This is a genomic window from Solimonas terrae (assembly GCF_011067135.1).
GTDB lineage: Bacteria > Pseudomonadota > Gammaproteobacteria > Nevskiales > Nevskiaceae > Solimonas > Solimonas terrae.
Genome location: NZ_JAAMOW010000004.1, coordinates 56,344 through 170,040, shown reverse-complemented (window position 1 = coordinate 170,040; position 113,697 = coordinate 56,344). Strand labels below are relative to the sequence as shown.

Sequence of the window (113,697 nt, the reverse complement as noted above, 5' to 3'; positions counted from 1 at the left end):
ATCGCCCTGTCGCGCGACATCCCGCAGTTCGTGGAGCATCAAGATGGCCAAGCCCAACTATTCGTTCGAGAAGCGCCAGAAAGAACTGGCCAAGAAAAAGAAGAAAGAAGAGAAGGAGCAGCGCAAGGCCGCCGCCAAGGCTGCCGGCGCCGAAGCGCCTGCCGACGAGGCGCCACAGCAGGACTGAGTGGCCTTCGCCGGAACGGCGACCTGCCGTTCCCCGCTCCCATCAGGAGAAACATCATGGCCAAGGCCAACTATTTCATTCGCGTGATCCACAAGGGTCGCGAGAAGGACTACTTCGACTTCTGGCGCCGCAACTCGACGACCAATGCCGCCGGCGAGCAGCTGAATGCCGATCTGGTCGGCTTCGAAGTCACGCAGTCCGGCAATGATGCCGACGACGCGATCGCCTCGGTGCGCCGCAAGCACGCCGGGCTGCAGATCGACACGCAGAGCGTGCGCGTCGACGAAGCGGCCTGAAGCGCGGACTCAGAACGCGGCGCTCAGGCGGAACAGCAGCTTCGCGTCGCTTTCGTGGCGCAATGCCGAAGGCACGTTCCGATGTCCCGTCGGCGCGGCGATCGCCAGGCTCGCTTCGAAAAAGCGCCAGTTCGCGAGCAGTTCCGTGCCGATGTCCGTGAGCATCGCCGTGCCGCGCGTCGCCGCGTCGGACTGCTGCTCGTAGCAGCTGAGTCCGTATTCGGCAAAAACGCGCGGCGTGAGCCGCACGCCGACGAGATACCAGCCGTGATATTGCAGGTCGAGTTCGCCATAGGCGCCGGTATCGCCGACTTCGATGCCGGGAAGATAGGCGGCGATGTTGTCGATGCCGCCGAGTACCCACTGGCTTTCCAGCGGCAGCGTGTCATTGCTCAGCTGACCGGCCAACAGCAGGCCGGTGTTCCAGTCGTCGCCGAGTTCAAGATTGAGACTGATCGTCGGCCGCCACAGGAAATAGGCGAGATCGGCGCCGGTCACGGCCGTCTCGCTGCGCAGCCCCTTGCGAAACATCGTGCCGATGTCGATGTCGAGCGGGCCCGCTGAAGGGCTGGCGCTGTAGCTGTAGTGCATGCCGAGCTGCAAGCTCGGATATTCCTCGCCCAGGCTGGCATTGCTGCTGTCGAGTTCGCGGTTGACGTAATCGACTCGCGCATCGATCAACATCCGGCTGTGCAGGGTGGCGTCGATCGGCATCAGCCAGTTCAGCTCGCCGGATCGCAGACGACCATCGCGGCCCGACTGGCCGGCGTAGTCGAAGACATGGCCCTGGAGACCCCAGATGCCAGCGGCCGTGACCCGATTCCAGCTCAGGGTTTCCTCGTTGTAGTCGTCGGCGCGACCGTCGCTGATGCCGGTCAACGCGGTATGCCACAGCAGTTTGAACTGGTCGCCGTGGCGATCGCTGTGGCGCAGATCGAGATCGAGAAAGTGCCGGCCCACGAAACGGTTGCCGGGATTGCCGAACTCGGCGCGCACACTGTTGGTCGGCAGCTTGCGGCCGTCCGGCACGATCTGCAGATCGGCGCCGCCATCGACCGGTTCGAGCCAGGACTGTGCGGCAATGCCGGCGCGATCGGCGTCCACATTGGCGAGCGCGCGGCGCGGTTCCAGCTCGCGCTCGTCGAGCGGCTGCCCGACCAGCGGCGCGAAGTAGGCCCGCAGCTGCTGCGGCGCTTCGACGCTGCGTATCCGGCGCGGATAGAGCGCAAGGTAGATGTCGTCGCCGTCGACTGCGTACAGCAATTGTGTCGACAACGCGCCGTCGGCGTAGTACGCCTGCGCAAGTGCCGAAACGAGTTCGTCGAGATGATCGGCACCGGCAATCGCGCGACGGATCGCGGCAGCGTCGAGCCGACCGGCCGGTGGCAGATGCAGCCGCCAGTCGCGGAACGCAATGCTGCCACCCGAGACCGGCCGCAGGTCGCGCGCCGCCACTTCCTGCGGCGGCAGCGGCGGCGGCAGTTCAATGGCCATCGCCGAACTCCCGAGGCTGCGACGATGTGCCCGCCGCGGTCGGGCTTGCTGGAATCGCCATCACACGCTCCCTGTGTTTGCCGATTGGCGCGACGCAGATCGCCGCGACATCATCCAGATGTTGCGGCGATCGCCATGCCCGATGTGGACCGGGTGAAGTGCCGATCAATCGTTCGGGTTGTTCGCGTCCTGCCTGCGCTGCCGGTTTTCCTCGCGGACGTCCTTGGCTTCGGCACGATTGTCCTTGCGCACGTCCTGGCGCGCCTCGGCATGATCCTTCAGTTTGTCGCCGGCCTGCTGGGCGTTGTCCTTCGCCAGCTGACCACGATCCTTGGCGAAGTTGCGCGTCGCGTCTACGCGATCCGAGTTGTTGTCGGCGCCCTTGAGATTGTCGCGATAGTCCTGGCGCAGTTCCTGACGGGCATCACGATTGCCCTTCATGGTGTCGGCGGTGTCCCGGGCATTGTCCTTGGTCACTCCCTGCCGCGCATCGCGCTTGTCCTGACGGAGTTCCTGCCGCGCCCTGGCATTGTCCTGGCGTGCTTCCTGACGGTCGCTGCGCGTGCTGCTGTCGGTGCCGAGAACCCCGCTGCTGTCGGCCTGTGCAACGGAGACGCCGGTCATCAGCAGCCCCGCGGCGAGTGTGGTGAAAAACTGTTTTTTCATCATTCATCTCCTTGGTCCTGAATTCAATCGACAAGGCTTGTTGCCCTTGCGTCGATCAAAGTCTGACGTTTGCAGATGAATCCCTGCGGACCGCCTCGGGCGCGCACGCACGAAGCCTGAACGAAGCTGGAACGGCTGCGGACAAACGCGAAAGGGGCGCACAGGCAGGCGGAGCCCCCCGCATTCGGGATCATGTCACCCTGGCCTGGCGGTGATGGCGCGCGATGCGACTGATCGCGCGCGCGATTCAGGGGCCGTCGTAGTAGCGCGTGTCGATGCTCGTATACGTGACACCTGCCGGACCGGACGAATAGTCCGCCCATATCGCGCCCCAGGCCACGGCGAAGTCGCCGCCCGGCGCCATTGCCACATCGGGCGAGACGAAGCTGCCGTATTCGTTCGGCGGGGCGCCGCCAACGTCGAAATTGATGCCGAGCGCGCCGCCGCCGTTGGCATAGCGTTGTGCGTGAATGCGGCCACCGACGGGCCAGGCGACGACGGTATCGCCGGCGGCATCCATCGCGACACTGGTTTTGAGACCGTAGGCCTGCGCGTTGGTGTCCGAATCAACGCGCACCTCTGCGCTGCCGAGACCGTTGCCGGCGGGAAAACGACGCAGGTAGATGCCTTCGCTGTAGTCATTCCGGGCGCGGGAAGCACGGTTGTAGGTGACGACATAGGCCCCGCCGGCGCTCATGGCGACATCGGGCACGCCCTGATCGCGTTGCGAAGAGACGACGCGTTTGAGCCCGGCCTTGCCGTCTGCGTCATAAGCCCTCGCGTAGACACCCGACAGCAGGCTCACGCCCTCGCTCTCATGATCCCAGGCGACGACGAAACGGCCATCTGGCGCCATCGCGACCCCGACACGACCCTCGTCACTGCCGATCACGAGCGGCACGGCGAGCACCTCGACATCGACACCGCCAGTGCTGTCGACGGTCTGCGCGACCTGCGCCTGCGTCCCGCCACCGGTGTAGCGCCGCATCTGCACGGCGTAAGCACCGACCTGCGTGCAGATGCCGATCCCGTAGCTACAGCTGTACCAGCTGCCGTGCTTCAGCTCGCGGCCCTGCGCCCAGGCGACCACGAAGTCACCCGCGTCATCCATTGCCACCGACGGACTGAGAATGTAGCTGTCGCCAACGGTCGCGTCGGGCGGCGCAGCAACCTTCAACTGCGCGCCGTTCGGGCTGCCGTCGGCATGGTAGCGCTGCGCATAAACGCCGGTGGTATCGGCAACGTGCAGCTGCGCCCAGGTGACGACGAAATCGCCGTCGTCGTCCATCGCCACGTCGGGCGGACCGGCATATGGCGTGGGGTCGACAACGAAGGCATTGCCTTTCGGCGTGCCGTCGGCGCCCACGCGCTGCGCCAGAATGCCGGAACCTTTCCAGACGACAACGCCATCGCCGGCGGCATCGCGCGCAATTGCGGGGTAGAGGTTGTAGTCGCCAGTGCCTGGGGGGACCAGCGTCTGTGACGGTCCGAGCGGATCGCCGGGCGCTGCAAAAGCACTGCCGCCGAACCCGACCGCAAGCGCCGCCGCGATCGCGGTGCGGCGCGGCCATTCCCTGTTTTGCATGCGCATCTCCCTTGCGTGACCGGCGGGAACCGTATCGCTGACGGCCACCGGGCTTCGATGATGCACCGGATCGCAATGCACAAAACTAGAGCAAAAGGCTTACAAGCCTTCTTGCGCGCGTCGTCCGGCGCCGGATGCTTTCGCTGTCGGCCGGCATGCGGCACAGTGCCCGGCCGGTTCGCAGACCGCGCGATTCAACGAGGAGCAACCGCAGCTTGAACGACGATTCGACTCTGCAATGCCGCACCGACCCCGGCTTCAGCGCCTGGCTCGCCGCCGCGGGCGGCAGCCTCGCGGTGACGACCTACCAGGCACACAAGCTCTTGCTGATCGGCTGGAACGGTCGGCAGCTGTCCTTCCTGCCGCGTCACTTCGAACGGCCGATGGGGCTGGATCTGCGCGATGGCCGCCTGCTCCTGGCCTGCCAGGATCGCGTGACGCTGTTCGCCGACGATCCGGTGCTCGGCCATCACTATGACGACGCGCAACCCGGACGCTATGACGCACTCTACCTGCCGCGCCTGAGCTGGCACGCTGCCGGCCTCGATGTGCACGACGTCGCCCTGACCGACGACGCGAGCTGGATTGTCGCGACACGCTTTTCCTGTCTGGCGACGCTCTCGGACCGCTACAGTTTCGTCCCGCGCTGGCGGCCGCGCTTCGTCGGCGACGATGCGCCGGAGGACCGTTGCCATCTCAACGGCATGGCGATGCGCGACGGCCGGCCGGCGTTCGTCACCTGTCTCGCCGAGACTGATACACGACAAGGCTGGCGCGCGCAGCGTCGCAACGGCGGCGCACTGCTCGAGGTGGACAGCGGCGACGCCGTGCTGCGCGGCCTGTCGATGCCGCATTCGCCGCGCTGGCATGAGGGCGCGCTGTGGCTGCTCGAATCGGGTGCGGGCCGCCTGCTGCGCGTGGACACGCAGCGCGGCACGGCCGACGAAGTCTGTGCGCTGCCCGGCTATCTGCGCGGACTCGATCTCGTCGGCCCGTACGCACTGGTCGGACTGTGCAAGGCGCGCGAGTCCGAATACTTCGGCGATCTGGCCGTACAGGCGCGACATCGCGAACTGCGCTGCGGTGTCGCGGTCATCGACACGCGCAGCGGCGCGCAAGTCGGCTTCTTCGAACTGAGTGCGGGTGCCAGCGAAATCTACGATCTGCGTTTCATCGCCGGCCGCCAGCGCGTCAACGTGCTGAACACGCAGTCGCAGGAACGTCGCGTCGCCTTCAGCGCGCCGCCGGACCTGCATTGGTGGACGGTCGCCGAAACGGATCACGTTTGAACGCCGGCGGGGCCGGAGCCCTCGCCCGCCCATCGTCGAGCTGCCGGCGCCGGAATCTTCTCGTTGCGAACCGCTTTTCGGGGAACGCGTCTTGCGCCTTGCCTGGCGGCTTGCCAGAGACACCGCCACGGCCACGCCGTCAGCGTCGACAGGCCCCTGGGAAGGTCTGAACAACGACCAGTTTCGTCATTGCGAGCAGCCGGAGGCGACGAAGCAATCCAGCGGCTTCCTGCGCAAACGGTGCATCTGCATCGCCACGGCCGCTTCGCGATCTCGCGATGCCGGGCTCATGCCGAGGTTTCCTGACGCCGCAGCACCGCATAGTCGGCACCGGTCAGCGTTCGCGACACCGCCCACAGGCGGGTTGCGGTTTCCGGATCGCGCGCTGCCGCACTCGGCTGCACCCGCGTCGGCCGACCGCGGAACTGTTGAAAGCCATCAGGCCCGTAGAACTCGCCGCCGCGCACATCGGCCGCCGTCGCCGCGTGAATGATCGGCAATGCACCCTGCTGCGGTGTCTGGCCGAAGCCGCGCATCGCGATCCGGAACGCGATCACGTCCAGCCAGTCGAGCAGCGACGTGCGCCGTTCGCTGCGCCGCCCGTCGCCGATGCCGGTGCGCGAAATGCCGGGATGCGCGGCGACACTACGCAAGGGCAGGCCGACGGCATCGGCGCGGCGCTGCAACTCGATGGCGAAGATCAGCGACGCGAGCTTGGTCTGGCTGTACGCGCGCGACGACAGATAGCTGCGCTCGGACTGCAGATCATCGAAGTCGATGCGGCCGGTCGCCTGCACGATGCTCGACACGCTGACCACGCGCGGCGCGCTGCTGCGCAGCAGCGTCGGCAGCAGACCATCGGTCAGCGCGAAATGGCCAAGGTGGCTGACCCCGAACTTGAGCTCGAATCCGTCGCGGGTCGTGGCGCGGCGCAGCGGCGGCAACAGGCCGGCGTTGTTGATCAGCACATCGAGCGGCTGACCGTCGCGGCATTGCGCGGCGGTGAACGCACGAATCGCCGCGAGATCGCCGAGATCGAGCGGCGCGAATTCGACGCGCGTCGTCGCGCCGGCGGCGACGATGTTCCGCACCGCCGCTTCGGCCGCCGCGACATTGCGATCGGCGATCAGCACGTCGTGACCCAGCAAAGCCAACGCCTTCGCCGTTTCGAAGCCGAGGCCGCTGGCGCCGCCGGTCACCAGTGCTCGCCGTGTCTGCTTTCCGTCCATGCCGAACTCCCTGTCACAAGCAAAAAGGCCTCCGCACGACGCGCGCGCGGAGGCCATTCACCACCCGTGGCTATTGCTTGGCTTCCTTCTCGAGCATGCTCGCCATGCCTGGTTTCGGCGCCTGCGGCGCGGCACTCGCGGCCGGCCGCGGTGGCATGCGCGGCATGCCGGCGAAGCCGATCGCGAACTGTTCTTCCATGGTCTTGACCTGCTCCTCGCTGTAGCCCATGCCGGCAAGGATTTCCTGGGTGTGCTCGCCGACGATCAGCGGACGCCCCTGGATCACGCCCGGCGTATCGGAAAGCGAGAACAGCAGGCCGATCTGGTCGAGCTTGCCGACATGCGGATGCGGGTAGCTCACGACCCACTTCGCCTTCTGGAAGTCGGCGTTGTCGTGCAGCTTGCGCGAGAACTCCGGATCGACGATCTCGACCGGCACGCCGGCCTTGTCGAGCGCAGCGAATGCATCCTGCGCGCTTTGCGTCTTGAGCTTGTCGGTGATGGCCTTGGCCAGCGCGGCGTCATCGGCTGCGGCGTCGGCCGGAATCCCGAAGGTTTCCAGCAGCGCGGCGCGCTGCGGTCGCCGGGTCGCGGCCACGCAAATCCAGCCGTCGCCGGTTTCGTAGATGCGATGCGCCGCCGAATAGCCGAGTTGCAGGCCGCCGATGCGCGGACGCTCGAACCCTTCACCGTTCGGCCTGGCGACCGCGTAGCTGGTGTTGAGCAGCGCGGCGTTGATGATCGACGTGTCGACGAACTGACCTTCGCCCGTGCGATCGCGGTGATAGATCGCATTGCAGATCGCGATCGCCGACAGGAAGCCGTTGCCGGTATCGCCGAAGCTGGTGAAGCTCCACAGCGGACGACCCGTGACGCCCTGCTCGTCGCGGCCCATGCCGCCGTCCTCGAACTGGATGCCGGACAGGCAGGCGCCGGTCTGGTCATTGCCGGGCAGACCGGCGCGCACACCGCGCTCGAAGCCGCGCGTGTGGCAATAGATCAGGTCCGGCTTGATCTGCTTCAGCGACTCGTAGTCGATCTTCAGGCGCTCGGCGGCGTCGTAGCGCATGTTGTGCTGGACGACGTCGGCCTGTCTGACCAGATCGAGCAGGATCTTCATCGCGCGCGGGTCTTTCAGATTCAGCGTGATCGACTTCTTGCCGCGGTTCGCCATGTAGGCGATGTGCACGCGATGCCAGAACATGTCGTACAGACCGTTGATCTTGATGACGGTCGCGCCGAGATCGGACAACAGCTGCGTGCCGAACGGCCCGGCGATCGCCAGGCCGAGGTCGAGCACGGTGATGCCTGCCAGCGGCGCCTTGATCTTTTTGCCGTTCGCGGCAGCGGTCCCAGCCTTCGCGTCGGCAATGATCTTCGCCGCTTCGGCCTTCACTTCATCGGTGTTGGCGCCGGGCTTGACCGCCGGCGCGCCCGGCTTGCCCTGCGTCTTGCTCATGTTGAAGGCGTTGCCGACGGTGCGGATCGTGCCGAGTTCGGCATCGCTGGTCTCGGTCGCGCAGCCGTCTTCGATGAACGCCGGATCGGCGAGCGATTCCTCGATGCTGCGTACCGGCTGCATCGTCATCTCGGCGGTCGCGGCGGCTTCGATCCAGTCCTCGACCGGAAACTTGGCGACGGCCTCGGCAAGCAGCGGCTGGTAATGCGACATCACCAGGATTTCTTCGGGGCCGGTGCCGAAGCGGTCCGGATCGTTCTGCACCGTCAGGTCGGGCGAGGCATTCAGCGTGTCGCCCTGCGAGGCCTGCAGGATGAAGCGCGGATTCGGCACCCAGTTGTGCAGCCACCTGCCGTCCCCGGCCTTGAAGTGGCCCTTGGACGACTTGCTGTTGAGAATCCAGGTGTCGAAGCCCGGCACGTCGATCTTTTCGGCACGCTGCCAGACGCCGGCGGCGCCCGCGAGCGCGCCCTGCAGCAGCGAGGTCTCGACCCACTGTCCCTTGCCGGTCAGCTCGCGTGCCCGCAGCGCCGCGGCGATACCAAGCGAGGCATTGAAGAACGCGCCGAGGCTGGGCCATTGCGAGGCCACGAACAGCGGACCCGGGCGCGGTGCGCCCTGCACATCCTCCTGCGGAATCTCCAGATCCGGGAACGGATCGGGCTCGCCGTTCATGTGATTGAGCGCGCCTTCCGGCCAGCCGCGCTGCTCGAACATCAGGCCGCTGCGCGCCTGCACCAGCGCGTCGATCGCCGGACGATGGCTGTGTTCGTTGTCGCGGCCATAGCCGGTGATCGAGCAGTAGATCAGGCGCGGATTGAGCGCGCTCAAAGTCTGGTAGTCGATGCCGAGCTTTTCGGTTTCGCCGGGTGCATACGATTCGACGAGGATGTCGGCGGTTTTCGCAAGTGCCAGCAGCACCGCCTTGTCGTCGACCTTGGTGAGGTCGAGGAACGCACTGCGCTTGCCGCGCTGCCAGACCTTGTAGCCGAGCTGCTGCGGACCGGCCTCGGTGCGCGCCGGGTCGCCACCCGGCGGCTCGATCTTGGTGACGTCGGCGCCGTTGTCGCCGAGCAGCATCGTCGTCATCGGCCCGGCAACGCCGGACGTGAGATCGAGCACTTTCAGTTTTTCGAGTACAGCCGCCATCGTGATTTCCTTCAACAATTCCGGAGCATCGACGAGGTTACCCGCCGCCTTTGCAAAAGCGTCGTTCACTCGGACGAGGCAGGGGCACTACCGTCATTTCCGTGCACGGAAGCCGACCCGCCTCCCTCACGTCCCGGTCAGTGAGGGAGACGACGGGGCGGTGGCGCGAGACGCCGACACCCCGGCCGCCGGCCTGCATGCCGGCGTGCGTTCGCAGGCTCGCAGCGGTGCTGCTCGAAAGCCCTGCTGGCCCCGGCCCGCCGGCCTGCATGCCGGCGTGCGTTCGCAGGCTCGCAGCGGTGCTGCTCGAAAGCCCTGCTCACCCCAGGCCGAAGGTCTTGCGGGCGTTTCCGGACGTGATCTTGATGCGATCGGCTTCCGGAATCTTCGCTTCGGCGAACTGGCTGACGACCTGCTTGCGCGAGTGCGGCCAGCAGGTTGCCGGATGCGGAAAGTCGGTCGACCAGTACAGGCAGTCCGGACCGAAGTACTTGTAGCACTCCTCCAGACCGCGCGGCTCGTACATGAAGGTGGCGCCGCACTGCTGCCGGAAGGTGTCCGACGGCGGCTTCTTCACGCCGGGGAAGGTGTAGTGCTGGTGCATGCGCGGATCGAGCAGCGACTCGAAGAACCACGGCAGCCAGCCCAGACCCGGCTCGACGAACAGCACCCGCATCTTCGGATACTTCTCCAGCGTTCCGGTCAGGATCCACATGCAGATCGTCTCGGCCAGCGGCGCCCAGGCCAGACCGGTGAAGATGCCCTTCTGCGGCGTCGGATCGCGACGGAACACGTCCCAGAGCTTGGCGCTGAGGTCGAGATGGTTGAGAACGGTCAGACCGGTCTCTTCGATCAACGACCACAGCGGCTCGTAGCGCTTGTCGTAGAAGTCCGGCAGGCCGAGTTCGGACGGAAACGGCGTCAGCTGCACGCAGCGCGCCTTCTTGTCGCGGGCCAGGCGCTCGACTTCCTTGAGCGCGAAGTCGATGTCGTACAGCGGCAGCTGGTAGGCCGTCATCAGCCGCACGGGATCGTAGGCGGCGAAGTCGGCCATCGCATTGTTGTAGCCCTGGAAGACTTCCTTCCAGTTGTCGCCCATCAGGTGCGGATTGGCGATCTTGGCGCCGGCCAGTTCCGGAAAGATCACCTCGGCATAGACGCCGTCGAGATCCATCGCCTTGAGCTTGCCTTCCGGGTTGAAGTGGCCCGGGTCCTTGGCGGCTTCCGGATCGACGAAATCCTCGAGTTCGAGCTGAGGCTGGCCGCCGCGCAGGACCTTGGCCGCATATTCCTCCGCCTTCTTGTTGGCATCGTCCCAGACCGCATGCATTTCCTTGCGCAGGCGTTCCTTCACCCACTCGTCGGTGAAATGCACATGCGAATCCACCGATACCAGTTTTTCCTGTGCCAATTCGGTCATTGCCGTCTCCTCGTTCATGAATGCCAGAGCTGTCCGCAGCGGCCACGCGTGGCGCCGGATGATGGGCGCAGTCTAGGCGCCGGCGGCGGCGCGGCCCATATCCGAAAGTGACAGCTGGACGAGCGGCTCAGCTCAGGCGCGCGAGCACGCCGGTATCGCGCAGCGCCGGTTCGGCGCCACGCCGGACATCGAGCGGACTCAGACCCGCCCAGCTCTTCAATGCGCGCGTGAGCCCGTTCGGCTCGGCGAAGCCGGCGCGCAGGGAGACTTCGCCGATCGGCAGCTCGGCATCGCCGAGGAACTTCAGCGCGAGCTCGCGCCGCACTTCTTCCTTGACTAGGCGGTAGCTGCTGCATTCGGCCTGCAGGCGCCGGCGCAGGGTCTGGCTGCTGACATGGCATTCACCGGCGGCGTCCTCGATCGACGGCAGGGTCTGGGTCTGCGCCAGCTGCTCGCGCAGGCGCGCCTTGAGCTGCGACTTGAACGACAGATGGCCGTCGTACAGGGCGTGGGTATCGAGCGATTTCGGCACCAGGAAGCCGTTGAGGTCGGCGCGGCTGCGCACCGTCGGCCGCTCCAGATAGCGCGCCGGAATCAGCAGACGCGCCTGCGGCTGCGAAAAGCGGCACAGGCCGGACAGCATTTCCGAATACTCCTCGGGGCGACCGGCGCGCGCATGAGCGAAGTCGGCGGCCACCACCGGCACTTCCTCGCCGATCAGCCAGCCGGACATGTGCGCCCAGAGCATGAACCACCACTCGTTGAGGAAACCCTGCGGATCGCATTCCGGATGGGCAACCTGCAATTCGATCGCCGCCAGCTCGCCGTGGCGGCGCAGCTCGAAGCGCAGCTCCGGTGCCTGTGTGGCGTAGAACGCGAACGCGCGCTGCAGGGCCGGCCCGAGCGGGCCGCCGCTGACCGTGCCCTCGCACATCATCTCGAAGGTGCCGATCGGGCACGGCGCGCGCGTGAAGCCGCAGAACTCGTCCGCCATCAACAGCTTGAGATTGCGCGAGACGCGGAAGAAGGTGCCGGGATCGATCGGCGCCGCCTGATCACGCAACAGCGCCCGCGCGATCGGAATCGCGTCGCAGATGACCGTCTCGCCGTACCCCTTGGCTTCCGCGCTGTGGATGAGGGTGCGGGCGTAACGGCTGATCAGGCCTGCAGCTGCCATGGCGTGTGCGAAAGACTCCGCGCCGGTTGCGATCGTGGTTGCGAGCGTAGGAGGCGCGACGCGCCCGGCGCCTGCCACAAATGGACGAGAGTGCGGCGGACGCCGGCGCATGAGCGGCGGCGTCCCGAATATGGCTGCGGGGGCGGCGTCGGCCTAGGATGTCGGCCATGCAACTGCTCCCGCCCATCGGCACCGGCCCGCGCCAGGACACCTCGGCGATCGACAGCGTCCTGGAATCGGTGCTCAGCTCCTACCAGCTGCGCGTCGAGATCACCGCCAACGTGCGCTATTGCGGCAGCTGGTACGAAGAAGACCCGGCAACCCGGCATGGCCAGTTCCATCTGGTCACCGAGGGCGACTGCTGGGTCAGCGGCAGCGCGCTGGACCGCCCGGAACATTTGGAGCGGGGCGACCTGATCGTGTTCCCGTCCGGGATCCGCCACTCGCTGTCGGCGATGCCCGATCCGCACACGCCGGCGCCGAACGAGGACAACAACACCTCGATGCTGTGCGGCGAACTCGAATTCGTGATGGGTACGCACAATCCCATCTTCCACGCCTTGCCGACCTGGTTCATCGTGCGCTCGGCGAGCAGCAGCGATGCCTTCCGCCAGCTCGCGCAGATGCTGATCGATACCGGCAACGACCGGCGCTGGGGCCGGCAGATGGTGCAGAACAAGCTCGCCGATTCGCTGTTCACGATGGCGGTCTGCGAATACGTGCGCAGCGCCGACACGCCCCGCGGCCTGCTCGCGGCGCTCACCGACACGCGGCTGTCGAAAGCGTTGTCGGCGGTCCACGAGCGGCCGGGCGAGGAGTGGACGATCCAGTCGATGGCGCATGAAGCCGGCATGTCGCGCACCGCGTTCGCCGAGCTGTTCACGCAGACCGTCGGCCTGCCGCCGATCCAGTATCTCGCGCAATGGCGCGCCACCGAGGCGCGACGCCTGCTGAAGAACCGTCGCTTCTCGGTCGCGGCGATTGCGGAGATGATGGGTTATCGCAGCGAAGCGGCGTTCCGTCGTTTCTTCAAGCGCGTCGAAGGCGTCGGGCCGGGCAAGGTGCGCGCAGGCGGCGACGGCGCGGACGACTGAACGCGCTCAGGCTTCGCCGCCGAGCATCGCCAGCAGCGCCGCCTTGATCCGCTGCAGGTGACGGTCGACGTGGCGCACGCGGCGCTCGAACACGTGTTCGATCGACAGGCCGGTCAGAAAGCAGTGCACGAAGGTCATCGCCTCGCGCAGCTGAGCATCGCTGAGGCCGGAATCCGGGAAGATCGCGCGCATGGTTTTCTGGTGTGCGCGAATGTGCCGCTCCTCGGCGAGGCTCGGCTTGGCCTGCTGGAAGCCGCGCATCGCCAGCAGGATTTCCAGCGTCACCAGGTACAGGTCATCCTGGTAATGCTTCCACATGCGATCGACGAACAGTTCGACGCGCGCCCGCCGTGTGCCCTTGCGCAGCACCGGATCGGCGACGCGCTCGCTGAAGCGCTCGTGCGAGATTTCGAGAATCGCATCGAGAATGTCTTCCTTGGCGCCGAAGTGATGCTGCGCGGCGCCCCAGGTCATGCCGGCGCGCCTGGCGATGCGGCTCGAGGTCGCATTGGCATATCCGCCTTCCTTGATCAGCGAGATGACGGCGCCGATGATCTTCTCGCGCGCCACGCGCGTCTTCTGCGCCTGTCGGCCGAGCGTCGGTTCGGCAGCGGTTTTCCTGGTTGCAGGCTTGCGCGTGCTGGTTGCGGCCTTGGCCATGACTCAGTTTCGTTGGGGGATGCGGTCGGTTTCCGCCCCGCCATTTTCCAACAGATCGCGGCACGCGTGCTCGGCGGCGAGAAAGCCGAAGGTCATCGCCGGCCCCAGCGTCGCGCCCGCGCCCGGGTAGTAGCGGCCGGTCACCGAGGCGGCGACATTGCCGACTGCGTAGAGCCCGGCGATCGGCCGACCGTTCACATGCAGGACCTGCGCATGCTCGTTGGTTGCCAGACCGCCCTTGGTGCCGATGTCGCCCGGATGGATTTCCAGCGCGTGGAACGGCGCTTCTGCCAGTGGCGCGAGGCAGGGGTTCGGCTGCACGCGCGCGTCGCCATACAGCAGATCGTAGGGATTCTCGCCGCGCTGGAAGTCTTCGTCTTTTCCGCTCACCGCGAAGCCGTTGAAGCGCGCGACACCGGCCGCCAGACCGTCGGCGTCGATGCCGAGCCGCGTGGCCAGCGCGGCCAGGCTCGGCGCGGTCGTCAGCAATTCGCGACGGATGTGGCGCAGTTGCAGCCAGTTCAAATGCATGCCACCGGGCAGCAGCGGACCGAACGGATATTCACGCGCGTAGCGGGCGTCGAAGATCAGATAGGCCGGCAGATTGCCGGCCGCGTACATCGCCTGCACCGCGGTGGTGTAGGCGACCGACTCGTTGAAGAAGCGCGCCCCCTTCTTGTTGACGACGATCGCACCCGGCATCGAGCGCTCGGTGAACAACATGCGCGCGCGATCCTCGCCGCGGACGTGCATCGTCGGCCCCCACCATGCCTCATCGAGCAGGCGTGTGGCGGCGCCGAGGCGCTGGCCTTCGATCAGCAGGTCGCCGGTATTGCCCGGGCTGGCCGCCGACCAGTGCGTCTGCGTCGGCTGCGGCAGATAGCGCGTGCGCAGCGCCTGGTTGTGCTCGAAGCCACCGCTGCCGAGGATCACGCCGCGTGTCGCGCGGATCGTCCGGCGGGCGCCGTCGCGCTCGATCTCGACACCGACAACGGCGCCGGCGGCATCGGTGATCAGGCGCTTCACCGGCGCACGCAGCCAGATCGACACCCGGCGATCGAGCAGCGAGCGACGCAGGCGGCCGATCAGGGCATTGCCCATCGTCAGTCGCCGTGAGCGCCGCGAACGCAGACGCCAGGGAAGATCGAGGAAATAGCCGATCGTCAGCTTGCAGAGCAGCTTGAACCAGCCGGGCGATTTGCTGAGCAGGATCGCGCCCTCGCTGTTGCTGTAACCGATCATGCCGAGCACGCGCGTCTGGATGTGCGGCGCCTGCATGTCGTGGAAGTCGCGGCCGAGAACGCCGGCGTGATACGGCAGCGGATCGATCGAGCGGGCGCCGGTCTTCGCACCGGGCAGATGCTGGTAGTAATCGGCGTAATACGACATCGCCTGATACGCGACATGGCTGTGCTCGGTCAGCCAGCGCAACATGCGCTTGCCCTGCGTGACGAAGGCTCGAACATTGGCGGCGGGGGCATCTTCACCGACCAGCTGCGCCATGTACTGCATCGCGTCGGCGTCGCTGTCCTCGATTCCGCAGTCGGCCATCAGGTGATTGCCGGGAATCCACAGGCCGCCGCCGGAGGTCGCCGAGGTGCCGCCGTAGACGGCGGCTTTCTCGACGATCAGCACGCTGGCACCGGCATGCGCGGCCCGCAGCGCCGCGGTCATCGCGCCGGCACCGGAACCGACGACCAGTACATCGACCTCGTGATCCGGCCCGGGCTCGCCCATCTTCACTTTCCGTCCAGCGTGAACGCGACCACGGCATCGCCGACTGCATCGCCGAGCGCGCCATGACCACCGGCGGCGATCACGAGATACTGCGGACCGTCGGCCTTGAGTCGATACGTGATCGGCACGCCATGCCCACCGAACGGCAGTTCGGTGCGCCACAGCTCGTCGCCGTTGTCGGCATCGAAGGCGCGCAGGTAGGCATCCATGGTCGCGGCAATGAACACCAGACCGCTCGCGGTCTGCATGGAGCCGCCGGAATTCGGCGTGCCGGTATGGAAGTGATCACCGAATGGCGCCATGCCGTGCAGATTGCCGAGCGGGCGCTCCCAGAGCTTGTTGCCGGTATCGAGATCGATCGCCACCAGCTTGCCCCAGGGCGGCGCCACGCACGGCGTCTTCAGCGGCGACAGGAACGGCCCGCGGACGACGACATAGGGCGTGCCCTCCTGCGGGCCGACGGCGACCAGATCGCCGCCTTTCATCGCGCCGTCGAACTGCGCGCGCGGCACCAGCTTGATCGTGAATGGCGCGGTCTGCAGATTGACGATCATGCGGCGATGCACCGGATCGACCGACACCGAGCCCCAGTTGATGCCGCCACCCAGGCCCGGATATTCCAGGGTGCCCTGCAACGACGGCGGCGTGAACACGCCCCGATAGTCGAGCGCATCGAGCGCGTCCCGACACTTGCCCTTGTCCCAGAACGTCAGGCCCCAGAGATCGTCGCGTTTCAGTGTCAGCGGATGCAGCGGCGCCGGCCGGGTCGGGAACGGTTGCGTTGGCGAGGCCTGCTCGCCCGGCACCGTCGAGGCCGGCACCTTGCGTTCCTCGACCGGGAACAGCGGCTTGCCGGTCAAGCGGTCGAGCAGGAACACGAAGCCGAGCTTGGTCGCGGCGATCAGCGCCGGCGTCTTGCCATCGTGCAGATAGGTCACCGGCTGCGCGGCCAGATCGTAGTCCCAGAGATCGTGATGCACGGTCTGGAAATGCCATTGCACCGCGCCGCTGCGCGAGTCGAGCGCGACCACCGACTCGCCGTAATAGCTCAGGCCCTTGCGCTCGGCACCGGCGTAATGATCCGGCGCGGCGCTGCCGGTCGGCACGAACACCAGATGATGTTCCGGATCGGCCGACATCAGGCCCCAGGAATTGGGCGTGCCCGGCGTCAGCGTCGCGCCCTGCTCGACCTCCGCGGCCGTTACCGCGTGCATGTTCGGTGGCACGGAATCCCAGACCCAGCGCAGCACGCCCGTGCGCGCGTCCCAGGCGCGAATACCGCCGCCCGGCGCCGTCGTGCGCTGATTGTCCTTGACGAAGGCATTGGTCAGCACGACGCCATCGATCACCAGCGGCGCCGAGGTCGGGTAGTACTCGGATTCGCGAACCTCGCCGAGGCCGTGCAGCAGATTCACTGCACCGTGCGCGCCGAAGGCGTCGCAGGGCTTGCCGGTCTTCGCATCGACGGCGATCAGGCGATCGTCGAGCGTGGCTTCGAAGATGCGCGTCGCGCAGGCCGCGCCGGCATCGGCCTGCGAGTCCTGCCAATACGCGACGCCGCGACAGACCTTCGAGTAGATGTGCGTCAGATTCGCATGCGGATCGTAGGTCCAGCGTTCAGCGCCGCTGGCGGCATCGAGCGCGACGATGCGGTTGTACGGCGTGCAGAAATACAGTGTGCGATCGATCATCAGCGGCGTCACCTCGAAGGCGGTGGCGCCGACGCCGTTTTCGCCTTTCGAAAAGTCGCCGTGGTGATAAATCCACTTCGGCTTGAGACGGCTGACGTTGTGCCTGTCGATCGCGGTCAGCGGCGAATAGCGCGCGCCGCCGATCTCGTTGCCGATCTGCGGCCATTGCGCAATGCCGTCACCGGATTCCGCGCGCGCAATGCAGGCGGCCAGGATCAGCACCGACGCCAGGCACCCGCGCATCATCCTGCTCATGCGGAATCCTTCGCATCGCCGAGAAATACCGACTCGATCCGTTCATGCAGGGCGGCCGTCGCCGGCAGTTCGACACCGAGCGCGAGCGCGCTGTCCAGGGCGGCGGCCAGATCCTTGCGTCCCAGCGCGGCGAATGGTCCGAACATCTTGCGCAGGGTGTCGGCGCCGGCCGCCGCGAGCTTGTCGCGATTGCCGACAAACGCTTCCATCTGCCGCGTCACCACACCATTGGCGCGGCCGACCTCGATCAGCAACCGCGGATCGAGTCCGGCGGCTTGTGCCAGCCGCAGGCCTTCGTCGATTGCCGCAAACGCGGCATACGTCATCAGGTTGTTGCACAGCTTCAGGGCGATGCCGCAGCCAATCGGGCCGGCATGAATGATGGTGCTCGCCGAGGTGGCGAACACCGGCCGCAGGCGTTCCAGCAACGCGGCATCGGCGCCGACCATCGTGCACAGCGTTGCCGCTCTCGCGCCGCTTTCGCCGCCGCTGATCGGCGCATCGATCAGATGCACGCCACGCATCCGTGCGTCCTGCGCCCAGCGGAGCAACGCGGCCTGCGTCACCGTGCTGTGGATCGCGATCACCGCATCGCTGGCGAGAGTCGCGAGCAGGCCCTCGTCGCCGTACAGCAGCGACTCGACATCGGCATCGTCGCGCACGCACAGGCAAATGACGCGACATTGCGCCGCAAGTGCGCGCGGTGTTGCCGCGCCATTGGCGCCGGCGGCAACCAGCTCCGCCACCGGTGCGGCCGCCACGTCGCAGACCCAGACCGGCTCATCGAGCTTGAGCAGGTGCTGCGCCATCGGCTTGCCGATGTTGCCGAGACCGATGAATCCGATTGCCACCTTGCCTCCCTGGTTTTGCTCCCTCTCCCCCGATCGCATCGCGATCGAGGGAGAGGGCCGGGGCGAGGGCGTCGCTCGCCGCGCTGCCCGATCGATTACCCCTTGCCCTGACCCTGTCCCCTCGTCGAAGAACAGGGAACGGTTACCTGCGCCTCGACACCCCTACACCTTCTGTTCGTTCTTCCAGTCGTTTTCCAGCAGCTTCAGCGTCGGCACGTTCGGCCGCACTTCGATGAACTCGACGGCGACGCCCGGCGGATATTCGAAGCAACCGGCGAGCGCTTCGCCCATGACATCGGGCTGTACGGCGCCGTCGAACTGCGCGCCTTTCTCCAGCCACGCGCCCATCGCGTCGGGCAGCACGGCGGGGTCGAAGTTGGCGATGCTGCCGGTCGCGACCGCGCCCGGGCTGAACAGCGTGACCATGATGTTGTCGCGCTTGACCTCGCCGCGCAGTTCGGCAGTGAAGTGATCGAGCGCCGCCTTCGACGACGAGTACAGCGCCATGTGCGCGAATTCGTTGTCGTTGCGCACACTCGCCGATGAGACATTGACGATGCGTCCGCCGCCGCCCGCGCGCATGCGCGGAATCGCCAGCTGGCAGGCGAACACCGCGCTGAAGAAGTTGAGGTCGACGAGCTTGCGCATCTCGGCTTCCGGCGACAGCTCGATGCGCCGCGCGAACTGGAAGCCGACGTTGTTGACGAGACCGTCGATGCGCGCCCATTTCGCGATCACGGCATCGAACGCCGCTTCGAGCGCGGCGCGATCGCTGACATCGACCGCGATCGTCATCACGCGCGCGGCATCGAGCGTCGCCGCCGCGGCCTGCAGCGCCGTTTCGCCGCGCGCGAACATCGCCACCTTCGCGCCACGCGCCAGCAGCGCCTGCACCGTCGCCAGGCCGATGCCTTTCGACGCGCCGGTGACGATGATGACCTGATCCTGTACCCGCCATTCATGTGTCATCGCCGGGCTCCGGTCACGCCCGCATCAGCTGGCCGCCGTCGACGTTCATGATCAGCCCGGTCACCCAGGCCGCGTCGTCGGACAGCAGGAAGGCCAGCGCCTTGAGCAGATCGTCGGGCTGACCGAGGCGCGCGATCGGCATCTGGCCGACCATCGCATCGATGTACGGCTGCGGCACCTTGTCGCGCAGCGCCTGCGTGTCGGTCGGCCCCGGCGCGATCGCGTTGACGCGAATGCCTTTCGGGCCGAGCTCGCGCGCGAGCACGCAGGTGATGCCGTTGAGCGCAAGCTTGGTGATCGAGTAGTAGTCGATGTTCATCCACGCCGCGGTCGACGACTGATTGACGATGGCGGCGCCCTGCTTCAGGTGCGGCACGACGGCGCGCGTCATCACCACCGCGCCGAGCATGTTGACGCTGATCAGCTTGTTCAGATAGCCGAGGTCGACACTCATCAGCGGATTGAAGTCGAGGTTGCCGAACATCGCCGCGTTGTTGACCAGATAGTCGATGTGGCCGAACGCGGCGACGGCCTGCTCGGCGAGCGCCTTCGCCGATGCTTCATTCGAAACATCGACCTTGCCGAAGCGTGCCTGGCCGCCGGCCTTGCCGATCTCGTCGGCAACGCGTTGTCCCTGCGCTTCGTTGATGTCGGCAACGACGACCGCGCAACCGCGCGCGGCGAGCCCTTTCGCGTAGCCTTCGCCGATGCCCTGACCGGCGCCGGTGACGATCGCCACCTTGCCGGCGAATGATGCTGCTGCCATTGATGTTCTCCCGATGCTCTTGATTGTCGTGGCGCGTGATCAGCCCGCGTCCTGATCCGGTGGCAGCGTGATCGTGATGCCGTCCATCGCCTCGCTGACGATGACCTGGCAGCCGAGCCGGCTGCCAGGTCTGCGATGCGTGACGGCGTCGAGCATCTGCAGCTCGCCTTCCGCGGGCGCGCCCGCTTGCGCGCGCCAGTCGTCGCCGACGTAGCAGTGGCAGGTCGCGCAGGAGCAGATGCCGCCGCACATTCCGAGCACGCCGGGCACCATGTTCAGCGTCGCCGCTTCCATCAGATTGGTGCCGGGCTCGGCATCGACCTGATGACGCGTACCGTTGTCTTCGATGAAGGTGATCGCAACCATGTCGTCTCGTGTCTTGTTCAGGCCGGCACCGCAACGGTCTTGGTCTGCAGGTATTCCTCGAAGCCCTGCACGCCCATCTCGCGGCCGATGCCGCTTTGCTTGTAGCCGCCGAACGGCGAGTCCGGCGCAAAGAAATTGGCGCCGTTGACGTTCAGCGTGCCGGTGCGGACGCGGCGCGCCATGCGCAGCGCACGCTCCGGATCGGCGGAGAAGATCGCGCCGGACAGGCCGTAGTCCGAATCGTTGGCGATGCGCACCGCGTCGTCGTCATCGTCGAACGGGATCGCGACCAGCACCGGCCCGAAGATTTCCTCGCGCGCGATACGCATGTCGTTGCGCACATCGGCGAACAGCGTCGGCTCGACCCACCAACCCCTGCTCAGATGCGCCGGCTTGCCGCCGCCGCAGACCAGACGCGCACCTTCGGCCTTGCCGAGTTCGATGTAGTCGAGCACGCGCTGGCGCTGCCGGGCACTGACCAGCGGCCCCATGATCTGCTGCGGGGCGAACTGGTCGCCCGGCTGCACGTAGCCGAACATCGCCTTCAGGGTTTCCACGCCTTCGGCATAGCGCGACTTCGGCAGCAGGATGCGCGTGGTGATCGCGCAGCCCTGGCCGGCGTGGTAGCAGACCGCCAGCCCCGACAGCAGCGCGGTCGAAAAATCGGCGTCGTCGAGAATGATGTTGGCGGATTTCCCGCCCAGTTCGAGAAAGACCTTCTTCACGCTTGCGGCGGCGCTGGCCATGATGCGGCGGCCGGTCTGCGTCGAGCCGGTGAACGAGACCATGTCGACGCGCGGATCGGCAACCAGCTTCTCGCCGACCGCGGCCGGATCGGACGAAGTCAGCACATTGAGCACGCCGGCCGGCATGTCGGTCTGCTCCGCGGCCAGCTTGCCGAGTATCGTCGCCGTCCACGGCGTTTCCGGGGCGGACTTCAGCACCACCGTGCAGCCGGCCGCGAGTGCCGGCGCGATCTTCGCCAGGTTGATCTGGAACGGGAAGTTCCACGGCGAGATCGCCCCGACCACGCCGGCCGGCTCGCGCCAGATCAGGCGCTTGCTCGGCACGCCCATGGTGTTGGCGACCGGCAGCTCGCGGTCCCAGGCATAGCGGTCCATCAGCTCGATCACGTAATCGAGGATCGCGATCGGACCGTCGCCCTGCGGGCCGTTCTCGGTGATCGCCATCGGTGCGCCGGTTTCGGCGACGACCTGTGCGCGCAACGACGGTGCCGCGGCGCGCAACGCATCGCGCAGCTGGATCAGGCAGCGCTTGCGCAGCGCGCGGTCAGTCGACCAATCGCGGTTGTCGAAGGCATGGCGGGCGGCGGCGATCGCGGCATCGGCGTCGGCCACGCCGGCATCGGCGACCTCGCCGATGATCTGTTCCGTCGCCGGATTCAGATTGGCATAGCGCCTGCCGCTGTGCGCGTCGACCAGCTTGCCGTCGATCAGCAGTCGCGCTTCGCCGGCCACATCCACTTTGTTTTCCGCCATGCTCATCGAGGCATCCAGATTCAGGCGGCGCGCGGCCGCAGCACATGCACACGCAGCATCAGCAAGCCGAAGATCACCAGCCACATGCCGTTGAAGATCACGACCGAGGCGAGTTGGGCGCCGGTCTGCTTGTAAGTCAGCACTTCCCAGATCAGATAGAAGCCGATCGCGTAGGTCATCATCCCGGCCATGAACGTCGCGAGGCGGCGATACCAGGGGCGGTCCTGTCGCCTGGCGACGAACACGATCACCGACAGCACGTAGAACCACGAGAAGAAGAACATGTCGAGCTCGTTGACCAGCTGCAGCCAGACCGGCGCGTCGCGGTAGATTGGTTCGACCTGCACGTACCCGAGCCAGGCGCGACCGACCCAACTCGCCGCGCAAGGTCCGTCGGCCCCGAGCGTGAGGCCTTGCCAGCCACAGCCGAACACGAACAGCGGCGCATAGACCAGCGACATGAAACTGGTGAACAGGAACAGCACGATCAGCAGACGATCCAGCCAGCGCGACGCCATGCGTTTCTCCTCCGGGCTCTGTCGACGGCGCCGGATCTCGATGCCCGGCTGCACCGCGCGAAAACGCAGTGACGTCGTCAGCCGCTAGTTCACGCCCGCGCCGGAATCCTTTCATCCTCCGTTTGGAGGACGATTTGAAAACCTTGTCATCGCAATGTTTTTGGCCATGCTGCCGGCGGACCGGCGCGCGATCGCAAGGAGACGATGATGGGCGACGAACAGCGACACGGCGGGGATCTCAACTACGCAGCGGACACGCTAAAGCGCTCATCCGCCGCCACCGTGCAACGCAATCTGCAGACCATCCCGCGCCTCGCGGACGGCTCGCCGCGCTACGCACGCGGCTGGCACATGGTCGGCTGGAGCGACGAGTTCCCGGCCGGTGAAGTCGTGCCGCGCGACTACTTCGGCATGCGCCTGGCGTTCTATCGCGGCGAAGACGGTTCGGTGCGCTGCCTCGACGCGTTCTGCCCGCATCTGGGCGCCGATCTGTCGGCCGGCAAGGTGATCGGCAACGAGTTGCAGTGCCCGTTCCACAACTGGCAGTACAACGGCGCCGGCACCTGCGTGAAGATTCCGTACTGCGACAAGATCCCGGCCAGGGCGAAGACGCGCTCGTTCGCCACGCGCGAGATGAACGACACGGTGCTGATCTGGTTCGATCCGGAATTCGGCGAGCCCGACTACGAGATTCCGCCGCTCGCCGACTTCTTCCCGGCCGGCGCCGCCGATTCGCAGGGCTGGACGAAAGGCTGGCGACGCTTCCGCATCACGATCAGGACGCACCCGCGCGAAGTGATCGAGAACACGGTCGACAAGGGCCATCTGCTGCCGATCCACGGTTATGACGTGGATCGATGGCTGCCGGTCTGGAACGGCCACATGACCGGCGAGCTGATGTGGGGCACGCACACGCGCCTGGCCGCCGACGTGCAGGACGACAAGCTCTACGTGCGCTCGATCAGCCACGGCCCGTCCTACCAGTACACCTGGCAGACGCAGGATTCGCAGCAGTTCGATTCGGCGATCCTCACCGCCTGGTGTCCGATCGACGAGAACACGCTCGAATACTGGTTCGGCGTCATCGTCAAGGCCAATGCCGCGGAGTTTCCGCCGGAGGCGCTGGAAATGGCCGCGCAGGGCTATTGCGAGGCCTCGTACCAGGCCTTCATGGAAGACGTCTACATCTGGGAGCGCAAGCTCTATCGCGCGGAACCGATGCTGTGCGCGAATGACGGCCCGATCGCCAAGCTGCGGCGCTGGTATGCGCAGTTCTACACCGATCGTGCGAAGTTGCCGAAACCGCTGCACAACCATAATCACGAGTGGACGGTGCATGACCTGCGTGACCGGCAGGCCGAGGTCATCGCCGCCCAGGAGGCCGAATCCGTATCGGCCTGAACCCGAGCACATGAGGGCGAGCCGATGGCGAAGTGGGAATGCACGATCTGCGGGCACATCTACGACGAGGAAAAGGGCGATCCGGATACCGGCATCGCGCCGGGCACCCGCTTCGAGGACATCCCGGACGACTGGGTCTGCCCGGAATGCGGCGCCGGCAAGGACGCCTACGAAAAGATCGAATAGCCGGCGCGGCGCGCGACCGCGTCGCGCACGGAAGGAGGCATGATGAACGAGCATGACGCGCCGGCGACCGGTGGCCGTCGCGATTTCCTGCGCAGGCTGGCGATGGCTTCGGCTGCTGCCGCGACCACTGCTGCGAGCTTCGATCTGTCGGCGGCGACGCCGGCGAAGCGCAGCGAGGTCCGCCATTGGGACGCGGCGACCGACGTGCTGATCGTCGGTTCCGGCGCGGCCGGCATCGCCGCGGCGATCGAAGCGCGTCGCGCCGGCGCCGACGCGCTGGTGATCGAGAAATTCCATATTCCCGGCGGCTCATCGAGCCTTTCCGGCGGCGTCTGCTATTGCGGCGGCGGCACGGCCCTGCAGAAGGCGCTCGGCTTCGACGACAGCGTCGAGGCCATGCATGACTACATGACGGCGGCCAGCGGTCTGCACGCCTCGCCCGACAAGATTCAGCTCTATTGCGAGAACAGCGTCGCGCACTTCGACTGGCTGGTGGCCAACGGCGTGCATTACGCGCAGAAGTTCTCCAATGAAAAGGAGATCTCGATTCCCGACGGCTCGCTGTATTTCTCGGGCAGCGAGCGCGTCTGGCCGTACCGCGACACGATCAAGCCGGCGCCGCGCGGCCACGTGCCGCCGTCGCCGCATCTGATCGGCGGCCGCGATCTGATGGCGGCGCTGACCGCTTCCGCGCTGAAGCTCGGTGCGACGCTGAAGCTGAAGGTTTCCGCCGAACGGCTGATCGTCGAATCCGACGGCAGCATTTCCGGCGCGATCGTCGAAGAAGGCGGCAAACGGCTGAACATCCGCGCGCGACGCGGCGTGGTGCTCGCTGCCGGCGGTTTCATTCACAACCGGCCGATGCTGGAACGGTTCGCGCCCGAACTCGCGTCCTGCTCGGCGCCCTGGGGCCGCGCCGGCGATCTCGGCATCGGCATCCAGATGGGCATGGCGGCGGGCGGCGCGGTGCTGCGCATGAATCAGGGTTTCGTGGTGATTCCGATCTACCCGCCGGAATCCATCGTCAAGGGCATCATCGTCAACGACAAGGGCCAGCGCTTCGTGCCGGAAGACGGCTACTACGGCCTGCTCGGTCACGAGATCACCTTCCATCAGAACGGCCGCGCGTGGCTGATCGCCGACAAGGACATTGCCTTCGGCTGGGACGACTTCCGCCTGCCGGTTGCGGCGACTGCCGACAGCATCGATGCACTCGAAACGAAATTGAAAATGCCGCCTGGCGCCCTGACGCAGACCGTCGACTACTACAATCGTCACGCGAAGGACGGTCAGGACCCCTTGCTGCACAAGGTCGATCACTTCAACGCGCCGCTGGCCGCAGCGCCGTTCACCGCCTACGACCTGTCGGTCGGCAACGTGTTCGCGCCGGTCCACACCTTCGGCGGTCTGCAGACCAACACCGATGCGCAGGTCATCAACGCATTCGGCGAGGTGATTCCCGGTTTGTATGCGGCCGGCCGCACCAGTGCCGGCATTCCGGTCGGGCCGTACATCGGCAGCGGGGTTTCGGTCGGCGACGCGAGCTATTTCGGCCGCCGCGGCGGTCGCCACGCGGCACTGCGGACGGCATGAGGAACAGACGATGAAAACCGTACTCGCCTTCGTTCTGGTGCTCGGCAGTGTCGTGATCGCGCAGGCCGCGCCGCCGGCCGATGCGCCGGTCATGTCGGCTGCCGCACCGGCGCCGATCGGCGATGTCGCACGCGGTCGCAAGGTCTTCTTCCAGTGCCGTACCTGCCACTACCCGGAGAAGGCCTACGGCAATCACAACGGTCCGAACCTCTACGACGTGTTCGGCCGCAAGGCCGGCACGCGCGAAGGCTACGAACACTATTCGGAGACGATGAAGCACGCCGGCTTCGTCTGGACACCGCAACTGCTGGACTTCTGGCTCGCCCATCCGGACACGTTCCTGCCGGACAGCAACATGATCGTGTTTCCGACCACCGCGCAGGAACGCGCCGATCTGATCGCGTATCTGCAGACCTTCCACGACTGAGCCTGCACGGCGCCGTCGCGATGACGCGTGCGATCTCAGTCCCGATCCGGCGCGCCGAGCGGAAAGTACGGGCGGAAGTACCGCGCCTCGTCGACGCAGCGAGCGAACGACGGCCGCGCCAGCAGGCGCCGGCGATAGGCGATCAGGTTCGCGAAGCTCGCGGCGATCGGATGCGCCCAGTCGGCGTAGAACAGCGACGGGGCGGCGGCGCAGTCGGCGAGGCTGAAATCGTCGCCGGCCGCCCATTCGCGCTTTGCCATCACGCCGTCGAGCCAGGCATAGGCGCCGTCCAGCATCGTGCGCGCTTCGGCGACACCGTAGGCATCCCGATCGGCCTCCGGCCGCAGGGCATTGCCGACCAGCTTCTGGGTCGGCGTCATCACGTAGTTGTCGAAGAAGCGATCCATGGTCCGCACGTCGAGCGCGGCGTGCGGCGCCGCCGGAATCAGCGCGACCGCGCCCGGATGGAAACGCTGCAGATGCTCGATGATGATCGTCGCCTCGACGACAGTGCGGCCGCTGTCGACCAGGATCGGAAAGCGCCTGATCGGCCACAGTGCCGCGAGCTCGGCATCGGTTTCCGGCGTGCCGAGCTTGCGGTACTCGAACGCCGTGTCGTTCTCGTAGAGCGCGATCAGGGCCTTCTGGCTGTAGGACGAAAACGGGTGCGCGTAGAGTGTCGGTTTCATGTTGAACATTCCGGGCCAGGCCAGCATCAGCCGGCGTAAGCTTTCTGCAGGGTGGCGATATCGAGCTTGGTCATCGGCATGATCGCCGCAAACACGCGCGCCGCGCGTGCCGGATCGCCGGTCAGCCACTCACTGATCATCGCCGGCACGACCTGCCATGACACGCCGTAACGGTCCTTGAGCCAGCCGCAGGCCTGCACGCCACCGCCCGCGCCGAGGGCGTCCCAGTAGTAATCGACATCGGCCTGCGTCTCGCAATCGACCTGCAGCGACATCGCTTCGTTGAACCGGAACTGCGGTCCGCCGTTGAGCGCGGTGAACGGCTGTCCATTGAGCTCGAATTCGACGGTCAGCACCGAGCCCGGCCGCTGGCCATGGACGTCCTGGCCGGCCTCGACGTAATGCGAGATGCCGGTGATTTTCGAGTTCGGGAAGATGCCGACGTAGAACCGGGCGGCTTCCTCTCCCTTGCCGTCGAACCACAGGCAGGGGGTGATGCGGGTCTTCGCTTTCATGACAACTCCTGTTCGATCCGTGATCGCGATGCAGGCCCGGCATCGCGGTTTCATGAACACGACGAACGGGCCTGCCGGATTTCGACATGGCGTCGTCGCGGCGCGTCCTGTCCGTCCGGCAGCAATTCTCGCGCACGCCCGCCACGAAAACGAAAACGGCCCCGTCAGGGGCCGTTCCACCGAAGCTGCCTGGCGCGTCGGCTCAGGCGATCGGCCCGACGATCCAGGTGAACAGATCGAGCAGCAGCAGCACGATCATGCTGACCGCCGAAGCTTCGAGTGCCGCGCGCGAGATCGTCCAGGGCCGGGCGGAATCCTCGTCCAGACGGTAAACGTTGGGGAAGCTGACGATGAAATACAGCGCGTAGCAGGCCGAGCCGATCGACAGCATGCGCGGGATGTCCACATACCAGACGTTGGCGCGCGACATCTGCGACGACGACACGTAGAAGTAGGTTTCCGCCCAGGCAAAGAAATACGCCGCGGCGGCGACCGTGACCACCCACAGCAGGCCGCGCAACCAGGGCGCAGCTGCGGTCGTCATCGTCCGCACGCGGCGCATCAGCACCACGGCGATCGTGTGATAGACGATGAAGAACGCCACCGCGTTGAGGTACATGCTGGGCGGCACCTTGCGGAAGCTCGCGAGCGCGCTCGCTTCGTCCGGGCCGAGCAGCGCGGAGTCGAAATACCAGCTGACGTGCGGGAAGCGATAGCGGATGCCGAGTACATCGAAGAAGTACTCCGTGCCGAAGTACGTCATGAAAAAGACGTAGACGAACATGTAGACGTTGTACTTGAACCAGTAGCTGCGCCGCCACGGCACGCCACTGTTGCGGCGCAGCCACCACGGCAGCAGCACGCAGTACGGAACCCACATCAGCAGGTTCTGCACGACGTTCCAGAAGTTGCCGGTGTCGAGCAGCCCGTTGGACAGCACGATGTAGTTGTAAATGCCGAACACCGGCACGAAGGCGAGAAAGAATTTCTCGGCCCAGGCCTTGTCCGGATTCTTCGAGAACCAGTAGCCCGGCAGTGTCATCGTCGCGTCTCCCCGCGCCGGTCGACGTGCCGGCTGCGCCCATGCTCAAGGCAACGGGCGATCATCGCGGCCCTCATTTGAGGGAGACATGCCGACCCGGCTGCGCGATCCGCGCGCCGGGTGCCGGGCTGCGACGAACCGCGTCAGCTGCAGGCGTTTGCGATCGGGACGGCGACCGAGATCGGCGCGACCGGATCGATGCTGACGATCTTCAGTTGATGGACGACGACCTTGACCGGCTGGCCGTCGTCGGCAAGCGTGAGGATGACGTAGTCGTCGGTGCCCTCATCGTCGCCGAGCAGCGCGAAGTCGGCACCGACGCGATCGCCGACGCCCTGCCCGCCGAGGATGGTCAGCCCGCCGAACACGGATTCCAGGCCGCCGGCCAGACCCCGCGACGACTTGCTGGAAATCTCGCCCATCGACTGCACACCGCTGTCGACCCCGGTGCCGCCGGGCAAGGACCCCGAAGCACCGCCACTGCCACTGTTCTGCGCCCACGCCAGCGTGCTCAGTGCACCGAACGCGGCTGCCGACAACACGATGCGGATGATTTTCATGGCGCCTCCCATTACCAGAACCGGCTCAGGTCGTAGCCGAAGCCGACCGATCCGGCGATGCCGGTCTTCAGACCCTCTTCGCGCCCGAGGTTGAAGGCCCCCAGCGTGAAGGACAGCGGAACATGTTCGAACGGCGCAACCGAGACGCCGGCATTGAGGAAGCGCCCGGAGTCGTCGACGATCAGCGACACCTGGCGCCGGAAGAAGAACGCGAGGCTGCCGAACGGGCTGCTGCCACGCGTCGAGTGCGTGAACTGGTTGTCGCCGATGCCGACGTTGCCGACCAGTGCGTAACGACTGCCGAACAGTGTCAGCGGAAACACCTTGGCCGCTGCCACGTAGACGCTCGCGCTGTTCGGGCCATCGGCGGCGCCCCAGGGCGCCACGTCGATCACGCCCAGCGCGAATGATGCCGAGCCGGGCAACTCGGTGTGCAGCTTGAATGCGAACGAGCCCGCCTTGCCGAAGCCGTCGCCGTTGTGTCCGGTCAGCGAGGACAGCCCGACGCTGGTTTCGAGGCCGACATAGCGCGACGGATCGCCGAGTCCGAGCGTGATGCCGGCACTGCCGTCGTCGAAGTGACCGTTGCCGTTGCGGCTGCCGTCGCGCAGGGCGAATACGCCGACGCCGACTGCGCCGCCACTGGCACCGAATGCGAGCGGGGAGCCGAAGGTGGAGCCGGCGTAGCCGTAGGTCTGCTGCTGCTCGCCGTAGGCATAGCTGCCGGACGCCGTGGCGTAGGACGCACTCTGCGTCTGAGCGGCCGCGTTCAGCGACACCCCGAGCAGCAGGGCTGCGAACAGCGAAGCACGAATGGTTATCTGCATGATGTCGAATCCTGTCGATCGTTGGCAGTCACGGGGCCCGGGCTCACTGACACGACGTCGTCGGGTCCGGAATCGGCAACAGCTTGATGAAGCCCGGTTCGAACGACAGCAGAACCTGGGTGCCGTCCTTGAGGGTCATTGCGTACTGGCCGACGCCGACATCCATCAGCTTGCCGCCGGCGTTCTTCATGAAGATGCCCCCCTTGATCACGCCGACGACGACACCGCCCCTGGCACCGAGCTTGCCGCCGGCCTGGGCGTCGAGCTGCGAGGCCTCGCCGTCGTTCGGCAGGATCACGACATAATCCGTGCCGCGAATGCCCATGGTCGCAACCGGCGTGGTGATGCGGTACTGATCCTCGCGGTGCCCGATCAAGCCCGAGACCGCGCGAAAGCCGCCGCGCAGCAAGCGGAAAAACGCGCGCGAACCACCGGCGGCGGGAGCAGCAGCGGGAGCGGGAGCTGGCTCCGCAGCAGCTGCGGCGACCGGCGCCCTGGCCACGGGCGCGGCCGGTGCAGCAGCCGGCGCCGGCTGGTACTGATACGCCTCGATCTGGAAGCGCGTATTCGGCCGCAGCAGCACGTAGCCACCGTCACGGAAATGCATGTTGAGATAGCCGTCGGCACCACTGTTGATGATGTCGCCGGCGTACAGCGGATCGCCGCGCTTCAGGCGCCGCGCGTGCCCGTCGCTGCCGAGCGCACTGCCATGGCCGCTCAGCAGCACGACCTCCGCAGCCGGCACCGGCGGCGTCGACGCCGGACCTTGCGCCCAGACGGGCGCGGCAAACATCAGCAGAAAACCCCATGCGTACGCCTTCATCAAGCCGCTCCGGTTCGCGTTTGCAACGATAGATCGTTCATCGCACCGCACGCTCGGTGCCGGCGATGCCCGCGGACGCCCCCGCTCCCGAACCGGTGTCCCGGCGGCGATGACGCCGCCGGACCCGGCGCATGCTGCGGATCCCCGGCATCCTTATATGGCTTTTCGGCCCCGCCCGGCAATCGGCAGCCCGCCAGACGGTGACCGAGCGCACACCGCCACCGCAAAAAGCCGTCGCACCCGCTCGGCAAGGCGCTCAGGCGCCGGGGTTCGCCCGGATCGTCGACACGATCCGGAACAGCTGCGAGCCGCGCGGATAGCCCACGTACTGCGTCAGGAAGATCGACAGCGCATCGAGCTGGTCGGCACGCAGCTCACCGCGTTTCAGCGCGGCGCGGATCTGGATTTCCAGCGTCGTCGCATCGCCCAGCGCCGTGATCGCGCCGATCAGCAGCAGGCGGCGATCGCGCAGCGACAGGGTTTCGTCCGCCCACACGGTGCCGAACAGGGTTTCGAGCATGAAGTCGATGAACGGACCGCCGTCGCCGGGCGGCAGCTGCACGTCGCCGGCGTAGACCTCGTTGAACCATTCGACGCCTTTTTCGCGGTCGTATTTCTTGAGCATCGCGGCTTCGCCCTGCAGTGATCCGGAGGCGCGATCCTAGGCCGGCAAAAAGCCTTGCGTCAAAAATGTTTCTTGCTGCATGACTACCTTGTTTGAGGGAGGCCCGGCGTCATGCCGGACTCCTAATGTGGGCGCAGCGTTCCACTATAAGAAAGGGGAGAAGCCGATGGCATCTCACGGGGAGCATCGCCATCGTTCGTCGCGGATCGCCGTCGCAACGGCGCTGCTGCTCGCCGCGGACGGCATCGGAACGGCGAGCGCCGCATCGTTCGACCTGTTCGGCATGGACGCCGAGACGCAGTTCTCGGCCACCTACTCCGCGGCGTGGCGCCTGCAGAGTCCGGATCGGCGGCTGATCGATGCACCGGGCGCCGCAAGCATTCCCGTGCCGGAATACTTCAAGGTTCCGGAGTCGGCGAACTACGACGACGGCAATCGCAATTTCAAGAAAGGCGCGATGGTCGACAATCGCATCACGACGCTGGGCGAGCTTCTTCTGCGCAAGAACGACTTCGGCGTCGAGCTGCGCGGCGATGCGTTCTACGACGACGCCTATCGGCACCGCAACGACAACGATTCACCGGACACGATCAGCAAGACCGACGGCGCCTACAACGAGTTCAGCGGCAAGGCGCAGTACTACGACGGGGCGCGCGCGCGCCTGCTCGATGCCTACATTTTCGGGACCTGGTATCTCGGCGACGAAACCGTGCTGAGCCTGCGCCTCGGCCAGCAGGTCGCGGCCTGGGGCGAGAGCCTGTTCTTCGACGGTATCGCGCTGGCGCAGGGTCCGGCCGACGCGACCAAGGCCAATGTGCCGGGCGCGGACGTCAAGAGCATCCTGCTGCCGGTCAACCAGCTCTCGATGCAGCTGTCGCTGAACGACCAATGGACGCTGCTCGGGCAGTACAAGCTGGCCTTCAAACCGACCGAGCTCGATCCGGTCGGCGAATATTTTTCCGTGACCGATGTCGTCGGTCCTGGCGCCGAATTCATCTACGGCCTCGACAATCCGTTCTATCTGGCCAGCTACAGCGACTTCAATGTGCTGTCCAGCGATGCCGTCGATCTCGTCAACCTCGGCCTCAGCGCGCTCGCCCCGAACCTGCCGGTCGGCGGCCTCACTGCGGCAGCCGGACAGATACTCAACGGTCTGGATGCGATCCTGCCCGACGTGCCGGTGCCGGTCGGCCAGCTCAGCCAACCCGGCACGCCGCGCTACATCAATGTGCAACGCGGCCCGGACAAGCGTCCGAGCTGGGCCGGCCAATACGGCATCGGCCTGAAATACCAGGTGACGCCGGTGACCAACATCGGCCTGTACTGGCTGCGCTACCACAGCACCACGCCGGCGCCGGTGCAGAACTACGGATATGCACCGCTGGTCGGCGGCACAGACGGCGTGCCGCCGCTGGTCACCACGCAGATCCTCAATCTCAAGGTGCCCGTCACCTACAACGTGCACTACTTCGGCGGCATCCACCTCGCCGGCCTGAGCTTTTCGACATCGCTGTTCGGCGTCAACGTCGCCGGCGAGGCAATCTATCGCGACGGCGCCGATGTGCTGGTCGATGTCGACGGCGGTCTGCTCGGCCCGGTGCCGACGCCGGTGCGCTCGAAGATCTACCAGGGCCTGATGTCCGGCATCTATTCGTTCGGGCCGGGCCTGTTCTGGGACTCGCTGTCGGTCGTCGGCGAAGGCGGCTTCATCCATGTCGCCGACAACGACGCCGGCTGCGGACCGACCAGCTGCACGAAGCAGCTCACCTACACCCGCGATGCCTCGGCCATCTCGACGCTCGCCATCATCAATCGCAACAACGTGATCTCCGGCTGGGATCTGTCGATGCCGGTCAGCTACTCGCAGATGATCAACGGCCAAAGCTCATTGCTGTCCGGCTTCGGTGCACTGATGGGCCCGCACGACAAGCGCTTCGGCGTCGGCGCCTACATGACCTATCTCGAAAAGCTCACCTTCGGCGTGCAGTACAGCGGCTTCTTCGGCAAGCCCGACCTGCGAGCGAATCCGTATGCGGATCGCGACAACATCGGGCTGACGGTGAAGTACAACTTCTGATCACGGAATCGTCGATTGCCTGCACGCTCGCGCCCTTCAGCGAAGCCGATGCTGGCGGAACTTGGGGTTCGTCTGCTTCATGCCGGGAGCGGGCGGGCGCAGCCGGATACAGCTCAACGTCGACCTCATTCAGGCTCGGGGTAACGCGGACGCCAGCTCGATCGTCGAGCCCGTCCGTGCTCGACGCCTTCGTTCAGCAGTCCGGGCATGGGCTGAAACAGCCTCTCGTGAAATCTGCTCGCCGCAAACGGAAAGGGCGCCATGCGGCGCCCTTTCCGTTGCTCGGTATCGTTTGCCCTCAACGCTTGAACAGCCCCACTACGCGAATGAGTCCGTCGATCGCCTTGACCATGCCGGCGGGGACGGGCTTGCCTTCGAGCAGCTGCGTGAGCTGTTTCTTGTACTTGTCGGTCAGCGGCGGAAACATGGTGCGCGGGTCGACGACTTTCGGGCCTTCCTCGAACACGGTGCGCGCGTTCGAGCATTCGGCAAAGGTGTTGAAGCCGACCAGGCGACCGATGCCGCTGTGGTTGACGCCGCCGAACGGCAGGTACGGATTGGTGCCGGACTGCACCACGTTGTGGTTCAGCACCATGCTGCCGGAGGTGGTGTTCTTCAGGAAGAATTCCCAGGATTCGCGATCCTTCGAGAACACGTAGGAGGCCAGCGGCTTGTCGTGCTTGCGGACGTAGCTGACGACTTCCTCGCGATCGCGGTACGGCATGACGACGATCACCGGCCCGAAAATCTCTTCCTGCATGATCTTCATGTCCGGCGTCGTGTTGGTGACGACGGTCGGCGCGATGTAACGGTCCTCGGCGCGAAACTCGCCACCCATGACGATCTTCGCGCCCTTGGCACGCGCATCTTCGACGAGCGCCTTGATACGCTCGAAATGACGCGCATTGATGACGCGCGGATATTCGGGGTTCTTGTCGAAGCCTTCGCCGCGCGGGTTGTACATCGCGGTGATTTCCCTGACCAGCGCATCGACGTAGCGCTGGAACACCGACTCGTGCGCGAACACGTAGTCCGGGGCGATGCAGGCCTGACCAGCGTTGCACATGCGGCCCCACGACGTCTTCAGCGCGGCATCCTCGACATCGGCGCTGGCATCGACGATCGACGGATTCTTGCCGCCCATCTCCAGCGTCACCGAAGCAAAGTGCTCGGCTGCGGCACGCATCACGATGCGGCCTACCGTGTTGTTGCCGATGTAGAAGATGTGATGGAACGGACAGGCGAGCAGCGCGGTCGCCGCTTCGACGCCGCCTTCGATGATGGTGACTTCGCCGTCCGGGAACGCTTCCTTGACGATCTCCGCCATCACCCTGGACGACTGCGGCGCCAGCTCGGACGGTTTGACGATGACGACATTGCCGGCCGCCAGTGCGCCCAGCACCGGCAGGAAGCCAATCACGTATGGCGCATTCCAGCTCGGCAGCACCAGCACCATGCCCTTGGCTTCGTAGTGCAGATAGCATTTCTTGCCGAGCGTCATCAGCGACGGCGGCGCCGACTTGTCGCTCATCCAGTCGGCCAGGTTCTGCTCGATGTGCTCGGCTTCCATCTTGAGCATCACGAGCTCGCCGTCGACGTCCGGCGGCGACAGGCCGCGTTCGGCCTTGACCGCCTCGTAGATGCGCGGCCGCGCGGCGAGCGTCGCCGCCATCAGGCGACGGATGCGCGCGATGCGCTGCTCGGCGGTGCTCTGCGAAACCTGCGGAACGCGCGCGGCGAGACGATCGAAGCTCGCACGCACATCATTGTTGACGGGCAGACTGACGACGGTGCTCATGACAACTCCCGGGACCCAGTAATGCGCCCCGCATGTTCCGCCTTCGGGAAGCGGAACACCTCGTCCGGATGGTGGATCAATGCCCGGATCGCGCCGCCGCGTCCGGCGTGAATTCGGCAGGCGACATCGGCCGGTTGATCTGCCACCACTTGCGGCTTTCATTGACCAGATAGCCGGCTTCGTAGGTGCCGGCGTTGAGGTCGTGATAGATCGACACGCCGCGGTGCCAGGCGTGGCCCTCCTGCGAGTAGTGATAGGTGATCAGCGGCACGCGCCAGAGCGCGCCTCGCGCGTCGTAGTTGTCGGCCAGCGAGACCAGCCAGGTGTCTTCGTCGGCGTACAGGCGGCGCTTCGCGTAGATGTGGCGGAAGCCCTGCTTGAGCGTGCCTTCGATGATCCACACGCGATGCAGTTCGTAGCGCAGATAATCCGGATTGACCGTGTCCGGCTTGATCAGCTCGCTGTACTTCACCGCTGGATCATTGATCCTGAAGTTGTCGTACGGAATGTAGATTTCCTTCTTGCCGACCAGCTTCCAGGTGTAACGCTCGGGCGAACCGTTGAAGCCGTAATCGTCATCGACCGTGCGGAAGCCCGCGGGCGGCACCGGATAGTCGAAGCCGACTTCCGGCGCCTGACGCACGCGGCGCGTGCCCGGCAGGTATTGCCAGGACTGCGTTGCCGCACTGGTGTAGTTGTTCGGCTGGAACCCGACCGCGACAAAGCCGCGATCGCGTTCCGGCAGCAGGTAGCCGGTATAGAAGTGCGCCGTGAACTGCTCGCTGTAAGTGTGTTCGCGGTCCGGCTTGTTGTTGTCGACCAGCACGCGGAAGTTCTGCCGGCCCCAGGCCACCGCACCGCCGGCGTAGACATCGGCGATATCGCAGATCGCCTGCTCGGTGTAGACGCGTCCGGCGTTGCTGACGTTCCAGATCGCCTCCAGCCCGCTCTTGGTGATCGGGAACGGAATCGCCCCGGCGATGCCCTTGAGGCCTTTGCCGTCGTCGACGATTTCGGCACTGACCGCATTCTTCCTCGCCTTCTCGCAGGTGTCCGGCGCATCGTCGAAGTCGCGATGGCTGGGATAGACATTCATGCGATACGACTTCGGATATTTCTTCAGCAGGGCCTGCTCGCCCTCGCTGAGCTTGTCCGCGTACTGCGTCATGTTGTCGGCGGTGATCGTGAACAGCGGCTTTTCATTCGCGTACGGTCCCGGGACATAGCCGGACGCTTCCTTCACGCCGGGCCAGGTGCCGTGGAACTTTCCGGTCCATTGCGCAACGCCGGCCGGGCTGCCGGCTTTCTCGGCGCCGTTGCAGGTCAGCCTGTCACCGCCCAGTGTCGCGGCTTCGGCAGCCGACACCGCGGCCATCGCACTTGTCGAAGCCAGCGCCAGCATCGTCCCGCAAGCGACGAATGCGAAAGCGTTTTTCAGGTCCATCGTGCTCCTCCTCGTTGGCGGTGCGGCCGGCTTTTCGATCTGCCGACTCGCTGCCCGGAAAGTGAACCGCGCGTGTGTCCGTGACTCGCCACAGATTACAATTCAATCGCAATGTTTTATAAAGACCACTCGGCGAGTATCGCGTTTCCGATACTCGTGATTCGGACACGGCCCGCGCATCCCCCAAAGCAGTGAGGTTTTGGGTCGCATGCCCGCAGTCCGGCACCCATCGCAGCACATGTAGGGAGGAGAGCCCATGCCCGAGAACGTCCACTACCTGCGCGAGGCCGCGCGAAGCCGGCGAACGGCACCGACCACCGCCGCATTGTTTGCCGACGACCCGGACGGCGCGCAGCTCAACGAACTGCTGGACGCGATCTACGAAGGCCCGGCGACGCGCCCGCCCTGGAGTGACGCGCTGCATGTTTTGCAGCGGCGTCTCGATGCCGCGCACGTGGCGTTGATCCTGCGGCCGCCGATGGCCGACGCGTTCGGCACGATGATCCACATCGGCAGCGAAGACGCGGCGGCGATGGAGTCGTACACCAAACACCTGTTCGCGCTCGATCCGTTCGTGCATCTGCGCGAAGGCGATGTCGTGACGCCGGAAGAACTGATCGGCGAGAAGTGGCTGGACGGCCCGATCTACCGCGACTATCTGAAGCCGCTCGACGTGCGCTACCTGCTCGGCGCCGACTTCTACACACCGGACGGCATCGAATGCCGCCTGCGCATCACGCGTCCGCACGGCGCATCGCCGTTCGGCGAGGACGAACGCGCACTGGTGCGCTTCGTGCTGCCGCACCTGAAGCGCTCGTTGCGCCAGCAGGTGCGCGAGGAATTGCTGGAATGCGAACGCCAGCTGCTGGCCGGCACGGTCAATCGCATGGCGCTCGGCGTCATCAATCTCGGTGCCGATGGCAGCGTGCTCGACATGAACGACGAGGCGAAGCGCATCCTCGGCGAACGCGACGGCATCATCCTGACACCGGCCGGCCTGAGCTCGGAAAGCCTGCAGACACGACGCGACCTGCATCGCCTGATCGAACTGGCCGTCAACAAGCCGGAGTCGCGCGCCCCCGGCGTCGCCGATGCGATGCCGATCGTGCGCCCCTCCGGCCGCAGCCGGCTGGCGGTGCTCGTCAAACCCGTCCCGCCCGGCGCCTGGCCGGACCATCACAGCCGGCCGGCCGCGATGCTGTTCGTGCGCGATCCGGAGGCCAACGCACCGAGCGGCGCGCAGGAACTCGCGCGGCGCCTGCTGGGGCTGACGCGCGTCGAGACGCGGTTGGCGATGTTCCTCACCGAAGGCCATTCGCTGGACGAAACCGCCGACCTGATGAACATCCGCCGCAACACCGCGCGCACGCATTTGCGTTCGATCTTCAGCAAGACGGGGGTCACACGGCAGACGATGCTGGTGCGGCTGATGCTGAAAAGCGTATTCACGCTGGGGTGAGTCGGGAAAAGCGGATTGCCTGAATGGCAATCCGCCCCGACGAACGCGCGAGCCTCCGACGAGGGCCGGGGTTCAATCAGGAAATAAGGCCGCGCCATGGACGGCGTTACCGCTTTACCGATTCGCCACGCGCTGGATGGTCGTTTCAGTGGGTTGATCTGGCCTCTTGTTTCGCGCTGTCGCGCGGGCCGCGCTTGTGCGGAGCCGTCAGCTCTGCACCGTGAATCTCGCCGGGACCGTCGTGAAGCCGCGCACATTCGGATTGTGCGCCCGCGTCAGTCCCGCCTCGTCGATCTCGTAATCCGGCATCGCTTTGAGGATTTCCTCGAACACGACGCGCGCTTCGAGGCGCGCGAGCGCCGAGCCCAGGCAGGCGTGAATGCCGAGGCCGAAGGCCAGATGATCGCGGGCGCCACGGCGCACGTCGTAGCGGTCGGGTTGCGGGTATTTGTCGGCGTCGCGGTTCGCGGAAATGATGCACAGGCCGATGCGTGCGCCTTCGGGAATCGTCTTGCCGCGCATCGTGATGTCGGTGCCGGCGCGGCGCACGATGATCTGCGAAGAGCCATCGAAGCGCAGCGTCTCCTCGACGGCATTGCCGATCAGCGACGGATCTTCGATCAGCAAGCGGCGTTGATCCGGGTGCTGCCACAGCCGGTAGGCCATGTTGCCGATCAGCTTGGTCGTCGTCTCGTTGCCGGCGATCGCCAGCAGGATCAGAGTGCCAACCACCTGCGGATGCTGCATCGTGCCGGCCTGCTCGGCGCCGAGCATGACGCCGAGCAGATCCCGACCGGGCGGCCCCGCGGCGTGCTTCGCCGAATGCGCCTCGAAATACTGCGCCATGTTGATGAAGCCGCCGATGTTGCGTTCGGACAGGGCGTGCTGCTTGTCCTCGCGCGCGATCAGATCATCGGCCCAGCCACGGACCCGGTCCTGGTCCTCGAGCGGCACGCCGGTCATCGTCGAGATCACGTCCATCGGCAGAAAGCAGCCAAGGTCGGCGACGAAGTCGATGCGGCCGCCGGCGAGTCGCGGCTTCAGCAGCGCCCGCGTGCGCTCGCGGATGTACTGTTCCAGCGCCTTGACCGCGACCGGCGTCATCAACGGCATGAACAGGTTGCGCACGCGCGTGTGCTCGGGCGGATCGCTGAAGATGAACATCGGATACGGCAGGGCTTCGGTCGACCCTTTTTCGAGCGAAGTCGCGCCGGTATTGATGAAGCGCTTGAAGTCGCGGAACGCGGCGAAGACATCGTCCCACTTGGTCAGGAACCAGAGGTCGAGCTCTTCGTTGTAGTGCACCGGGTCCTGCTCGCGGAGAGCCTGGTAGGTCGGGTACGGGTCCCAGTGGAACTGGTGCTCGTAGGGGTCGAGTCGCAGCGCTTGCATCGCAATCTCCTCACCGCGCCGCTCGTGCGGCGGCGCGCATCGAGCATCGGCCACAAGGCGACCCGCGATCCTCCCTCAAACGGCCGATGGATGCGGCGGCGGATCAGTGACTCAGACGCGCCGCGGCACCGGGCGTGAACTGCGAAACCGACATCGGCCGGTTGATCTCCCACCACAGGCGGCTCTCGTTGACCAGATAGCCGGCCTCGTAGGAACCGGACTGCAGGTCCTGGTAGATGGACACGCCGCGATGCCAGGCGTGGCCTTCCTGCGAGTAGTGATAGGTGATCAGCGGCACGCGCCACAGTTGGCCGCGGCCGTCGTAGTTGTCGGCGGTCGATACCAGCCAGCTGTCCTCGTCCGCGTACAGACGGCGTTTCGCGTAGATGTGGCGGAAGCCCTTCTTCAAGGTGCCTTCGATGATCCACACGCGGTGCAGCTCGTAGCGCAGATAATCCGGATTGACGGTGTCCGGCTTGATCAGCTCGCTGTACTTGAGCGCCGGATCGTTGATCCGGAAATTGTCGTACGGAATGTAGATTTCCCTCTTGCCGACCAGCTTCCAGTCGTAGCGTTCGGGCGACCCGTTGAACCCGTGATCGTCGTCGCTGGTGCGAAAGCCCGCCGGCGGGACCGGATAGTCGAAGCCGACTTCCGGCGCCTGACGCACGCGCCGCGTGCCGGGCTGGTACTGCCAGGACTGCGTCGAACTGTCGGTGTAGTTGTTCGGCTGGAAGCCGACCGCGACCAGACCGCGATCACGCTCCGGCAGCATGGAAACGGCGAAGAAGTGCGCGGCGATCTTGTCGCTGTACGAGGTCTGCCGGCCCGGCGTGTCATTGTCGACCAGCACCTTCAGCTCCTGCCGCCCCCAGCCAACGGTGCCGCCGGGATAGACATCGGCGATGTCGAAGATCGCGTGCTCGCTGTACATGCGGCCGGCATTGCCGACGTTCCAGACTGCTTCGAGGCCGCTTTCCGGATACGGGAACGGGATCGCGCCGGCGACGCCCTTGACGCCCTTGCCGTCATCGACCAGCTCGGCGCTGACGGCATTCTGCTTCGCGCGTGCACAGGTTTCCGGCGCATCGTCGAAATCGCGATGGCTGGGGTAGACGTTCATGCGATACGTGTTCGGGTACTTCTTCAGCAGCGCCTTCTCGCCTTCGCTGAGCTGCCCGGCGTACTGCGCGGCATTGACCGCGGTGATCGTGAACAAAGGCTTTTCGTCGGCATACGGCCCCGGCTCGTAGCCGGATTTCCTGGTGATGCCCGGCCAGCTGCCCTTGAAGCGGCCGGTCCACTGCGCGACGCCGGTCGTCGAGCCGGCCTTTTCGGCGCCATTGCAGGTGAGCTTGTCACCGCCAAGCGCCGCCGCCTCGGCCGGCGACACCGTAGCCGCGACATTCGCAGAAGACAGGCCGAGCCCGGTCGCGAACAACAGGCCTGCGAAATTCGTTCTGAGACGCACGCGTTCCTCCTCGTTGGGGATGCGGGTCGCCTTGCTGTCCGCGAGCCCGCGATCCGGAATTCATCGTCGCGACCGTGCGTACACATGCTTCGCCACCGATCACATCGGCATCGAGTTCAGCGCGCGCAGGGTTGCAGGGCCATACTCCGCATTGTGCTGCGGTGTGCCTCACCCAAAGCGGTGAGCCGGTCCGCGGCGACAGCCGCATTCCTCTACCCGCGCGCGGGGAAAAGGTCGAGGCGAGGGGTTCTCCTGCGCGCCGGGCGCGAGCTTCATGCCGCAGGCGCAAGACTCGGCGTGCGGCGGCCGAGGACCTTGACCTTGAAGCTCATCGCCGGACCCGGCGTCGGCGCGGTCTTGGTCTTCAGCTCGTAGTCGGGCGACTCGAGGGCCAGATCGAAGTTGTGGAACACCTCGGCCATCGTCATCGCCAGCAGCACTTCGGCGAGGCTCTTGCCGAGACAGGTGTGATGGCCGCGACCGTATGGCGAATACGCGCCGATCTGCATGTGCTCGGCGCGCGGCTTGGCGTAGCGATCGACGTCGAAGCTGCCGGCGTCGGGATAGAACTCGTTCTGGAAATGCGGCACGGCCGTGCCGAGATAGATCATCTCGCCTTCGCGAATCAGATGGCCGCCGAACACGAAGTCCTTGTTGGCCGTGCGGATCTGCGCAACGGCGATCGGGTACAGCCGCATGGTCTCCATGATCGCGCCGTTGAGCACCGGCAGGTCCTTCATGAACTGCTCTTCGTCGACCGGCCGGCCTTTCGCGTACAGCGCATCGACTTCGGCGTGGATGCGCTTGAGCACGTCCGGATGCTTGAGCACGGTGTAGACGATCGCCGAGGTCGTGTTCGCCACGGTATCGAGACCGGCGACATACGGGCCGGTCATCAGCATCACCAGATCGCCCTTCGGCACCAGGTCCGGATCGCGCTGATGCGCTTCCATGACATCGTCGATCAGCGTCTTGTATTCCTCGGGCGTCGCGCCGCCGGAGGCGATGCGCTGCTCGTACTGGCGGATCATCTGATGGCCGAGCTCGAACATGCGGGCTTTGGCGCGCCTGTACTTCGGCATCTTCATCAAGAACTTCGGGCGCTGGCGCGTGACCAGCACATTGAGGATGTAGAGGATCGTCGTGCGAATGTCCTGCACGTATTCGCGCGGCGTCTGGCCGGTCAGCACCATGCCGAGCTGTTCGACGACGAGGTACTGCATCGCCTGCACCACCGGCACCTTCCTGCCCGGCTGCCAGTCGCGCAGCAGCGCCGTGCGCGTGATGTCGAGCACTTCCTGATAGCGGCCTTTGATCGATTCCTTGGAGAAGCCGCGCTTCATCACCGCGCGCATCTGCTTGTGCAGCTCGCCGTCGACCGCGGTCAGCATCTTCGAGGCGCCGAATTCCTTGACCAGCGGCTCCCAGGCTTCCTTCGAGCGCAGTGATTCCTTGCCTTCACGCGTGCCCATGAAGGTCGCCGCTTCGGCTCCGGCGATCACGGTCAGATCATTGCCGAACACGCGCACGCGAAACGCCGAGCCGTAATCGCGATAGCAGCGCGCGAAGAACTTCGCCGGGCTTGCGGCCATCTCGATCGTGCTGCCGATCAGCGGCAGGCCGCGCACCATCGGCGGACGCGGAGCAGTGGTGATGTCGGGCGCGACGGCGGGGGCGGCGGTATTCATGGGGCGATCTCGTTTCGGGTGCAGTGACGGTGTGCCTACGCAGCCTTGCGTTGCGCAGCGACGTTGGTCTTGACGATCAGCCGGTTGATGCGGCGCGCGTTGTGGTGGTTGTAGTCGTAGTCGATGTGGCCGTCGCCGTCGGCCAGCTCGGCATCCGGAAAGCGCTTCATCAATTCCTGGATCATCAGGCCGCCCTGCACGCGCACGAGGTAGGTGCCGATGCAGAAGTGCGCGCCGGCGCCGAACACGAGGTTGCCGTCGAGGCGGCGTTCGATGTTCAGCTGCATCGGGTTTTCCCACTTCGCCGGATCGATCCACGCGGCAGTGAGATTGAGCAGGATCGACTGGCCTTTCTTGAACTGCTGGCCGCGCCATTCGATGTCTTCGGTGACGAAGCGGAACTGCGGCGTCTTGCCGAACGCGCCGACGCGCAGCAGTTCGATGATCGCGTTCTCCATCAGCTCGGGTTTCTCGCGCAGCAGTGCGTACTGCTGCGGATTGCTCAGCAGGCCCTTGATTGCGTACGTGTGCAGATCGGTCGCGGTGTCGGAGCCGGCGACGATCACCGCCTGGATGATCGAGACGATCTGGTAGTCGTTCAGCGTATCGCCGTTGTCCGATGCCGATACCAGACTGCCGATGAAGTCGTCGCCCGGGTGCGCGGCTTCGCGGCGTTCCCTGATCAGATCGAGGAAATACTGGAAGCCGGGCAGCGTGTCCTGCATCGACTTCTCGCGTTCCCTGGCCGGCAGATTGATGCGCGTCGACTTGACGACGTTGACGGCGAAGTCATGGAAGAAGGTCTCCATGTTGGTCGGCACACCGACCATGCGCGCGATCGACCGCACCGGCAGCTTCTCGGCGATCATCGAGAACGCATCGAATTCGTCGGGCGTGCCGATCTCGTCGAAGCAGGTCACGATCAGGTCGCGGATCTTGGCGTCGATCTTGCCCATCACCGGTTTGGAAAACGCCGGCATCGTCAGCTTGCGCAGGCGCAGGTGGTTCTTCGGATCGACGACGAACAGGCCGGCGTCGATCGCGCGTTCGAAATGGTTCTGCTGCTCGAAAGGCTTGGGCGGCGGCGCATGCTCCCAGTGCATGTAGCTGGTCGAGAAGCGGTTGTCCTTGAGCATTTCCATCAGCGCGTCGTGGCTGCTGACGACCCACATCTGCAGGTCCTTGTGCCAGGCCACGGGATAGTCCGCGACCAGGCGGTTCCAGGTGTCCCAGGGCGAGCGGATGAAGTCTTTGGAATACGGATTGAAGATCTTGCCGTCGATTTCGACACGGCTCGCTGCGGCTACGCTTGCAGTCATGGTCCGGCTCCTCGTACGGCCGTCGACGCGGCCTTCGGTTCAGGGGCAAAGCGCCTGATGTGCAGTTTTTCAAACGCATTCTCGAAATTCTTACTCCGCATGGAGTAGGTCTTGCCGCCGCTGTCCGGCGGCCGCGCCCTATGATGTCGGCCGCACTCATGGGAGCCCCCGCAATGTCTGGCCTGCTCGCACTGTTTTTTGCCGGTGTTTTTCTCGTCAACGGCGTACCGCACTTCGTCAACGGGGTCAGCGGCCGCAACTTTCCGAGCCCGTTCGCGTCGCCGCCCGGTCGTGGCGAATCGACCGCGCGCACCAATGTGCTGTGGGGCGCGCTCAACTTCGCGATCGGCTACGGCCTCGGCTGGCGTCTCGCGCATTTCGACCCCGGGCAGAGCGCGCAGCTCGCCGCACTGTGCGTCGGAGGTCTGCTGATGGCGCTGGCGATCAGCTCCCATTTCGGCAAGTTGTATGGCGGTGCGACGGCGAAGCCGAAACGCTGATTGCACGGGCGATGCCGTGTCCATGACGGCGCGGCGCGAACGTGTCTGCCGCATGGCCGAGGCCTCGCGCCGGCGCGGTCCGCGTCACGGAGTCGAAACCGGAATGAAATAAACCGCCGCTACCGTGCGCGATGGACAAACGACCATCGAACCCATCGCACTCATGAAAATCGTTGCCTCGCCGGCGTTGCCGGCCCTGTTTCTGCTCACGAACATCGCGTTGCTGTCGGCCTGCAGCAACAACAACGACAACAGTGGCGACACGCCGCCGACGACGGACGACACGCCGACGCTTTCCTTCACGTCGCCGCAAAGCAGCTACGAGCTCGACAACTACCATCAGACGGGCAGTTTCGCGCTCGATGTCGGCAGCGGCGACAACCTGCTGGCCGCCGAGGCATCCGGCGTCACCTACAACGCGAGCACCGACACGCTGTTCGTCATCGGCGACGGCGGTACGTCGATCGTGCAGGTCAAGAAGACCGGCGAGATCATCGATTCCATGGAGCTGTCGCCGGGCGCGTTCGAAGACACCGAAGGCATCTCCTGGGTCGGCGGCAATCAGTTCGTGCTCGTCGAAGAGCGCCTGCGCCAGATCGACCAGTTCACCTATGTCGCCGGTTCGACGCTGGACGCGTCCAAGGCCAGGACCGTCAAGCTCGGCACGACCATCGGCAACATCGGCCTCGAAGGCGTCAGCTTCGACCCGATGACCTCGGGCTACATCTTCGCCAAGCAGATGGACCCGATGGGAGTGTTCCAGTCGACGGTCGATTTCACCGCCGGCACGGCGTCGAACGGTTCGGCCTCCACCGACGAGTCGACCAATCTGTTCGATCCGGCGCTGCTCGGTCTGCCGTCGGCCTCGATCAACGACGTGTTCGCGTTGTCGAACATCCTGACGTCGTCGGCACCCGATTACGACAATCTGCTGATCGACGACGCGTCGGACGGCCGAATCGTCAAGGTCGACCGCGCCGGCCACGTCCAGAGCACCCTCGCGATGAGCGCGTCCGCCCAGAACGAAGGTGTGACGATGGACAGCGACGGCAAGCTCTACACCGTCGGTGAAAAGGCCGCCGGCGGCGACGGCCACCCCGGCATGACGGTTTTCGCGCCCACCACGGACAAGAGCGCGGTCGGCACCGGCAGCAACCTGTACCTGAGCTTCGCGCAGGACGTGAGCGCGGGCAGCGGCAACATCACGCTCAGCAACGGCGGCAACGACGTCCGCACGATTCCCGTGACCGACGCGCAGGTCACGATCAGCGGCAAGGTCGTGAAGATCAATCCCACCTGGGATCTGGCGCCGGGTTCGACCTACAGCATCAGCTACGCCGACGGCACCTTCACCGGCGATTCGACGGTCTCGGCTGCCACGCTGAGCTTCAAGACCGTCGGCGAAAGCGACGCCACGCCGCCGACGCTGACCAGCGCCTCGCCGGTCGACGACGCCACCAATGTCGGGATCGACACCAGCATCACGCTCGATTTCAACGAAACGGTACGCCCGGGCAGCGGCAGCATCCTGATCGAGAGCACGGACAGCGATACGCGCACCATCGATGTCAACGACGCCACGCAGGTGACGTTCAGCGGTTCGACGGTCACGATCAAGCCCGACGCGGCGCTGCTGCACAGCACCGGCTACGACGTGCGGATGACGTCCGGCGTCATCACCGATACCTCGGGCAATGCCTACGCCGGCATCACGTCATCGTCGTCGCTCAACTTCACCACCGTCGCGGCAGTGGTCGCCGCACCGACGGTGCTGATCACCGAAGTGAACTCGAAGGAGAACTCGGACGACGGTGCCGACTTCTTCGAGCTCTACAACTACGGTTCGGCGGATGTCGATATCTCGGGCTGGAAGTGGAGTGACAACCACGCCACGGCCACGGATTCCAACAACTACGAGGTGTTCGCCTCCGGCACGGTGATTCCGGCAGGCGGCACGCTGGTTGTCACCAACGGCACGGCCAGCGATGACGTCGCGACCTTCAAGACCGCCTGGGGCCTGGATGCGAGCACCACGGTGCTCAGCATGGGCACTCATGGCATCGGTCTCGGCAAGGGCGACGCGGTCATCCTGTTCGGTGCCGACGGCAAGCTGGTCACGGCCCTGAACTACGGCGACGACATTCCCGACGCGACGCAGGGCGATGGCTCGAAGGTCGACGTGCCGACGTCCCCGGCCGCGGCCGGCGTGACGTTCGCGTCCGGCAGCCATGCCGGCACCGCGTTCGGTGGCACCGACAGCGGCTCGGCGGTGTGGGACGGCGTTTCCACCTCGGCGCCGGCCTATACGGCAGCCAGGGTCGGCGACGCCCTGGGTTCGTACGCCGCGCCGGGCAATGCGGCCGACATCGGCTCGCCGGGCAAGGCAGCGGCGGTCGCGGCGGCACCGACCGTGCTGATCACCGAAGTGAACTCGAAAGAGAACTCGGATGGCGGCGCCGACTTCTTCGAGCTCTACAACTACGGCTCGGCGAACGTCGACATCTCCGGCTGGAAGTGGAGCGACAACCACGCCACCGCCACCGACGCCAGCAACTACGAGGTCTTCCCGGCCGGGACGGTCATCGCGGCGGGCAGCCGCCTGATCGTGACCAACGGTACGGCCAGCGATGACGTCGCAAGCTTCAAGACCGCCTGGGGCCTGGATGCAGGCACCACGGTGCTCAGCATGGGCACCGTGGGCATCGGTCTCGGCAAGGCCGATGCGGTCGTCCTGTTCGGTGCCGACGGCAAGCTGGTCACGGCCCTGAACTACGGCGATGCCGTCGACGCAACGCAGGGCGACGGCTCGACGGTCGCGGTGCCGACGTCCCCGGCCTCGACCGGCGTGACGTTTACGTCGGGCAGTCACGCCGGCACCGCGTTCGGCGGCACGGACAGCACCTCGGCGGTCTGGGACGGCGTTTCCACCACGGCACCAGCCTATACGGCGGCCAAGGTCGGCGATGCGCTGGCCTCTTACGCCGCGCCGGGCAATGCGGCCGATATCGGCTCGCCCGGTCAGTAAGCCCGGTGTCGACAATGGAGCCACGGCAGGTCAGGCGCAGGCCGTGCCGCCCTGCACCTCGGTCTTGTACGATGAGAGAATGGAAGTTGGTGCGTCACATTTGCGTGAGATCGTCGAGACGAATCGATGAGCCGGCTGATGCTGTTCCCGGAATCGGTCAAGCGAGCGCCGGAGATCGAGATCTGGATGCGTGCACATTCGGACAGCCTGGGGGCAATCGCGCAGCACTGGTTTGACGTCATGCGTGCTTGTGGCGAGGACGTGCGCGAGCTTTTGCACGACGGTCATCCGACGGCCTGCCTGGGCGAGGCGGCTTTCGGCTACGTCAACGCGTTCACGTCGCACGTCAATGTCGGCTTCTTTCTCGGCGCCGAACTGGCCGATCCCGGAAATCTCCTGGAAGGCAGCGGCAAATTCATGCGCCACGTGAAACTGCGGCCCGATCGCGCGGCCGATGCGGCGGCGCTGACGGCGCTGATCGAGTCGGCATATGCGGACATGAAGGCGCGCCTGATCGGGCGGTGAGCCGTGCAGCGCGGCAGCCGGGATATGCTTGCCCTACCGCGTACCGCACGGAGACTTGGATGAAGCTCGCGACGATTCGCAAGCAGGCGCTGGCATTGCCGGAGGTGACGGAAGAACCGCACTTTCATTACACCTCGTTTCGCGTCGCCGGCAAGATTTTCGTCACCGCGCCGCACGAGGAAACGCACATTCACGTGTTCGTCGGCGAGGAAGAGCGCGAGCGCACGCTGACCCTGTATCCGGAATTCGCCGAGAAGCTGATGTGGGGCGCGCGCGCGGCCGGTTTGCGTATCGCACTGGCCGCCGCGCGGCCCGCCGCGGTCAGCGCCCTGCTCCGCAAGGCATGGACACACAAGGCGCCGAAGCGCCTGCAGGGCGCGCTGGACGCGTGATCGCGGCGGCTTCGGTGCGGGTACCGGTCGCGTCCGGCGCGCTAAGCTGAGCACACAAGAACGAATGAGGAGACGCAGGCGATGCCTTACGCCAAAGCCAACGGCCAGAATCTGTATTACGAGGACAGCGGCGGCGACGGCCCCGCGATCATCTTCTCGCATGGTCTGGCGATGGATCACGAGATGTTCGCGGCGCAGGTACAGGCCTTGCGCAACCGCTGGCGTTGCATCACCTGGGACGAGCGCGGCCATGGTTTGACCGCAGGCGACACGATCGCGCCGTTCTCGTATTACGACTCCGCCGATGATCTTGCGGCGCTGCTCGGACATCTCGGCATCGAAAGCGCGGTGCTGGCCGGCATGAGCCAGGGCGGCTATCTGTCGCTGCGTTGCGCGCTGCGCCACCCGCAGCGCGTGCGGGCGCTGATCCTGATCGACACGCAGGCACAGCCGGAAGACCCGGCGAAGGCGCCGGGCTACCGGCAGCTGGTGGATGCCTGGGCGACGCAGGGATTGCCGCAGGAAGTGGCGGACATCGTCGCCAACATCATCCTTGGTCCCGGCTGGCCTGGCACCGCCGCCTGGCAGGCCAAGTGGCGGCAGTGGAAGCCGCACAACCTGCTCGCCTGTTTCGAGACGCTGTTCGATCGCGACGACATCAGCGCGCAGCTCGCCGGCATCAAGGTGCCGGCGCTGGTCATCCATGGCAGCGACGATGCCGCGATTACGCTGGAGCGTGCGCGCGACATGTGCGCGCGCCTGCCGCAGGCCGGGATCGTGACGGTGCCGGGCGCCGGCCACGCCGCGAACCTGACGCACCCGTTACCGGTCAACGCCGCGATCGAAGCGTTCCTCGCGACGCTGAGCTGAGCCCCTGCCGGCACCGCGCCGACAGGAACCGCGCCCCGTCGTTGCCGGCGTGGCGTTCTGCCCTCCGGCCCGGGCGATCAGCCGTGGCGCACGCGACGCGCGGCGGCAGTCGCCGCGGCGCGATCGCGGAACAGCCAGGCGCCAAGCGCCGGCAGCAGACAGATCGCACCGAGCATGTTGACGAGGAACATGAAGCTCAGCAGCAGGCCCATGTCGCCCTGATACTTGAGCGCCGAGAACGTCCAGGTACCGACGCCGATCGCCATCGTGATCGCCGTGAATACCGCCGCCGTGCCCCGCTGCAGCATCGCCTCGCGGAAGGCTTCTTCGAACGAATGACCGTCGGCGAGGTGATGCTGGATGCGCTCGAACAGGTAGATGCCGTAGTCGACGCCGACACCGACACCGAGCGCCACGACCGGCAGGGTCGCGACCTTGAGGCCGATGTGCATCGACGCCATCAGCGCGTTGCAGAAGATCGACACCATGGTCAGCGGCACCAGCACGCAGATCGTCGCGCGCCAGGAACGGAAGGTCAGCAGGCACAGCAACGCCAGCGCGCCGAAGATCGCGAGCAGCATCTTGGCTTCGGCGGCTTCGACCGCCTCGTTGGTGGCCGCCATCACGCCGACGTTGCCGCTGGCGAGACGGATCTTCACGCCGGGCACCGGATGATCCTTGATGAAGCGCTTGGCTTCGCGGATCGCATGGGCGATGGTCGCGCCTTCATGGTTCTTCATGAACACCATGACCTGGATCGCCTTGCAGCCTTCGGTGTTGAACCCCATGTTCGGGTCGAAAGCCTTGGAGCCGGTCGACAGGCCGACGCTCGAACGCGGCAGCGCGCGCCAGCGCGGATTGCCTTCGTTGAACGCGGCGATGACCAGCTTGCCGATGCCGGCGACGCTGGTCACCGAACGCACGCCGTCGACACCGCGCATGTACAGCTCGAGCTGGTCGATGACGTTCATCACCGGGTAGTGCAGGCAGGAGTCGCCGCTGAAATCCGGCGCCTCGACGATGATGCTGAGCACGTCGGTGCCGATGTTGTAGGTCGTCGCGATCTGGCGATCGTCGTGGTTGTAGCGCGATGTCGGCCGCAGTTCCGGCGCACCGGTACCGGAGTCGCCGATCACCAGGCCGCGCGACAGCTGCGTGGTACCGGCCAGCAGCACGAGGCAGACCGCGAACACGCCGAGTGCGAACTTCGGTGTCGCGCACTTGGCCATCTGGTTCCAGATCGCCATCTGTCGCGACGACGGCGGCTTGAGCGAATTGCGGCGGCTGCGCTCTTCCAGCCTGACGTGCGTGAGGATGATCGGCAGGATCATCTTGTTGGTGACGATCATCAGCAGCACGCCGAGGCAGGCGGTGATGCCGAGTTCGTGCACGATCGGAATGTCGATCAGCATGATCACGGCGAAGCCGAGTGCGTTGGTCAGCAGCGCGACGGCGCCGGGAATAAACAGCTTGCGGAAGGCCGCGCGCGAGGCCTCGACCGAGCTGCAACCCTGCACGACCTCGTTGCGCCAGGCGTTGGTCATCTGCACGGCGTGGCTGACGCCGATCGAGAAGATCAGGAACGGCACGAGGATCGACATCGGGTCGATGCCGAAGCCGATGATCGGCAGGATGCCGATCAGCCACAGTACCGGCAGCAGGGCGACGACCAGTGCCACCAGCGTCAGGCGCACCGAACGCGAGTACAGATAGAGCAGCACCAGGGTGATGACGAACGCGACCGCGAAGAAAGCGAACACGCCGACCAGGCCGCTGATGACATCGGCCAGCAGCTGCGCGAAGCCGATGATGTTGACCTCGACGTTCGGGTTGTAGTCCGGATTCGCGACCTTGGCGACCGCCAGCTCCTTGCCCTTGATCTTGACCAGCTCGCCGCCGCCCGGCGGACGCTCGTAGAAGGGCTGCATGTCGAGCATCCAGCCGTAGTCGACATAACCCTCGTCGATCTGGTCGCCCTTCTTGAACGGCGGATGGTCTTCCTTGAGCGTGTAGACGTACTTGGTCTTGCTCTCGAAGCGGCCACGGATGTTGCCGAGCGCGGCCATCACCTGCTGATAGAAGATCTGCGCCTTCTCCGGATTGCCGGTGTCGACTTCCTGCAGGTCGGCACGGATCAGCGCGCTCTTGAAATCATTGGCGACCAGCAGGCCGACCTGGCCCGACAATGAGACGTTGTGGCGCACGCGTGCCAGCTGCTCCGGCGTGGCCGAGAAGCGCGCCGGCACCACCGGCTCGCCCTTGAAGCCGTCTTCGGTGATTTCGATGTAGTAGGTGTTCGGCGTGAAGATCGACGACACATGCGTGCGATCGATGCCGGGAATCAGGAAGACGTCATCGGTGGCCTTGCGCATCGCGTCGAAGAACGGCGCGTTGTAGATGTCGCCTTCGCCTTTCCAGTGCAGATTGACAAGCAGGGTGTTGGCGCCCGAGAAGTTCTTGATGTGATCCATCATCGTGCGCATGTATTCGTGCTTGATGGGGATCTGCTTCAGGAAGCCGGGATCGAGCTGGACGCGCGTCGCGCTCCAGCCGAAGAACACGGTCATTGCCAGGAACAGCGCGGCGAGCGCATGACGCCAGCCGATCAGGAAGTCGGAAATGCCGTCGACGCAGCGATGCAGGACGCCCTTCATGGCTGTGTCTCCTTGTCGTGTGCAGCAGAGGTGACGAGCTTGAGGCCGCCGTCGCCGCCGACCAGCCAGCTGTCGGCGCTCACCGGCAACACCGTCGCCAGATCACTGAATGCCGGCTCCAGCGGCTGCGTGAAGCTGCGCCCGTCGTCCTTCGACACCAGCACCGTGCTGCCGGCGCCGACCAGCACCACATCACCGTCGGCGCTGACGTTGCCGCCGAACAGCGAGGAGCCGCTCGGCACCTTGCTCTCTTTCCAGGTCTTGCCGTCGTCTTCGCTGCGGAACACGTGGCCGCGCATGCCGAACGCCAGCAGCGACTTCGACTTGAGTGCGAGCACGCCGAAGAACGAACCGTCATAGACCTGCGGCAGCAGCTGCCAGTTGTCGCCGTTGTCGGTCGAGCGCGCCATCAGGCCGCGTTCGCCGACGAGGATCAGCGCGCCGTCGGCGGCGCGCACCATCGCGCTGAGGTGATGATCGCCCACCGCTTCGCTGACGACGCGTTGCCAGGTTTGCCCCTGATCGTCGGACTTCAGCATCAGGCCGAAGCCGCCGACCGCGAAGATGCGATCGTTGAACGGACCGGCGATGCCGAGCAGCGGATCGGGTTGCAGTGGTTCGGGCCCGCTGTCGCCGCCGAAGCCCGCACTGCCGTCGTCGGCCGGTGGCTCCGCGCTGGTGCCGACGTCGCCCGGGGGTTCGGCACTCATCGACGCGTCCGGCGGCGGCTCGGCGCTCATGCCGGCATCGGGCGGCGGTTCGGCACTGCTGCCGGCGTCGGGCGGCGGCGCAATCGCACCGCTCGGGCTGTCTTCGTCGGCGTCCTTCGGTGTCGGAATGAAGAAGGCTTCCTTCCAGTGTTCGCCGCGATCGGTGCTGCGCAGGATCCAGCCATCGTGACCGACCGCGAGCACCAGCTTGTCGTCGATGAACTTGACCTTGGTCAGCGTCGAACCGCGCTGCGGGTCGACCGTCGCTTCATGCCAGGGACCCTTGACACTGTCGGCGACCAGAATCCGGCCCTGCTCGCCGACCGCCAGCAGACGGTCACCGTCGCGCGCGAGACCATCGACCAGCAACCCGTCCGGATGCACGGCGGTCGGCGCGAACGGTGGCGCCGGACGCGGCGAGAACGCGTACGCCGCGGCGGCGGCCACGATCAGCGTGAAGATCAGTGCCGGCCAGGCGCCGGTCGACGCGGGGCCGGCAGGATCGGATCCTGCCGCTGCTGGCGTTGCCTTCATCAGACTCTCTCCTCTTTACACTCGTGTCGCGCCGCCTCGTGCGGGCGCGCCGGTCGGTCTCGTGCGCCCCGGTCCGGCACATGCGCGTCTTTTCGGTCGGCCGCTTCAGGCCGGAATTTCAAACAGGCCGGCAGCGCCCATGCCGCCGCCGATGCACATCGTCGCCACCACGTACTTCACGCCGCGACGGCGGCCTTCGATCAGCGCGTGCATCACCATGCGCGCGCCGCTCATGCCGAACGGATGACCGATGGCGATCGCGCCGCCGTTGACGTTGAGCCTGTCGTTGTCGATGCCGAGCTGATCGCGGCAATGGATCACCTGGCAGGCGAACGCCTCGTTCAACTCCCAGAGCCCGATGTCGGAAATCTTCAGTCCGTTGCGCGCGAGCAGCTTGGGAATCGCGAACACCGGGCCAATGCCCATTTCGTCAGGCTTGCAGCCGGCGACCGCGAAGCCGCGATAGATGCCGAGCGGCTTCAGGCCGCGGCGCTTCGCGTTGTCGCTGCTCATCAGCACCGTCACCGCCGCGCCGTCGGACAACTGCGAGGCATTGCCGGCGGTGATGTGCCGGCCCTGCTTGATCCACTGGCCGTCCTTGAACACCGGCTTGAGGCCGGCAAGACTCTCCAACGTGGTCGACGGGCGATTGCCTTCGTCGGCAGCCAGCGTGACCTGTTCGCTGCCAGCGGGATTGCCTTCCTTGTCGAACAGCTGCTTGCTCGCCGTCATCGCGACGATCTCGTCGTCGAACTTGCCGGCCTTTTGTGCCGCCGCGACGCGCTGCTGGCTCTGCAACGAGTATTCGTCCTGCCGTGCACGCGTGATGCCGTAGCGCTCGGCGACGACTTCCGCGGTCTCGATCATCGGGATGTACGCGGTCGGCTGCAGCCCGAGCACCGCCCTGGAGACGAAGCGATAGCTGTTCTTGTGCTTGTTCTGCACCAGCGAAATCGATTCCAGGCCGCCGGCAACAACGATGTCCTGCTCGCCGGCGATGATGTTCTTGGCCGCGATCGAAATCGTCTGCAGGCCGGACGAGCACTGCCGGTCCAGCGTCATGCCAGGCACCGTGTCCGGCAGGCCGCCGGTATACGCGCACAGACGCCCGAGGTTGTAGGCCTGCGTGCCCTGCTGCGCGGCGCAGCCGATCAGCACGTCGTCGACTTCATGCGGCGCGATGCCGGCGCGCTCGACCGCCGCCTTGATGACGTGGCCGCCGAGCACCGGCGCTTCGGTGTCGTTGAATGCGCCGCGATAGGCCTTGCCGATCCCGGTCCGGGCGACGCTGACGATAACCGCTTCAGTCATGGAGTGTCTCGCTTGATGGATTTCGCGCGGGCGTCTGTCGCCGGCGTTCTCGCTGCACTGCGCTCACGGAAACGATGTTCACCGGTACAGTGCCTGCTCAGAAGTAATAGCGGCTGATCGTGTCGGCGATGCACGCCGGCTTGGCTTCGCCGTCGATCTCGACGGTCACACGGATCACGGCCTGCACGCCGCCGTCCTTGGTCTTTTCGGCGGCGATCAGCTCGCCCTTGCCGCGGATACGGCTGCCGACCTTGACCGGCATCGGAAAGCGCACCTTGTCGAGACCGTAGTTGACGCCCATCTTCATGCGCACGTCGACGATTTCCGGCAGGAAGCGCGAGGCCAGCGACAGGGACAGGTAGCCATGCGCGATCGGCGCGCCGAACGGTCCGGCCGTGGCCTTCTCGACATCGACGTGTATCCACTGGTGATCGTCGGTGGCGTCGGCAAACAGATTGACGCGATCCTGCGCGACCGTGAGCCACTCGCTGGTGCCCAGCGTCTGGCCGACCGCGGCGAGCACGGCGTCGATCGAATTGAAAACGGGCTTGCTCATCGGCTTCAGGCTCTCTGGCTCGACGCCGACACGGTTTCGCCGACGAGGTAGGACGAATAATCGGAGGCGAGGAACACCATCACGTTGGCGACCTCCCAGGCTTCGGCGCCACGACCGAAGGCCTCGCGGCTGGCGAGTTCGTCGAGCAGGGCTTCCGGCGCGCTCTTGCGCAGATGTTCGTGAAAGACGATCGACGGCGAGACGGCATTGATGCGCACACCGAATTCGGCGGCCTCGACCGCGCTGCAGCGCGTCAGCGCCATCACGCCCGCCTTGGCGGCCGCGTAGTGCGCCTGCTCCTTCTGCGCACGCCAGCCCAGCACCGAGGCGTTGTTGACGATCACGCCGCGGCCGCGCGGCTGCATCCTGCGCAGCATCGCCCGCGTCATGCGGAAGGTTCCGGTCAACGTCACATCGAGCACCTTGTTCCATTCCTCGTCAGTCATGTCGACAACGCGCTTGCTGCCGCCGAGACCGGCGTTATTGATCAGCACGTCGACGCCGCCGAGCTTGCTTTCCGCATCCTCGACCAGCGCCTGCACGTCGTCTTCCACGGCGACATTGGCGATGCGGCCATGGACCTCACAGCCCGCATGCTCCTTCTTCAGCGCCGCGACTGCCTCGTCCAGACGGCGGGGATGGATGTCGGAGATGAAAACGGCGCGCGCGCCTTCCTCGGCGCAGCGCAGCGCCGCCGCAAAGCCGATGCCGCCGCCGGCGGCGGCGGTGATCAGCACGCTGCGGCCCTTGAGCAGGCCGTGGGCGGGAACATAGGGCGGCGGCGGGACGGTGATCATTTGGCTTCCGGAGCGGGGCGGACTTCGCGTGGCATGCCGAGCCCGCGTTCCGCGATCAGGTTGAGTTGGATCTCGTTGGTGCCGGCATAGATCGTGTCGGCCCGCGAGAAGAAGAACAGCTGCTGCAGCGGCCGGATCGCGGGATCATCGGAGATCACGTCGCCCGGCGCACCGAGTGCGTCGACGCCGAGCTTGCCGAGTTCACGGTGCCAGTTCGACCAGTAGTACTTGTAGATCAGCGCCTCGCGCTTGAGGCCGAGGGCGCCGCCGTCGGCGAGCATGCGCAGCGCGTTGTAGCGCATCACGCGCAGGCCGCACCAGGCCTGCGCGAGGCGCTGACGCAAAGCGGCGTCGCGGTCGCGGCCCCGCGCGCGCATCGCGTTCACGACCAGCTCGAATTCGTACGCGAAATGCATCTGCTGCCCGAGCGTCGAAACGCCGCGTTCGGCCTCGAGCAGGCCCATCGCCACCTTCCAGCCATCGCCGGGCTTGCCGACGACGTGCTCGGCCGCAGCCACTGCCTTGTCGAAAAACACTTCGTTGAATTCGGAGCCACCGCTCATCTGCCGGATCGGGCGGATCTCGATGCCGGGCTGGTCCAGCGGCAGCAGCAGGAAGATCAGTCCCTTGCTGCCCTTCGAGCCCGGCTCGCAACGCGCGAGCACGAAAATCCATTCCGACTCGTGCGCGAGCGAAGTCCATATCTTCTGGCCCGACACCTGCCAGGAACCATCCGCCTGCTGCTCGGTGCGCGTCTGCACATTGGCCAGATCGGAGCCGGCATTCGGTTCCGAATAGCCCTGTGCCCAGTATTCGCGGCCAGCGACGATCTCCGGCAGGAAGCGCTTTTTCTGCGCGTCCGAGCCGAACGCGATCAGCGTCGGCCCGATCAGGCCTTCGCCGATATGGCCCATGCGTCCGGGCCCGCCGGCGCGCGCGTATTCCTCGTGAAAGATCACCTGCTGCGCGATCGACAGGCCGCGTCCGCCGGCGTCTTTCGGCCAGCCGACACAGGTCCAGCCGCCGGCCGCCAGCTCGCGTTCCCATTCCTTGCGCAGCGCCGGAAAGGCTTCTTCGTCGCCGGGGCCGCCGCGGTGGCGCAGCTCGGCGAAACGTCCGTCGAGATGGTCGTGCAGCCACGCCGCGATTTCGTCGCGAAAGACCTCGTCGCCACCGGCGGCGCGGACACTTGCGACCTGCGGCGGGGGTGCGTCGGCCAGCAGCGACGCCGCGATGACCTCGCGCCCGTGCTCGGCGGTACCGAGCCAGTGCGATGCGGCCTGCGCGCGTTTGAAATACAACTGCGGATCGTATTCCCAGGTGAAGCCGACGCCGCCGTGCAATTGCACGGCTTCCTGCGCACACCAGAAATACGTGTCGGCTGCGAGCTGGCCTGCGGCCGCGCATTCGCGCGCGAGTTCCGCGGCATCCGCATCACCGGCCGCAAGCGCGGCGGCACCGGCGACCAGCGAGCGCAGCGCTTCGACCTTCACCATCATGTCCGCACAGCGGTGCTTGACGGCCTGGAACGAAGCGATCGTGCGGCCGAACTGCTTGCGTTGCGCGACGTACTCGACGGTGAGGTTCAGGCACTGCTGCGCGCCGCCCAGCGATTCGGCAGCGAGATACAGACGCGCAAGTGCGAGCGCGCGGACAAAGCCGTCGACGCGCTGCGGATCGTCGATTCGTTCCGCAGCGGCGCCGTCGACGTGGACGCGCGCAAAGCGGCGGGTCGAGTCCCAGGTCGACAGCTCGCTGACGGCAACGCCATCGGCCTTGCGCGGCACCGCGAACAGCCCAAAACCGGCGTCGCCGGTCCGCGCCAGCAGCAGCAGGGTGTCGGCGCTGGCACCGTCGACGACCTGCGCGATCGTGCCCTCGAGCCGCCAGTCGTCGCCGACGAGATCGGCCTGCACGGCCTCGGCGGCCGCACGCCAGTCCGGGTCCGGCATCGTGACGCCGAAACGCACGCGCCCTTCGGCGATCGCCGCCAGGGGGCCGGCCATGCTGTCGTCGCTGCCGGTCTCGGCGATCAGCGTCGCCGCCAGACAGACCGTCGAAAAGTATGGCGCGCAGAACAGGCGCCGCCCCATCGCCTCCAGCAGCACGGCCATTTCGACCGGGCCGAGTCCGAGGCCGCCATGCGCCTCGCGGATCGGGATCGCACACCAGCCGAGCTCGGCGGCCAGCCGCTGCCAGATCCCGCCGTCGAAGCCGTGCTCGCCGGCCATGTGCCGCCGCACCGCAGCCGAGTCACTGACATCGGCGAGGAAATTCTCGGCGGCGTCGCGAATCAGCAGCTGGTCGTCGCTGAGAGACAGGTTCATCTTTTGCTTGCGGAGAGTTGTCCCGCATTATTCGAACAATGCCCCGCGGACTCTTCATCCGTTGGGACGATTGCCGACCCGGCCGCGCGCCGGGTGTCAATGCATCTGCAAGGCGCGCAGCTTCTCCAGCTTGCCGGCGTACAGATCGCGGTCGCTGAGATTGACGCTGAGTTGCATGGCCTCGCTCAGATGCTCGCGGGCGCCACTCACGTCGCCGAGCTGTGCGCTGGCCACTGCGATCGCGAAGTGCAGTTCGGCGCTGTACGGAAGATGTGCGAGCTCCTGCCGATAGAACTTCATCGCGGTCACAGCATCGCCGCGAGCATACGCTTCTTTGCCCTTGTCGAGGAACTCAAACGGTCGATAGCCCTGCAGCTTCGCCAGCTGTTGCCGGACCAGTGCGGCGTCGCCTGTGCGCCCCTGATGGTCAAGAGCGACGACAAGATTGGACAACAGCATTGTGTCGTCCGGCGCGCCGACCAACTGGTAACGGAAGACGCGCTCGGCGAGTTGCGGATCGCCATGCTGCAGGTAGCTCACGCCAAGCGTATTGTAGGAAGCTGCATAATCAGGCGCCGCATGAATTGCCGCACGTGCCCACCAATACGCGGCACCGGCGTCGCCGGCCGCCAGCGTCTCGGCCGCGCGGTTGTTCATGTACATTGCCAAGACTGTGCGCTCGTCGATTTCCCGCACGAGCTGTGCCTGCAAGTCTTCCGTTGGCACGAAATCGACCACGATTGCCGGCGCGATCACGGTATCTGTCCTTCGACTCAGCTCGATATTGACGTGGCCGTTCTGCAGCAACATGCCCTGCGTCCGCGTCCAGGTCCGCACCCGAGGCACGAAACGGTATCGCACATCGATATCCAGGGGCTTGGCGAGCGCTGCCGTGAGAATGACCAGCGACAGGCAGTTGCCGGCTCTGATGTCAAAGGTTTCAGCTGCGGTGCGCGTCACGGCAGCGTCATAGTCGATGTGGAGGCGGGTCCGCATTGCCTCGTAGAGTCCGCGGGCAGGTCCGTCTCGGCGCATGTATTTCGGAACTTCCTGCTCGAGGAAATCGCGCATCGCCGGACTCACCGCAAACAGATCAAGGCTCTTCAATTCGGAAGGCGGAGCGCCGAAAGCCGTATCCGCAAACAATGTCGCAGGAGCCTCAGCCTTGGGCATATTGCTGCAGGCCGCCAGCAGCATGGCCCCGCACACTGCGATCAACACTTTCATGGCCACCCCCGGACACTACCAGCCACCGATACGGGGCCTACTCTACGCTGGCGCATCGCACCCAGCATCCGTCGCAATGACCGTTCGGCGGATCACCCCAGGGTGGCATCACGGATGCCTGAGACACCAACCAGATACGAACGCAGTGCCGCCCGCTCGCCATCGTCCAGCGCAACCGCCTGATGCAGTTCACGATCCCAGCGCACGATGGCATTGCGGGCGGTCGCGACGCAGGTTTCGCCGGCGAAGATGCCGACGCCGATCTGGAACGAGCTGTTGCCGATCGCCAGCACGCGCACGCCGACTCGCAGATCGGCCGGATACTGCACCTCGCGGCGGTAGTCGATCTCGAAGCGGACGATGACGGTCTGCCGTCGATCGCCCAGGTCGAACATGTCGATCGAACGCAGGAAGTTCGCGCGGCCGGTCTCGACGTAGACGACGTACGCGATGTTGTTGACATGGCCGAGCAGGTCGAGATCGTTGAAGCGGACGCGCTCGTCGACCCAGTAGCGGTAGTCCCCGATCCGCGTGCCGCCAGCTTCAGGTGCCATAGACCTTCTGCGCCTTCGGCGACTCGGCGATCAGGCCTTCGACGACCTCGGTCAGCTCGGCCGAAGCCCAGCGTGCGCCTTTGTCACGGACGATGCCGGTCTTCCAGCCGTTGCTGATCGAGATCTTGCCACCTTCGACTTCGAACACCTTGCCACTGACTCTCGCCGACAGCGGGCTGCACAACCACACGACCAGCGGCGCGACATTGGCCGGATCGTAATAGTCGAAGCTGCCGTCTTCCGGCTTCTTCATCATCGCCGCGAACGGGCCTTCGGTCATGTTGGTGCGCGCCGCCGGTGCCAGCGCGTTGACCGTGATGCCGTAGCGGCCGAGCTCGGCCGCCTGCACCAGCGTCAGCGATGCAATGCCGCCTTTTGCAGCGACGTAGTTGCTCTGACCGATCGAGCCTTGCAGGCCGGCACCGGATGTGGTGTTGATGATGCGGCCATCGACTTTCCGACCGGCCTTGGTCTGATCGCGCCAGCGCTGCACGAGCCGGCTGGCGATGCAGAAATGTCCTTTCAGATGGACCTTGATCACCAGATCCCATTCGTCTTCCGACATCGACGCGAACATGCGATCGCGCACGACGCCGGCATTGTTGACGACGCCATGCACATCACCGAACGCGTCGACGCCGGCCGCGACGATGGTGTCCGCACCACTCATCGAGGTGATGTCCGCGCATGCCGTGACCGCCTTGCCGCCCGCCGCGACGATCTCGGCGACGACGGCATCCGCCGCGCCACGATTGATGTCGTTGACGACGACATTCGCGCCTTCGGCGGCGAGCGCCAGCGCATAGTGTTTGCCGAGGCCGGAGCCTGAGCCGGTGACGATGATGGTGCGGTTGTTGCAGATGCCCATGTCGGTTTCCTTCATTCGAATTCAAAAAGACGACGGCTCGATTTCATCAATCTACTGTCGTTGATCCAGCCCTTTGTTTCGCGCTGCGGCGCGACGTACTTTTCTTTGCTTGTGCAAAGCAAAGTACGCAAAAGAAAGCACACCCCAACGGCCGCACTCCGCTGCCGCGGAGTGCCCTGCGCTGCTCACGTGCTCGGGACCGTCGCCGACGCGGCGTCCTGCCGCGACGACGACTTGGCCGGCCGTCCTGGCCGGCCATTCCCTGCGCGCGCTGCGCTGCTCGGTGCGGCCCATGGGGACCCGAACGTCAAAAGCAAAAGCGCGATCATCGCGCCGTGCGGCGGTTGCTTTTGACGTTCGGGTCCCTTTGCGAAGCGCCGAGAAGCGCAGAGCGGCAGGGGTTGTCCGGGCCTGACTGTCTGAGCGGCGCAGCCGCGAGTTTCAGGCACGGCCTGCCGTTCGAGCATCGCAGGGCATTGCCGCGTAGCGGCAACGCGAAAGCCAGGGTGTCTTTTCTCTTGGTTCCTTACTCTTTGGACAAGCAAAGAGAAGGAACTCGCGCGACAGCGCGAAACAAAAGGCCGGATCAAGAACCCCCGCGTCGGCATTCAACGAATACTGCTGTCAGCCCAGCCGCTCGATGATCGTCACGTTGGCAACACCGCCACCCTCGCACATCGTCTGCAAACCATAACGTCCGTTCGTGCGCTCCAGTTCGTGCAGCAACGTCGTCATCAGCTTGACGCCGGTCGCGCCCAGCGGATGCGCGAGCGCGATCGCGCCGCCGTTGACGTTGGTCTTCTCGCGCGGGTAACCGATGTCCTTGAACCACGACAGCACGACCGGTGCGAACGCCTCGTTGATCTCGACCAGATCGATGTCTTCCAGCTTCATGCCGGTTTTTTCGAGCGCGCGCTTGGTCGCCGGAATCGGCGCGGTCAGCATGAAGATCGGATCGTCGCTGTAGACGCTCATGTGGTGGATACGGGCCCGCGCTTTCAAGCCGTACTGCTTCAGCGCTTTCTCGGAGACGATCAGCATCGCCGAGGCGGCATCGCCGGTCTGGCTCGACACGCCCGCAGTGATCGTGCCGCCGGGCGCCAGCGGTTCGAGCTTGGCCATCTGCTCGATCGAGGTGTCGCGCACGGTCTCGTCGGTCTTCAGACCTTCGGTCTCGATGATCTCGCGGTCGAAGCGGCCCTCGGCCTGCGCGACGCGCGCGCGGCGGTGCGACTCGAGCGCGAAACGCTCCATGTCCTCGCGCGAGATCTTCCACTTGTCGGCGATCATCTGCGCGCCGACGAACTGCGACACCGGCTGCGTCCCGAAGCGCGCGACCCAGCCCTTGGAGCCGGAGAACGGATCGTCGAAGCCGAGCGGCTTGGCACAGAGCATGGCCGACGAAATCGGGATTTGCGTCATGGTCTGCACGCCACCGGCGATGACGACATCCTGCGTGCCGCTCATCACCGCCTGCGCGGCGAAATGCACGGCCTGCTGAGACGAGCCGCACTGGCGGTCGATGGTCACGCCCGGCACATGCAAGGGCAGGCCGGCGGCCAGCCAGCTCGTGCGCGCGATGTTGCCGGCGAGTGGGCCGATTGCATCGAGGCAGCCGAAGATCACGTCGTCGTAGTCGTCGGCCGGAACGGCGTTGCGCTCGACGATCGCCTTGAGCACATGCGCGCCGAGATCGGCGCCGTGCAGGTGAGCGAGGCTGCCCTTGCGTTTGCCGGTGGGGGTACGCAGTGCATCGACGATATAGGCTTCAGCCATGGGAATCTTCCAGTGAATTGAACGGTTCAGAACGTGGTGCCGGGGCCGAGCGCGGCACCGTCGGCGAGAATGCTGTGATCGATCCGCGCCTTGTGGAACTTGGCGTCGCCCCAGGCCGAATCAAGCGCCCAGGCGCGTTTCATGTACATCTGCAGATCGGCTTCCCAGGTGTAGCCCATCGCGCCATGCGCCTGGATGCTCTTGCGCGCGGCGAGTCGCGCCGCTTCGCCGGCGGCGAGCTTGGCATGCGACACGTACGCCGACTGCCGTGGATCATCTTCCGCCACGGCATAGGCCGCGCGATGAATGACCGGCTCGGCGAATTCGATCTTCACGGCGACATCGGCGAAGTGATGCTTGACGGCCTGGAACGAGCCGACCGGTTTGCCGAACTGCTTGCGCTGCGCGGCGTGATCGACGCCCAGATCCAGCATGCGCTGGGCAAGGCCGAGCAGCTGCGCACTGGCCGCGAGCGCCGCGCGGTCGAGCAGTTCACGCCACAGCGCACCCCCTTGGCGGGCCGGACAGATGCGCGTCGCCGCCGTCGGCGTCCAGTTGAGCCTGTACAGGCGCCGCGACAGATCGATGCTGGCGTTGAACTCGCATTGCAACTGGTCGCGCGTCAGCGCATGAATCTCGTCCTCGTGCCAGAGCAGCAGCAGATCGGCGAGCTCGGCATCGGCGACCAGCGGATTGACCGGATGACCGACGGCGACGCGCGCGTTGCCGGATGCAATGCGCGGCAGCCATTCGCGCTTGAGCGCGATGTCGGCCGGCAGGTGATTGAGCAGGAACACGGCCAGATACGCGCTGTCGGTCAGCGAGTCGGGAATCGCGAAATAGCCGAGCTCCTGCTGGACGAGCACCCAGTCGAGATCGCCGAGGCCGATGCCGCCGAACTCCTCGGGGACCGACAGGGCAGTCAGCCCCTGATCGGCAAGCTTGGCGCGCAGTTCGGCCGAGCGCCCGGTCCTCGTCGTTTCCCAGATCTCGCGCAGCATCTCCGGCGCCGCCTCGACCATCAGGAACTTGTGGATCGCATCGCGAAACGCGAGCTGCTGATCTTCGAAAGTGAAATCCATGGATATCGTTGTCGCGAAGCGACTCAGTCGTCCCTCGCCCACGGCGTGGGAGAGGGCGGGGCCATCCGCAGCGCGGATGGTGGGGTAGGGGAGCGCGGAGTCATCACGACCGTGGCAATCCGAGCATGCGCTCGGCAATGATGTTGCGCTGGATCTCGTTGGTGCCGGCGTAGATCGGACCGGCCTGCGCGAACAGGAAACCGTCGAGCCAGTGCGCGGCGTCGCCGGCGCTCGGTGCGTCCGGCATCAGCTCGCCAAGCGGACCGAGGATGCGCAGCGCGGTTTCGTGCATCAGCAGATCGAGTTCCGACCAGAAGATCTTGTTGGTGCTCGCCTCGGCGCCGATCTTCGCGCCCTTGCCGAGTCGGCTCGCGGTGCGGTAGGTCGCCAGCGTGTAGGCCTCGGCGTCCATCCAGCTTTTCAGCACCGCCTCGCGGATGCCCGGATCGGTATCGGCAACATCGCGGTGCCGCTTGTAGAGATCGACAAGGCTGCGCGCGGTCTGCTGGAAACGCGCCGGCGAGCGCAGCATCAGGCCGCGTTCGAAGCCGGCGGTGGCCATCGCCACACTCCAGCCGGCGCCTTCGTCGCCGAGGCGATTGCCGACCGGCACGCGCACGTCATCGAAAAAGATTTCCGCGAACCCCGGCAGACCGTTGAGCTGCTTGATCGGCCGGATCGTGATGCCGGGCAGGTCGAGCGGCAGCAGGATGAAGGTCAGGCCGTGATGGCGGCTCGATTCGGGATCGGTGCGGAACATGCCGAACAACCAGTCCGCCCAGACCGCACGCGTCGACCAGGTCTTCTGGCCGTTGATGACGTAGTGATCGCCGTCGCGCACCGCCTTGCTGCGGATTGCCGCCATGTCCGAACCGGCGCCGGGCTCGGACCAGCCCTGTGCCCAGATGTCCTGGCCGGACGCCATGCGCGGCAGAAAGCGTGCCTTCTGTTCGTCCGTGCCGTACTCCATCAGCGTCGGCGCGAGCAGGAAGACGCCGTTCTGGTTGACGCGCAGCGGCGCGTTGGCACGCCAGTATTCTTCTTCGAAGATCAGCCACTCGACGAGATCGCAGCCGTGCCCGCCATACTGCTTGGGCCAGGTGACCGCGCTCCAGCGACCTTCGAACAGCCGCGCTTCCCAGCGGCGATGCGCTTCGAAGCCTTCTTCCGTATCGAAGCTCGGCAGCGGCTGCTTCGGCACGTTGGCCGCCAGCCAGCCGCGAATTTCCTCGCGGAACTTCTTCTGACGTTCGGTGTATTCAAGTCTCATGGTTGTTCGTACGCGTCCTGCGCAAGCCCGCACCATCCCTGGCGCGGGCGTTCGAGACACGCAGTGCGCGTGGTGGTTTCCGAGTTCATTTCTTATTTGTCGAAGTGGACATTGCGTTTCTCGACGAAGGCACGGCGCGTCTCGGCGGAATCCTTTTCGCTGTAGGCCTGCAGGGTGAAGCCCTGCTCCCAGCGGTACTTGTCCTCGAGATTGCCGTCCTCGATGCCGTTCAGCGATTCCTTGGCGAGGCGGATCATCGCCGTCGACTTGGCGGCGATCGTGCGGGCGATCGTCAGCGCCGCGTCGCGCAGCTCGGTGCGCGGCACCACTTTCTCGACGGCCCCGAGCCGATGCGCTTCGGCTGCCGTGATCGGCTCGCCGGTGAAGTACATCATGCGCACCTTCTGCACCGGGAACAGCCGCTGCAGGTGCGCGCCGCCGCCCATCGCGCCGCGATCGACTTCCGGCACGCCGAATGTGGCGTCGTCGGCAGCCACGACGATGTCCGCGGCGCCGGCCAGTCCGATGCCGCCGCCGAGCACGAAGCCGTGCACGGCAACGATCACCGGCAGCGCATTGCGATGCACGGCGCGAAAGCTGCGGTAATTGCCGGCATTGACCGAGACGATGCGCTCCGGATGCGCATCGAGTTCCTTGATGTCGACGCCGGCGCAGAAGCCGCGGCCTTCGGCGCGCAGGACGATGACGCGCACGGAAGGCTCATGGCCGAGGCGTTCGATCTCGTCGGCCAGCGCATGCCAGCCGGCATCGTCGAGCGCATTGACCGGCGGCCGGTCGAGCACCAGTTCGGCAATGCCGTCCGCAATCGTGGTGGTGAAACCCTGACTCATGTGCATTCCTTCATTGGATGGCGGCCAGGGCCGCAAGCCGCTGTCGTGCCTCGCCCACGAGCGAGGCCATCAGTTCGGCCACCGTCGGCAAGCTGCCGATCACCGCCGCCGCCTGACCGCTCGGCAGCACGCCCTCGTCCGGGCGCCCTTCGACCATCGCGCGCTGGATCAGCACCGGCGCGTTGGCGGCCATCATCGTCCGGATGGCGCCGTCGCCTTCGCGCATCGCCGCGAAGAACGTCCGCATCATGTGCGCGACCGACATGCCGGTGTGCGCGCGCCAGCGCCAGGCGCTCGCCAGCGCGACGAACAGGCGATGCAGCAGGCCGCCACTTTCGAGCCTGAGCAGGAACGGGTTGTCGATCATGCGTTGCGGCATGCCGTCGACCGCGGTCGACGCCCGAATCTGCGCCGGTTCCTTGACGGCCAGATATTTTTCCAGCGTCGCACGCGGCACCGGCGATTCGGCGGTCATCAGGAAGCGCGTGCCCATGGCGATGCCGGCGGCACCGAAAGCCAGCGCGCCGGCCAGACCGCGGCCACTGTGAAAGCCGCCGGCCGCAACGACCGGCACCTGCACCGCATCAAGCACCTGCGGCAACAGCAGCGTGGTCGGCACCGAGCCGGTATGGCCGCCACCTTCCGCGCCCTGCACGGTGATGATGTCGGCGCCGAGTTCGACGGCCTTCACCGCGTGCTTGAGCGCGCCGACGGTCGGCATGCACAACACACCGGCATCCTTGAAGCGTTTGATCGTCCTGGCGTCCGGTCCGCGACCGTAGCTGACCGCACGCACGCGATCGCTGTTCTCGAGCACCAGCTCGATGACCTCGCGTGCATTCGGCTGGAACATGTGGAAGTTGACGCCGAACTTGCCGTCGCAGGCGCCGCGCACCGCGGCGATCTGCTCGCGCAAGGTTTCGGTGGTCATGGTCGCCGCGGCGAGAAAGCCGAAACCGCCGGCGCGGGTGGTGGCGGCAACCAGTCTGGCGTCGGCCACCCAGCCCATCGCCGTCTGCACGACGGGATAGCGGCAACCGAGCAGTTCGGTCAGCGGCGTGCGCAGCTCGCTCATGCGTCGTTCGCCTTGTTCGATGCCGCCATCGCCCTGGCGTCGATGCCGGCGAGGTTGTTGCCGGTGACGAGCTGATTGTGTGCGTGCGCGAAGTGGTGCCAGCCGAAGGCCGCGTCCATCGCCGAGCGCTTGCCGCGCAGATCCTCGATGTGGTGGATCGACTGCTTGATCAGGCTCAGCGCCAGACGCGGCTGCGCAGCGAGCTTCGCCGCGATCGCGCGGACTTCCGTGTCCAGTGCGTCACGCGGGACAACCCGATTGACCATGCCCATCTGGTACGCGCGCTCGGCGCTCATCTTCTCGCCGAGCATCAGGAATTCCTTGGCGATGCGTGGATGCAGCTCGAAGGCATGCGCGAAGTATTCAACACCGGGGATGCCCATCTTCGCGGTCGGATCGGCGAAGTACGCATCGTCGCCGGCGATGATCAGATCGCAGACCCAGGCCAGCATCAGACCGCCGGCGATGCACGCACCCTGCACCTGCGCGATGGTCGGCTTCGGAACGTCACGCCAGCGCCGGCACATGCCGAGATAGACCTCCTGCTCGCGCACCAGCTGGAACTCGGCGCCGGGCTTGCCGACGTGATCGGGCAGCAGATGCGCGCGCTCGAAACTCTCGTGCGCGTCGCGTTCCGGCGTGCCGATATCGTGCCCGGCAGAGAAATTCCGGCCGACGCCGGCGAGGACGATGACCTTGACCGCGTCGTCATCGACCGCGCGGCGGAACGCGGCATCGAGCGCATAGGTCATCTTCGAATTCTGCGCGTTGTGATAGCGCGGTCGATTCATCGTGATCGTCGCGATGCCATCGGCGACGTCATAGAGCACGACGTTCGAGCCGGCGTCCTTGGGGGGATTCATCGCCGTCATCTCAGCGCTTCACGATGACCGACGAGCCGTGGCCGAACAGGCCCTGATTCGCGGTGATGCCGACCGTCGCGTTCGCGACCTGACGCTCGCCGGCCTGGCCACGCAGTTGCCAGGTCAGTTCACAGACCTGCGCGAGCGCCTGCGCGGGCACGGCTTCCCCGAAACACGCGAGCCCGCCGGACGGATTGACCGGAATGCGGCCGCCAACCTGCGTCTCGCCGGCGCGCAGCAGTTTCGCCGCATCACCACGCGCGCACAGCTGCAGATCCTCGATCCAGTCGAGTTCCAGCGCCGTCGACAGATCGTAGACCTCGGCAACGCTGACATCCTCCGGCCCGATGCCGGCTTCCTCGTAGGCCTTTTTCGGCAGCGCCGCGCGGAAGCTCTGCGCCGGCGCGGCGATTGCCGAATCGGTGGCGATGTCCGGCATCTCGACCAGTGCCGATGCAAAGCTCGGCGTCACCGTCGAGATCGCGGCGATGCGCGGCGCGCCGGCCTTGCCGATGCGCCTGGCGTAGTCGACGCTGGACACGATGATCGCCGCGGCGCCGTCCGACGTCGCGCAGATGTCCATCAGGCGCAGCGGATCGGCCACCATCGGCGAGGCGGCGACGTCGGCGGCACTGAATGCCTTGCGGTAGCGGGCGTTCTCATTGCTCAGACCGTGCGCGGCATTCTTGACCTTGACCGCCGCGAAGTCCTCGAGCGTGTCGCCGTACGAGGCCATGCGGCGTCGCGCATACAGCGCGAAGTAAGTGGGATTGGTGATGCCGATGCGAAAGCGAACCCAGTCCGGATCGTCGGGACGATCGCCGGGCTGCGGCTTGAGAAAGCCCTTGGGCGTGGTGTCGGCGCCGATCACCAGCGCCACTTCGCACTCGCCCGACAGGATCTTCGAGCGCGCGGCGGCGAGCGCCTGCGAGCCCGACGCGCAGGCGGCGTACGAGGTGTTGACCTGCGCGCCCTGCCAGCCGAGCGCCTGCGCGAACGTGGCGCCCGCGACCTGACCGGGATAGCCGTTGCGGATGGTCGCGGCGCCGGACACAAAGCGCACATCGCGCCAGTGGACGCCGGCATCGGCAAGCGCCGCGCGCGCGGCAACGACACCATAGTCGACGAAGTTGCGGCCCCACTTGCCCCAGGGGTGCATGCCGACGCCGAGGATGGCGATGTCGCGGTTCGCACTCATGCCGCGACCTTCCACTTCCAGGTCAGCTTGCCGTCGGCGAGTGGCTCCAGCGCCAGCTCCATCCGCATGCCGACCTTCAATTGTTCGACGCCGGTGCCGTTCACGATCGGGCCGAGCACGATCATCTTTTCGGCCTCGAGTTCGACCGCGGCAATCGCGAACGGCTTGAACGCGTCCTTGTCGACCTGAGCGAACGGTTCCGGCGGCTGATAGGCGGCATTCGTGTAGGACCACAGCGTGCCCGTCCGCGACAGCGCCGTCTCCTCGAAGGCCTCGCCGTCGCAGTCCGGGTTGCGGCAATAGCCGCTCTTCAGCTTCGGGAAATAGACCGTGCCGCAAGCGGCGCAGCGATTGCCGAGCAGCTGCGGGCGTTCACAATCGAGCGTGAACCAGCCGTCGAGCGCCGGTACGGACGCGGTCTTGGGATTCACGTCGCTCATGCCGCGGGGCGAATCCCGGGCGGATTGTCCTTGAGCTGCTTGCTGCGCACGTCCTTGGGATCGAGCTGGCGGATAACCGCGAGCTGCGCCTCGGTCGGGTGCGTCGTCTCGCGCAGATTGTCGGCCTTCAGCAAGGGGAAGCCGGTCGCGGCCTGCACCTGCGCGAAGCTCACGCCCGGATGCAGGCTGACGACGCGGATCGCGTGCTCGGGGCCACCGAAGTCCATCACGCACAGATCGGTGACGATCCGGTGGATGCGCATGTAGTCGTTCCTGACGCCCGCCGGCCAGCGCTCCTTGCGGTAGCCAACCGAGCAGACGACGTCGACTTCGTTCTCGACGAACACGCGCGGGCCGTGGTTCGGCACGAACATCGAATTCACGTGATTGATGCTGTTGCCCGGAAAGCCGCGCAGGCCGAGCATCTGTCGCTTCGGCCTGGCGAAGTCGCCGACGCAGGAAATGTTCGCCTGCCCCCAGCGGTCGACCTGCACCGGGCCGACCAGCGCGTGACGGCGGCCGTGCCAGAGCGCGTCGAACACGCGCGAGTACGGCATCCAGCCGGCGTAGGCGCGGCCCTCATGGTTCTTCGCGCCGATCACGACCGGCGTTTCGGTCAGATAAGCCTCGCCGTCGGTGATCATCAGGCCGGGGCTGTGCGTCAACTTGGCCAGACCCTGGGCGATACGCGGGATGATGCCGATGCCGGTCGCCAGAACCTCGCCTTCCTCGCGCCAGACATCGGCGCAGGCGCAGATCAGCAACTCGGCCAGTGTGAAATTCGTTGCGGCGGAACTTTCGCTCATGATCAGAACACCTGCCGCGGAAGTTTGATGATGGCGTCGAGTCCGCCGACAGCCTGCTGATACGCGGCTTCGTCGCCCGTCAGGAATTCGTCGGCGTATTTCGCCCAGCCGCCGTCTTCTTCGGCCGCGGCGCAGTAGCGCTTGAGGTGCGCGGCATCCCAGCCGTAGCCGGGCACGTGCGAGGTCGGATGCGCGCCACCGCGCGCGAGCACGACGCCGCTGACCAGGCTGCGCTCGAACGGATTGCAGCGCGCGTCGGCTTCATCGGTACTCGCGATCTGCTCGACCAGATCCTCGCAACTGACGTAGCAGCGATCGGCGGCACGCGCGAACAGTTCGTCGAAGAACGGGTCCGGGCTGTACAGGCGCGTGTTGCCGAGCTTGTCGGCCTTGTGCGTGTGCAGCAACGCAACGTCGAGCTTGAGCGCCGGCATCGCCAGCAGGACTTCGCCGTCGTCGTACGGCGAGGTCACGGTGCGGAATTGCGGATTGATCTTGGTGAGCTGATCGGTCGCCAGGCCAACGCGGGTCGGCAGGAACGGCAGCCGCATCGCCGCCGCGCGCAGCCCCCAGTGCAGCTGACCTTCGTCGAGTTCCATCGCCTCGATCTGGCCGGACTCGCGCGCCTTGCGGAAGAACGGTTCGAGCGGGATGAAGTCGAGCGAGACGAAACCGTAGATGAGCTTTTTCACCTTGCCGGCCGCGCACAGCATGCCCATGTCGGTGCCGCCGTAGCCGACGATCGTCAGGTCTTTCAGGCTCGAGCGCAGGATCTCGCGGACGATGGACATCGGCTTGCGCCGCGGCCCCCAGCCACCGATGCCGATCGTCATGCCGTCGCGCAGCTGCGCGACCACATCGGCCGCGCGCATCGTTTTGTCGAGTTGTGCCATTTATTGAAAACCGACCGAGAAGTCGTGGCCCCAGATCGAGACCTGCTGCGTCTGCGTGGTCTGCCAGACACCGGGCTCGACGCTGATGCCGCCGTAGCCGTATTCGATCGCGAAGTTGCCGGGCGTCATCATGTAGAACGAGGTCATGCGGTCGTTCTCGTGCTCGCCGAGCGTCGCCATCAGCTTGACGCCCTGCGCCCTGAGCCGGTCATAGGCCTTGCCGACGTCGGTGAGCTGATTGACCTCGACCATCACATGCACGCAGCCGGCCGGGTTCGGCATTTCGGCGAGCGCGAGGCTGTGATGGCGGCCGGCCGCCGCGTGCAGGAAGTAGATGCGGATGTTCGGCGCGTCGGGGCCCGGCTTGAAATTGAAGATGTCCGACAGGCCCATGCCGAGGGTTTCGTGAAACAGTTGCAGGGTCGGCTCGAACGGGATCGCCGGCAGCACGGTATGGCCCATGCCCTGCGCGCCGGTCTTGAAGCCCTGCACGCCGATCGGCGAGACAAACGGCGTCTTGCCGCCGGTATAGCCGCAGACCAGCTCGTGGCGGTTGCCGGCCGGGTCGGTGAAGCTGGCGATCGCCGCGGCCCTGCGTGCCGCGGCCAGCTCAGCGGCACCGTCGGTCACGTCGACGCCGGCCTTGCGCAGCGCGGCGACCGTGGCGTCGAACGCCGCGCGGTCGGCCAGCTGCCAGCCCGATGCGAGATAGCGGTCGGCATCGCCCCTGACGATGCTGACGCGAAAATCGCGCTCGTCCATCTTCAGCGACAGACCGTCGCCGGCGGCCAGCGCCTGCATGCCGAGCATCTGCTCGGCGAATGCCTGCCATTTCGCAGGATCGGTCGCCTCGACGACGATGTAAGCGAGCGCCTCGATTTTCAGCATGGGATTCCGCCGTCTGGTTATGCAGCCATGCCCGCCGGCGCACCGGCGGCAAGCTGTTTATTGATGAGCGGAAATTATCGAGACGGGCCGTTTCTGGAGCTTCACCCAATGAGACGAGTCAAAGCCGCGCAGACAGACGCTTTGCTCGTCTCATTGGACGAAGATCGGGGCGCCGCGATCGAAATAATGCGAAGGCTCCCATCCCCGCCCTCGCGTCCATGACCACGTCCGTTCCGTCGCCCCACGCGCGCGCTGCCGCCGCCGACGGCACCCTGAGCATCGACAGCCCGCGCATCATCAACGGCGAATCCGAACTGCACTGGGACTGGCGCTGCGACGTGCTGGTCGTCGGGTTCGGCGCCGCCGGCGCCAGTGCCGCGATCGCCGCCCGCGAAAGCGGCGCCAGGACCCTGATCGTCGAGCGTTTCGACGGCGGCGGTGCGACCGCGCGCAGCGGCGGCATCGTCTACGGCGGCGGTGGCACCGAACAGCAGCGCCGCGCCGGCGTCCACGACACGCCGGACAACATGTTCCGCTATCTGCAGCAGGAAAGTGGCGACGCCGTCAGCGAAGGCGCGCTGCGCCGCTTCTGCGACGACAGCCGCGGCCTGATCGCCTGGCTGGAAGGCATCGGCGTGTCCTTCGACACCGACGCCGACAAGCTCAAGCTGCTGCCGAAGACCTCGTACCCGAAGAACGGCACGTATCTGTACTACTCCGGCAACGAGGCGGTGAAGGAATACGCTGCGGTCGCCGAGCCGGTGCCACGCGGACACCGCGCGCGCGGCGCCGGCCTGTTTTCCGGCAAGACCCTGTTCGACCGCCTGCGCGCGCGGGTCGACGCGCTCGGCATCCGCGTCCTGCAGCAGAGCGGCGTGCACCGCCTGATTGTCGATCGCAGCAGCCAGACCGTCATTGGCGTCGAGCTGCGCCAGTTGCCGACCGGCTCCCGGGCTGCGCAGCAACACCGCAAGCTGCTGCGCCGCGCTGAAGCCGTGCACAACGTCGTCGCCGCCTGGGCCGACCGCCTGCGTGCCCGCGCACTGGCGATCGAACTGGCCGAAGCCAGGACCGTGTTCGTGCGCGCGCAGCGCGGCGTGGTGCTGACGACCGGCGGCTTCATCTTCAATCGCGCGATGGTTGCCGAACACGCGCCCCGGTTCCTCGCCCCGGCGCGACTCGGCGCGACCGGCTGCGACGGCAGCGGCATCCGGCTCGGCCTGTCGGTCGGTGCGGTCGGCGCGCGCCTCGACAAGGTATCGGCCTGGCGCTTCATCAATCCGCCGACGCACTGGCCGGAAGGCATCGTCGTCAATGCGCAGGGTGAACGCTTCTGCAACGAGCAGGTCTACGGCGCCCGGCTCGGCGTGCAGATCTGCGAACACCAGAACGGCCGCGCCTGGCTGATTCTCGACCGGCGCGCGCGACGCGCGGCGATCCGCGAAGCCCTGTTCGGCGGGCTGTGGGCATTCCAGAGCGTTCCGGCCCTGCTGCTGATGCTGCGTGCACCGCGTGCCGGCACCGCCGCGGCGCTGGCCACCAGGATCGGCCTGCCGCCGGAGGCGCTGCAGCTGAGCATCGAGCGCTACAACGACGGCGCGCGGCGCAAGCAGGATGCGCTCGGCAAGAGCAGCGCGCTGCTCAAGGAGCTGAACGGCCCGTATTACGCGCTCGACATCTCCGCGGGCAATCGCGGCTTTCCGTGTCCGGCGATCACGCTCGGCGGCCTGCGCGTGAACGAAGCCAGCGGTGCCGTCATCGACGCCGACGGCCGCGACATCGGCGGCCTTTACGCCGCCGGCCGCACCGCCGTCGGCATTGCCTCGAATTCGTACATCAGCGGTCTGTCGATCGCCGACTGCCTGTGGTCCGGCCGCCGTGCCGGCCGCGCCGCGGCCGGCGTCGACGCGCTGCAGGCCGCGGCCTGAATACCCCTCAACGACCAGATCAGAACAGGAGCATCCGCATGGGACGTGTTTCGGGAAAAGTGGCGATCGTCACCGGCGCCGCCAGTGGCGTCGGCAAGGAAGACGCCCTGCTGCTGGCGCGCGAAGGCGCGCAGGTCGTGCTGACCGATGTCAACGAGGAAGCCGGCCGCGAGGTCGCCAGGAGCATCGGCGATGCCGCGCTGTTCGTGCGTCACGACATCTCGTCCGAAGCCGACTGGAAAGCGGTGATCGCCGCCACGCAGGATAAATTCGGCGGCGTCGACATCCTCGTCAACAATGCCGCGATCCTCGCCTACGGCACCATCGAGACCACGACGCTCGAGTTGTGGCAGAAGATCCAGAAGGTCAATTCAGACGGCTATTTCCTCGGCTGCCATTACGGCCTCGAAGCGATGAAGTCGCGGCCGAACGGCTCGATCGTCAACATGTCGTCGATGGCCGGCATCGGCGGCCAGTCTTCGTTCTGCGCCTACAGCGCTTCGAAGGCAGCGGTCGCCGGCCTGACGCGCAGCGTCGCCGCGCACTGCCGCGCCAAGCTCTACAAGATCCGCTGCAATTCGATTCACCCGGACGGCATCGCCACGCCGATGGTGTTCAACCTGCATCAGGACAAGAGCGCGCCACCGGCCTACGTGCGCGAAAAGGACCCGAAGCAATTGCAGGCGCGCTTCGCGCAGCCGCAGGACATCGCCAATCTGGTGCTGTTCCTCGCCAGCGACGAATCGAAATTCATCAACGGGGCCGAGATGCGCATCGACAATGGTTACTTGATGTGGGCGGATTGAGGAGCATGCACGTCCTGCACAGGCAACCGCGCCGTCCGGCGGCAAAGCAGTTCACTGGACTGCTTTCTCTTCCGCCTCACTGGCGCGGACTTTCAGATTTGGAGACGCGGCTATTTCGCAGCGCATGATCGAAACCGCCCCACAAGCCTTCGCCGCCTCCGTCGCGACGTTCCGCGATCGCGTCGCGGTCGTCGGCGAGGATGGTGTGCAGCTCAGCTACGGCGAGCTCGACATGCTGCGCCGGCGCGCCGCGAAGTCACTGATCGCGCTCGGCGTGCAGGCCGGCGATCGCGTTGCGATCTGGTCGCCGAACAATGTGGCGTGGATCGTCGCCGGTCTGGCGATCCACAGCGTCGGCGCCGCGCTGGTGCCGATCAATACGCGCATGCGCGGCAACGAGGCCGCGTATGTGCTCGAACGCAGCGGCGCGCGCGTGCTGTTCTCGGTCGGTCGCTTTCTCGGCCAGCATTATCCGACGATGCTCGCACCGCAGCGGCCCGCGTCGCTGGGCGCGATCGTCGTCATCGAGCACGCCGAAGCCGATGATCTCGACTGGCCGGCGTTTCTCGCCGGGGGCGAGGCGGTCACCGATGCCGAGCTGGATGCGCGCAGCCATGCGGTGAAGGCGGACGACTGCCTCGACGTGCTGTTCACCTCCGGCACCACCGGCCTGCCGAAAGGCGTGGTGACGACGCACGAGCAGAACCTGCGCGCGATCGCGGCGTGGTCGACCTGCGTCGGCCTGCGGTCCGATGATCGCTATCTGATCGTCAATCCGTTCTTTCATTCGTTCGGATACAAGGTGGGCTGGCTGGCCGGCCTGATCGCCGGGCTGACGGTGCTGCCGCACGCGGTGTTCGACGCGCGCGCCATCCTCAAGCGCATCGAGGCCGAGCGGATATCCGTGCTGCCCGGCCCGCCGACCCTGTTCATCAGCCTGCTCGATGACCCGCAGCGCGCGAGCACGGATCTGTCCTCGCTGCGCGCGACGATCACCGGCGCGGCGGCGATTGCGCCGAGCCTGATCGAACGCATTCGCGCCGAACTCGGCTTCGAAGTCGTGCTGACCGGCTATGGTCTCACCGAAACCTGCGGCATCGTCAGTCTCTGCGACGCCGGCGACGATGCCGAAACCATCGCGCTGACCTCGGGCAAGGCGATTCCCGGCATCGAACTGCGCTGCGTCGACGGCGAAGGACGCGCGCTCGGCCCGGGCGAGTCCGGCGAGATCGTCGTGCGCGGCTACAACGTCATGCGCGGCTACCTCGACGATCCGCAAGCCACCGCCGAGACCATCGATGCCGAAGGCTGGCTGCACACCGGCGATGTCGGCCATCTCGATGTGCGCGGCTATCTGCGCATCACCGACCGACTCAAGGACATGTACATCGCCGGCGGCTTCAACTGCTATCCGGCCGAGATCGAGCGCACGATGGCGGCGCATCCGGCGATCGCGCAGGTGGCGGTGATCGGCGTGCCGGACGCGCGCATGGGCGAAGTCGGCAAGGCCTATGTGCTGCTGCGACCGGGCCAGAGCGTGGACGAAGGTGCCTTGATCGCGTGGTGCCGCGAACAGATGGCGAACTACAAGGTCCCGCGCCACATCGAGATCGCCGACACGCTGCCGACCAATGCATCCGGCAAGGTGATGAAGTTCGAACTGCGCAAACGCATCAGCGATCAGGCCGGCACGTCGGCCTGATCCGCAACATCGAGGAGAGCGAAGCATGAGCGGAGCATTGGAAGGCGTGGTGGCAGTGGTCACGGGTTCGTCGCGCGGTGCCGGCAAGGGCATCGCCCTGGCACTCGGCGCACTGGGCGCGACGGTCTATGTCACCGGCCGCTCGCAGAAGGAAGGCGACGCCGCGCTGCCGGGCACGATCGGCGGCACCGCCGACGAGGTGACCAAGGCCGGCGGCAGGGGCATCGCCGTGGCCTGCGATCATGCCAGCGACCGCGACGTGAAAAACCTTTTCGAGCGCATCAGGAAGGAACAGGGTCATGTCGACATCCTCGTCAACAACGCGACCTATCTGCACGACGAGCTGATCAACAAGGGCGGCTTCTGGACCAAGCCGATCGAGCTGGTCGACATTCTCGACGTCGGCCTGCGCTCGGCCTACGTCGCCAGCTGGTACGCGGCGCCGATGATGGTCGAGAAGCAGAACGGCCTGATCGCATTCACTTCGTCGTTCGGCGCCAGCTGTTACATGCACGGCCCGGCATACGGTGCGCAGAAGGTCGGCGTCGACAAGTTCGCCAAGGACATGGCCGTCGATCTCAAGGCGCACAATGTCGCGACCGCGTCGATCTGGATGGGCATGCTGCGCACCGATCGCACGAAGCGGGTGATGGACAGCGAACCGGACAAATACGCCGGTTTCTGGGAGATCGCCGAGACGCCGGAATTCACCGGCCACGTGATCGGCGCGCTCTATCGCGATGACAAGCGCGCGGAAAAATCGGGGCAGGTCTTGATCGGCGCCGAGCTCGCCCAGGAGTACGGCATCGACGATGAAGGCCGGCAGCCGCCATCGCACCGACCGATGCTCGGCGGGCCGACGCAGGCGCATCCGGCGATCGTCGAATAGCGCCGCGTAACAGTCTGTAACAAGCCGGATTCATTTAAGCACCGTTCATGATTCAGGCGTAGTCTTCCGGGTTGTCGTCGCCGATCAACGGATCGGCGGCCGTCACCCCCAGGAGGAACAAATGAACAAATGGATACCGATCGTCGGCGCAACGGTGCTGGCGATGGCCAGCGGCATGAGCTGGGCACAGGATGCTGCGGCGCCGAGCACCCCGGCATCGAGCACCGCCGCGCAAAACGCAGCCGAGCGGCAGGCCGCACGACAGGACAATCGTGCCGGCCGGCACGACACCGCGGCAGCCAACAGCGACGCACGGCAGCAGACCCGTCAGGATGCCCGCGGTGCCCGTCAGGACACGCGCCAGGACATTCGCAACGAACGCCAGGACGCCATGCAGGGCACCAGCGCCGACCGCCAGAAAGCACGGCAGGACGCACGCGCGGCACGCCAGGACACACGCCAGGGCAATCGCAAGGCACGTCGGTCCACCGTGAAGGCTGACAGCAGCGCACGCCAGAGCACCCGTGCCGATGCCCGGGCGACGCGCAAGAAAGCGCGTGACGATGCCCGCGCAAGCCGTCAGGATACGCACGACAACTAGACCGCTGTCCGTCATCACGCCGATCGCGGATCGATCGGCGTGATGACGGCGCCAGCCGATGTGCCGATCATTCGAGAACCCGGCACCGTTCATCATCGCGGTCGACTGCGCCAGGGCCGCAACGCCGGCAGCGTTCCCTCTTCGCTTTCTCCAGCCTGCGCGTCCCGGTCGCGCAGAACAGCCACGATGCCGGCACCGCGGGCGCCGCCCTTGCGTCAGGGCGTCCGGCTGATCGCCTGCAATTGCAGATCGAAATCGATCGCCAGCGTGTCATCGACGCCAAGCGCGCCGCCGAGGATCGAAAACGGCTTGATGCCGAAGTCGCTCTGGCGAACGACCAGACTGCCCCGTGCGCCGAGTTCCCGGGCGGTGTGCTGCAGATGAAGAACCACGCGTTGCACGCGCGTCACCCCGTGCAGCGTGACGGCGACATCGGCAACCGCGACCGGCCATTCGCCGACCACCGTCACGGAATTGAGCACGACCCAGGGATCGTGGTCGGCGTCGAGTGACTTCAGCATGTTGTGCTGCGTACCCGCGATATCGTCCGCCGAACGCGGCGTGCTGAAGCCGCCACCGGTCGCGGCGCGCAGCGCGGCATCGTCGACCTGCAGCTGGTCGAGCCGGAAACGCAGCGAGAAGCGCGCAGCATTGAGCTGGTCGTCCGGCACCTGCACCCAGCCTTCGAGCTGGGGGACGGTCAGGACGTGGTTGTGTCCGAAGTGCGCGGCGCGACCGGCGCGGTAGACGTAGATCGTCGTGCGCGACGGCTCGGGCTGCAGCAGGTAGACGATGCCGGCGGACGTCGGCGCGGCGACGAAGGGCATCGGCGCGCCGGCATCGGCCAGTGGCGGCGACGACTGGCAGCCGCCCAGCACGAGCGTGGCGGCGAGCAGCGACGGAAGCAGGGGCGTACGCATCGGTCGAGCATGCGCGAGGCCCGGCAGCGGCGCAAGAAAAAGGCCCGCCGAAGCGGGCCTCGAATGACATCGACACGTCTTACCAGCGCACGACACCGGTCACGCCGAAGGTGCGCGGGTCGTTGAAGTTGGCGACCGTGAGGCTGCCGAACGCCGGCCCGAAATCGATGAAGTTGGTCGGCGAATCCTTGTCGGTGACGTTGCGGCACCACAGCGCCAGTTCGCCGCTGGCCGCATCGCCGAGCTTCACTTTCGACAGCGACAGTCGCAGGTTGAGCAGGCCGGTCGACGGCACCTTCGCATCACTGGCCACCTGCTTGCTCGGGTCATAGCCGGCGTCGCTCGGTCCGGTCAGCTGGTAGGCGTAGGTATAGAACGCATCGGTGTACGCGTAGTCGACCATGCCGCGCAGCTCTGCCCAGCCCAGCTGCGCCAGACGCATGTCGAGATACAGGTTCGCGGTGTTCTTCGGCGCGTGGACGAACGCGCGGTTGTCGGCGACATCGGCACCGCCGTCGATGAACTCGTCGTACTTGGTGTGCAGATAGGCGTAGTTGAAGCCCAGCCGCGATCCGGCCCAGAGCGCGACCTGACCTTCCAGCTCGGCGCCATAGATCGTCGCCTTGCCGGCGTTGCGCACGCTCGACGCGGCCGCGCCGGAGCCGAGGAAGATGGACTCCTGCAGATCCTTGGCCTTGTTGTAGTAGACCGCGGCATTGAGCACGATGCGCTGGTCGAGCCAGGTCGACTTCGTTCCGAGCTCGTACGAACGCTGTTTCTCGGGTTTGAACGGCGTCTGGGTTTCAGCCACGTTGTCGGCGGACGACAGCGTCGGATCGCTGAACTCGCCGTTGAAGCCCCCGCTCTTGAAACCCTCGGCGTAGCGCAGGTAGGCATTGAGGTCCGGCGTGAACTGCCAGGCGACCGACGCCATCGGTGTGGTCGCATGGAAGGTTTTCTGCGCGCCGGTGCCGGCAGGGATCAGGTAGTTGAACGCAGCCGGATCGGAATTCGTGCACTCCGGATAGAACGGCGAATTGCAGCCGAAGGTGCGGGCCAGTTCCTTCTTCTCGCGCGTGTAGCGCAGACCGGCGCTCAGCGTCAGCGGATCGATCGGCTTGTAGTCGAGCTGACCGTAGACCGAGCCGGCGTGGGTCTTGGTCGAGTAGCTCGAATCGTAGTTGGAAGAATGGCTGAAGAAGTGCTGAGGGTTGTTGGTCCCGCCGTTGTCGCCGAAGTAGTACAGGCCGCCGACCCAGTTCAGCTGGTCGGTGTGCCCCAGCCACTGCAGATCCTGCGAGATCTGGTGATACTTGGTGAAGCGCTGCGTGAATGCGATGTCGTAGGGCGAACCGTCGAGGTCGAGCGAATCGTCCCAGCTCAGCTTGCGATAGCCGGTGATCGACTTGAGCGTGTTGATGTCGTCGAGCGTCCAGTTCAGCGTGAAGGCATGTCCGCTGATGTGGGCTTTCTCGAACATCGGCGCGTCGAGATCGGCATGCTTGAGACGATCGTGCGAAGCGTAGCCGTCGAAGCCCGGATAGCCGAGATTGTTGTCGACGTGATAAAGCTGATCCCAGTTCGGCGTCTGGTTGGTGATGCTGCGGTCGTAGCGGTATTCACCGAGCACATCGGGGGCGAAGTCGAAGTCGGCAGCGAAGCGCAGGCCGTTGTTGTTGCGGTCGTTGAGTTTGCTGGTCGAACTGTCGTTGCTGGTCTTGACCCAGCCGTCGCGCTGCTCCTGCCGCGCCGCCAGCGACATGCTGACGATGCCGATCTTCGGCAGATCGATCGACGCCTTTTCGGTGATCGCGTTGTAGTTTCCGACTTCGAGACTCGCGGAGCCGCCGAATTCACCGGACGGACGCCGCGTGATCAGATTGATCGCACCGGCCAGCGTGTTGCGGCCGTACAGCGTGCCCTGCGGACCGCGCAGCACTTCGACGCGTTCGAGATCGACGATGTCGAAGATGCCGCCCTGCGCCTTGCCGATGTAGACGCCGTCGACATAGACGCCGACCGCCGGATCCCAGTAGATCGCCGGATTGATCTGCGACAGGCCGCGGATCGTGATCTGCGAGATCGTCGTGTTCGAAGCGGTCTTGCTGATCTGCAGGCCGGGAGCGAGCGCCGACAGGTCACCGACATTCTGGATGCCGCGATTCTCGATCTGCTTCGAATCCATCGCCGTCACGGCGATCGGCACCTTCTGCAGCTTCTCTTCGCGACGCTGGGCGGTGACGACGATTTCCGCGATCTTGTTGTCGTCGCCACCATCGGCCGCCGCGGCGGCGGCCGGCGCGGCAGCAGCGGAAGCGTCTGCGCTGTCCGCCGCAACGGCGGGATGGCTGAACAGCAGCGGCAACGGCAGCAACGCGGCAATTGCGCCGGCGCGGCGCACGCGATCGATTCGGATCATGGCTCTCCTTGTAATGGTTGTCGCATCCGCGCACGCCGATCACGGCGCCCCGATGCTTCTCACCGTCGTACGTGGCGACGGCTGGCCCGTATCGTCGTCACTCCGCACGCTCCGGCCTTCGTCTGGAAGGGTGAGAAGTCGGACTCACCGATGAATGTTGTCGTGCAGCAGACGGACGGTCGCACGTTCGGGTGAGGCTCGGCCGCCGGCGCGGTGCAAGGATGCCGCAGGCGTCCGTGGCGACGTGGACCTTGCCGCCGCGCTTCCGATCACCATCAACGCAAAAGGGAGACACTCATGGCACGACTGCGCAACAAGGTCGCCATCATCACCGGCGGCGCCCGCGGCATGGGCGGCGCCACCAGCCGACTGTTCGTTGCCGAAGGCGCGAAGGTGGTGATCGCCGACGTGCTCGACGACGAAGGCGGCAAGCTCGCCGCGGAACTGGGCGACAGCGCACTGTTCGTCCACCACGACGTCAGCCAGGAAGGCTCCTGGCATGCGGTGCTGGAAAAGGCGATCGCGAAATTCGGTGGCGTCGACATTCTCGTCAACAACGCCGGCGTGCTGCTGTTCAAGAGCATCGCCGACACCACGCTTGCCGACTTCGAACGCGTCGTCGACATCAACCTCGTCGGCACCTTCCTGGGCGTGAAGACCGTCGGCGCGCACATGATCACGCGCCGCCACGGCAGCATCGTCAACATCTCGTCGGTCGACGGCATGAAAGGCGCGAACAGCCTGTGCGCGTACAACGCCAGCAAGTGGGGCATTCGTGGCCTGACGCGCGCGGCGGCGATGGAATACGGACACAAGGGCGTGCGCGTGAATTCCGTGCATCCGGGCGGCATCGACACGGCGATGGGCAATCCGTTCGCCGAAGCGCGCGCCGAAGCCAACAAGCGCTACACGATGGTGCCGCTGCAGCGCATCGGCGAACCGAGCGAAGTCGCCTACACGTCGCTGTTTCTCGCCAGCGACGAAGCCTCCTATCTGTGCGGCGCCGAGATCGCGGTCGACGGCGGCATGCTGACCGGCCAGTACTACGTCGGTTTCCCCGGCGCGCCGGGCGTCTGATGGCCCGCGAACAGACCGCGCGCGTCAGCCCCACGGCGTATGCGACGGGCTACTTCTGGTTTCGCCAGGGCATGTCGCATCCGGCGTTCGCGACGCCGCAGGGCAAGCGGCTCGATCGCGCGTTCCGCGTGCTGACCGGTGTTACCCGCAGGCTGTCCGGCTTCTCGCTCGATGCGCTGATGCTGGCGCGCCACAAGGGCATCGATGCGCAACTGAGCAAGGCGATCGACTCCGGCAGGATCGGTCAGGTGATCGAGATCGCCGCGGGGCTGTCGCCGCGCGGCTGGTCGTTCATGCAGCGCTACGGCGATCGCCTGCGCTACATCGAAACCGATCTGCCGACGATGGCCGCCTGCAAGCGAGCGCTGCTGCTGCAGACCGGTTCGCTGTCGGAGCGGCATCAGCTGGTCGAACTCGATGCGCTGTCGTCCGACGGTCCGGATTCGCTGGCCGCGGTCGCCAAGCGACTTGATCCCGACGTCGGCACGGCGATCATCACCGAAGGCCTGATGAACTATCTGGACCCGGCCTCGGCGCGCGGAGTGTGGCAACGCATTGCCGAGACGCTGGGCGGTTTTCCGCAGGGCGTCTATTTCAGTGACGTGTATTTCAATGAACGTGTGCAGCATCCGGCCGTGATCGCGTTCGGCGCGCTGCTCAGCGCGTTCGTCAAGGGCCGCATGCACGTGCATTTCAAGTCGCCCCGGGATTTGGCGCAAATCCTGAAGGGCGCCGGCTTCAAGCGCGTGCGTGCGGTCAGGACCGACGCGATCGCTGCCACACGCGAGTACGCGTCGCAGCGTGGTGGCGACAGCGTACGCGTGCTCGAAGCCTGGGCGTGAACCCGCAGTGCCTGGCGAGAATCCCGCGACGTCGCGTCGGCGCACTCACGCTGGCGCGGCGATCGCTGCGAGCCGCCACGGATAGACGCCATCGGCATTCCATTGCGCGACGTAGAGATTGCCCGATAGATCGGCGCAGACGTCGTGTACATGGTGAAAGCAGTCGTACGACGACTGCAGTGCGACCAGTTCACCTTGCGCATCGCGTGTCGCGGTGCCGCCCAAGGCCGTGCAGAGCCGATCGTGCATGTCGAGGATCACGACGAAGCCCGAATTCGGCTTCATGTGCGCACCCGACCAGCACAGGCTGACCAGCATGTGCTCGCCGTGCAGCACCGGTCGGCATGGATAGCCGCCAGGCAGCTTGATCTCGCCCAGGTAGTGGCCATCGAGGCTGAAACGTTTGATGCACGATTGCCGGCGCGAGGTGACCAGCAGGACTTCGTGACCGCGCCCCTTTCTGGAATCGATGGCGATCCCGTGTGCGAAGTCCAGGTTCTCGGGCGCCGAACCTTTGCCGCCGAAATGTCGGATGAAGTTTCCGGCAGCGTCGAATTGCAGCACGTGCTGCGATCCATACCCGTCGGCAACATAGATGTCGCCGTTCGGTGCAACCGCCGTCTGTGTCGGCGCATACGGCATCAGCGCACGATAGAGGCCCAGTGCGTGCGGGCCCGGAAGCCGGCGCAGAACCTCGCCTTTCAACGTGGTCTGAATCACCTGGGCAGCATAGGGATCGCAGATCCAAAGGCATTGTCGCCCGTCCTGCGTGGCGATCGTCAGGCCATGGGCGCCACGCAGCCCCAAGGTCCAGGTGTCGAGCACGCAGCCGTCACGATCGAAAACGATGACGTTGTTGCGTGGATGGTCGGTCAACAGATAGAGGTGTCCGTCCGCGTCGATCGCCATTTCATGGGCGTTCTTGACCGGCACCGCATCCGGCATGGCTTTGCACCAGTCATGATCGACGCGGTAACGAAATGCGCCGGCACCGACGATCCTCGCGTCGGCGCTCGACGTGCTGACCCAGTTCCGCTTCGACAGAAAGCGCGTGCCGGCGATGAACGCGTCACTGCCCAGCTCGTTGAGCTTGCCGAACGCCCGTTGGAGGCTCATGAGCGGAGCGGCGTGCTAAGAGTCAATGCTGATGTGCAGCTGCTCGTGCCGACGCACCTGCAGGCTGGTCACCCATTTCGGCGTACGCCCCGGCGTCAGCGTGATCCGCTTCGTTCGCGCCAGCAGCATGCGCAGGATGATCGCGCCCTCCAGACGCGCCAGCGGCGCGCCGACACAGGTGTGGATGCCGCGGCCGAAGGTCATGTGCATGCGCGGCCGCGACAGATCGAGTTCGTCGGGTCTGGCGAACACATCGGGATCGCGGTTGCCGGCCGACCAGAACATGAGGACCGTGGCGCCCTCGGGAATTCCGACGCCGCCGAGTTCCGTGTCCTTCGGTGTCGAGCGCAGGTGGAAGCGGAACGGCGATTCCAGCCGCAGCACTTCCTCGAGGAAGGCGGGGATCAGATCCGGCTGCTCGCGCAACGTCTGTTGCAGCGCCTGATCCTCGGCGAGCATGCGCACGGCGTTGCCAAGCAGACTGGACGTCGATTCGCCGCCGGCCGCGAGCAGAATGTGCAGAATGGCCCGCCCTTCCATCTGGCGCAGCGTGCCGCTTTCGATATTGCGCTTGATCGCCGCGAGAATGTTGTCGCCGGCATCGGACCCTTCGCGCAGCTGCCCGTCCAACCAGCGCTGGATCGTGGCGCTGCGCCAGATCGTCTTCAACAGCTGGAACAGCGACAGCGAGCCGCTGACAACCGCCGTGGAATCGAACGCTGCCTGGAGCAGCGTGTCGATATTGCTGCCGCGGAAACCGACCAGCTTGCTGACCACCGTCATCGGCAGCGGATTGCCGAGTACCGCCATGAAGTCGGCGGACGGCGCCTGCAGCAATTGCGTGATGCACACATCGGCGACCTGCTCGACATCCGGCGCCATCGTCGCCATGCGCTTGGCGACCAGCTCCGGAAACACGGCCTTGCGGTGCACGCCATGCAGCGGCGGGTCGGCCGTCGCCAGGATCTGCGGGATACCCTTCTGGCGCGTCAGCCGCGCGGGAACGCCGCCGCGACCGCGATACAGGACGCCGCGCAGATTGGACGAGAAATCCTCGACGCGGCGGCTGGCTTCGTCGAGCAGCGCGTGCCGCGTGATGATGAAGATCCGGCTTCCGGGCACCTGCCACACCGGCGCTTCGCTCTGCAGTCGGCGATAGAACGGATACGGGTCGTCGAGGACGGCCGGATCCAGCAGGGCCGTGCCCGGAATCGGATGTGTCATGGTTGAACGTCTTGCGATCGGGGCTCGTGGCAATGCGCGGCGCATCCGCCCGGCGCATCGTTAACTGGCGATGATGCTAGTTAATACGAGACGCTACTGTCAAATGTGACAGTAATAGCCGCCCAATGGACGGCGGCAACGCCAGAGCATGAGTCATCGTGGCTTGTTGCTATCCTTGCCGACTGGAATCGTTCGAGGTGCGCGGATGGCGGAGACGAGACGGCCCGCAGAAGAAAGCAGGGCCCTGCTGATCGAGGCGGCCGTGGAGATCATCCGCACCGAAGGCTATGGTGCGCTCAGCGCCCGCCGGCTGGCCGAAAAAGTCGGCCTCAAGCGACAAATTGTCCATTACTACTTCCGGACGATCGAGGAGCTCTTGCTGAGCGTCGTCCGCTTCTACGGCGACAGCGGTCTGGCCCGTATGCGCGAGGCACTGCGCCGCGATCCGCTGAAAGCGCTCTGGAAGGTGCAGGTCGACGCGAGCGCGACGACGTTTGCGTTCATCGCCATGGCGAGCCATGAGCCGGCAATCCGCGCGGAGATGCGCCATTACATGGACGAGTTCCGCCAGGTGCAGACTGAAGCGATCGCCGCCTATTTCCAGGCGCGCGGTGTCAAGCCGGAACTGCCGCCAGCAGCGATTGCCATCCTCATCCAGAGCGTCTCGCAGACCTTGGCCGTCGAGAGCAGCATCGGCGCCGTGCGTGGCCATGCCGAAGCAAGAGCCGCAATCGACGCGCTGCTGCGCCGACTGACCCGCGACAAGAAGACGGCGCCCGCAAGGTAAGCGGCTCGCGCCTTTGCGCGGCGATCCGACACACGTATCGCAATTCTCCGGCGTCAGCTGCCGCCACTACTGGCACTATTGACAGTAGAGAATGGGCGCTACTAGCATTGATGCCAGTTGTCCGGGCCATGAGTCGAAGACCGCATTGATGCGGCAAGCCGGGCGGCACGGGACTTGGCCACCCGCCAGCGGGGGCCGCCAGGGCGAAGTCGCCAGGAGGAGAGGAACATGAAAGCACTCGTAATGGGTGGCAGCCTGCTGGCGGCCGCCAACCTTGCAGGGATGTCGTCTGCACTCGCGCAGGCCACTGATACGGACGCTGCTGCGCCCACGGTCACGGTGCCCGAGACGACCGCAGCGGATGCCGGCGCCGATCAGGACACCAGTAATGCCGCGCCGTACGCGACCATCCCGGTTCCCGCAGCGCCGGAACCGGTGAACGCTGCCGCGGAGCCTCAGAGTAGCCGAGCGATCGCCGAGATTGTCGTCACCGCGCGTCGCTCGAAGGAGAACCTGCAAAACGTCCCGATCGCGATCTCGACGATGAGCGCCGACGACCTGCAGCGCGAGCAGATCACCACGCCGCAGGATCTGCAGGGACGTGTGCCGTCACTGATCGTCGGGGCGAACAGCCAGATGCGCAACACCGAGACGCCGACGATCCGCGGGCAGGGCGCAACCTATGGCTCCAGTCCCGGTGTCGTGATGTATCTGGGCGAAGTGCCGCTGCCATCCGACCCGGTCGCCAACTACCAGGGCGGTCCCGGCAAGTTCTTCGATCTGGCCAGCGTGCAGATTCTCAAAGGCTCGCAGGGAACGCTTTTCGGGCGCAACACCACGGGCGGCGCGATGCTGCTGGAACCGCAGAAGCCGAAGGACGGCTGGTCGGGCTACCTGCGCGCCGGCGCCCTCAGCCTTGCGGGCAAGGGCAATCTGACCGGCTACAACTACGAAGGCGTGCTGAACGTGCCGATCGTCGCCGACAGCCTGCTGGCGCGCGTCGGTGGCCAGTTCTATCAGCGCGACGGCTTCACGCGCGATGTCGTCACCGGCAAGGATTACGACAACCGTCATTACTGGGCCGGCCGCGCCAGCCTGCTGTGGCGACCGAGCGACGGCATCGAAAACTACCTGATGGGGCACTACGCCAGCAGCCACGACAACGGCACGGCCGTCGTCATCAAACAGATCAACCGCGAAGGGCTCAACCAGGCGATCCCGGGCGCGATCGGCCTCGGCGCGGCAACGCAGATCATTCCGGGCATCGACCTTGCGCAGGTATTGAACGCGGGCTGCCTGGTCCTGGACTTCTTCGGACCGTCGACGAACTGCGGACAGGACATCGTCGATGAGCAGGCCGCGCGCAGTAATCGCGAAGTCCAGCTGAGTGCCGACCCCAACGACATTCTCAAGTCCGGTGCCGTCGTCGACAAGACGACGTTTGCGCTGTCGGATGATGTCTCGCTGATCAACATCGCGAGCTATTCGACCCTGCGACATTCCTATCGCTGGGATCTCGATGGCTCGCGCGCCGCCATCAACGAATTCACCAATCCGTCCGACGTATTGGAAGCCGACATTCACAGCGTCACGGAAGAACTGCACCTGGCCGGCTCGGCACTCGATCGCTCGCTGAGTTATGTGGTTGGCGCGTACTACGAACACAATGAAGCCGAAGGCGAAATCCTCGCGACCTCGTTGATGTTCGTGCACACCACCCAGCAGTACGAGGAGACGAAATCGTCGTTCGCGCCGTTTGCGCAGGCGACCTATGATCTCGGCGACGTGTTCGAGAGCCTGTCGGGTCTCAAGCTGACGCTCGGTGCGCGGCATACCAGCGACAAGACGAGCGGCCACGCGTCGATCCGGCAGCTGGCGCTGAACACGATTCCGCTCGTCAACAAGTCGTACGCGGCGGATATCGACGACGCGGAGTGGACCTACACCGCAGGCCTCGACTACAAGCTCGGCCGCAATCTGCTGTACGGCAAGGTCAGCCGCGGTTACAAGACCGGCGGCATCGCGCCGATTTCGGTCAACCCCGCGCGCTACACCTACGCACCGGAATTCGTCCTGAACTACGAGATCGGCGACAAGTCGGAATTCGAGATCGCCGACATGCCGGTACGCTGGAACTCGGCGGTTTACTACACCGACTACACGAACCTGCAGAAGGCCGGCATCGACGCTTACGTCGATCCGCACGCGGTCAGCCCGGTCCCGCAGCTGGGACAATCGATCTTCAATGTCGGCAGCGCCTGGGTCGCCGGCCTGGAAACCGAGTTCACCATCGAGCCGGTGCGCGGCGCGGCATTCGTGGCGACCTACGGTTACACGCGCGCCAAGTACCGCGAGTTCGAGCTGGAATACACCGGTGCGACGCCGCAGCTCGACTGCAGTGGACAGAAGGTCCAGGCCGGAAACATGGTCGATTTCTCCTGTGCGCCGTTCCAGCAGACGCCCCGGCATCAATTCAGCCTGTCGGCACGCAGCATGCTGCCGGTCAACCCGACGGCAGGATATGTGCAGGCTTCGGTCACGTACGCCTGGACCGACCGCCAATACAGCGCATCGACACCACCGGATGCCGAGCCGGAGGCGTGGCTGCCGTCCTATGGCTTGCTCAACGCCAGCCTGAGCTGGAGCCAGATTTTCGGATCGGGCCTCAGTGCGCGCCTGTACGGCACCAATCTCATGAACAAGGAATACCGGCTGTCCAACAGCAACCAGTGGAACCTGACGTACTTCCAGGCATCGATGTACGCCGAGCCGCGCATCGTCGGGCTGACGCTGTCCTATGCCTGGGGCGATGAGTAACGAAGCCATGCGCGCTTGTCCGTCGCCCGACGTGTCGCACAGCAGGCGCCGACACCTGCGTCGCTGCGCGTGCCTCATCGTCGTGTCATTTCTGATGCCGGCTTCGCGCGCAGTCGCCGCAGACGACTGGCGTCTGGAGCTGGATCGTGATGGCATCCAGGTCCAGACCCGGGCCGTGGACGGCTGGAGCATTCGCCAGATTCGTGGCAGCGCCCGGATCGCCGCACGCCTGCCGAGTGTCGTCGCCGTGATCGACGATCCGGCGGCGCAGGACCGGCTCGAAGAGCGCGTCGCGCAGGCGACGATCCAGCATCGCGAAAGTGCGACGCGCTATCAGCTCTACGCCCGGCTTCACATGCCGTGGCCGGTCAGCGATCGCGACATCGTCAACCAGCGGCAGATCAGGCAGGACCCGACCAGTTTCGTCGTCACGATCACCGATACCGCCCTGCGCGACGCGGCGCCGCGGCCCGGGAATGGCGTGGTGCGCATCGTCCGCTCGACGCAGGTCTGGACACTGACGCCGGACGGCGACGGTGTCCGCGCCCAAGTCACGCTGCTTTCCGATCCCAACGGACCACTGCCGGCTGCGCTGATCAACTCGATGTCGATCAGCACCCCGTTCAAGATGCTCAAGGCGCTGCGTGCACTGGCGCAGAGTCCGCCGTACGCATTGGCGCGGCCTGCGTTCATCGAAGATCCCGGCACGCGCTAGCGCGACACCGGCGGCCGCGTGCCGAAGTGACGCGCTCACCCGAGAAACGCCTGCCCGCCGTCGACGCCGATGCTCTGGCCGGTGATGTAGCGCGAGTCCTCCGAGCACAGCGAGACGACGAAGCGGCCGATGTCGTGTTCGCAGGAGCCGACGCGGCCCTGCGGTACGGTGGCGACGAACGCGGCGGCTTCGTCGGGGCGTTCGCGCGTCCACCAGGCCATTGCCGGTGAATCCGCAAGCGGCAGGATCGCGTTGACGCGAATGCCGTCCTTTGCGAACTCGCAGGCCGCGGCGCGCGTCAGCTGACGGATTGCTTCCTTCACCGCCGCATACGCGCCGTAGCCGGCGAGGTCCCAGCGCTTCGCCGACGACGAGCCGAAGTTGATGATGTTGCCGTCACCCTTCAGATGCGGATGGCAGAGTTTCATCAGGCGGAAGCTCGCGAGCGGGCCGGATTCCCACCCCGCCGTGAAGGCGTCGTCGCTGACCTGCAGCAAGGCGCCCAGCGGCACTTCCTGGGCGTTGTTGACGAGGATGTTGAGGCCGCCGAGTTCGCCGACCGTGCGCGCGACGCAGGCTTCGAGCGAGGCTGCGTTCTTGACGTCGCATTCGATCGCCAGCGCCGTGCCGCCACGCTTGCCGATCTCCGCGACGGTCGCCTCGAGTTTCGCCAGCGTACGGCCGGTGACCGCGATCTTCGCGCCGGCAGCGGCCAGCGCAAACGCGATGCCCTGTCCCACGCCCTGTCCGGCGCCGGTCACCAATGCAACCTTGCCCTGCAGCTTTGCCATGCGTACGCCCCGTATCCGTGAGGCGCCTAGTGTGGAATCGCGATGACGGCATCGCCTAACCCGCGTGGGGTAGGCATGGCATGCTTGGCGAATTCCGACGACGGAGCGTGGCATGCGCAGCATCTACATCAGCGGGCGCGGCGGCCCGGAAAAACTCGTGGTCCGCGAAAGCGCCGATCCACAGGCTACCGCCGGCACGCTGCGGGTGCGCGTGCGCGCCAGCGGCATCAACTTCGCCGACATCCTCGCCCGTCAGGGCCTGTACCCAGACGCGCCGAAACTGCCCTGCGTGGTCGGCTACGAAGTCTCCGGCGTGGTCGACGCGGTCGGTCCCGACGTCGATCCGGCGTGGTTGGGCCGCGAGGTGTTCGGCCTCACGCGTTTCGGCGGTTATGCCGACGTGGTGGTGACGCCGGTGGCACAGATGTTCGAAAAGCCGGCGGCGCTCTCGCACGAACAGTGCGCGGCGATTCCGGTGAACTACCTGACCGCCTGGCAGTTGCTCGTCGTCATGGGTTCGCTGAGCCACGACGAAACCGTGCTGATCCACAACGCCGGCGGCGGCGTCGGACTCGCCTGCATCGATGTCGCACGCCACATCGGCGCGCGCATCATCGGCACCGCCAGCAGCGGCAAGCACCCATTTCTCAAGGAACGCGGCCTGCACGAGGCGATCGATTACCGCACGCAGGACTGGCCGACCGAACTGCAGCGCCTGACCGACGGCCGCGGCGTCGAGCTGATCACCGATCCGCTCGGCGGCAGCCACTGGAAGAAAAGTTACCGCGCGCTACGCAGCACCGGCCGGCTCGGCATGTTCGGCATTTCCGGCGTCACCGAGTCGCGCTTGTTCGGTCCCTTGAAGCTGCTGCCGGTCGCACTGGGCATGCCGTTCTTCCATCCGCTGCCGCTGATGGACGGCAATCGTTCAGTGTTCGGCGTCAACGTCGGCCATCTCTGGCACGAAGTCGACAAGATCCGCGGCTGGATGCAGGCCCTGCTGCAGGGTGTCGACGACGGCTGGCTGCGCCCGCATGTCGATCAGGTTTTCAGTTTCGCGCAGGCCGGCGAAGCGCATGCCTACATCGAAGCGCGCCGCAACACCGGCAAGGTCGTGCTGCGTCCGGACTGACGGCAATCGAGCGACGAATGCCGGACTCGCCGGGCCACGCTCAGTGGCTGCCGAACACCTGCTTCAGAAGTTCGGTTCCGCGCGCGGCCGGATTCGTGCGAATGCGCGCTTCCTCGGCGGCAATGGTCGTGAACAGACCGGCGAGCGCCTTGTCCGTGACATAGTTGTCGAGATCCGGCACCGCGTGACCGGACAGCTGCAGCAGCGGGCCGGCCTTGGCACTCAGCTGCTTGTAGCTTTGCGTGACGCCGACACCGGCGGTCGCACCGCGCACGATCGGCAGGATCTTCACGCGCAGCGAATCGCTCGCCGTGCGCTGGAAGTAGCGGGTCGCGGCATCCTGCGGACCGTCGAGAATCGCGCGGGCATCGGCAACGCTCATCTGTCGCACGGCGTTGCCGAAGATATCGGCGACCTGCGGCACCGCACGTTCGGCGGCGCGATTCAGGGTCAGCTGGAATTCGTCGAGGCGCGGGCCCTGGCCGAACTGGCGCAGGCTGTTCTCGATTCCGGACAAGGGCGACGGCAGGGGAATGCGCACTGCGGCATCGCCCCAGAAGCCATCGGTGCGACCGAGCTGGTTGATGGCCTTGGTCGTACCCTGCGCAAGCGCCTCGCGCAGGCCGGACACGATCTGGCTGTTGTCGAGGGCGGTGGCGCCGGCCGGCGGCGGCTGGGCCTGCTTGAACCAGTTGCCGAGATCGGATTTCCAGCTCGCTGCACATGCAAAACTCAGAGGCAGCAACAGCGCGGGCAGCATTCGCGAAAGCAGGCGCACGGGGACCATCCGAAGGAACGATGCGCCAGTGTAAGGTGCCGGCGCCGCAAGTTCGCCGACCGCGCCATTCGCCTGCCCTCGAACGGCCGGCCCAACCGGCGCTTCCGCTCGTCACCGCTGCGCTGCGCCTTCCGTCAGGCCGGAAAATCCGCCCATCGCCTGCGGACGGATCGAGGCACGCGCGCCTTTTTACGCTGCGTTTGGGGGAGCAGGCCAAATCGCCCGGTTCCCGCCCTCTCCCGACATCCACGGTCCGCCGCACCGGAGCGACCCGATGCACAGCTTCGAATCGTCGCCCCCCAGTACAGAGCGCTTGCTGGCCGTCATCAAGGTGCAGGCCGAGATCGCCCGACAGGGTCCCGATCTGGCAGCGGTAATGGCGCTCGCCACCGATCGCGCCCTCGATCTCACCGCCGCCACCGGCGCCGTGATCGAGCTGGCCGAAATGGGCGACATGGTCTATCGCGCCACTGCCGGCGTGATCCTGCCGTTCATTGGCCTGCGCCTGTCGCTGCGCGGCAGCCTGTCCGGATTGTGTGTGTCCTCCGGCGCAGTCCTGCGCTGCGACGACAGCGAGACGGATGAACGTGTCGATCGCGAAGCCTGCCGGCGCATCGGCGTCCGCTCGATGGTCGTGGTGCCGCTGCGCCATCAGGATGCCGTGATCGGCGTGCTCAAGGTCACCTCGGAGCGATCACGCGCTTTCGGCCCCGGCGAAACGCAGATTCTCGAACTGCTGTCGGAGATGATCGGCGCCTCGATGTACCACGCGACGCGCTTCGAAGCCGACGAGTTGTTCCACCGCGCCACCCATGACGCGATGACCGGGCTTGCCAACCGGGCCTTGTTCTTCGACCGCTTGCGTCACTGTCTGGCACGTGCCGCCAGACATCGCGAACAGGTGGCCGTCATCCAGCTCGACATGGACGGGCTCAAGCCGATCAACGATCGCTGGGGTCACCGCGCCGGCGATCAGGCCATCGTCGAATTCGCGCGACGCCTGCGGCAATCGGCGCGCGGCACCGACACGGTTGCGCGCCTGGGCGGCGACGAATTCGCGATCCTGATGCCGCAGGTGAGCAACCGCGACGAGCCGGAAAGCCTGGCGTTGCGCGTCCACAACGAGTGCCGCGCACCGTTCGATTTCGACGGCCAGTCATTGCCGCTGCGCGCGAGCACCGGCGTGGCCCTCTATCCGGCCGACGGCGAGGACCCGATCCAGCTGGTCGAACGTGCCGACCACGCGATGTATGCGCAGAAGCGCCGCCAGCAGCAGGCTCAGCGCGCGCCTGCGCGCTGAAGCCGCCGCACCGCAGCGTCGGCCGCGCGTCAGGCGGCGGCTTTGAGTGCCGCCGCCTGGGCGGCCAGATCCCGCACGGCCACATAGGCAAACGTCATCGCCGGCCCCAAGGTCGAGCCGGCACCGCCGTAGGTCGGCCCCATGACCGCAGCCGAGGTGTTGCCGGTTGCGTACAGCCCTGGGATGACGCTGCCGTCATCGCGCAGCACGCGCGCCTGCGGATCGGTCACCAGACCCCCCTTGGTGCCGATCTCGCCGGCATCGAGCTTCACCGCGTAGAACGGCGGCTTGATGATCGGCCCGAGACAGGTGTTCGGCTTGACGCTCGGGTCGCTGTAGTAGCGATCGATCGCGGTTTCGCCCTTGTGGAATTCGGGATCGACGCCGGCCTTCGCATACTCGTTCATATTCGCGACGGTCGCTTTCAGCCCTTCCGTGTCGACCCCGATCTTGGCGCTCAGCGCCTCGATCGTGTCAGCGCGGTAGTAGACCTTGTCCAGCCAGTCCTTCGGCAGCTTCGAGTCCGGCTCGATCTGGCCGGGCAGGAAGATGCCCATCGGATATTTGTAGCGGAACGTCGCGTCGAACACGAGCCAGCACGGCACCGTGCCGTTGCCCTTGGCATCGTCGGCATACATCGCGTTGCGGAAGTCCGGATAAGCCGCGGCTTCGTTGACGAAGCGCTTGCCCTTCCTGTTGACCGCGACGCAGCCCGGCATGCCGCGCTCGATGAACAGCGTGATCTGCTGATCGGCGCCGGGCTTTTTCACGGTCGGCGACCCCCAGACCAGATCCATGTGCTTGAGCGCCGCACCGATGGCCTGACCGGCGCGAATGCCGTCACCGTGATTGATCGGCGGCGCCGCGGTCCAGGCCACCGTCGTCGGCTTCGCCAGATACTGGTCGCGCATCTGCTGATTGGACTCGAAGCCGCCGCAGGCGAGGATCACGCCGCGTCTCGCGTGGTAACGCAGCGTCTTGCCCTGGTGCTTGACGACGACGCCGACGACACGGCCGTCTTCCTCGATCAGCGATTCCATGCCGGTGTCGAGTTGCAGCGGAATGTGCTGCTGCATCATCGCGTAGCGCAGCGTCGCGACCATGCCCTGACCGAGGACCTGGCGACGATCACGATGCGTCTTCATGCGCCAGCCGATGTCGAACCAGTACTTGAGCAGCATCTTCACCGTCAGCCACACCCAGCCCGGCCCGCGCGAAAACAGCTTGTGCGCCTCGACCTGATCCATCGCGATGCGGCCCATCAGCAGCGTGCCCTTGAACGACTCGCGTTGATTGTGGAACTCGTCACCGAGCCTTGAGGCGTCGAACGCGACCGGCTCCATCGAGCGCCACCCCTGCTTGCCGCCGGGATTGTTCGGGTAGTAGTCCGGATACTTCGGCACGTTGCGATAACGCACGTCGAAGTTTTTCGCCAGATATCGCACCATCTCCGGCGCGTTGTGCAGATACGCCTCGATGCGAGCCTGCGGCACCTCGTCGCCGATCAGGCCCTTGAGATAGGTCAGCGCGTCCTCGAACGAATCCTGGCCACCGGTGCGCGCGATGTCGTCGTTGCACGGTATCCAGATGCCGCCGCCGGACACCGCGCTGGTGCCGCCGTACTTGTCGGACTTCTCGATGACGACCGACGACAGACCATGACCTTTGGCACACAGCGCCGCGGTCATGCCGCCGCCACCGGAACCGACGACGATGACGTCGTACTGCTGGTCCCAACTTCCAGATTCCGCTACGCCCATGTCAGTGCCCGCTTGATGTGAAAGTCCGGACCGATGCGGCGCAGCGCGGAACAGTCCGGTGAACTGTTGCGCCGCCGGACGGCCCGGGCCCGAACCGGAGGTTCCTTACAGGAACACGTCGGTGTTGTCGCGACCGAGCAGCACGGCGCCGTAGTTGCGGCCGAACTGATCCGGATTGTTGGCGTAGTGGCCACGCGCGGCGTAGATGTCGAACAGGTAACGATGCAGCGGGAAGTCGGTGAAGATGCCGCGCCCCCCGCAGGCCGAGAACAGCGCATAGGCATGTCTGGCGCAGCGCTCGACGACCTGCGCTGCCTGTGCACGGAAGTGCACGCGCTGGGCGATGTCGTCGAGCGGCTCGCCCTTGCGGATCTTGCCCATCAGCACATCGAAGTTGCGATGCAGGACCAGCTTCATCTCGTCGATCGCCAACGCCGCTTCGGCAGCCGCGAGCTGTGCCGGCGGCTGCTCGGAGGTCTTGTTGCCCATGTCGCCGACGCGCACCTTGGCGAAGTCGACGAAGGTATTGAGCGCACCCTGCAGACCACCGATCGCGGCCGACGACACCGCGCGCACGAAGATCTGCCCGAATGGCAGCTTGTACAGATCGGCGGTGAAGGTGTGGCGGCCGGGGTTGGTGCCCATGAAACCGTCGCTGCCCTTGTGCGTGCGGTATTCCGGCACGAACACATCCTTGACGACGATGTCTTTCGAGCCGGTGCCCTTGAGCCCCATCACGTGCCAGGTGTCGACGATCTCGAAGTCCGACTTCGGCAGCAGGAAGGTGCGGTACTCGGGCGGCTGGCCCTCGTTGAAGATCAGGCCGCCAAGGAAGATCCAGTCGCAGTGATCGCAGCCGCTGGAAAAGCCCCAGCGACCGGAAAAGCGGAAACCGCCTTCGACCGGCTTGACCTGACCTTTCGGCATGTAGGTCGAGGCGATGCGCGTGTTGCTGTCCCGGCCGAAAACGTCTTCGGCGGCCTTCGGATCGAACAGCGCGATCTGCCAGTTGTGCACGCCGATCACGCCGTAGATCCAGGCGGTCGACATGCAGCCTTCGGCCAGCGTCATGCAGACGTCGTAGAACACCTGCGGGTCCATCTCGTAGCCACCGTAGAGTTTCGGTTGCAGAACGCGGAAGAAGCCGGCGTCCTGCATTTCCTGCACGGTCTCGGCCGGGATCATGCGAAGTTCCTCGGCCTGCTTCGCGCGGCTGGCGAGCACGGGCACCATCTCGCGCGCGCGCTGGACCAGCACTTCGGGACTGATGGGCGTGGTCGTTGCGGTTTTCTGGGCGGTACCTGACACGGTGATCTCCTCGCGAATCGGGGGCGCAGGCGTCTGGCACGAAAGCGCCGTCCTGCACGAGACGCTTTGTCGCAGAAGCCCCGCTGGCAGGCATCGTCCGAAACGACTAGCCGACATGCGCGCGCCGGACGGCGTCGACAGCGCCGCCCTGGCGTTCCAGAATGGATCGCACAACCGGTCGCGCCAAGGACGACCGGCGGCACCGACCGCAACGGGGGGAGCAAGATGCGCAGGATCCTGAATCGCGGCGTCGGGGTGTCGTTGCTGATGCTGGCGCTCGGCGCCTGCGGGCGTTCGGCGCCGACCGCGTCACTCGCCGCCGCCGGCGGCGATCATCCGGGCGGCGACACGGCCGGCATCGATCTGCGTTGCGACGACGCTGCCTATCCGTCCGCGCAGTGGACGAGCTGCGAGGCGCAGAACTACGCGAAGATTCTCGAAGCGCCGGTCGAGGAAGCGGCCAATCCGGCGTTCGTCACGCGCTGGATCGAGCAGAGCGCCGCGAACCAGTTCGACTACACGGCGCGTGATCTCGATGATCCGAGCTGGCTGCTGGCATCGAGTCCGCTGTTGACGGCGCTGCTGAACACGCCGCCGTCGGAGCTCGCACAGACCCTGCAGGATCGCATCGCGGCGATCCAGGCCGATCCGACCGCCGCGATCTCGCTGCCGCTGAATGCGCCGCTGGTGCCGCTGTGTTCGACCTGGTCACTGCAGTGCACGGGCGATCCCTACCGCTATCCGCAGGTCGCCGGCGCCGATGGCCGTTTCTACACCGAAGAAGCGGAGGTGGTGCCGATCGTGTTCTACGACGACGGCTGCGCGCGCCTCAGCGGCCACGTCTGGCTGCCGAAGAACGCGCCGGCCGATGCCAGGCTGCCGACCATCGTCATCGACAACGGCTCGATCCAGGCGCCGGAAACGCTGTACTGGTGGGCGGCGCAACTGCTGGTGCGCAACGGCTACATGGTCATGACCTACGATCCGCGCGGCCAGGGCCGTTCCGACTGGCAAACGCCGAGCGGCGGACAGGGCGGCAACATCGACACCTCGGTGTTCGTCACCGGGCTGGTCAATGCGATCGACTTCCTGCATTCGACGCCGTCGCAGCCGTATCCGGAGAACCAGACCTGCGCCGGCCGTTATCCGACCGCGGTCACCGGCTACAACCCGTACTTCGACCGCATCGACCGTGATCGCCTCGGCGTCGCCGGGCATTCGGCCGGCGCATTCGGCGCCTCGATCGTGCAAGGTCTCGGCGCCGACGGCGCCGCGCCGTGGTTCGGCAAGCTCGACGCGCACAATCCGGTGAAGGTGATCGTCGCCTGGGACGCGCTCGCGGTCGGCGATCCGGGCGCGCCGCTCAGCGAAGGCTATGCGGCCGTTCCGCGCGTGCCGGCGCTGAGCCTGATGAGCGAATACGTCAGCCCGGCCGGCAGTAGCGCAACCAGCATCGCGACGACCGCGGCGCCATACCTGACACCGCCTGATCCGGACGATCATCTGCTCGCCTATCAGGCGTTTGCCGATGCCGGCGTACCGGTGTTCGCGATCACGATCGCCGGCGCGACGCATTTCGACTTCAGCCTGTTGCCGACCTTTCCGGCAAGCTCGTGGTGCCCGCAGCTGGTCAATGGCGCGTGCAGCGGCGGCTGGGGCTTGCCGCTGATCGAACACTACACGCTGGCCTGGTTCGATCGCTGGCTGAAAAAGCCGGGCGAAGCCGGTTACGCCGACGCCGACGCACGCCTGCTCGACGACGATGGCCCGCAGGGACGGCTGAAGATGAGCTGGCACTTTCACTCGGCACGCGACTATCCGGCGCGCGGCGGCCGTGAGGAGCGCTGCAACAATCTGCGACGCGGCTGCACAGCGTCGTAGCACCGTCACCGCACGATCGGAACCCGCCCGTTCGTCCATGTCCGCGGGCACGCATGCAAGGCACGTCCGCACGGAGGCGGCGACGCTAGTTCGCCGTCAGATCGATCGTCACCTCGTTGGCGCCGGCGAGATTGTCGAGCCGCAATTGCCCGGCATTCGGCGCGGAGACCACGGTCGCGCCGCTGACCTCGACGTGATAGCCGTTCGGGTAGTGGGTCGACAGCGGTATGTAGATCAGGGTCGGCCCGCCGGCAGCGCGCGGCGTGTAGCGGTAGTGGAACGCGCCGCTGTCGGGATCGAACGATAGCTCCTCGGGGATGCCGGCGGTCGCCTGCGGATAGCTGCGCTCGAGGATGCGCAGCTTGTCGGGTTTCACTGTCGACAGGTCGGCGTCGTCGGTGAACAGCCCCTGTGCACCACTGCCCTGCGATTGCGTGGTCGGGTCGGCCCAGTTCTTGTAATGCCAGTACTGCCAGCCGATCAGATGCTCGTCGGCAAGTGCGGTCGTCTGGCGCAGCAGTTCGAGATCGTCGGTGGCCCCGAACTCGGTCAGCAGTTCGACGGCATTCATTCGATCGGCCTGATCGCGCGCCTCGTTGGCGGAGGCCTCGTTGAAGCCGTTGCAGGTCGCCGGAATCGGCAGGGCGTCGATCAGACCGAGCTGGACCGACTGCGTCAGCGCCGCGAGCGGGCAGTAGTCGTGGAAGGAATAGCCGAGCTGCGATTCTCCGGCAACCGCCGTGAACCCCTTCGGCGTGCCGACGCTGCTGCCCTCGGGTTCGGACTCGAACCAGATGATGTGCTGCTGATCGACGCTGCGGATGCCGTTGCGCGCGTACTCGTAGAACGGCTGCAGCTCCTGCGAGTCGTGCGCCGGACATCCGACCAGCGGCACCAGGCAACTGGCGTATTCGAGACCGGCCCAGGGCTCGTTGAAAAGATCGTAGCCCATCGAATACGGCTGATCGGCCCAACGCTTCGCAACTGCCGTCCAGGCCTCGCGAAAGCCGTCGCGGATCTCGCCGGTGTCCGCCCAGAGATTGTCGTAGGCCTGCGAAAGCTGCGGCGTGAAATAGTTGAACGGAAAACCGAAGGCCGGTGGCCCGAGCAGGGTCGTGAAGCTGCCGGGCAATTGTTCGACCGCCCAGTCCGGCACCCCCTCGCCCTGATACAGCGGTCCGAGCATGTCCTGATGGAAGTCGAACAGCATCCAGATGTGCCGCCTGGCGAGCAACTGGATGACACGGTCCCAGGCAACCAGATAATCCTGATCGATGACACCGGCCTGCGTCGGCATCACGCCGGCCCAGAGCACGCCGATGCGTGCGGTGTTGAACCCGTGGTCGGCAAGCCAGTCGGCGTCGGCCGCGACAAATCCGTCGGCCGTCGCAGGCGGCACGAACGGCGCGGTCTTCCAGACCATGTTCACGCCATGCAGCATGACGACGCGATTTTCCGCGTCGACCAGCCAGCGACCGTCGCGGCGCAGCGGCGCGGACGCCTCATCGCCGGATTGCGCTTCGCCGGGCACCGTCGATGCCTTGCAGCCGACCAGCGCGCACGCCAGCACCGATGCTCCGAACAAGTGAACGGCACGCATCCTGTCTCCCCCGATTTCCGGTCACTCATCCTGCGCGCAGGCACTGCGCGCACGGGTCACCGTGATGTCCGACACGCTAGGTACGCAAGCGCTTTGTCACTTCATTCAAACGGGTGATGTGACCGTTGGGGCCCGTGCCCACACTCGTCGGCAATCGCTTTTTTGGTTTCGATGAGGAGCGCCATGCATGGCCAGCTCGAAAGATTACAAGCTTGGTGAACATACCTTTCCACGCGGCTGGTTCATGGTCGCCGAATCGGCGAAGGTCACCGACAAACCGCAGGGCGTGCGCTTCTTCGGTCAGGACTTCGCGCTGTATCGCGGCAAGGACAGCGGCAAGGTGATCCTGCTCGACGCGTATTGCCCGCACATGGGCACGCATCTGGCGAAAAACAGCACCTCGTATGTTGCGCAGGACGGTTCGGTCGAGGGTGATTCGATCCGCTGCCCGTATCACGCCTGGCGCTTCGGCCCGGATGGCAAGTGCAACCAGATTCCGTACTCGAGCGGTCCGATTCCGCCCGCCGCCAGGATTCGTTCCTGGCCGGTGGTCGAGAGCATGGGCGCGGTGTTCGTCTGGCACGACGCCGAAGGTGGCGAGCCGGAATGGGAAGCGCCGTTCCTCAACGAATGGAACGATCCGACCTGGACGCACTGGACCTTCGACGATCTCGGCAAGATCGACGTGCATCCACAGGAGATCGTCGACAACATCACCGACGCGGCGCACTTCGGGCCGGTGCACGGCTCCAGAACCAAGTTTTTCGAGAACGAATTCAGCGGCCATCTGGCGATCCAGCGCATGGGCGGCGGACATCGCACCCTGGTCGCCGAAGGCGGCCCGCTGCTGGTGACCGAGGCGGTCTATCACGGCCCGAGCATCCTGATCACGCGCATGAGTGGCCTGTACGATTCGTACATCTTCATCGCGCACACGCCGGTCGACGACGGCTCCTCCTATGTCTGGCACGCCCTGCTCGTACGCTCGGCGACCGGCCAGCCGGCGACCGAAGCCGATCATGCCGCTGCGCGCCAGTATCAGGACATGGCGCTGGCTGCCTTCGCGCAGGACTTCGAAGTCTGGCGCCACAAGCGGCCATGCTTCCAGGGCCTGTTCGTGCAGGGCGACGGTCCGTTCCGCCTGCAGCGCATCTGGTACAAGCAGTTCTACAACCCGCGTGCGAACGCGCAGGAGTACCGGCGCCAGGTCGACGGGGTCCATCTCGCGCGCGGCATCGAGGGCGCACCGGACGACATGCGCGAAGCCAGCCACGAGTCCCTGCAAATCGCCGTCAACGCCTGAGCTCGGCGCCGGAGCAAAAAAGGCCCGCGACTCGCGGGCCTTTTTGTCGGGTGTGGCGGCTCAGTCGCGCTTCATGGCCTGCTTGAAGGCGTCCGGCATGTTGTAGTCGAACGAGCGCTTCTCGACGCGCTCGACGATGCGCCAGCCGGCTGCGGTGCGCCGGTAGCGATCCAGATACCAGAGTCCGAAGAACATGGTTTCGCCTTCGCCCGGCGTGCCGTCCGCTTTCGGCAGCACCATCGGATTGATGCAGGCTACCTTGCCGCGCGCCTCGTCGCCCTCGATCTCGAAGGCAAAATTGCCGTTGAAGTGCATGTAGCCCGGAAAGATCGCCAGCGCTTCCGGCAGCCATTTGCGGATCTCCGGATAGCCACCGGCAATGCCGCCGGCGGCGCGATAGTCGATGTGCGCGTCCGGCGTGAAGATGTGATCGAGCCGCTCGAACGCGCGTTCGTCGATCGCATAGGCGTAGGCAACCACCAGTTGCTCGAGTTCGAGGCGATCGGAGATCTGCTGGGCGCTGAGCATGGCTACTTCTTCCCGCCGATGACTTCCATGTCGCCCGGCCCCCAGAACGCGCGCATCGACGTGAACTGGCCGGCTTCGTTGAACGTCATCACGTCGATCACCCGGATCACCGCTTGGCCTTCCGGCATCTTCAGTTCGACGTCGAAGGCCATCGCCGCGGAATTGCCGTGCGAGCCGCGGATCGGCGCCGCCAGCTTGAGCCTGGCGCCGGTCTTCATCGAGAACTCGTAGAACTTCGAAATCTCCGCCTTGCCGGTCTTCAGCGGGCTGCCCACCGGGTCCTCGATCGTCGCGTCGTCGGCGAACAACGCGGCGACCGCCGCCGGATCCGCACGATTGAAGCCATCGACATAGGCCTGCATCGCCGCTTTCATCACTTTTTCGCCGGCACCCGCCATCGCACACGCTCCTCGAGTTAGGTCTTGATCGTGCGTGCCATGCTCGGGGGCACGCGGGTTCGCAGAATCGTCCGTCCGGACGAAAGCCGTGGTAAAACCGCCCCAATCGAGCCGGTCATCCGCGCCCCGACTTGACGGGATACGCAAAGCCAGCCGACTATTGCGGTTCGGTCGTTTCAAGAATTCATTCGCAAAAGTCCCGCAGAGGACTTGCGGCAGCGAACGACCCCAGCTTGATCGAGGAGGAAATCGATGGCCGTATCCGCCGAACAGATGTCCGGTACCCGGACTGCTGCCGCCAAGCGCGCCGTGCTCAAGACCGGTCGCCCGCGCGCCGCCGAACCGCTGAAGCTCGAAACGATCGACCAGCTGCTCGGCGCGATCTATGAAGGTCCGACCGAATCGCCGCCATGGCAGACGGCGATGCTGCGCATTCGCGAAGTGCTGGCCGCCGCGCACGTCACGCTGATGCTGCGGCCGCCGTCATCGGACAGCACCGGCGTGATGATCAACACCGGCCCGACCACCGCGCAGAACGTCGAATCCTACGAGACGCATTTCTTTGCCGCCGATCCGTTCGTGCGGCTGGCCGAGGGCGATGTGTTCTCGGCCGAGGAATTGATCGGCCCGCAGTGGCTGCAAAGCCAGTACTACCACGATTTCCTTGAACCGATCGGCGTCCGTCATCTGCTGGGTGCCGACATCTACACCAAGGACGGCATCGAGTGCCGCTTCCGCATCACGCGCAGCGCCGACGCCGGTCCGTTCTCGACGGACGACAAGTCGCTGATCAAGCTGCTGCTGCCGCACCTGAAGCGTTCCATCCAGCTGCATGCGCGCCTCGACTTCCTCGAATGCGAGCGCTCGCTGTTCGCCGGCACCGTCAATCGCATGCTGCTCGGCATGCTGAGCTTCGATGCCAATGGCAACATCGTCGAGACCAATCAGGAGGCGCGGCGCATTCTCGCCGAGAAGGACGGCATCTGGCTGTCCGGCAACAACCTCTGCATCGAGAGCAGCCAGGAAAGCCGCGACCTGCAGCGCATGCTGCGCGGCGCTCTGGCCGGCACCAATGACAGCGAAGGCCCCGGCGTCGTCGAAGCAATGGCGGTCACGCGTCCGTCCGGTCGCGCCAAGCTCGGCATTCTCGTTCGCGCGATTCCGCTCGGTCGCTGGTCGGAGAGCAAGCAGCGCCCGGCCGTGGCCGTCTTCCTGCGCGATCCGGAAGCCAATGCCGCGCAGCCTTCGCAGGAACTGGTTCGTCGCCTGTTCGGCCTGACGCGCATGGAAGCGCAGCTGGCGCTGCTGCTGACCGAAGGCCTGACGCTCGACGAAGCGGCCGAGAAGATGAACGTGCGGCGCAATACCGCGCGCACCCATCTGCGCTCGATCTTCTGCAAGACCGGCGTCACCCGGCAGACCATGCTCGTGCGCCTGCTGCTGAACAGCGTGCTCAGCCTCGGCTGATCATGCGCATGAAAAAGCCGCCGACGCGCACGCGTCGGCGGCTTTTGTTTGCGCGGCATTCGATGCGGGTGAGCGCACCGCCGCGTCCTGCTTGCGGCCAGGCCCGGCTCAGGCCCGCGCACTACTCGCGACTATTCGTCGTCTCCCATCCCCAGTTCCTTGATCTTCCGGGTCAATGTGTTGCGGCCCCAACCCAGGCGCTTGGCCGCCTCCTGGCGCTGTCCCTTGGTGGCATGCAAGGCGACATCGATCATGGTCCGCTCGAACAGCGGGATGGCCGTGCCGAGCAGATCGCTGTGTCCGGCCGCGAGTTCACGTCGCGCCCATTCGTGCAGACTGTCGTTCCAGCTTTCGGCAACCGCAGATGCTGCCGGTACCGCGGCCGGCATCGTCGCAACGGGAACCGTGACGGGTGATGCTGACACGCCGGGCAACAGCGCAGCGTGCGCGGCAGCCTTGGCCGGCGAGCTGGGAACCTGCGTCAGCTCCGGCGGCAGATCCTGGGGATGCACGTCCTGTCCGGGCGCCATGACGGTCAGCCAGCGGCAGATGTTTTCGAGCTGGCGGACGTTGCCCGGCCAGTTGAATGCCTTGAGGCGTTGCATGACATCGGCACGCACACGCTTGGGTTCGGTCTTCAACTCTTCGGCTGCACGCAGCAGAAACGAGCGCGCGAGTTGCGGGATGTCTTCCGGTCGTTCGCGCAGCGGCGGTATGCGCACGCGGATGACATTGAGTCGGTGATAAAGGTCTTCGCGGAATCGGCCTTCACGCACGAGCTCGTCGAGATCCTGATGGGTTGCGGCGATCACGCGCACGTCGACGCGGATCGGCGCGACACCGCCGACTCGATAGAACTCGCCGGTCGACAGCACGCGCAGCAGGCGGGTCTGCAGGTCGGCGGGCATGTCGCCGATTTCGTCGAGAAACAGCGTGCCGCCGTCAGCCTGCTCGAAGCGACCCTTGCGCTGGGTAGCCGCGCCGGTGAACGAGCCGCGTTCATGGCCGAAGAATTCCGATTCCAGCAGGTCCTTGGGAATCGCCGCGGTGTTGATGGCAATGAACGGCTTGCCGGTGCGCGGGCTGTTGGTATGCAGCGCGCGCGCGACCAGTTCCTTGCCGGTGCCTGACTCGCCGGTGATCAGGACCGTGATATGCGACTGCGACAGACGGCCGATCGCACGGAACACGTCCTGCATTGCCGGCGCTTCGCCGATCATCGTCGCCGGCGGTTCGGCCGGGACTTCGTCCGCCACTTCGCGCGTACGCGCGGCGCGGCGCACCAGATCGGCGACACCGTCGACATCGAAGGGCTTGGGCAGGTATTCGAAAGCGCCGCCCTTGTACGATGCGACGGCCGCATCCAGATCCGAGTGGGCGGTCATGATGATGACCGGCAACTCCGGATGCGCCGCGTGCACGCGCGTCATCAGGGTCAGGCCGTCGACACCGGGCATGCGGATGTCGGAGACCAGAACATCGGGTGCGCTGTCGGCCAGCGCATCGAGCAGTTCCGCCGCACCGGGGAAACTGGTCACTTTCATGCCGGAACGGCTCAGTGACTTTTCGATGACCCAGCGGATCGATTCGTCATCGTCCACGATCCAGACGTTCAGCGCGTTCATGCGGACTCGATAGGCAAGAAGATGGAAAACACGGTGCAGCCGGGCCGCGAGCGACACTCGATGAGTCCGCCGTGGCTGTGCACCAGATACTGCGAAAGCGGCAATCCGAGGCCGGTCCCGTCGGCGCGGGTCGTGACCATCGGATAGAAAATCTTTTCGATCATGTCCGGCGGCACGCCGCAGCCGCTGTCTTCGATGTCGATCTGCACCATCAGCTTGTGACGCGCGCCACCGACGGTGAGTTGTCGCCGGGTGCGTGTCCGCAGGATGATCGAGCCATGCCCGTCGACCGCGTGCAGCGCATTGCGCAGCACATTGAGCACAGCCTGGATCATCTGCTCGCGATCGACCACGACCTCGGGAATGCTCGGGTCGTAGTCGCGCAAGACCGCGACCGCAGGCGGCGCTTCGGCCTGCACCAGCCGCCGCACGTGTTCGAGCACTTCGTGGATGTTGAGCAGTGCCTTCTGCGGCGCGCGATTCGGGCCGAGCATGCGGTTGACGAGATTCTGCAGGCGATCGACTTCGCGAATGATCACGCGCGTGTATTCGCGGTGCTGCGAGTCCGGGAACTCGTGCTCCATCAGCTGTGCGGCGCCGCGAATGCCGCCGAGCGGGTTCTTGATCTCGTGGGCAAGGCCCCGAATCAGCTCGCGGCTGGCGTCGAATTGGGTCTGCAGAGTACCGTCGCGGGCAATGCGCTGATGACGATCGACCGGCTGCATTTCCATCAGCAGACCCGGTTTCTTGCCGACCACGAACGGCGTGACAATCAGATCGACGGTGATCGACGAGCTGCCCGGACGCGCCAGCTTGAGCTCGCGCTCGATGAACCCGGTCATGGTGTCGAGCGCCTTGCGCAGGCGCAGCTCGTGCGGAGCGAAATGCGCAATGGCGTCCACCAGCGCCTCGCCGAGCGTGAGGCGCCGCGACACTTCGAAAATCCCTTCGGCGGCGAAATTCAGAACCGACACGCGCAAGCTCTCGTCGAGGGCGACCACCGCCGTGGTCTGTCCGTCGATCACGTCTTCCGCGGTCACGCGGCTGCGGGCACCCAGTTTCATCGGGCAAGCGAACGCAAGATGCAGGCCATGGGCGAAGCGCCGGCACAGGGCGGCGGAGCAGCCAGAAAGGCACCAGTTTAGTGCGTTATGGCTGTTTTGGTGCGCCGCTCGCCAGCCTGGTGCCGGCGATCTGGAAGTTCGCCGGCGTCGAGCGTGCGACCTCGGCGCCGTGCTCGTCGAGCAGTACGATCTGCAGCGCGTGCGAACCTGCCGCCAGCGACGGCAGCTGGATACTCAGCGCATCGACCGGACCGCTCGTGACCGCGTGCCCATCTACCTGATAAACAAGGTGAAAGCCCTGCACCAGTGCCGGCATCACGCTGGCCGCGGCGACCAGTGGTGCACGGCCCGCTTCGATCCGCTGATCGGGCGTCGGCGACTCGACACGCACGGCAAAGCGTGCTGCCGCCCGCAGGACTTCCGGCGAATAGAACATCGCGTGCCGGGTAGGCGTGCTGGTGGCGAGCGGCCCGAGGCGGATCGGTTTCGCGTGCCGGTCCGGTGCACGATCGCTGTAATGCACGACGCCATTGGCGTCGGTATAGCGATACACGGCGTCGTCCGCGACAGCGGCCCCTGCGAACAGGCAAAGCAAAAGCGAGAGTGCCCCCTTCATGCCGGCAGCGTAACGCAGCGCGCGCAAAAGAAAAGCCCCGCCGTTTCCGACGGGGCCTTTGACTGCTTCCAACGCAGAGCCAGCCGCGAGCGGGGCTGCTGCCGGCAGCCCCGGACTCGCTACATCGAGTAGTACATGTCGAACTCGATCGGATGCGTGGTCATGCGGAAGCGCGTGACTTCCTGCATCTTCAGTTCGATGTACGCATCGATCAGATCGTCCGTGAACACGCCGCCCTTGGTCAGGAACTCGCGATTCTTGTCGAGGCTTTCCAGCGCCATGTCGAGGCTGTGGCAGACGCGCGGAATCTTCTTGTCCTCTTCCGGCGGCAGGTGGTACAGATCCTTGTCCGCGGCTTCGCCCGGGTGGATCTTGTTCTGGATGCCGTCGAGACCGGCCATCATCATCGCCGCGAACGCGAAATACGGGTTGGCCAGCGAGTCCGGGAAGCGCACTTCGATGCGACGACCCTTGGGGTTGGCCACGTACGGAATGCGGATCGACGCCGAACGGTTGCGCGCCGAGTAGGCGAGCATGACCGGCGCTTCGAAGCCCGGCACCAAGCGCTTGTAGCTGTTGGTGCCCGGATTGGTGAACGCGTTGATGGTTTTGGCGTGCTTGAGGATGCCGCCGATGTAGTACAGGGCAAGCTCGGAGAGGCCGCCGTACTTGTCGCCGGAGAACAGGTTCTTGCCGTCCTTGGCCAGCGACTGGTGGACGTGCATGCCCGAGCCGTTGTCACCGACGATCGGTTTCGGCATGAAGGTCGCCGTCTTGCCGAACTGGTGAGCGACGTTCTGCACGACGTACTTGAGCTTGAGGACCTCGTCGGCCTTCTTGGTCAGCGTGCCGAACTTGACGCCGATTTCGCACTGGCCGGCGGTCGCGACCTCGTGGTGATGGACTTCGGTCGGCATGCCGACCTCTTCGAGCGTCGAGCACATCGCCGAGCGGATGTCCTGCAGACCGTCGACCGGCGGCACCGGGAAGTAACCACCCTTGACGCCCGGACGATGGCCGGTGTTGCCTTCGGCGTAGTCGCGGCCCGAGTTCCAGGCGGCGTGCACGGAGTCGATCTCGACGAAGCAGCCCTTCATGCCCGAATCGTGACGGACGGAGTCGAAGATGAAGAATTCGTTTTCCGGACCGAAGAAGGCGGTGTCGGCAATGCCGGTCGACTTCAGATATTCCTCGGCGCGCTTGGCCAGCGAGCGCGGGTCGCGGCTGTAGCCCTGGCCGGTGGCCGGCTCGATGACGTCGCAGGACAACACCAGCGTCGGGTCATCGAAGAACGGGTCGACGAAGGCCGTGGCCGCGTCCGGCAGCAGGATCATGTCGGACTCGTTGATGCCCTTCCAGCCGGCGATCGACGAGCCATCGAACATCTTGCCTTCGGTGAAGAGTTCTTCTTCGATGGTGTGCGCCGGCACGGTAACGTGCTGTTCCTTGCCGCGCGTATCGCAGAATCGGAAATCGACGTACTTGATTTCCTTGTCTTTAATGGTCTTCAGAACATCGTTACCCGACATGGGCCCATCTCCTTAGGGATCAATGAATTTGACTCGCCGGATTTGGCCACCCGACGCGCGCTCAATAACAGCATGAAACATGCCAGACGAAGCCGGCATTTGCATATACGTCATTCGACCCGCCGCTCGACCGCTCAACGGCTGGGGGACAGAATGTAATCCACGGCCCGTTCGTATTCACGCTCCAGCTCTTCGGGGCGTTCCACGGTCATCGACAGGTCGCGCAGCAGGCCGTCCTTGAGCCCGTAGACCCAGCCGTGCAGCGCGAGCGTCTGCCCCCGCGCCCAGGCGTCCTGCACGATCGAGGTCTGGCCGACGTGGCGGACCTGCTCGACGGCATTGAGTTCGCAGAGCCGGTCGTAGCGCTGCTCGTCGTCGGCGATCAGCGCCAGCCTTGCGGCGTGGCGTTCGGCGACCGCGCGGACGTGCCACAGCCAGTTGCCGGCGATACCGCCCAGCGGCGCCGGCGACATCGCCAGACGCACGCCGCCGCAGCCGTAATGGCCGGTGACGATGATGTGTTTGACCTTCAGCGCCTCGACCGCGTACTGCATGACGGCCAGGCAGTTGAAGTCGGTATGCACCACGACATTGGCGATATTGCGGTGGACGAACACCTCGCCCGGCGGCAGGCCGAGAATCTGGTTGGCCGGCACGCGCGAATCCGAGCAGCCGATCCACAGATATTCGGGCAGCTGCTGAGCCGCGAGTCGCTTGAAGAAATCGGGATCCTGGGCGACCTGGTCGCGGACCCACTCCTGATTGCGGGTGAACAACGGTTCGAGCGTGCGCATGGGGCGCGATCATACCGGAGCCGGAATGGCATCGCGGTCAATCGTCGCGATTCGGTGGATTGCTATACTCGCCGCCCTTTTCGCCGTGCTGCCACCATGACGTCCCAGAACTCCCCGAGCTTTCAGGACTTGATCCTCACGCTCCAGAAATTCTGGGCCGGACAGGGCTGCGTGATCGTCCAGCCGATGGACATGGAAATGGGCGCCGGCACCTTCCACTGGTCGACCTTCCTGCGCGCGGTCGGTCCGGAACCCTGGAACACCGCGTACGTGCAGCCGAGCCGGCGCCCGACCGACGGCCGCTATGGCGACAATCCGAACCGCCTGCAGCACTACTACCAGTTCCAGGTGCTGATGAAGCCGAGCCCGGCGAACATCCAGGATCTGTATCTGCAATCGCTGAAGCTGCTCGGCTTCGATCCGCTGACGCACGACATCCGCTTCGTCGAGGACAACTGGGAGTCGCCGACGCTCGGCGCCTGGGGTCTGGGCTGGGAAGTCTGGCTGAACGGCATGGAGGTCACGCAGTTCACGTACTTCCAGCAGGTCGGTGGCCTCGAGTGCAGACCCGTCGCGGGCGAGATCACCTACGGTCTCGAACGCCTCGCGATGTACATCCAGAAGGTCGAGTCGGTCTATGACCTGGTGTGGTCGCGCGACCCGCTCAGCGGTCGCGTCGTCACCTACGGCGACGTCTATCACCAGAACGAGGTCGAGCAGAGCACGTACAACTTCGAGCACGCCGACGTGCCGACCCTGTTCGAGCGCTTCAACAAGGCCGAAGCCGAATGCCAGCGCCTGCTCGCGCTGGAAACACCGCTGCCGCTGCCCGCGTACGAACGCACGATCCAGGCATCACACGCCTTCAATCTGCTCGATGCGCGCGGTGCGATCTCGGTCACCGAGCGGCAGGCCTACATCCTGCGCGTGCGCACGCTCGCCCGCGGTTGCGCCGAGGCCTATTACAAGGCACGCGAAGCGCTCGGCTTCCCGATGCTGGCGAGTCCGGCGCGCGCCGCCTGAGAAAACCGTGCTGCTGATCGGCATGTATGACTCGCCGTTCGTCCGGCGCGTCGCGATCTCGATGCAGTTGCTGGGCATGGACTACGAGCATCGCAACTGGTCGGTGGGTGCCGATCAGGCGCAGATTCGTCGTTACAACCCGGTCGGCCGCGTGCCGACGCTGGTCCTCGATGACGGTGAGTCACTGATCGAGTCAGCCGCCATCCTCGACTATCTCGACGAACGCGCCGGCCCCGAGCGCGCGCTGCTGCCCGCGCATGGTGCCGAGCGTCGACGCGGACTGCAGCTGATGGCGCTGGCCACCGGCGCCGCCGAGAAAGCCGTCGCGCAGCTCTACGAGCACGCCTTCCGGCCCACGGAAAAGCGCCATGACCCCTGGCTGCAACGCTGTCGCGAGCAGATGCACGACGCGCTGGCCGCGCTCGATGCCGCCGCTGCGTCCGTGATCGCGCCGGACTGGCTGCTCGGCGTGCGCTTCAGCCAGGCCGACATCACCGTCAGTTGCGCAACGACGCTGATTCGCGAAGCGCTGGACCTCGATCTGTCGGCTTACACAAACCTGATGCGCCTCGTCGATCGCTGCGAAGCCCTGCCGGTTTTCGCGACGATTCGCCAGCCGTTCTTTACCCCGGAACAGGCGCCCTGAAACGACATCGCCCGGCGCCGTCCGGGACGACGCCGGGCGATGCAGGACATCACGCGCGCAGATCGAAGCGATCGAGGTTCATCACCTTGACCCAGGCGGCGACGAAGTCGGCGACGAATTTCTGCTTCGCATCCGCACTGCCGTAAACCTCGGCGAGCGCACGCAGCACGGCATTGGCACCGAAGATCAGGTCGACCCGCGTCGCCGTCCACTTCGGCTTGCCGGTCTTGCGATCACGGCCTTCGAACGCGTCACCGGCCGGCTTCCATTCCGTGTTCATGTCGAGCAGGTTGACGAAGAAGTCGTTGCTCAGCGTGCCGGGCTTTTTCGTCAGGACACCATGCGCGGCCTGGCCGGCGTTGACACCGAGCACCCGCAGGCCGCCGATCAGCACCGTCATCTCCGGCGCGGTCAGTGTCAGCAGCTGTGCCCTGTCGACCAGCAGCACTTCGGCCGCAACCGTGTACTGGCCCTTCAGGTAGTTGCGGAAGCCGTCGGCGACCGGTTCGAGTACGGCAAACGACTCGACATCGGTCTGCGCCTGCGTGGCGTCCGTACGTCCCGGCGAGAACGGCACCGTCACGGCAACGCCGGCGTCCGCCGCCGCCTTTTCCACTGCCGCACTACCGGCCAGCGCGATCAGGTCCGCCAGCGAGATCTTCTTGCCGGCCTTCGCGGACGTATTGAACTCGGCCTGGATGCTCTCGAGTTTCTTCAACACTTCGGCCAGCTGCTTCGGCTCGTTGACCGCCCAGTCCTTCTGCGGCGCGAGACGGATGCGCGCGCCATTGGCACCACCGCGCTTGTCGCTGCCACGGAACGTCGACGCCGATGCCCAGGCCGTCGACACCAGCTGCGAGACGCTCAGGCCGGATGCAAGCACCTTGGCCTTCAGCGCCGCGACGTCCTGATCGCCGACCAGCTTGTGATCGACGGCGGGAACCGGGTCCTGCCAGATCAGGTCCTCGGCCGGCACTTCCGGACCGAGATAACGTGCGCGCGGCCCCATGTCGCGATGCGTCAGCTTGAACCAGGCGCGTGCGAACGCATCGGCGAACTGCTCCGGGTGCTCGAGAAAGCGGCGCGAGATCTTCTCGTAGGCCGGGTCGAAGCGCAGCGACAGATCGGTCGTCAGCATCGTCGGCCGACGCTTCTTCGATTTGTCGTGCGCATCCGGAATGATCTCGCCGACGCCCTTGGCGACCCACTGGTGTGCGCCCGCCGGGCTCTTGCTCAGCTCCCATTCGTACTTGAACAGGTGATCGAAGAAGTCGTGGCTCCACTTCGTCGGCGTCGTCGTCCACGTCACCTCGAGACCGCTGGTGATCGTATCGCCGCCAATCCCGGTGCCGTGTTTGCTCTTCCAGCCGAACCCCTGCTGCTCGATCGGCGCGGCCTCCGGCTCGGCACCGACCAGCGCCGCATCACCGGCACCGTGCGTCTTGCCGAAGCTGTGGCCGCCGGCGATCAGGGCGACGGTCTCCTCGTCGTTCATCGCCATGCGCGCGAACGTCGTGCGGATATCGTGCGCGGCGGCAACCGGGTCCGGATGGCCTTCCGGGCCTTCCGGGTTCACGTAGATCAGGCCCATCTGCACCGCCGCCAGCGGATTCTCGAGATTGCGGCCGGCCGGCTCGGTGCGGTCCTGCTCGGTGCCGTGCAACTCGGCTTCGGCCACCAGCGTGCCGTCACCGCCCTTGCCGTAGCGCACATCGCCGCCGAGCCAGGTCTTCTCGGCGCCCCAGTAGACGTCCTGATCCGGCTCCCAGGTATCGGCGCGACCGCCGGCGAAGCCGAAGGTCTTGAAGCCCATCGTTTCGAGCGCGACGTTGCCGGCGAGGATCATTAGGTCGGCCCACGAGATGGCGTTGCCGTATTTCTGCTTGATCGGCCACAGCAGGCGACGCGCCTTGTCGAGACTGACATTGTCCGGCCAGCTGTTCAGCGGCGCGAAGCGCTGCTGCCCACGACCACCGCCGCCGCGACCGTCGGCGATGCGGTAGGTGCCGGCGCTGTGCCAGGCCATACGGATGAACAGCGGCCCGTAGTGGCCGAAGTCCGCGGGCCACCAGTCCTGCGAATCGGTCATCAGCGCCGCGAGATCCCGCTTCAGAGCGGGCAGATCGAGATTGCTGAACGCCTTCGCATAGTCGAAGTCCGCGCCCATCGGATCGGACTTCAGGGAATGCTGGTGCAGCAGATCGAGCCGCAACTGTTTCGGCCACCAGTCGCGGTTCGACGTTCCGCCACCGGCGGCGTGATTGAAGGGACACTTGGCTTGATCGGACATTTGTTCTCCACCTTCGACTTTTACGGTTGACGAACACGACTCCGGGGGAAATCGCACTCGCCTGGATGATCCGGGCCTGCTGTCACAACCCGGAACCGCACTGCTCGCCGATGTCCGGTCCGCAGTGCCGACCTGTTGTCAACGCTGGATCACTTGCGTGACCAGCCGGTGACGGACACTCGCGTCGTGGCCGAGATCGGCCGCGACCGCGGCGGCGAGCACCAGCATCAGCGGCACCGTGTATCGGCGGACCGCAGGCGTCGCTTCATGTTTCATCGGCCACTCCAGCGCGTTGACAGGGCCCCTACCGTACGCTCTTGGCTTCAATCATAAAAA

99 protein-coding genes and 1 pseudogene are annotated in these 113,697 nt (G+C 65.8%); 32 read left to right on the top strand and 68 right to left on the bottom strand.

The window, feature by feature from the left end; genetic code table 11:
* The first annotated feature begins 43 nt into the window (after nucleotides 1-43).
* Nucleotides 44-187 carry a hypothetical protein gene (locus tag G7Y85_RS08915; RefSeq protein ID WP_166255143.1) on the top strand — a complete coding sequence of 48 codons (144 nt, stop codon included), beginning with the start codon at nucleotides 44-46 and terminating at the stop codon, nucleotides 185-187.
* A gap of 56 nt (nucleotides 188-243) precedes the next feature.
* Nucleotides 244-483 carry a hypothetical protein gene (locus tag G7Y85_RS08910; RefSeq protein WP_166255141.1) on the top strand — a complete coding sequence of 80 codons (240 nt, stop codon included), beginning with the start codon at nucleotides 244-246 and terminating at the stop codon, nucleotides 481-483.
* 9 nt (nucleotides 484-492) lie between these two features.
* Here G7Y85_RS08910 and G7Y85_RS08905 read toward each other — a convergent pair whose 3' ends face one another.
* The 3 genes from G7Y85_RS08905 to G7Y85_RS08895 all read right to left on the bottom strand — a co-directional run bounded on the left by G7Y85_RS08905 (nucleotide 493) and on the right by G7Y85_RS08895 (nucleotide 4,228).
* On the bottom strand, nucleotides 493-1,977 hold the full coding sequence (locus G7Y85_RS08905; protein WP_166255138.1) for a ShlB/FhaC/HecB family protein: 1,485 nt from the start codon (nucleotides 1,975-1,977) through the stop codon (nucleotides 493-495).
* 165 nt (nucleotides 1,978-2,142) lie between these two features.
* The gene (locus G7Y85_RS08900; protein ID WP_166255135.1) at nucleotides 2,143-2,643 is read right to left on the bottom strand and encodes a hypothetical protein; all 501 of its coding nucleotides are present in this window, start codon (nucleotides 2,641-2,643) and stop codon (nucleotides 2,143-2,145) included.
* Nucleotides 2,644-2,890: 247 nt separating this feature from the next.
* Nucleotides 2,891-4,228 carry a hypothetical protein gene (locus tag G7Y85_RS08895; protein WP_166255132.1) on the bottom strand — a complete coding sequence of 446 codons (1,338 nt, stop codon included), beginning with the start codon at nucleotides 4,226-4,228 and terminating at the stop codon, nucleotides 2,891-2,893.
* Nucleotides 4,229-4,443: 215 nt separating this feature from the next.
* On the opposite strand from G7Y85_RS08895, the gene G7Y85_RS08890 reads away from it, so the two are divergent.
* Nucleotides 4,444-5,517, top strand: coding sequence for a TIGR03032 family protein (locus G7Y85_RS08890; RefSeq protein WP_166255129.1), 1,074 nt, complete (start codon nucleotides 4,444-4,446; stop codon nucleotides 5,515-5,517).
* Between the two features lie 287 nt (nucleotides 5,518-5,804).
* Here the strand turns inward: G7Y85_RS08890 and G7Y85_RS08885 are convergent, their stop codons facing one another.
* The 4 genes from G7Y85_RS08885 to G7Y85_RS08870 form a co-directional block, all read right to left on the bottom strand.
* Nucleotides 5,805-6,746: an oxidoreductase gene (locus G7Y85_RS08885; RefSeq protein WP_166255126.1), complete on the bottom strand. Its 942-nt coding sequence runs from the start codon at nucleotides 6,744-6,746 to the stop codon at nucleotides 5,805-5,807.
* 70 nt (nucleotides 6,747-6,816) lie between these two features.
* A complete protein-coding gene (locus G7Y85_RS08880; RefSeq protein WP_166255123.1) occupies nucleotides 6,817-9,354 on the bottom strand; it encodes a CaiB/BaiF CoA transferase family protein in 2,538 nt (845 codons plus the stop codon).
* 319 nt (nucleotides 9,355-9,673) lie between these two features.
* The gene (locus tag G7Y85_RS08875) at nucleotides 9,674-10,774 is read right to left on the bottom strand and encodes an amidohydrolase family protein (RefSeq protein ID WP_166255120.1); all 1,101 of its coding nucleotides are present in this window, start codon (nucleotides 10,772-10,774) and stop codon (nucleotides 9,674-9,676) included.
* Nucleotides 10,775-10,901: 127 nt separating this feature from the next.
* Complete coding sequence (locus G7Y85_RS08870) at nucleotides 10,902-11,951, bottom strand: AraC family transcriptional regulator (protein ID WP_166255117.1); 1,050 nt, start codon at nucleotides 11,949-11,951, stop codon at nucleotides 10,902-10,904.
* A 167-nt stretch (nucleotides 11,952-12,118) separates the two neighbouring features.
* Between G7Y85_RS08870 and G7Y85_RS08865 the strand changes: the two genes are divergently transcribed.
* Nucleotides 12,119-13,045, top strand: a complete 927-nt coding sequence (locus tag G7Y85_RS08865; protein WP_166255114.1) for an AraC family transcriptional regulator — start codon at nucleotides 12,119-12,121, stop codon at nucleotides 13,043-13,045.
* Between the two features lie 6 nt (nucleotides 13,046-13,051).
* Here G7Y85_RS08865 and G7Y85_RS08860 read toward each other — a convergent pair whose 3' ends face one another.
* The 9 genes from G7Y85_RS08860 to G7Y85_RS08820 form a co-directional block, all read right to left on the bottom strand.
* Complete coding sequence (locus G7Y85_RS08860; RefSeq protein ID WP_166255111.1) at nucleotides 13,052-13,705, bottom strand: TetR/AcrR family transcriptional regulator; 654 nt, start codon at nucleotides 13,703-13,705, stop codon at nucleotides 13,052-13,054.
* Nucleotides 13,706-13,708: 3 nt separating this feature from the next.
* The gene (locus G7Y85_RS08855) at nucleotides 13,709-15,442 is read right to left on the bottom strand and encodes an FAD-binding protein (RefSeq protein WP_166255108.1); all 1,734 of its coding nucleotides are present in this window, start codon (nucleotides 15,440-15,442) and stop codon (nucleotides 13,709-13,711) included.
* A gap of 2 nt (nucleotides 15,443-15,444) precedes the next feature.
* Nucleotides 15,445-17,388, bottom strand: coding sequence for a pyrroloquinoline quinone-dependent dehydrogenase (locus G7Y85_RS08850; RefSeq protein ID WP_166255105.1), 1,944 nt, complete (start codon nucleotides 17,386-17,388; stop codon nucleotides 15,445-15,447).
* Nucleotides 17,385-18,239, bottom strand: a complete 855-nt coding sequence (locus G7Y85_RS08845) for an NAD(P)-dependent oxidoreductase (protein ID WP_166255102.1) — start codon at nucleotides 18,237-18,239, stop codon at nucleotides 17,385-17,387. Before G7Y85_RS08845 ends, G7Y85_RS08850 begins: the two co-directional genes overlap by 4 nt.
* Nucleotides 18,240-18,401: 162 nt before the next feature.
* Nucleotides 18,402-19,208 (bottom strand): SDR family oxidoreductase, encoded by an 807-nt coding sequence (locus G7Y85_RS08840; RefSeq protein WP_166255099.1) that lies wholly within the window; start codon nucleotides 19,206-19,208, stop codon nucleotides 18,402-18,404.
* A gap of 13 nt (nucleotides 19,209-19,221) precedes the next feature.
* Nucleotides 19,222-19,974 (bottom strand): SDR family oxidoreductase, encoded by a 753-nt coding sequence (locus G7Y85_RS08835; protein ID WP_166255096.1) that lies wholly within the window; start codon nucleotides 19,972-19,974, stop codon nucleotides 19,222-19,224.
* Nucleotides 19,975-20,013: 39 nt separating this feature from the next.
* Nucleotides 20,014-20,340 carry a 2Fe-2S iron-sulfur cluster-binding protein gene (locus G7Y85_RS08830; RefSeq protein WP_166255093.1) on the bottom strand — a complete coding sequence of 109 codons (327 nt, stop codon included), beginning with the start codon at nucleotides 20,338-20,340 and terminating at the stop codon, nucleotides 20,014-20,016.
* Between the two features lie 17 nt (nucleotides 20,341-20,357).
* A complete protein-coding gene (locus G7Y85_RS08825) occupies nucleotides 20,358-21,845 on the bottom strand; it encodes an aldehyde dehydrogenase family protein (RefSeq protein WP_166255090.1) in 1,488 nt (495 codons plus the stop codon).
* A gap of 14 nt (nucleotides 21,846-21,859) precedes the next feature.
* Nucleotides 21,860-22,357 carry a hypothetical protein gene (locus tag G7Y85_RS08820; RefSeq protein ID WP_166255087.1) on the bottom strand — a complete coding sequence of 166 codons (498 nt, stop codon included), beginning with the start codon at nucleotides 22,355-22,357 and terminating at the stop codon, nucleotides 21,860-21,862.
* Between the two features lie 207 nt (nucleotides 22,358-22,564).
* Here G7Y85_RS08820 and G7Y85_RS08815 point away from each other — a divergent pair, with 207 nt between their 5' ends.
* From G7Y85_RS08815 to G7Y85_RS08800, 4 genes are read left to right on the top strand one after another with little or no spacing between them, the layout of a single operon-like run.
* Nucleotides 22,565-23,758 carry a 3-ketosteroid-9-alpha-monooxygenase, oxygenase component gene (locus G7Y85_RS08815; protein ID WP_166255084.1) on the top strand — a complete coding sequence of 398 codons (1,194 nt, stop codon included), beginning with the start codon at nucleotides 22,565-22,567 and terminating at the stop codon, nucleotides 23,756-23,758.
* Between the two features lie 24 nt (nucleotides 23,759-23,782).
* Complete coding sequence (gene rd / locus G7Y85_RS08810; protein ID WP_166255079.1) at nucleotides 23,783-23,944, top strand: rubredoxin; 162 nt, start codon at nucleotides 23,783-23,785, stop codon at nucleotides 23,942-23,944.
* Nucleotides 23,945-23,986: 42 nt separating this feature from the next.
* On the top strand, nucleotides 23,987-25,537 hold the full coding sequence (locus G7Y85_RS08805) for an FAD-dependent oxidoreductase (protein WP_166255076.1): 1,551 nt from the start codon (nucleotides 23,987-23,989) through the stop codon (nucleotides 25,535-25,537).
* Between the two features lie 10 nt (nucleotides 25,538-25,547).
* Nucleotides 25,548-25,964 (top strand): c-type cytochrome, encoded by a 417-nt coding sequence (locus tag G7Y85_RS08800; protein ID WP_166255073.1) that lies wholly within the window; start codon nucleotides 25,548-25,550, stop codon nucleotides 25,962-25,964.
* 35 nt (nucleotides 25,965-25,999) lie between these two features.
* Here G7Y85_RS08800 and G7Y85_RS08795 read toward each other — a convergent pair whose 3' ends face one another.
* From G7Y85_RS08795 to G7Y85_RS08765, 7 genes are all read right to left on the bottom strand, one after another.
* Nucleotides 26,000-26,653 (bottom strand): glutathione S-transferase family protein, encoded by a 654-nt coding sequence (locus G7Y85_RS08795; protein WP_166255070.1) that lies wholly within the window; start codon nucleotides 26,651-26,653, stop codon nucleotides 26,000-26,002.
* Nucleotides 26,654-26,679: 26 nt separating this feature from the next.
* Nucleotides 26,680-27,168, bottom strand: a complete 489-nt coding sequence (locus tag G7Y85_RS08790; RefSeq protein WP_166255067.1) for a VOC family protein — start codon at nucleotides 27,166-27,168, stop codon at nucleotides 26,680-26,682.
* A gap of 202 nt (nucleotides 27,169-27,370) precedes the next feature.
* Nucleotides 27,371-28,210, bottom strand: a complete 840-nt coding sequence (locus tag G7Y85_RS08785) for a hypothetical protein (RefSeq protein WP_166255064.1) — start codon at nucleotides 28,208-28,210, stop codon at nucleotides 27,371-27,373.
* A 143-nt stretch (nucleotides 28,211-28,353) separates the two neighbouring features.
* Nucleotides 28,354-28,770, bottom strand: a complete 417-nt coding sequence (locus G7Y85_RS08780) for a hypothetical protein (protein ID WP_166255062.1) — start codon at nucleotides 28,768-28,770, stop codon at nucleotides 28,354-28,356.
* Between the two features lie 11 nt (nucleotides 28,771-28,781).
* Nucleotides 28,782-29,597 (bottom strand): hypothetical protein, encoded by an 816-nt coding sequence (locus G7Y85_RS08775; protein WP_166255059.1) that lies wholly within the window; start codon nucleotides 29,595-29,597, stop codon nucleotides 28,782-28,784.
* A 43-nt stretch (nucleotides 29,598-29,640) separates the two neighbouring features.
* Nucleotides 29,641-30,420, bottom strand: coding sequence for a FecR family protein (locus G7Y85_RS20105; RefSeq protein ID WP_166255056.1), 780 nt, complete (start codon nucleotides 30,418-30,420; stop codon nucleotides 29,641-29,643).
* A gap of 256 nt (nucleotides 30,421-30,676) precedes the next feature.
* Entirely contained in the window at nucleotides 30,677-31,045 is a 369-nt protein-coding gene (locus G7Y85_RS08765; RefSeq protein WP_166255053.1) for a carboxymuconolactone decarboxylase family protein, read from the bottom strand.
* Nucleotides 31,046-31,211: 166 nt separating this feature from the next.
* On the opposite strand from G7Y85_RS08765, the gene G7Y85_RS08760 reads away from it, so the two are divergent.
* Nucleotides 31,212-33,122 (top strand): DUF1302 domain-containing protein, encoded by a 1,911-nt coding sequence (locus G7Y85_RS08760; RefSeq protein ID WP_166255050.1) that lies wholly within the window; start codon nucleotides 31,212-31,214, stop codon nucleotides 33,120-33,122.
* A 298-nt stretch (nucleotides 33,123-33,420) separates the two neighbouring features.
* Here G7Y85_RS08760 and G7Y85_RS08755 read toward each other — a convergent pair whose 3' ends face one another.
* Together G7Y85_RS08755 and G7Y85_RS08750 are read right to left on the bottom strand one after the other, a co-directional pair.
* On the bottom strand, nucleotides 33,421-34,920 hold the full coding sequence (locus G7Y85_RS08755) for an aldehyde dehydrogenase family protein (RefSeq protein ID WP_166255047.1): 1,500 nt from the start codon (nucleotides 34,918-34,920) through the stop codon (nucleotides 33,421-33,423).
* 76 nt (nucleotides 34,921-34,996) lie between these two features.
* Nucleotides 34,997-36,364, bottom strand: a complete 1,368-nt coding sequence (locus tag G7Y85_RS08750; protein WP_166255044.1) for a DUF1329 domain-containing protein — start codon at nucleotides 36,362-36,364, stop codon at nucleotides 34,997-34,999.
* 256 nt (nucleotides 36,365-36,620) lie between these two features.
* Here G7Y85_RS08750 and G7Y85_RS08745 point away from each other — a divergent pair, with 256 nt between their 5' ends.
* Nucleotides 36,621-37,823 carry a helix-turn-helix transcriptional regulator gene (locus G7Y85_RS08745; RefSeq protein ID WP_166255041.1) on the top strand — a complete coding sequence of 401 codons (1,203 nt, stop codon included), beginning with the start codon at nucleotides 36,621-36,623 and terminating at the stop codon, nucleotides 37,821-37,823.
* 207 nt (nucleotides 37,824-38,030) lie between these two features.
* Here G7Y85_RS08745 and G7Y85_RS08740 read toward each other — a convergent pair whose 3' ends face one another.
* The 4 genes from G7Y85_RS08740 to G7Y85_RS08725 form a co-directional block, all read right to left on the bottom strand.
* Nucleotides 38,031-39,215 (bottom strand): cytochrome P450, encoded by a 1,185-nt coding sequence (locus G7Y85_RS08740; protein WP_166255038.1) that lies wholly within the window; start codon nucleotides 39,213-39,215, stop codon nucleotides 38,031-38,033.
* Nucleotides 39,216-39,318: 103 nt separating this feature from the next.
* Complete coding sequence (locus G7Y85_RS08735; RefSeq protein ID WP_366514934.1) at nucleotides 39,319-40,686, bottom strand: DUF1329 domain-containing protein; 1,368 nt, start codon at nucleotides 40,684-40,686, stop codon at nucleotides 39,319-39,321.
* Nucleotides 40,687-40,958: 272 nt separating this feature from the next.
* Nucleotides 40,959-42,374, bottom strand: coding sequence for a cytochrome P450 (locus G7Y85_RS08730; protein ID WP_166255035.1), 1,416 nt, complete (start codon nucleotides 42,372-42,374; stop codon nucleotides 40,959-40,961).
* 35 nt (nucleotides 42,375-42,409) lie between these two features.
* Nucleotides 42,410-43,693, bottom strand: a complete 1,284-nt coding sequence (locus G7Y85_RS08725) for a cytochrome P450 (protein ID WP_166255031.1) — start codon at nucleotides 43,691-43,693, stop codon at nucleotides 42,410-42,412.
* A 173-nt stretch (nucleotides 43,694-43,866) separates the two neighbouring features.
* Here G7Y85_RS08725 and G7Y85_RS08720 point away from each other — a divergent pair, with 173 nt between their 5' ends.
* The 5 genes from G7Y85_RS08720 to G7Y85_RS08700 all read left to right on the top strand — a co-directional run bounded on the left by G7Y85_RS08720 (nucleotide 43,867) and on the right by G7Y85_RS08700 (nucleotide 49,005).
* On the top strand, nucleotides 43,867-44,193 hold the full coding sequence (locus tag G7Y85_RS08720; protein ID WP_166255028.1) for a hypothetical protein: 327 nt from the start codon (nucleotides 43,867-43,869) through the stop codon (nucleotides 44,191-44,193).
* 163 nt (nucleotides 44,194-44,356) lie between these two features.
* Complete coding sequence (locus G7Y85_RS08715; protein WP_166255025.1) at nucleotides 44,357-47,218, top strand: lamin tail domain-containing protein; 2,862 nt, start codon at nucleotides 44,357-44,359, stop codon at nucleotides 47,216-47,218.
* A gap of 126 nt (nucleotides 47,219-47,344) precedes the next feature.
* The gene (locus G7Y85_RS08710; protein WP_166255022.1) at nucleotides 47,345-47,743 is read left to right on the top strand and encodes a DUF1801 domain-containing protein; all 399 of its coding nucleotides are present in this window, start codon (nucleotides 47,345-47,347) and stop codon (nucleotides 47,741-47,743) included.
* Between the two features lie 59 nt (nucleotides 47,744-47,802).
* Entirely contained in the window at nucleotides 47,803-48,135 is a 333-nt protein-coding gene (locus G7Y85_RS08705; RefSeq protein ID WP_166255019.1) for an MmcQ/YjbR family DNA-binding protein, read from the top strand.
* A gap of 81 nt (nucleotides 48,136-48,216) precedes the next feature.
* Nucleotides 48,217-49,005 carry an alpha/beta fold hydrolase gene (locus tag G7Y85_RS08700; protein WP_166255016.1) on the top strand — a complete coding sequence of 263 codons (789 nt, stop codon included), beginning with the start codon at nucleotides 48,217-48,219 and terminating at the stop codon, nucleotides 49,003-49,005.
* Nucleotides 49,006-49,082: 77 nt separating this feature from the next.
* Here G7Y85_RS08700 and G7Y85_RS08695 read toward each other — a convergent pair whose 3' ends face one another.
* The 21 genes and pseudogenes from G7Y85_RS08695 to G7Y85_RS08600 form a co-directional block, all read right to left on the bottom strand.
* Nucleotides 49,083-51,659: an efflux RND transporter permease subunit gene (locus G7Y85_RS08695; protein ID WP_166255013.1), complete on the bottom strand. Its 2,577-nt coding sequence runs from the start codon at nucleotides 51,657-51,659 to the stop codon at nucleotides 49,083-49,085.
* Nucleotides 51,656-52,903: a WD40/YVTN/BNR-like repeat-containing protein gene (locus tag G7Y85_RS08690; RefSeq protein WP_166255010.1), complete on the bottom strand. Its 1,248-nt coding sequence runs from the start codon at nucleotides 52,901-52,903 to the stop codon at nucleotides 51,656-51,658. The genes G7Y85_RS08695 and G7Y85_RS08690 overlap by 4 nt, the downstream gene beginning before the upstream one ends.
* A 105-nt stretch (nucleotides 52,904-53,008) precedes the next feature.
* On the bottom strand, nucleotides 53,009-54,214 hold the full coding sequence (locus G7Y85_RS08685) for an acetyl-CoA C-acyltransferase (RefSeq protein WP_166255006.1): 1,206 nt from the start codon (nucleotides 54,212-54,214) through the stop codon (nucleotides 53,009-53,011).
* Between the two features lie 97 nt (nucleotides 54,215-54,311).
* Entirely contained in the window at nucleotides 54,312-54,770 is a 459-nt protein-coding gene (locus tag G7Y85_RS08680; protein ID WP_166255002.1) for a MaoC family dehydratase, read from the bottom strand.
* A gap of 5 nt (nucleotides 54,771-54,775) precedes the next feature.
* Complete coding sequence (locus tag G7Y85_RS08675; RefSeq protein ID WP_166255000.1) at nucleotides 54,776-55,567, bottom strand: SDR family oxidoreductase; 792 nt, start codon at nucleotides 55,565-55,567, stop codon at nucleotides 54,776-54,778.
* On the bottom strand, nucleotides 55,564-56,787 hold the full coding sequence (locus G7Y85_RS20625; protein WP_366514942.1) for an acyl-CoA dehydrogenase family protein: 1,224 nt from the start codon (nucleotides 56,785-56,787) through the stop codon (nucleotides 55,564-55,566). Before G7Y85_RS20625 ends, G7Y85_RS08675 begins: the two co-directional genes overlap by 4 nt.
* 9 nt (nucleotides 56,788-56,796) lie before the next feature.
* Nucleotides 56,797-57,894: pseudogene (locus G7Y85_RS20620) on the bottom strand (acyl-CoA dehydrogenase family protein); the annotation flags it as partial.
* Between the two features lie 96 nt (nucleotides 57,895-57,990).
* Nucleotides 57,991-59,121: a tetratricopeptide repeat protein gene (locus G7Y85_RS08665; RefSeq protein WP_166254994.1), complete on the bottom strand. Its 1,131-nt coding sequence runs from the start codon at nucleotides 59,119-59,121 to the stop codon at nucleotides 57,991-57,993.
* 92 nt (nucleotides 59,122-59,213) lie between these two features.
* Complete coding sequence (locus G7Y85_RS08660) at nucleotides 59,214-59,675, bottom strand: acyl-CoA thioesterase (RefSeq protein WP_166254991.1); 462 nt, start codon at nucleotides 59,673-59,675, stop codon at nucleotides 59,214-59,216.
* Nucleotides 59,665-60,543, bottom strand: a complete 879-nt coding sequence (locus tag G7Y85_RS08655; RefSeq protein WP_166255957.1) for an SDR family oxidoreductase — start codon at nucleotides 60,541-60,543, stop codon at nucleotides 59,665-59,667. The genes G7Y85_RS08660 and G7Y85_RS08655 overlap by 11 nt, the downstream gene beginning before the upstream one ends.
* 624 nt (nucleotides 60,544-61,167) lie before the next feature.
* Nucleotides 61,168-62,319 (bottom strand): acetyl-CoA C-acetyltransferase, encoded by a 1,152-nt coding sequence (locus G7Y85_RS08650; protein WP_166254988.1) that lies wholly within the window; start codon nucleotides 62,317-62,319, stop codon nucleotides 61,168-61,170.
* Nucleotides 62,320-62,345: 26 nt separating this feature from the next.
* A complete protein-coding gene (locus tag G7Y85_RS08645; protein ID WP_166254985.1) occupies nucleotides 62,346-63,401 on the bottom strand; it encodes an acyl-CoA dehydrogenase family protein in 1,056 nt (351 codons plus the stop codon).
* A 103-nt stretch (nucleotides 63,402-63,504) separates the two neighbouring features.
* Nucleotides 63,505-64,671 (bottom strand): acyl-CoA dehydrogenase family protein, encoded by a 1,167-nt coding sequence (locus G7Y85_RS08640; RefSeq protein WP_166254982.1) that lies wholly within the window; start codon nucleotides 64,669-64,671, stop codon nucleotides 63,505-63,507.
* A gap of 92 nt (nucleotides 64,672-64,763) precedes the next feature.
* Nucleotides 64,764-65,522: an enoyl-CoA hydratase family protein gene (locus tag G7Y85_RS08635; protein WP_166254979.1), complete on the bottom strand. Its 759-nt coding sequence runs from the start codon at nucleotides 65,520-65,522 to the stop codon at nucleotides 64,764-64,766.
* 10 nt (nucleotides 65,523-65,532) lie between these two features.
* Nucleotides 65,533-66,597 (bottom strand): NAD(P)H-dependent flavin oxidoreductase, encoded by a 1,065-nt coding sequence (locus tag G7Y85_RS08630; protein WP_166254976.1) that lies wholly within the window; start codon nucleotides 66,595-66,597, stop codon nucleotides 65,533-65,535.
* On the bottom strand, nucleotides 66,594-67,469 hold the full coding sequence (locus G7Y85_RS08625; protein WP_166254973.1) for an enoyl-CoA hydratase: 876 nt from the start codon (nucleotides 67,467-67,469) through the stop codon (nucleotides 66,594-66,596). Before G7Y85_RS08625 ends, G7Y85_RS08630 begins: the two co-directional genes overlap by 4 nt.
* Before the next feature lies 1 nt (nucleotide 67,470).
* A complete protein-coding gene (locus G7Y85_RS08620) occupies nucleotides 67,471-68,658 on the bottom strand; it encodes a lipid-transfer protein (RefSeq protein WP_166254970.1) in 1,188 nt (395 codons plus the stop codon).
* Entirely contained in the window at nucleotides 68,655-69,098 is a 444-nt protein-coding gene (locus G7Y85_RS08615) for a Zn-ribbon domain-containing OB-fold protein (RefSeq protein ID WP_166254967.1), read from the bottom strand. Before G7Y85_RS08615 ends, G7Y85_RS08620 begins: the two co-directional genes overlap by 4 nt.
* Nucleotides 69,095-69,904: a CoA-transferase subunit beta gene (locus tag G7Y85_RS08610; RefSeq protein WP_166254964.1), complete on the bottom strand. Its 810-nt coding sequence runs from the start codon at nucleotides 69,902-69,904 to the stop codon at nucleotides 69,095-69,097. Before G7Y85_RS08610 ends, G7Y85_RS08615 begins: the two co-directional genes overlap by 4 nt.
* A 2-nt stretch (nucleotides 69,905-69,906) precedes the next feature.
* On the bottom strand, nucleotides 69,907-70,797 hold the full coding sequence (locus G7Y85_RS08605) for a CoA transferase subunit A (protein ID WP_166254961.1): 891 nt from the start codon (nucleotides 70,795-70,797) through the stop codon (nucleotides 69,907-69,909).
* A complete protein-coding gene (locus G7Y85_RS08600; protein ID WP_166254958.1) occupies nucleotides 70,798-71,685 on the bottom strand; it encodes a VOC family protein in 888 nt (295 codons plus the stop codon).
* Nucleotides 71,686-71,903: 218 nt separating this feature from the next.
* Here G7Y85_RS08600 and G7Y85_RS08595 point away from each other — a divergent pair, with 218 nt between their 5' ends.
* The 5 genes from G7Y85_RS08595 (at nucleotide 71,904) to G7Y85_RS08575 (ending at nucleotide 77,611) form a co-directional block, all read left to right on the top strand.
* On the top strand, nucleotides 71,904-73,613 hold the full coding sequence (locus G7Y85_RS08595) for an FAD-binding protein (protein ID WP_166254955.1): 1,710 nt from the start codon (nucleotides 71,904-71,906) through the stop codon (nucleotides 73,611-73,613).
* Between the two features lie 38 nt (nucleotides 73,614-73,651).
* Nucleotides 73,652-74,419 (top strand): SDR family oxidoreductase, encoded by a 768-nt coding sequence (locus tag G7Y85_RS08590; RefSeq protein WP_166254952.1) that lies wholly within the window; start codon nucleotides 73,652-73,654, stop codon nucleotides 74,417-74,419.
* A gap of 124 nt (nucleotides 74,420-74,543) precedes the next feature.
* Nucleotides 74,544-76,121, top strand: a complete 1,578-nt coding sequence (locus G7Y85_RS08585) for a FadD3 family acyl-CoA ligase (RefSeq protein ID WP_166254949.1) — start codon at nucleotides 74,544-74,546, stop codon at nucleotides 76,119-76,121.
* A gap of 25 nt (nucleotides 76,122-76,146) precedes the next feature.
* The gene (locus G7Y85_RS08580) at nucleotides 76,147-77,010 is read left to right on the top strand and encodes an SDR family NAD(P)-dependent oxidoreductase (protein ID WP_166254946.1); all 864 of its coding nucleotides are present in this window, start codon (nucleotides 76,147-76,149) and stop codon (nucleotides 77,008-77,010) included.
* Between the two features lie 121 nt (nucleotides 77,011-77,131).
* Nucleotides 77,132-77,611: a hypothetical protein gene (locus G7Y85_RS08575; RefSeq protein WP_166254943.1), complete on the top strand. Its 480-nt coding sequence runs from the start codon at nucleotides 77,132-77,134 to the stop codon at nucleotides 77,609-77,611.
* 215 nt (nucleotides 77,612-77,826) lie between these two features.
* Here G7Y85_RS08575 and G7Y85_RS08570 read toward each other — a convergent pair whose 3' ends face one another.
* Nucleotides 77,827-78,531: a YceI family protein gene (locus G7Y85_RS08570; protein ID WP_166254940.1), complete on the bottom strand. Its 705-nt coding sequence runs from the start codon at nucleotides 78,529-78,531 to the stop codon at nucleotides 77,827-77,829.
* 79 nt (nucleotides 78,532-78,610) lie between these two features.
* Nucleotides 78,611-80,950: a TonB-dependent receptor gene (locus G7Y85_RS08565; RefSeq protein ID WP_166254937.1), complete on the bottom strand. Its 2,340-nt coding sequence runs from the start codon at nucleotides 80,948-80,950 to the stop codon at nucleotides 78,611-78,613.
* 297 nt (nucleotides 80,951-81,247) lie between these two features.
* Here G7Y85_RS08565 and G7Y85_RS08560 point away from each other — a divergent pair, with 297 nt between their 5' ends.
* Complete coding sequence (locus G7Y85_RS08560; protein ID WP_166254934.1) at nucleotides 81,248-82,027, top strand: SDR family NAD(P)-dependent oxidoreductase; 780 nt, start codon at nucleotides 81,248-81,250, stop codon at nucleotides 82,025-82,027.
* Entirely contained in the window at nucleotides 82,027-82,869 is an 843-nt protein-coding gene (locus G7Y85_RS08555) for a class I SAM-dependent methyltransferase (RefSeq protein WP_166254931.1), read from the top strand. The genes G7Y85_RS08560 and G7Y85_RS08555 overlap by 1 nt, the downstream gene beginning before the upstream one ends.
* 45 nt (nucleotides 82,870-82,914) lie before the next feature.
* Here G7Y85_RS08555 and G7Y85_RS08550 read toward each other — a convergent pair whose 3' ends face one another.
* Together G7Y85_RS08550 and G7Y85_RS08545 are read right to left on the bottom strand one after the other, a co-directional pair.
* A complete protein-coding gene (locus tag G7Y85_RS08550; RefSeq protein ID WP_166254928.1) occupies nucleotides 82,915-83,985 on the bottom strand; it encodes a 6-bladed beta-propeller in 1,071 nt (356 codons plus the stop codon).
* 15 nt (nucleotides 83,986-84,000) lie between these two features.
* On the bottom strand, nucleotides 84,001-85,209 hold the full coding sequence (locus G7Y85_RS08545; protein WP_166254925.1) for a cytochrome P450: 1,209 nt from the start codon (nucleotides 85,207-85,209) through the stop codon (nucleotides 84,001-84,003).
* A 148-nt stretch (nucleotides 85,210-85,357) separates the two neighbouring features.
* Between G7Y85_RS08545 and G7Y85_RS08540 the strand changes: the two genes are divergently transcribed.
* The 3 genes from G7Y85_RS08540 (at nucleotide 85,358) to G7Y85_RS08530 (ending at nucleotide 89,528) form a co-directional block, all read left to right on the top strand.
* A complete protein-coding gene (locus G7Y85_RS08540; protein ID WP_166254922.1) occupies nucleotides 85,358-85,996 on the top strand; it encodes a TetR/AcrR family transcriptional regulator in 639 nt (212 codons plus the stop codon).
* 228 nt (nucleotides 85,997-86,224) lie between these two features.
* Entirely contained in the window at nucleotides 86,225-88,813 is a 2,589-nt protein-coding gene (locus G7Y85_RS08535) for a TonB-dependent receptor (protein ID WP_166254918.1), read from the top strand.
* 94 nt (nucleotides 88,814-88,907) lie between these two features.
* Nucleotides 88,908-89,528 carry an START domain-containing protein gene (locus tag G7Y85_RS08530; RefSeq protein ID WP_166254915.1) on the top strand — a complete coding sequence of 207 codons (621 nt, stop codon included), beginning with the start codon at nucleotides 88,908-88,910 and terminating at the stop codon, nucleotides 89,526-89,528.
* 35 nt (nucleotides 89,529-89,563) lie between these two features.
* On the opposite strand, the gene G7Y85_RS08525 is transcribed toward G7Y85_RS08530, so the two are convergent.
* Complete coding sequence (locus tag G7Y85_RS08525; protein WP_166254912.1) at nucleotides 89,564-90,319, bottom strand: SDR family NAD(P)-dependent oxidoreductase; 756 nt, start codon at nucleotides 90,317-90,319, stop codon at nucleotides 89,564-89,566.
* Nucleotides 90,320-90,431: 112 nt separating this feature from the next.
* Here G7Y85_RS08525 and G7Y85_RS08520 point away from each other — a divergent pair, with 112 nt between their 5' ends.
* Complete coding sequence (locus tag G7Y85_RS08520) at nucleotides 90,432-91,451, top strand: synaptic vesicle VAT-1 family membrane protein (protein WP_166254909.1); 1,020 nt, start codon at nucleotides 90,432-90,434, stop codon at nucleotides 91,449-91,451.
* Nucleotides 91,452-91,491: 40 nt separating this feature from the next.
* Here the strand turns inward: G7Y85_RS08520 and G7Y85_RS08515 are convergent, their stop codons facing one another.
* The gene (locus G7Y85_RS08515; protein ID WP_436286632.1) at nucleotides 91,492-92,229 is read right to left on the bottom strand and encodes a DUF4197 domain-containing protein; all 738 of its coding nucleotides are present in this window, start codon (nucleotides 92,227-92,229) and stop codon (nucleotides 91,492-91,494) included.
* 274 nt (nucleotides 92,230-92,503) lie between these two features.
* Between G7Y85_RS08515 and G7Y85_RS08510 the strand changes: the two genes are divergently transcribed.
* Nucleotides 92,504-93,529, top strand: coding sequence for a sensor domain-containing diguanylate cyclase (locus G7Y85_RS08510; protein WP_166254903.1), 1,026 nt, complete (start codon nucleotides 92,504-92,506; stop codon nucleotides 93,527-93,529).
* Between the two features lie 29 nt (nucleotides 93,530-93,558).
* On the opposite strand, the gene G7Y85_RS08505 is transcribed toward G7Y85_RS08510, so the two are convergent.
* Both G7Y85_RS08505 and G7Y85_RS08500 read right to left on the bottom strand, forming a co-directional pair.
* Nucleotides 93,559-95,289, bottom strand: coding sequence for an FAD-dependent oxidoreductase (locus tag G7Y85_RS08505; protein ID WP_166254900.1), 1,731 nt, complete (start codon nucleotides 95,287-95,289; stop codon nucleotides 93,559-93,561).
* Nucleotides 95,290-95,394: 105 nt separating this feature from the next.
* The gene (locus G7Y85_RS08500; RefSeq protein WP_241696102.1) at nucleotides 95,395-96,522 is read right to left on the bottom strand and encodes a flavin-dependent monooxygenase; all 1,128 of its coding nucleotides are present in this window, start codon (nucleotides 96,520-96,522) and stop codon (nucleotides 95,395-95,397) included.
* A gap of 300 nt (nucleotides 96,523-96,822) precedes the next feature.
* Between G7Y85_RS08500 and G7Y85_RS08495 the strand changes: the two genes are divergently transcribed.
* Nucleotides 96,823-98,478 carry an alpha/beta hydrolase gene (locus G7Y85_RS08495; RefSeq protein WP_166254897.1) on the top strand — a complete coding sequence of 552 codons (1,656 nt, stop codon included), beginning with the start codon at nucleotides 96,823-96,825 and terminating at the stop codon, nucleotides 98,476-98,478.
* 85 nt (nucleotides 98,479-98,563) lie between these two features.
* Here G7Y85_RS08495 and G7Y85_RS08490 read toward each other — a convergent pair whose 3' ends face one another.
* Nucleotides 98,564-100,078: a cellulase family glycosylhydrolase gene (locus G7Y85_RS08490; RefSeq protein WP_166254894.1), complete on the bottom strand. Its 1,515-nt coding sequence runs from the start codon at nucleotides 100,076-100,078 to the stop codon at nucleotides 98,564-98,566.
* Between the two features lie 187 nt (nucleotides 100,079-100,265).
* On the opposite strand from G7Y85_RS08490, the gene G7Y85_RS08485 reads away from it, so the two are divergent.
* Nucleotides 100,266-101,381 (top strand): 3-ketosteroid-9-alpha-monooxygenase, oxygenase component, encoded by a 1,116-nt coding sequence (locus tag G7Y85_RS08485; RefSeq protein ID WP_166254891.1) that lies wholly within the window; start codon nucleotides 100,266-100,268, stop codon nucleotides 101,379-101,381.
* Nucleotides 101,382-101,441: 60 nt separating this feature from the next.
* Here the strand turns inward: G7Y85_RS08485 and G7Y85_RS08480 are convergent, their stop codons facing one another.
* Together G7Y85_RS08480 and G7Y85_RS08475 are read right to left on the bottom strand one after the other, a co-directional pair.
* Nucleotides 101,442-101,909, bottom strand: coding sequence for a nuclear transport factor 2 family protein (locus G7Y85_RS08480; protein ID WP_166254888.1), 468 nt, complete (start codon nucleotides 101,907-101,909; stop codon nucleotides 101,442-101,444).
* A gap of 2 nt (nucleotides 101,910-101,911) precedes the next feature.
* Nucleotides 101,912-102,307, bottom strand: coding sequence for a steroid Delta-isomerase (locus G7Y85_RS08475; RefSeq protein WP_206675541.1), 396 nt, complete (start codon nucleotides 102,305-102,307; stop codon nucleotides 101,912-101,914).
* Between the two features lie 252 nt (nucleotides 102,308-102,559).
* On the opposite strand from G7Y85_RS08475, the gene G7Y85_RS08470 reads away from it, so the two are divergent.
* Nucleotides 102,560-103,774, top strand: a complete 1,215-nt coding sequence (locus G7Y85_RS08470) for a helix-turn-helix transcriptional regulator (protein WP_241696086.1) — start codon at nucleotides 102,560-102,562, stop codon at nucleotides 103,772-103,774.
* A gap of 131 nt (nucleotides 103,775-103,905) precedes the next feature.
* Here G7Y85_RS08470 and ntrC read toward each other — a convergent pair whose 3' ends face one another.
* From ntrC to can, 5 genes are all read right to left on the bottom strand, one after another.
* Nucleotides 103,906-105,399 (bottom strand): nitrogen regulation protein NR(I), encoded by a 1,494-nt coding sequence (gene ntrC, locus G7Y85_RS08465; RefSeq protein ID WP_166254885.1) that lies wholly within the window; start codon nucleotides 105,397-105,399, stop codon nucleotides 103,906-103,908.
* Entirely contained in the window at nucleotides 105,396-106,463 is a 1,068-nt protein-coding gene (glnL, locus tag G7Y85_RS08460) for a nitrogen regulation protein NR(II) (protein WP_166254882.1), read from the bottom strand. Before glnL ends, ntrC begins: the two co-directional genes overlap by 4 nt.
* An 85-nt stretch (nucleotides 106,464-106,548) precedes the next feature.
* Nucleotides 106,549-107,079: a DUF4124 domain-containing protein gene (locus tag G7Y85_RS08455; protein ID WP_166254880.1), complete on the bottom strand. Its 531-nt coding sequence runs from the start codon at nucleotides 107,077-107,079 to the stop codon at nucleotides 106,549-106,551.
* Nucleotides 107,080-107,198: 119 nt separating this feature from the next.
* A complete protein-coding gene (gene glnA / locus G7Y85_RS08450) occupies nucleotides 107,199-108,608 on the bottom strand; it encodes a glutamate--ammonia ligase (RefSeq protein ID WP_166254877.1) in 1,410 nt (469 codons plus the stop codon).
* 134 nt (nucleotides 108,609-108,742) lie between these two features.
* Nucleotides 108,743-109,402 (bottom strand): carbonate dehydratase, encoded by a 660-nt coding sequence (gene can, locus G7Y85_RS08445; RefSeq protein WP_166254874.1) that lies wholly within the window; start codon nucleotides 109,400-109,402, stop codon nucleotides 108,743-108,745.
* Nucleotides 109,403-109,498: 96 nt separating this feature from the next.
* On the opposite strand from can, the gene glyQ reads away from it, so the two are divergent.
* Complete coding sequence (gene glyQ / locus G7Y85_RS08440; protein ID WP_166254871.1) at nucleotides 109,499-110,425, top strand: glycine--tRNA ligase subunit alpha; 927 nt, start codon at nucleotides 109,499-109,501, stop codon at nucleotides 110,423-110,425.
* Between the two features lie 7 nt (nucleotides 110,426-110,432).
* The gene (locus G7Y85_RS08435) at nucleotides 110,433-111,071 is read left to right on the top strand and encodes a glutathione S-transferase family protein (protein ID WP_166254868.1); all 639 of its coding nucleotides are present in this window, start codon (nucleotides 110,433-110,435) and stop codon (nucleotides 111,069-111,071) included.
* A 49-nt stretch (nucleotides 111,072-111,120) separates the two neighbouring features.
* On the opposite strand, the gene katG is transcribed toward G7Y85_RS08435, so the two are convergent.
* Nucleotides 111,121-113,361, bottom strand: coding sequence for a catalase/peroxidase HPI (gene katG, locus G7Y85_RS08430; protein ID WP_166254865.1), 2,241 nt, complete (start codon nucleotides 113,359-113,361; stop codon nucleotides 111,121-111,123).
* A 138-nt stretch (nucleotides 113,362-113,499) separates the two neighbouring features.
* The gene (locus G7Y85_RS08425; RefSeq protein WP_166254862.1) at nucleotides 113,500-113,637 is read right to left on the bottom strand and encodes a hypothetical protein; all 138 of its coding nucleotides are present in this window, start codon (nucleotides 113,635-113,637) and stop codon (nucleotides 113,500-113,502) included.
* Nucleotides 113,638-113,697 lie beyond the last annotated feature (60 nt).

Excerpts from the sequence above, each read along its gene's own strand:
- G7Y85_RS08915 (WP_166255143.1), top strand. The coding sequence starts at position 44 with ATGGCCAAGCCCAACTATTCGTTCGAGAAGCGCCAGAAAGAACTGGCC.
- G7Y85_RS08910 (WP_166255141.1), top strand. The coding sequence starts at position 244 with ATGGCCAAGGCCAACTATTTCATTCGCGTGATCCACAAGGGTCGCGAG.
- G7Y85_RS08905 (WP_166255138.1), bottom strand. The coding sequence starts at position 1,977 with ATGGCCATTGAACTGCCGCCGCCGCTGCCGCCGCAGGAAGTGGCGGCG.
- G7Y85_RS08900 (WP_166255135.1), bottom strand. The coding sequence starts at position 2,643 with ATGAAAAAACAGTTTTTCACCACACTCGCCGCGGGGCTGCTGATGACC.
- G7Y85_RS08895 (WP_166255132.1), bottom strand. The coding sequence starts at position 4,228 with ATGCAAAACAGGGAATGGCCGCGCCGCACCGCGATCGCGGCGGCGCTT.
- G7Y85_RS08885 (WP_166255126.1), bottom strand. The coding sequence starts at position 6,746 with ATGGACGGAAAGCAGACACGGCGAGCACTGGTGACCGGCGGCGCCAGC.
- G7Y85_RS08880 (WP_166255123.1), bottom strand. The coding sequence starts at position 9,354 with ATGGCGGCTGTACTCGAAAAACTGAAAGTGCTCGATCTCACGTCCGGC.
- G7Y85_RS08875 (WP_166255120.1), bottom strand. The coding sequence starts at position 10,774 with ATGACCGAATTGGCACAGGAAAAACTGGTATCGGTGGATTCGCATGTG.
- G7Y85_RS08870 (WP_166255117.1), bottom strand. The coding sequence starts at position 11,951 with ATGGCAGCTGCAGGCCTGATCAGCCGTTACGCCCGCACCCTCATCCAC.
- G7Y85_RS08865 (WP_166255114.1), top strand. The coding sequence starts at position 12,119 with ATGCAACTGCTCCCGCCCATCGGCACCGGCCCGCGCCAGGACACCTCG.
- G7Y85_RS08860 (WP_166255111.1), bottom strand. The coding sequence starts at position 13,705 with ATGGCCAAGGCCGCAACCAGCACGCGCAAGCCTGCAACCAGGAAAACC.
- G7Y85_RS08855 (WP_166255108.1), bottom strand. The coding sequence starts at position 15,442 with ATGGGCGAGCCCGGGCCGGATCACGAGGTCGATGTACTGGTCGTCGGT.
- G7Y85_RS08850 (WP_166255105.1), bottom strand. The coding sequence starts at position 17,388 with ATGAGCAGGATGATGCGCGGGTGCCTGGCGTCGGTGCTGATCCTGGCC.
- G7Y85_RS08840 (WP_166255099.1), bottom strand. The coding sequence starts at position 19,208 with ATGACACATGAATGGCGGGTACAGGATCAGGTCATCATCGTCACCGGC.
- G7Y85_RS08835 (WP_166255096.1), bottom strand. The coding sequence starts at position 19,974 with ATGGCAGCAGCATCATTCGCCGGCAAGGTGGCGATCGTCACCGGCGCC.
- G7Y85_RS08830 (WP_166255093.1), bottom strand. The coding sequence starts at position 20,340 with ATGGTTGCGATCACCTTCATCGAAGACAACGGTACGCGTCATCAGGTC.
- G7Y85_RS08825 (WP_166255090.1), bottom strand. The coding sequence starts at position 21,845 with ATGAGCATGGCGGAAAACAAAGTGGATGTGGCCGGCGAAGCGCGACTG.
- G7Y85_RS08820 (WP_166255087.1), bottom strand. The coding sequence starts at position 22,357 with ATGGCGTCGCGCTGGCTGGATCGTCTGCTGATCGTGCTGTTCCTGTTC.
- G7Y85_RS08815 (WP_166255084.1), top strand. The coding sequence starts at position 22,565 with ATGGGCGACGAACAGCGACACGGCGGGGATCTCAACTACGCAGCGGAC.
- rd (WP_166255079.1), top strand. The coding sequence starts at position 23,783 with ATGGCGAAGTGGGAATGCACGATCTGCGGGCACATCTACGACGAGGAA.
- G7Y85_RS08805 (WP_166255076.1), top strand. The coding sequence starts at position 23,987 with ATGAACGAGCATGACGCGCCGGCGACCGGTGGCCGTCGCGATTTCCTG.
- G7Y85_RS08800 (WP_166255073.1), top strand. The coding sequence starts at position 25,548 with ATGAAAACCGTACTCGCCTTCGTTCTGGTGCTCGGCAGTGTCGTGATC.
- G7Y85_RS08795 (WP_166255070.1), bottom strand. The coding sequence starts at position 26,653 with ATGAAACCGACACTCTACGCGCACCCGTTTTCGTCCTACAGCCAGAAG.
- G7Y85_RS08790 (WP_166255067.1), bottom strand. The coding sequence starts at position 27,168 with ATGAAAGCGAAGACCCGCATCACCCCCTGCCTGTGGTTCGACGGCAAG.
- G7Y85_RS08785 (WP_166255064.1), bottom strand. The coding sequence starts at position 28,210 with ATGACACTGCCGGGCTACTGGTTCTCGAAGAATCCGGACAAGGCCTGG.
- G7Y85_RS08780 (WP_166255062.1), bottom strand. The coding sequence starts at position 28,770 with ATGAAAATCATCCGCATCGTGTTGTCGGCAGCCGCGTTCGGTGCACTG.
- G7Y85_RS08775 (WP_166255059.1), bottom strand. The coding sequence starts at position 29,597 with ATGCAGATAACCATTCGTGCTTCGCTGTTCGCAGCCCTGCTGCTCGGG.
- G7Y85_RS20105 (WP_166255056.1), bottom strand. The coding sequence starts at position 30,420 with ATGAAGGCGTACGCATGGGGTTTTCTGCTGATGTTTGCCGCGCCCGTC.
- G7Y85_RS08765 (WP_166255053.1), bottom strand. The coding sequence starts at position 31,045 with ATGCTCAAGAAATACGACCGCGAAAAAGGCGTCGAATGGTTCAACGAG.
- G7Y85_RS08760 (WP_166255050.1), top strand. The coding sequence starts at position 31,212 with ATGGCATCTCACGGGGAGCATCGCCATCGTTCGTCGCGGATCGCCGTC.
- G7Y85_RS08755 (WP_166255047.1), bottom strand. The coding sequence starts at position 34,920 with ATGAGCACCGTCGTCAGTCTGCCCGTCAACAATGATGTGCGTGCGAGC.
- G7Y85_RS08750 (WP_166255044.1), bottom strand. The coding sequence starts at position 36,364 with ATGGACCTGAAAAACGCTTTCGCATTCGTCGCTTGCGGGACGATGCTG.
- G7Y85_RS08745 (WP_166255041.1), top strand. The coding sequence starts at position 36,621 with ATGCCCGAGAACGTCCACTACCTGCGCGAGGCCGCGCGAAGCCGGCGA.
- G7Y85_RS08740 (WP_166255038.1), bottom strand. The coding sequence starts at position 39,215 with ATGCAAGCGCTGCGACTCGACCCCTACGAGCACCAGTTCCACTGGGAC.
- G7Y85_RS08730 (WP_166255035.1), bottom strand. The coding sequence starts at position 42,374 with ATGAATACCGCCGCCCCCGCCGTCGCGCCCGACATCACCACTGCTCCG.
- G7Y85_RS08725 (WP_166255031.1), bottom strand. The coding sequence starts at position 43,693 with ATGACTGCAAGCGTAGCCGCAGCGAGCCGTGTCGAAATCGACGGCAAG.
- G7Y85_RS08720 (WP_166255028.1), top strand. The coding sequence starts at position 43,867 with ATGTCTGGCCTGCTCGCACTGTTTTTTGCCGGTGTTTTTCTCGTCAAC.
- G7Y85_RS08715 (WP_166255025.1), top strand. The coding sequence starts at position 44,357 with ATGAAAATCGTTGCCTCGCCGGCGTTGCCGGCCCTGTTTCTGCTCACG.
- G7Y85_RS08710 (WP_166255022.1), top strand. The coding sequence starts at position 47,345 with ATGAGCCGGCTGATGCTGTTCCCGGAATCGGTCAAGCGAGCGCCGGAG.
- G7Y85_RS08705 (WP_166255019.1), top strand. The coding sequence starts at position 47,803 with ATGAAGCTCGCGACGATTCGCAAGCAGGCGCTGGCATTGCCGGAGGTG.
- G7Y85_RS08700 (WP_166255016.1), top strand. The coding sequence starts at position 48,217 with ATGCCTTACGCCAAAGCCAACGGCCAGAATCTGTATTACGAGGACAGC.
- G7Y85_RS08695 (WP_166255013.1), bottom strand. The coding sequence starts at position 51,659 with ATGAAGGGCGTCCTGCATCGCTGCGTCGACGGCATTTCCGACTTCCTG.
- G7Y85_RS08690 (WP_166255010.1), bottom strand. The coding sequence starts at position 52,903 with ATGAAGGCAACGCCAGCAGCGGCAGGATCCGATCCTGCCGGCCCCGCG.
- G7Y85_RS08685 (WP_166255006.1), bottom strand. The coding sequence starts at position 54,214 with ATGACTGAAGCGGTTATCGTCAGCGTCGCCCGGACCGGGATCGGCAAG.
- G7Y85_RS08680 (WP_166255002.1), bottom strand. The coding sequence starts at position 54,770 with ATGAGCAAGCCCGTTTTCAATTCGATCGACGCCGTGCTCGCCGCGGTC.
- G7Y85_RS08675 (WP_166255000.1), bottom strand. The coding sequence starts at position 55,567 with ATGATCACCGTCCCGCCGCCGCCCTATGTTCCCGCCCACGGCCTGCTC.
- G7Y85_RS08665 (WP_166254994.1), bottom strand. The coding sequence starts at position 59,121 with ATGAAAGTGTTGATCGCAGTGTGCGGGGCCATGCTGCTGGCGGCCTGC.
- G7Y85_RS08660 (WP_166254991.1), bottom strand. The coding sequence starts at position 59,675 with ATGGCACCTGAAGCTGGCGGCACGCGGATCGGGGACTACCGCTACTGG.
- G7Y85_RS08655 (WP_166255957.1), bottom strand. The coding sequence starts at position 60,543 with ATGGGCATCTGCAACAACCGCACCATCATCGTCACCGGCTCAGGCTCC.
- G7Y85_RS08650 (WP_166254988.1), bottom strand. The coding sequence starts at position 62,319 with ATGGCTGAAGCCTATATCGTCGATGCACTGCGTACCCCCACCGGCAAA.
- G7Y85_RS08645 (WP_166254985.1), bottom strand. The coding sequence starts at position 63,401 with ATGGATTTCACTTTCGAAGATCAGCAGCTCGCGTTTCGCGATGCGATC.
- G7Y85_RS08640 (WP_166254982.1), bottom strand. The coding sequence starts at position 64,671 with ATGAGACTTGAATACACCGAACGTCAGAAGAAGTTCCGCGAGGAAATT.
- G7Y85_RS08635 (WP_166254979.1), bottom strand. The coding sequence starts at position 65,522 with ATGAGTCAGGGTTTCACCACCACGATTGCGGACGGCATTGCCGAACTG.
- G7Y85_RS08630 (WP_166254976.1), bottom strand. The coding sequence starts at position 66,597 with ATGAGCGAGCTGCGCACGCCGCTGACCGAACTGCTCGGTTGCCGCTAT.
- G7Y85_RS08625 (WP_166254973.1), bottom strand. The coding sequence starts at position 67,469 with ATGACGGCGATGAATCCCCCCAAGGACGCCGGCTCGAACGTCGTGCTC.
- G7Y85_RS08620 (WP_166254970.1), bottom strand. The coding sequence starts at position 68,658 with ATGAGTGCGAACCGCGACATCGCCATCCTCGGCGTCGGCATGCACCCC.
- G7Y85_RS08615 (WP_166254967.1), bottom strand. The coding sequence starts at position 69,098 with ATGAGCGACGTGAATCCCAAGACCGCGTCCGTACCGGCGCTCGACGGC.
- G7Y85_RS08610 (WP_166254964.1), bottom strand. The coding sequence starts at position 69,904 with ATGAGCGAAAGTTCCGCCGCAACGAATTTCACACTGGCCGAGTTGCTG.
- G7Y85_RS08605 (WP_166254961.1), bottom strand. The coding sequence starts at position 70,797 with ATGGCACAACTCGACAAAACGATGCGCGCGGCCGATGTGGTCGCGCAG.
- G7Y85_RS08600 (WP_166254958.1), bottom strand. The coding sequence starts at position 71,685 with ATGCTGAAAATCGAGGCGCTCGCTTACATCGTCGTCGAGGCGACCGAT.
- G7Y85_RS08595 (WP_166254955.1), top strand. The coding sequence starts at position 71,904 with ATGACCACGTCCGTTCCGTCGCCCCACGCGCGCGCTGCCGCCGCCGAC.
- G7Y85_RS08590 (WP_166254952.1), top strand. The coding sequence starts at position 73,652 with ATGGGACGTGTTTCGGGAAAAGTGGCGATCGTCACCGGCGCCGCCAGT.
- G7Y85_RS08585 (WP_166254949.1), top strand. The coding sequence starts at position 74,544 with ATGATCGAAACCGCCCCACAAGCCTTCGCCGCCTCCGTCGCGACGTTC.
- G7Y85_RS08580 (WP_166254946.1), top strand. The coding sequence starts at position 76,147 with ATGAGCGGAGCATTGGAAGGCGTGGTGGCAGTGGTCACGGGTTCGTCG.
- G7Y85_RS08575 (WP_166254943.1), top strand. The coding sequence starts at position 77,132 with ATGAACAAATGGATACCGATCGTCGGCGCAACGGTGCTGGCGATGGCC.
- G7Y85_RS08570 (WP_166254940.1), bottom strand. The coding sequence starts at position 78,531 with ATGCGTACGCCCCTGCTTCCGTCGCTGCTCGCCGCCACGCTCGTGCTG.
- G7Y85_RS08565 (WP_166254937.1), bottom strand. The coding sequence starts at position 80,950 with ATGATCCGAATCGATCGCGTGCGCCGCGCCGGCGCAATTGCCGCGTTG.
- G7Y85_RS08560 (WP_166254934.1), top strand. The coding sequence starts at position 81,248 with ATGGCACGACTGCGCAACAAGGTCGCCATCATCACCGGCGGCGCCCGC.
- G7Y85_RS08555 (WP_166254931.1), top strand. The coding sequence starts at position 82,027 with ATGGCCCGCGAACAGACCGCGCGCGTCAGCCCCACGGCGTATGCGACG.
- G7Y85_RS08550 (WP_166254928.1), bottom strand. The coding sequence starts at position 83,985 with ATGAGCCTCCAACGGGCGTTCGGCAAGCTCAACGAGCTGGGCAGTGAC.
- G7Y85_RS08545 (WP_166254925.1), bottom strand. The coding sequence starts at position 85,209 with ATGACACATCCGATTCCGGGCACGGCCCTGCTGGATCCGGCCGTCCTC.
- G7Y85_RS08540 (WP_166254922.1), top strand. The coding sequence starts at position 85,358 with ATGAGTCATCGTGGCTTGTTGCTATCCTTGCCGACTGGAATCGTTCGA.
- G7Y85_RS08535 (WP_166254918.1), top strand. The coding sequence starts at position 86,225 with ATGAAAGCACTCGTAATGGGTGGCAGCCTGCTGGCGGCCGCCAACCTT.
- G7Y85_RS08530 (WP_166254915.1), top strand. The coding sequence starts at position 88,908 with ATGCCGGCTTCGCGCGCAGTCGCCGCAGACGACTGGCGTCTGGAGCTG.
- G7Y85_RS08525 (WP_166254912.1), bottom strand. The coding sequence starts at position 90,319 with ATGGCAAAGCTGCAGGGCAAGGTTGCATTGGTGACCGGCGCCGGACAG.
- G7Y85_RS08520 (WP_166254909.1), top strand. The coding sequence starts at position 90,432 with ATGCGCAGCATCTACATCAGCGGGCGCGGCGGCCCGGAAAAACTCGTG.
- G7Y85_RS08510 (WP_166254903.1), top strand. The coding sequence starts at position 92,504 with ATGCACAGCTTCGAATCGTCGCCCCCCAGTACAGAGCGCTTGCTGGCC.
- G7Y85_RS08505 (WP_166254900.1), bottom strand. The coding sequence starts at position 95,289 with ATGGGCGTAGCGGAATCTGGAAGTTGGGACCAGCAGTACGACGTCATC.
- G7Y85_RS08500 (WP_241696102.1), bottom strand. The coding sequence starts at position 96,522 with ATGGTGCCCGTGCTCGCCAGCCGCGCGAAGCAGGCCGAGGAACTTCGC.
- G7Y85_RS08495 (WP_166254897.1), top strand. The coding sequence starts at position 96,823 with ATGCGCAGGATCCTGAATCGCGGCGTCGGGGTGTCGTTGCTGATGCTG.
- G7Y85_RS08490 (WP_166254894.1), bottom strand. The coding sequence starts at position 100,078 with ATGCGTGCCGTTCACTTGTTCGGAGCATCGGTGCTGGCGTGCGCGCTG.
- G7Y85_RS08485 (WP_166254891.1), top strand. The coding sequence starts at position 100,266 with ATGGCCAGCTCGAAAGATTACAAGCTTGGTGAACATACCTTTCCACGC.
- G7Y85_RS08480 (WP_166254888.1), bottom strand. The coding sequence starts at position 101,909 with ATGCTCAGCGCCCAGCAGATCTCCGATCGCCTCGAACTCGAGCAACTG.
- G7Y85_RS08475 (WP_206675541.1), bottom strand. The coding sequence starts at position 102,307 with ATGGCGGGTGCCGGCGAAAAAGTGATGAAAGCGGCGATGCAGGCCTAT.
- G7Y85_RS08470 (WP_241696086.1), top strand. The coding sequence starts at position 102,560 with ATGGCCGTATCCGCCGAACAGATGTCCGGTACCCGGACTGCTGCCGCC.
- ntrC (WP_166254885.1), bottom strand. The coding sequence starts at position 105,399 with ATGAACGCGCTGAACGTCTGGATCGTGGACGATGACGAATCGATCCGC.
- glnL (WP_166254882.1), bottom strand. The coding sequence starts at position 106,463 with ATGAAACTGGGTGCCCGCAGCCGCGTGACCGCGGAAGACGTGATCGAC.
- G7Y85_RS08455 (WP_166254880.1), bottom strand. The coding sequence starts at position 107,079 with ATGAAGGGGGCACTCTCGCTTTTGCTTTGCCTGTTCGCAGGGGCCGCT.
- glnA (WP_166254877.1), bottom strand. The coding sequence starts at position 108,608 with ATGTCGGGTAACGATGTTCTGAAGACCATTAAAGACAAGGAAATCAAG.
- can (WP_166254874.1), bottom strand. The coding sequence starts at position 109,402 with ATGCGCACGCTCGAACCGTTGTTCACCCGCAATCAGGAGTGGGTCCGC.
- glyQ (WP_166254871.1), top strand. The coding sequence starts at position 109,499 with ATGACGTCCCAGAACTCCCCGAGCTTTCAGGACTTGATCCTCACGCTC.
- katG (WP_166254865.1), bottom strand. The coding sequence starts at position 113,361 with ATGTCCGATCAAGCCAAGTGTCCCTTCAATCACGCCGCCGGTGGCGGA.
- G7Y85_RS08425 (WP_166254862.1), bottom strand. The coding sequence starts at position 113,637 with ATGAAACATGAAGCGACGCCTGCGGTCCGCCGATACACGGTGCCGCTG.